This is a genomic window from Streptomyces sp. NBC_01017 (genome assembly GCF_045162795.1).
GTDB lineage: Bacteria > Actinomycetota > Actinomycetes > Streptomycetales > Streptomycetaceae > Streptomyces > Streptomyces machairae.
Genome location: NZ_CP108683.1, coordinates 11,105,445 through 11,219,968, shown reverse-complemented (window position 1 = coordinate 11,219,968; position 114,524 = coordinate 11,105,445). Strand labels below are relative to the sequence as shown.

At 66.6% G+C, this 114,524-nt stretch carries 100 protein-coding genes, 1 tRNA gene and 22 pseudogenes (1 of these 123 only partly in view); 62 read left to right on the top strand and 61 right to left on the bottom strand.

From position 1 onward, the window contains the following. Window positions 1-349, bottom strand: partial view of a TniB family NTP-binding protein gene (locus OG331_RS51540; RefSeq protein ID WP_406190582.1) — the beginning only. It extends 677 nt beyond the left edge of the window; 349 of the gene's 1,026 nt are visible here — the first part of the coding sequence; the start codon lies at window positions 347-349; its stop codon lies beyond the left edge, outside the window. Beyond that, window positions 343-1,008, bottom strand: a complete 666-nt coding sequence (locus OG331_RS51535) for a Mu transposase C-terminal domain-containing protein (RefSeq protein WP_406190585.1) — start codon at window positions 1,006-1,008, stop codon at window positions 343-345. Before OG331_RS51535 ends, OG331_RS51540 begins: the two co-directional genes overlap by 7 nt. A 206-nt stretch (window positions 1,009-1,214) precedes the next feature. Here OG331_RS51535 and OG331_RS51530 point away from each other — a divergent pair, with 206 nt between their 5' ends. Then, on the top strand, window positions 1,215-2,435 hold the full coding sequence (locus OG331_RS51530; RefSeq protein ID WP_406190588.1) for an ISAs1 family transposase: 1,221 nt from the start codon (window positions 1,215-1,217) through the stop codon (window positions 2,433-2,435). Window positions 2,436-2,495: 60 nt separating this feature from the next. Here the strand turns inward: OG331_RS51530 and OG331_RS51525 are convergent, their stop codons facing one another. From OG331_RS51525 to OG331_RS51515, 3 genes are all read right to left on the bottom strand, one after another. Next, entirely contained in the window at window positions 2,496-2,771 is a 276-nt protein-coding gene (locus tag OG331_RS51525) for an IS3 family transposase (RefSeq protein WP_406190590.1), read from the bottom strand. Between the two features lie 26 nt (window positions 2,772-2,797). After that, a complete protein-coding gene (locus OG331_RS51520; RefSeq protein ID WP_406190594.1) occupies window positions 2,798-3,088 on the bottom strand; it encodes a transposase in 291 nt (96 codons plus the stop codon). Window positions 3,089-3,243: 155 nt separating this feature from the next. After that, window positions 3,244-3,693: a hypothetical protein gene (locus OG331_RS51515; protein WP_406190597.1), complete on the bottom strand. Its 450-nt coding sequence runs from the start codon at window positions 3,691-3,693 to the stop codon at window positions 3,244-3,246. A gap of 176 nt (window positions 3,694-3,869) precedes the next feature. Between OG331_RS51515 and OG331_RS51510 the strand changes: the two genes are divergently transcribed. Further along, window positions 3,870-5,078 carry an ISAs1 family transposase gene (locus OG331_RS51510; protein WP_406190599.1) on the top strand — a complete coding sequence of 403 codons (1,209 nt, stop codon included), beginning with the start codon at window positions 3,870-3,872 and terminating at the stop codon, window positions 5,076-5,078. On the opposite strand, the gene OG331_RS51505 is transcribed toward OG331_RS51510, so the two are convergent. The 5 genes from OG331_RS51505 to OG331_RS51485 all read right to left on the bottom strand — a co-directional run bounded on the left by OG331_RS51505 (window position 5,047) and on the right by OG331_RS51485 (window position 8,081). Then, the gene (locus OG331_RS51505; protein WP_406190602.1) at window positions 5,047-5,808 is read right to left on the bottom strand and encodes a transposase; all 762 of its coding nucleotides are present in this window, start codon (window positions 5,806-5,808) and stop codon (window positions 5,047-5,049) included. The genes OG331_RS51510 and OG331_RS51505 overlap by 32 nt on opposite strands. Further along, window positions 5,765-6,421 carry an IS630 family transposase gene (locus OG331_RS51500; RefSeq protein ID WP_406210873.1) on the bottom strand — a complete coding sequence of 219 codons (657 nt, stop codon included), beginning with the start codon at window positions 6,419-6,421 and terminating at the stop codon, window positions 5,765-5,767. Before OG331_RS51500 ends, OG331_RS51505 begins: the two co-directional genes overlap by 44 nt. Before the next feature lie 14 nt (window positions 6,422-6,435). Beyond that, on the bottom strand, window positions 6,436-7,212 hold the full coding sequence (locus tag OG331_RS51495; RefSeq protein ID WP_406190605.1) for a helix-turn-helix domain-containing protein: 777 nt from the start codon (window positions 7,210-7,212) through the stop codon (window positions 6,436-6,438). A gap of 156 nt (window positions 7,213-7,368) precedes the next feature. After that, a complete protein-coding gene (locus OG331_RS51490; protein WP_406190608.1) occupies window positions 7,369-7,653 on the bottom strand; it encodes a hypothetical protein in 285 nt (94 codons plus the stop codon). Between the two features lie 50 nt (window positions 7,654-7,703). Then, window positions 7,704-8,081: a helix-turn-helix domain-containing protein gene (locus OG331_RS51485; RefSeq protein WP_406190611.1), complete on the bottom strand. Its 378-nt coding sequence runs from the start codon at window positions 8,079-8,081 to the stop codon at window positions 7,704-7,706. A 269-nt stretch (window positions 8,082-8,350) separates the two neighbouring features. On the opposite strand from OG331_RS51485, the gene OG331_RS51480 reads away from it, so the two are divergent. After that, the gene (locus OG331_RS51480; protein WP_406190614.1) at window positions 8,351-9,484 is read left to right on the top strand and encodes an IS630 family transposase; all 1,134 of its coding nucleotides are present in this window, start codon (window positions 8,351-8,353) and stop codon (window positions 9,482-9,484) included. A gap of 513 nt (window positions 9,485-9,997) precedes the next feature. On the opposite strand, the gene OG331_RS51475 is transcribed toward OG331_RS51480, so the two are convergent. The 4 genes from OG331_RS51475 to OG331_RS51460 form a co-directional block, all read right to left on the bottom strand. Further along, on the bottom strand, window positions 9,998-10,480 hold the full coding sequence (locus OG331_RS51475) for a GNAT family N-acetyltransferase (RefSeq protein WP_406190617.1): 483 nt from the start codon (window positions 10,478-10,480) through the stop codon (window positions 9,998-10,000). A gap of 239 nt (window positions 10,481-10,719) precedes the next feature. Further along, window positions 10,720-10,956 carry a three-helix bundle dimerization domain-containing protein gene (locus OG331_RS51470; RefSeq protein WP_406190620.1) on the bottom strand — a complete coding sequence of 79 codons (237 nt, stop codon included), beginning with the start codon at window positions 10,954-10,956 and terminating at the stop codon, window positions 10,720-10,722. Then, window positions 10,950-11,339 carry a luciferase family protein gene (locus tag OG331_RS51465; RefSeq protein ID WP_406190623.1) on the bottom strand — a complete coding sequence of 130 codons (390 nt, stop codon included), beginning with the start codon at window positions 11,337-11,339 and terminating at the stop codon, window positions 10,950-10,952. Before OG331_RS51465 ends, OG331_RS51470 begins: the two co-directional genes overlap by 7 nt. A gap of 285 nt (window positions 11,340-11,624) precedes the next feature. Further along, entirely contained in the window at window positions 11,625-11,912 is a 288-nt protein-coding gene (locus OG331_RS51460) for a DUF6444 domain-containing protein (RefSeq protein ID WP_406190625.1), read from the bottom strand. Window positions 11,913-12,530: 618 nt separating this feature from the next. Between OG331_RS51460 and OG331_RS51455 the strand changes: the two genes are divergently transcribed. The 4 genes and pseudogenes from OG331_RS51455 to OG331_RS51440 all read left to right on the top strand — a co-directional run. After that, complete coding sequence (locus OG331_RS51455; protein ID WP_406190628.1) at window positions 12,531-14,618, top strand: FG-GAP-like repeat-containing protein; 2,088 nt, start codon at window positions 12,531-12,533, stop codon at window positions 14,616-14,618. A 139-nt stretch (window positions 14,619-14,757) separates the two neighbouring features. Continuing rightward, window positions 14,758-15,504, top strand: a pseudogene (locus tag OG331_RS51450) (IS3 family transposase); the annotation flags it as partial. Between the two features lie 94 nt (window positions 15,505-15,598). Beyond that, window positions 15,599-15,865, top strand: coding sequence for an integrase core domain-containing protein (locus OG331_RS51445; protein ID WP_406209534.1), 267 nt, complete (start codon window positions 15,599-15,601; stop codon window positions 15,863-15,865). Between the two features lie 32 nt (window positions 15,866-15,897). After that, a pseudogene (locus tag OG331_RS51440) lies at window positions 15,898-16,224 on the top strand (transposase); the annotation flags it as partial. Between the two features lie 83 nt (window positions 16,225-16,307). Here OG331_RS51440 and OG331_RS51435 read toward each other — a convergent pair. Together OG331_RS51435 and OG331_RS51430 are read right to left on the bottom strand one after the other, a co-directional pair. Continuing rightward, window positions 16,308-17,510 (bottom strand): IS110 family transposase, encoded by a 1,203-nt coding sequence (locus OG331_RS51435; RefSeq protein WP_406190631.1) that lies wholly within the window; start codon window positions 17,508-17,510, stop codon window positions 16,308-16,310. A gap of 286 nt (window positions 17,511-17,796) precedes the next feature. Then, window positions 17,797-18,216, bottom strand: a complete 420-nt coding sequence (locus tag OG331_RS51430; protein WP_406190633.1) for an ACT domain-containing protein — start codon at window positions 18,214-18,216, stop codon at window positions 17,797-17,799. 259 nt (window positions 18,217-18,475) lie between these two features. Here OG331_RS51430 and idi point away from each other — a divergent pair, with 259 nt between their 5' ends. From idi to tnpA (OG331_RS51415), 3 genes and pseudogenes are all read left to right on the top strand, one after another. Next, window positions 18,476-19,021: an isopentenyl-diphosphate Delta-isomerase gene (gene idi, locus OG331_RS51425; protein WP_406190635.1), complete on the top strand. Its 546-nt coding sequence runs from the start codon at window positions 18,476-18,478 to the stop codon at window positions 19,019-19,021. Window positions 19,022-19,278: 257 nt separating this feature from the next. Beyond that, window positions 19,279-19,545, top strand: a pseudogene (locus tag OG331_RS51420) (transposase); the annotation flags it as partial. 99 nt (window positions 19,546-19,644) lie between these two features. Next, a pseudogene (gene tnpA / locus OG331_RS51415) lies at window positions 19,645-19,896 on the top strand (IS200/IS605 family transposase); the annotation flags it as partial. A gap of 837 nt (window positions 19,897-20,733) precedes the next feature. Here tnpA (OG331_RS51415) and OG331_RS51410 read toward each other — a convergent pair. Continuing rightward, entirely contained in the window at window positions 20,734-21,204 is a 471-nt protein-coding gene (locus tag OG331_RS51410; protein WP_406190638.1) for a single-stranded DNA-binding protein, read from the bottom strand. Window positions 21,205-21,283: 79 nt separating this feature from the next. On the opposite strand from OG331_RS51410, the gene OG331_RS51405 reads away from it, so the two are divergent. From OG331_RS51405 to OG331_RS51395, 3 genes are all read left to right on the top strand, one after another. Further along, on the top strand, window positions 21,284-21,496 hold the full coding sequence (locus tag OG331_RS51405; RefSeq protein ID WP_406190641.1) for a hypothetical protein: 213 nt from the start codon (window positions 21,284-21,286) through the stop codon (window positions 21,494-21,496). A gap of 64 nt (window positions 21,497-21,560) precedes the next feature. Further along, window positions 21,561-21,698, top strand: coding sequence for a hypothetical protein (locus OG331_RS51400; RefSeq protein ID WP_406190644.1), 138 nt, complete (start codon window positions 21,561-21,563; stop codon window positions 21,696-21,698). Window positions 21,699-23,024: 1,326 nt separating this feature from the next. Then, window positions 23,025-23,098: transfer RNA gene (locus OG331_RS51395), tRNA-Met, on the top strand. Window positions 23,099-23,454: 356 nt separating this feature from the next. Here the strand turns inward: OG331_RS51395 and OG331_RS51390 are convergent. The 6 genes from OG331_RS51390 to OG331_RS51365 form a co-directional block, all read right to left on the bottom strand. Then, on the bottom strand, window positions 23,455-25,917 hold the full coding sequence (locus tag OG331_RS51390; RefSeq protein WP_406209558.1) for a SpoIIE family protein phosphatase: 2,463 nt from the start codon (window positions 25,915-25,917) through the stop codon (window positions 23,455-23,457). Window positions 25,918-26,393: 476 nt separating this feature from the next. Next, complete coding sequence (locus tag OG331_RS51385) at window positions 26,394-26,639, bottom strand: IS3 family transposase (RefSeq protein WP_406190647.1); 246 nt, start codon at window positions 26,637-26,639, stop codon at window positions 26,394-26,396. A 41-nt stretch (window positions 26,640-26,680) separates the two neighbouring features. After that, entirely contained in the window at window positions 26,681-27,313 is a 633-nt protein-coding gene (locus tag OG331_RS51380; RefSeq protein WP_406190649.1) for a transposase, read from the bottom strand. Next, complete coding sequence (locus tag OG331_RS51375; protein ID WP_406190652.1) at window positions 27,310-27,747, bottom strand: transposase; 438 nt, start codon at window positions 27,745-27,747, stop codon at window positions 27,310-27,312. The genes OG331_RS51380 and OG331_RS51375 overlap by 4 nt, the downstream gene beginning before the upstream one ends. After that, entirely contained in the window at window positions 27,744-27,911 is a 168-nt protein-coding gene (locus tag OG331_RS51370; protein WP_406190655.1) for a hypothetical protein, read from the bottom strand. Before OG331_RS51370 ends, OG331_RS51375 begins: the two co-directional genes overlap by 4 nt. Window positions 27,912-29,144: 1,233 nt before the next feature. After that, entirely contained in the window at window positions 29,145-29,414 is a 270-nt protein-coding gene (locus tag OG331_RS51365; protein ID WP_406190658.1) for a type II toxin-antitoxin system Phd/YefM family antitoxin, read from the bottom strand. Between the two features lie 225 nt (window positions 29,415-29,639). Here OG331_RS51365 and OG331_RS51360 point away from each other — a divergent pair, with 225 nt between their 5' ends. Further along, window positions 29,640-30,860 carry an ISAs1 family transposase gene (locus tag OG331_RS51360; RefSeq protein ID WP_406190588.1) on the top strand — a complete coding sequence of 407 codons (1,221 nt, stop codon included), beginning with the start codon at window positions 29,640-29,642 and terminating at the stop codon, window positions 30,858-30,860. A gap of 807 nt (window positions 30,861-31,667) precedes the next feature. Then, window positions 31,668-33,182: an ISL3 family transposase gene (locus tag OG331_RS51355; RefSeq protein WP_406190666.1), complete on the top strand. Its 1,515-nt coding sequence runs from the start codon at window positions 31,668-31,670 to the stop codon at window positions 33,180-33,182. Between the two features lie 92 nt (window positions 33,183-33,274). Here OG331_RS51355 and OG331_RS51350 read toward each other — a convergent pair whose 3' ends face one another. The 3 genes from OG331_RS51350 to OG331_RS51340 all read right to left on the bottom strand — a co-directional run bounded on the left by OG331_RS51350 (window position 33,275) and on the right by OG331_RS51340 (window position 38,180). After that, window positions 33,275-34,780, bottom strand: a complete 1,506-nt coding sequence (locus OG331_RS51350) for an ISL3 family transposase (RefSeq protein WP_406209561.1) — start codon at window positions 34,778-34,780, stop codon at window positions 33,275-33,277. A gap of 356 nt (window positions 34,781-35,136) precedes the next feature. Then, window positions 35,137-36,483, bottom strand: coding sequence for an IS701 family transposase (locus tag OG331_RS51345; RefSeq protein ID WP_406190669.1), 1,347 nt, complete (start codon window positions 36,481-36,483; stop codon window positions 35,137-35,139). Window positions 36,484-36,677: 194 nt separating this feature from the next. Next, window positions 36,678-38,180 carry a helix-turn-helix transcriptional regulator gene (locus tag OG331_RS51340; protein WP_406190671.1) on the bottom strand — a complete coding sequence of 501 codons (1,503 nt, stop codon included), beginning with the start codon at window positions 38,178-38,180 and terminating at the stop codon, window positions 36,678-36,680. A gap of 377 nt (window positions 38,181-38,557) precedes the next feature. On the opposite strand from OG331_RS51340, the gene OG331_RS51335 reads away from it, so the two are divergent. From OG331_RS51335 to OG331_RS51325, 3 genes are all read left to right on the top strand, one after another. Beyond that, a complete protein-coding gene (locus OG331_RS51335) occupies window positions 38,558-39,100 on the top strand; it encodes a winged helix-turn-helix domain-containing protein (RefSeq protein WP_406190674.1) in 543 nt (180 codons plus the stop codon). Beyond that, window positions 39,025-39,627 carry a transposase gene (locus OG331_RS51330; RefSeq protein ID WP_406190677.1) on the top strand — a complete coding sequence of 201 codons (603 nt, stop codon included), beginning with the start codon at window positions 39,025-39,027 and terminating at the stop codon, window positions 39,625-39,627. Before OG331_RS51335 ends, OG331_RS51330 begins: the two co-directional genes overlap by 76 nt. A 215-nt stretch (window positions 39,628-39,842) precedes the next feature. Then, a complete protein-coding gene (locus OG331_RS51325) occupies window positions 39,843-40,553 on the top strand; it encodes an IS630 family transposase (RefSeq protein ID WP_406190679.1) in 711 nt (236 codons plus the stop codon). Between the two features lie 566 nt (window positions 40,554-41,119). Here the strand turns inward: OG331_RS51325 and OG331_RS51320 are convergent. Both OG331_RS51320 and OG331_RS51315 read right to left on the bottom strand, forming a co-directional pair. Next, window positions 41,120-42,187: an IS110 family transposase gene (locus OG331_RS51320; RefSeq protein ID WP_406190682.1), complete on the bottom strand. Its 1,068-nt coding sequence runs from the start codon at window positions 42,185-42,187 to the stop codon at window positions 41,120-41,122. A 198-nt stretch (window positions 42,188-42,385) separates the two neighbouring features. Further along, complete coding sequence (locus tag OG331_RS51315; protein ID WP_406190685.1) at window positions 42,386-42,577, bottom strand: hypothetical protein; 192 nt, start codon at window positions 42,575-42,577, stop codon at window positions 42,386-42,388. On the opposite strand from OG331_RS51315, the pseudogene OG331_RS51310 reads away from it, so the two are divergent. The 3 genes and pseudogenes from OG331_RS51310 to OG331_RS51300 form a co-directional block, all read left to right on the top strand. Further along, window positions 42,530-42,718 (top strand): annotated as a pseudogene (locus OG331_RS51310) (helix-turn-helix domain-containing protein); the annotation flags it as partial. The gene OG331_RS51315 and the pseudogene OG331_RS51310 sit on opposite strands and share 48 nt — an antisense overlap. Before the next feature lie 70 nt (window positions 42,719-42,788). Then, window positions 42,789-43,475, top strand: a complete 687-nt coding sequence (locus OG331_RS51305) for an IS630 family transposase (RefSeq protein WP_406210871.1) — start codon at window positions 42,789-42,791, stop codon at window positions 43,473-43,475. 69 nt (window positions 43,476-43,544) lie between these two features. Next, window positions 43,545-44,822: an IS701 family transposase gene (locus tag OG331_RS51300; RefSeq protein WP_406190687.1), complete on the top strand. Its 1,278-nt coding sequence runs from the start codon at window positions 43,545-43,547 to the stop codon at window positions 44,820-44,822. A gap of 110 nt (window positions 44,823-44,932) precedes the next feature. Here the strand turns inward: OG331_RS51300 and OG331_RS51295 are convergent, their stop codons facing one another. Next, on the bottom strand, window positions 44,933-46,066 hold the full coding sequence (locus OG331_RS51295; protein ID WP_406190614.1) for an IS630 family transposase: 1,134 nt from the start codon (window positions 46,064-46,066) through the stop codon (window positions 44,933-44,935). Between the two features lie 145 nt (window positions 46,067-46,211). Here OG331_RS51295 and OG331_RS51290 point away from each other — a divergent pair, with 145 nt between their 5' ends. The 3 genes and pseudogenes from OG331_RS51290 to OG331_RS51280 form a co-directional block, all read left to right on the top strand. Continuing rightward, window positions 46,212-47,489, top strand: a complete 1,278-nt coding sequence (locus tag OG331_RS51290) for an IS701 family transposase (RefSeq protein ID WP_406190343.1) — start codon at window positions 46,212-46,214, stop codon at window positions 47,487-47,489. A gap of 397 nt (window positions 47,490-47,886) precedes the next feature. After that, window positions 47,887-48,684: an IS607 family element RNA-guided endonuclease TnpB gene (tnpB, locus tag OG331_RS51285; RefSeq protein WP_406190690.1), complete on the top strand. Its 798-nt coding sequence runs from the start codon at window positions 47,887-47,889 to the stop codon at window positions 48,682-48,684. Beyond that, a pseudogene (locus OG331_RS51280) lies at window positions 48,668-49,274 on the top strand (IS200/IS605 family accessory protein TnpB-related protein); the annotation flags it as partial. The gene tnpB and the pseudogene OG331_RS51280, both read left to right, overlap by 17 nt. A 66-nt stretch (window positions 49,275-49,340) precedes the next feature. On the opposite strand, the pseudogene OG331_RS51275 reads toward OG331_RS51280, so the two are convergent. Then, a pseudogene (locus OG331_RS51275) lies at window positions 49,341-49,529 on the bottom strand (hypothetical protein); the annotation flags it as partial. A gap of 359 nt (window positions 49,530-49,888) precedes the next feature. On the opposite strand from OG331_RS51275, the gene OG331_RS51270 reads away from it, so the two are divergent. After that, complete coding sequence (locus OG331_RS51270; RefSeq protein ID WP_406190693.1) at window positions 49,889-52,459, top strand: CehA/McbA family metallohydrolase; 2,571 nt, start codon at window positions 49,889-49,891, stop codon at window positions 52,457-52,459. Window positions 52,460-52,568: 109 nt separating this feature from the next. Here the strand turns inward: OG331_RS51270 and OG331_RS51265 are convergent. Beyond that, window positions 52,569-52,822 (bottom strand): annotated as a pseudogene (locus OG331_RS51265) (IS5/IS1182 family transposase); the annotation flags it as partial. A 106-nt stretch (window positions 52,823-52,928) separates the two neighbouring features. Between OG331_RS51265 and OG331_RS51260 the strand changes: the two are divergent. Continuing rightward, window positions 52,929-53,081: pseudogene (locus OG331_RS51260) on the top strand (IS6 family transposase); the annotation flags it as partial. A 432-nt stretch (window positions 53,082-53,513) separates the two neighbouring features. Continuing rightward, a complete protein-coding gene (locus OG331_RS51255; protein ID WP_406190695.1) occupies window positions 53,514-53,951 on the top strand; it encodes an ATP-binding protein in 438 nt (145 codons plus the stop codon). Window positions 53,952-53,983: 32 nt separating this feature from the next. Here the strand turns inward: OG331_RS51255 and OG331_RS51250 are convergent, their stop codons facing one another. From OG331_RS51250 to OG331_RS51240, 3 genes are read right to left on the bottom strand one after another with little or no spacing between them, the layout of a single operon-like run. Then, entirely contained in the window at window positions 53,984-56,290 is a 2,307-nt protein-coding gene (locus OG331_RS51250; protein WP_406190697.1) for an ABC transporter permease, read from the bottom strand. Between the two features lie 3 nt (window positions 56,291-56,293). Further along, window positions 56,294-57,100: an ABC transporter ATP-binding protein gene (locus OG331_RS51245; RefSeq protein ID WP_406190700.1), complete on the bottom strand. Its 807-nt coding sequence runs from the start codon at window positions 57,098-57,100 to the stop codon at window positions 56,294-56,296. Further along, on the bottom strand, window positions 57,097-57,603 hold the full coding sequence (locus OG331_RS51240) for a helix-turn-helix transcriptional regulator (protein WP_406190703.1): 507 nt from the start codon (window positions 57,601-57,603) through the stop codon (window positions 57,097-57,099). Before OG331_RS51240 ends, OG331_RS51245 begins: the two co-directional genes overlap by 4 nt. Window positions 57,604-57,769: 166 nt before the next feature. On the opposite strand from OG331_RS51240, the gene OG331_RS51235 reads away from it, so the two are divergent. After that, entirely contained in the window at window positions 57,770-59,044 is a 1,275-nt protein-coding gene (locus OG331_RS51235; protein WP_406190706.1) for an ABC transporter substrate-binding protein, read from the top strand. A 201-nt stretch (window positions 59,045-59,245) separates the two neighbouring features. Here the strand turns inward: OG331_RS51235 and OG331_RS51230 are convergent. Continuing rightward, window positions 59,246-60,013, bottom strand: a pseudogene (locus OG331_RS51230) (transposase). A 60-nt stretch (window positions 60,014-60,073) separates the two neighbouring features. Then, window positions 60,074-61,695 (bottom strand): annotated as a pseudogene (locus tag OG331_RS51225) (ISAzo13 family transposase). Window positions 61,696-61,779: 84 nt separating this feature from the next. On the opposite strand from OG331_RS51225, the gene OG331_RS51220 reads away from it, so the two are divergent. Beyond that, window positions 61,780-62,175: a hypothetical protein gene (locus OG331_RS51220; RefSeq protein ID WP_406190709.1), complete on the top strand. Its 396-nt coding sequence runs from the start codon at window positions 61,780-61,782 to the stop codon at window positions 62,173-62,175. Here the strand turns inward: OG331_RS51220 and OG331_RS51215 are convergent. Then, window positions 62,166-62,738: a hypothetical protein gene (locus OG331_RS51215; RefSeq protein WP_406190711.1), complete on the bottom strand. Its 573-nt coding sequence runs from the start codon at window positions 62,736-62,738 to the stop codon at window positions 62,166-62,168. The genes OG331_RS51220 and OG331_RS51215 overlap by 10 nt on opposite strands. A 465-nt stretch (window positions 62,739-63,203) precedes the next feature. Here OG331_RS51215 and OG331_RS51210 point away from each other — a divergent pair. Continuing rightward, a pseudogene (locus OG331_RS51210) lies at window positions 63,204-64,181 on the top strand (transposase); the annotation flags it as partial. Window positions 64,182-64,259: 78 nt separating this feature from the next. On the opposite strand, the gene OG331_RS51205 reads toward OG331_RS51210, so the two are convergent. Together OG331_RS51205 and OG331_RS51200 are read right to left on the bottom strand one after the other, a co-directional pair. Further along, window positions 64,260-65,006, bottom strand: a complete 747-nt coding sequence (locus tag OG331_RS51205; RefSeq protein ID WP_406190713.1) for an FkbM family methyltransferase — start codon at window positions 65,004-65,006, stop codon at window positions 64,260-64,262. Between the two features lie 1,534 nt (window positions 65,007-66,540). Continuing rightward, window positions 66,541-67,116 carry a DUF5994 family protein gene (locus OG331_RS51200; RefSeq protein WP_406190715.1) on the bottom strand — a complete coding sequence of 192 codons (576 nt, stop codon included), beginning with the start codon at window positions 67,114-67,116 and terminating at the stop codon, window positions 66,541-66,543. Between the two features lie 285 nt (window positions 67,117-67,401). Here OG331_RS51200 and OG331_RS51195 point away from each other — a divergent pair, with 285 nt between their 5' ends. The 3 genes from OG331_RS51195 (at window position 67,402) to OG331_RS51185 (ending at window position 69,865) form a co-directional block, all read left to right on the top strand. Further along, on the top strand, window positions 67,402-67,878 hold the full coding sequence (locus OG331_RS51195) for a DUF5994 family protein (RefSeq protein ID WP_406190718.1): 477 nt from the start codon (window positions 67,402-67,404) through the stop codon (window positions 67,876-67,878). A gap of 200 nt (window positions 67,879-68,078) precedes the next feature. Further along, window positions 68,079-68,465: a hypothetical protein gene (locus OG331_RS51190; RefSeq protein ID WP_406190721.1), complete on the top strand. Its 387-nt coding sequence runs from the start codon at window positions 68,079-68,081 to the stop codon at window positions 68,463-68,465. A 179-nt stretch (window positions 68,466-68,644) separates the two neighbouring features. Next, window positions 68,645-69,865 carry an ISAs1 family transposase gene (locus OG331_RS51185; protein WP_406190588.1) on the top strand — a complete coding sequence of 407 codons (1,221 nt, stop codon included), beginning with the start codon at window positions 68,645-68,647 and terminating at the stop codon, window positions 69,863-69,865. 12 nt (window positions 69,866-69,877) lie between these two features. Here the strand turns inward: OG331_RS51185 and OG331_RS51180 are convergent. After that, window positions 69,878-71,102, bottom strand: a pseudogene (locus tag OG331_RS51180) (RNA-guided endonuclease InsQ/TnpB family protein). Between the two features lie 25 nt (window positions 71,103-71,127). On the opposite strand from OG331_RS51180, the gene tnpA (OG331_RS51175) reads away from it, so the two are divergent. After that, complete coding sequence (tnpA, locus tag OG331_RS51175; RefSeq protein WP_406190724.1) at window positions 71,128-71,532, top strand: IS200/IS605 family transposase; 405 nt, start codon at window positions 71,128-71,130, stop codon at window positions 71,530-71,532. A 7-nt stretch (window positions 71,533-71,539) separates the two neighbouring features. Here the strand turns inward: tnpA (OG331_RS51175) and OG331_RS51170 are convergent, their stop codons facing one another. Together OG331_RS51170 and OG331_RS51165 are read right to left on the bottom strand one after the other, a co-directional pair. Next, window positions 71,540-72,151, bottom strand: coding sequence for an IS630 family transposase (locus OG331_RS51170; RefSeq protein WP_406190727.1), 612 nt, complete (start codon window positions 72,149-72,151; stop codon window positions 71,540-71,542). Continuing rightward, window positions 72,055-72,591, bottom strand: coding sequence for a winged helix-turn-helix domain-containing protein (locus OG331_RS51165; RefSeq protein WP_406190729.1), 537 nt, complete (start codon window positions 72,589-72,591; stop codon window positions 72,055-72,057). The genes OG331_RS51170 and OG331_RS51165 overlap by 97 nt, the downstream gene beginning before the upstream one ends. A 314-nt stretch (window positions 72,592-72,905) precedes the next feature. On the opposite strand from OG331_RS51165, the gene OG331_RS51160 reads away from it, so the two are divergent. Both OG331_RS51160 and OG331_RS51155 read left to right on the top strand, forming a co-directional pair. Beyond that, on the top strand, window positions 72,906-73,061 hold the full coding sequence (locus OG331_RS51160; RefSeq protein ID WP_406190732.1) for a DUF6131 family protein: 156 nt from the start codon (window positions 72,906-72,908) through the stop codon (window positions 73,059-73,061). 408 nt (window positions 73,062-73,469) lie between these two features. Continuing rightward, window positions 73,470-73,886: a hypothetical protein gene (locus OG331_RS51155; RefSeq protein ID WP_406190734.1), complete on the top strand. Its 417-nt coding sequence runs from the start codon at window positions 73,470-73,472 to the stop codon at window positions 73,884-73,886. Window positions 73,887-74,713: 827 nt separating this feature from the next. On the opposite strand, the gene OG331_RS51150 is transcribed toward OG331_RS51155, so the two are convergent. Continuing rightward, the gene (locus tag OG331_RS51150) at window positions 74,714-75,052 is read right to left on the bottom strand and encodes a MerR family transcriptional regulator (RefSeq protein WP_406190736.1); all 339 of its coding nucleotides are present in this window, start codon (window positions 75,050-75,052) and stop codon (window positions 74,714-74,716) included. 876 nt (window positions 75,053-75,928) lie between these two features. Here OG331_RS51150 and OG331_RS51145 point away from each other — a divergent pair. After that, a complete protein-coding gene (locus OG331_RS51145; RefSeq protein ID WP_406190739.1) occupies window positions 75,929-76,318 on the top strand; it encodes an ATP-binding protein in 390 nt (129 codons plus the stop codon). Between the two features lie 739 nt (window positions 76,319-77,057). Beyond that, the gene (locus OG331_RS51140; protein ID WP_406190742.1) at window positions 77,058-78,233 is read left to right on the top strand and encodes a PP2C family protein-serine/threonine phosphatase; all 1,176 of its coding nucleotides are present in this window, start codon (window positions 77,058-77,060) and stop codon (window positions 78,231-78,233) included. Between the two features lie 401 nt (window positions 78,234-78,634). Here OG331_RS51140 and OG331_RS51135 read toward each other — a convergent pair whose 3' ends face one another. Beyond that, window positions 78,635-79,579, bottom strand: a complete 945-nt coding sequence (locus OG331_RS51135; protein WP_406190745.1) for an RNA-guided endonuclease TnpB family protein — start codon at window positions 79,577-79,579, stop codon at window positions 78,635-78,637. Between the two features lie 314 nt (window positions 79,580-79,893). Here OG331_RS51135 and OG331_RS51130 point away from each other — a divergent pair, with 314 nt between their 5' ends. From OG331_RS51130 to OG331_RS51105, 6 genes and pseudogenes are all read left to right on the top strand, one after another. Then, entirely contained in the window at window positions 79,894-80,694 is an 801-nt protein-coding gene (locus OG331_RS51130; protein WP_406209567.1) for a transposase family protein, read from the top strand. A 48-nt stretch (window positions 80,695-80,742) separates the two neighbouring features. Next, window positions 80,743-80,829, top strand: a pseudogene (locus OG331_RS51125) (IS5/IS1182 family transposase); the annotation flags it as partial. A 149-nt stretch (window positions 80,830-80,978) separates the two neighbouring features. Next, the gene (locus OG331_RS51120; protein WP_406190748.1) at window positions 80,979-82,193 is read left to right on the top strand and encodes a site-specific integrase; all 1,215 of its coding nucleotides are present in this window, start codon (window positions 80,979-80,981) and stop codon (window positions 82,191-82,193) included. Further along, window positions 82,190-83,119: a tyrosine-type recombinase/integrase gene (locus tag OG331_RS51115; protein ID WP_406190751.1), complete on the top strand. Its 930-nt coding sequence runs from the start codon at window positions 82,190-82,192 to the stop codon at window positions 83,117-83,119. Before OG331_RS51120 ends, OG331_RS51115 begins: the two co-directional genes overlap by 4 nt. Next, window positions 83,116-83,340 (top strand): annotated as a pseudogene (locus OG331_RS51110) (site-specific integrase); the annotation flags it as partial. The gene OG331_RS51115 and the pseudogene OG331_RS51110, both read left to right, overlap by 4 nt. Window positions 83,341-83,561: 221 nt before the next feature. Continuing rightward, window positions 83,562-84,104 (top strand): tyrosine-type recombinase/integrase, encoded by a 543-nt coding sequence (locus OG331_RS51105; protein ID WP_406190754.1) that lies wholly within the window; start codon window positions 83,562-83,564, stop codon window positions 84,102-84,104. Window positions 84,105-84,354: 250 nt separating this feature from the next. Here OG331_RS51105 and OG331_RS51100 read toward each other — a convergent pair whose 3' ends face one another. The 3 genes from OG331_RS51100 to OG331_RS51090 all read right to left on the bottom strand — a co-directional run bounded on the left by OG331_RS51100 (window position 84,355) and on the right by OG331_RS51090 (window position 85,816). Beyond that, window positions 84,355-84,765, bottom strand: coding sequence for a PIN domain-containing protein (locus OG331_RS51100; RefSeq protein ID WP_406190757.1), 411 nt, complete (start codon window positions 84,763-84,765; stop codon window positions 84,355-84,357). After that, window positions 84,762-84,983, bottom strand: coding sequence for a type II toxin-antitoxin system VapB family antitoxin (locus OG331_RS51095; protein ID WP_406190760.1), 222 nt, complete (start codon window positions 84,981-84,983; stop codon window positions 84,762-84,764). The genes OG331_RS51100 and OG331_RS51095 overlap by 4 nt, the downstream gene beginning before the upstream one ends. Window positions 84,984-85,069: 86 nt before the next feature. Then, a complete protein-coding gene (locus tag OG331_RS51090; RefSeq protein WP_406209570.1) occupies window positions 85,070-85,816 on the bottom strand; it encodes a transposase family protein in 747 nt (248 codons plus the stop codon). Window positions 85,817-86,046: 230 nt separating this feature from the next. Between OG331_RS51090 and OG331_RS51085 the strand changes: the two are divergent. Then, window positions 86,047-86,846: pseudogene (locus tag OG331_RS51085) on the top strand (transposase family protein). Window positions 86,847-87,054: 208 nt separating this feature from the next. Here OG331_RS51085 and OG331_RS51080 read toward each other — a convergent pair. Continuing rightward, window positions 87,055-87,621 carry a hypothetical protein gene (locus OG331_RS51080; protein WP_406190762.1) on the bottom strand — a complete coding sequence of 189 codons (567 nt, stop codon included), beginning with the start codon at window positions 87,619-87,621 and terminating at the stop codon, window positions 87,055-87,057. Between the two features lie 115 nt (window positions 87,622-87,736). Here OG331_RS51080 and OG331_RS51075 point away from each other — a divergent pair. After that, a pseudogene (locus OG331_RS51075) lies at window positions 87,737-88,020 on the top strand (DDE-type integrase/transposase/recombinase); the annotation flags it as partial. A gap of 290 nt (window positions 88,021-88,310) precedes the next feature. Here OG331_RS51075 and OG331_RS51070 read toward each other — a convergent pair. Then, window positions 88,311-89,090, bottom strand: a complete 780-nt coding sequence (locus OG331_RS51070; protein WP_406190765.1) for an IS630 family transposase — start codon at window positions 89,088-89,090, stop codon at window positions 88,311-88,313. Then, entirely contained in the window at window positions 89,044-90,297 is a 1,254-nt protein-coding gene (locus OG331_RS51065) for an IS110 family transposase (RefSeq protein ID WP_406209572.1), read from the bottom strand. Before OG331_RS51065 ends, OG331_RS51070 begins: the two co-directional genes overlap by 47 nt. 534 nt (window positions 90,298-90,831) lie before the next feature. On the opposite strand from OG331_RS51065, the gene OG331_RS51060 reads away from it, so the two are divergent. The 3 genes from OG331_RS51060 (at window position 90,832) to OG331_RS51050 (ending at window position 93,654) form a co-directional block, all read left to right on the top strand. Further along, entirely contained in the window at window positions 90,832-91,602 is a 771-nt protein-coding gene (locus OG331_RS51060; RefSeq protein ID WP_406190767.1) for a transposase, read from the top strand. After that, window positions 91,542-91,913: a transposase gene (locus tag OG331_RS51055; protein ID WP_406210868.1), complete on the top strand. Its 372-nt coding sequence runs from the start codon at window positions 91,542-91,544 to the stop codon at window positions 91,911-91,913. Before OG331_RS51060 ends, OG331_RS51055 begins: the two co-directional genes overlap by 61 nt. A gap of 541 nt (window positions 91,914-92,454) precedes the next feature. Next, on the top strand, window positions 92,455-93,654 hold the full coding sequence (locus OG331_RS51050; protein ID WP_406190769.1) for a S8 family peptidase: 1,200 nt from the start codon (window positions 92,455-92,457) through the stop codon (window positions 93,652-93,654). A gap of 743 nt (window positions 93,655-94,397) precedes the next feature. On the opposite strand, the pseudogene OG331_RS51045 reads toward OG331_RS51050, so the two are convergent. From OG331_RS51045 to OG331_RS51030, 4 genes and pseudogenes are all read right to left on the bottom strand, one after another. Continuing rightward, window positions 94,398-94,526 (bottom strand): annotated as a pseudogene (locus tag OG331_RS51045) (IS6 family transposase); the annotation flags it as partial. Between the two features lie 94 nt (window positions 94,527-94,620). Beyond that, window positions 94,621-95,016: a type II toxin-antitoxin system VapB family antitoxin gene (locus OG331_RS51040; RefSeq protein ID WP_406209578.1), complete on the bottom strand. Its 396-nt coding sequence runs from the start codon at window positions 95,014-95,016 to the stop codon at window positions 94,621-94,623. 334 nt (window positions 95,017-95,350) lie between these two features. Further along, complete coding sequence (locus tag OG331_RS51035) at window positions 95,351-95,857, bottom strand: transposase (RefSeq protein ID WP_406190772.1); 507 nt, start codon at window positions 95,855-95,857, stop codon at window positions 95,351-95,353. A 430-nt stretch (window positions 95,858-96,287) separates the two neighbouring features. Then, on the bottom strand, window positions 96,288-97,427 hold the full coding sequence (locus OG331_RS51030) for a glutathione-independent formaldehyde dehydrogenase (RefSeq protein WP_406190775.1): 1,140 nt from the start codon (window positions 97,425-97,427) through the stop codon (window positions 96,288-96,290). A 212-nt stretch (window positions 97,428-97,639) separates the two neighbouring features. Between OG331_RS51030 and OG331_RS51025 the strand changes: the two genes are divergently transcribed. The 3 genes from OG331_RS51025 (at window position 97,640) to OG331_RS51015 (ending at window position 102,014) form a co-directional block, all read left to right on the top strand. Continuing rightward, window positions 97,640-97,834 (top strand): hypothetical protein, encoded by a 195-nt coding sequence (locus OG331_RS51025; protein ID WP_274817529.1) that lies wholly within the window; start codon window positions 97,640-97,642, stop codon window positions 97,832-97,834. Window positions 97,835-98,393: 559 nt separating this feature from the next. Beyond that, window positions 98,394-99,341, top strand: coding sequence for an ISAs1 family transposase (locus tag OG331_RS51020; protein ID WP_406190779.1), 948 nt, complete (start codon window positions 98,394-98,396; stop codon window positions 99,339-99,341). Between the two features lie 36 nt (window positions 99,342-99,377). Then, on the top strand, window positions 99,378-102,014 hold the full coding sequence (locus OG331_RS51015; RefSeq protein WP_406190781.1) for a hypothetical protein: 2,637 nt from the start codon (window positions 99,378-99,380) through the stop codon (window positions 102,012-102,014). Window positions 102,015-102,116: 102 nt separating this feature from the next. Here OG331_RS51015 and OG331_RS51010 read toward each other — a convergent pair. Further along, window positions 102,117-102,698: pseudogene (locus OG331_RS51010) on the bottom strand (IS6 family transposase); the annotation flags it as partial. A gap of 225 nt (window positions 102,699-102,923) precedes the next feature. Between OG331_RS51010 and OG331_RS51005 the strand changes: the two are divergent. Next, window positions 102,924-103,151, top strand: coding sequence for a helicase associated domain-containing protein (locus OG331_RS51005; protein WP_406190784.1), 228 nt, complete (start codon window positions 102,924-102,926; stop codon window positions 103,149-103,151). Between the two features lie 64 nt (window positions 103,152-103,215). Here OG331_RS51005 and OG331_RS51000 read toward each other — a convergent pair whose 3' ends face one another. Together OG331_RS51000 and OG331_RS50995 are read right to left on the bottom strand one after the other, a co-directional pair. Next, window positions 103,216-103,833 carry a class F sortase gene (locus OG331_RS51000; RefSeq protein ID WP_406210864.1) on the bottom strand — a complete coding sequence of 206 codons (618 nt, stop codon included), beginning with the start codon at window positions 103,831-103,833 and terminating at the stop codon, window positions 103,216-103,218. Between the two features lie 201 nt (window positions 103,834-104,034). After that, on the bottom strand, window positions 104,035-104,544 hold the full coding sequence (locus OG331_RS50995) for a hypothetical protein (RefSeq protein WP_406190787.1): 510 nt from the start codon (window positions 104,542-104,544) through the stop codon (window positions 104,035-104,037). A gap of 452 nt (window positions 104,545-104,996) precedes the next feature. On the opposite strand from OG331_RS50995, the gene OG331_RS50990 reads away from it, so the two are divergent. Further along, complete coding sequence (locus tag OG331_RS50990) at window positions 104,997-105,413, top strand: helicase associated domain-containing protein (protein WP_406190790.1); 417 nt, start codon at window positions 104,997-104,999, stop codon at window positions 105,411-105,413. Window positions 105,414-105,507: 94 nt separating this feature from the next. Here OG331_RS50990 and OG331_RS50985 read toward each other — a convergent pair whose 3' ends face one another. Then, window positions 105,508-106,194 (bottom strand): transposase family protein, encoded by a 687-nt coding sequence (locus OG331_RS50985; protein WP_406190792.1) that lies wholly within the window; start codon window positions 106,192-106,194, stop codon window positions 105,508-105,510. A gap of 488 nt (window positions 106,195-106,682) precedes the next feature. Here OG331_RS50985 and OG331_RS50980 point away from each other — a divergent pair, with 488 nt between their 5' ends. Then, a complete protein-coding gene (locus OG331_RS50980; protein WP_406209584.1) occupies window positions 106,683-107,891 on the top strand; it encodes a PP2C family protein-serine/threonine phosphatase in 1,209 nt (402 codons plus the stop codon). 349 nt (window positions 107,892-108,240) lie between these two features. On the opposite strand, the pseudogene OG331_RS50975 reads toward OG331_RS50980, so the two are convergent. Beyond that, window positions 108,241-108,937 (bottom strand): annotated as a pseudogene (locus tag OG331_RS50975) (IS6 family transposase); the annotation flags it as partial. 72 nt (window positions 108,938-109,009) lie between these two features. Further along, window positions 109,010-109,108 (bottom strand): annotated as a pseudogene (locus OG331_RS50970) (IS6 family transposase); the annotation flags it as partial. Between the two features lie 52 nt (window positions 109,109-109,160). Here OG331_RS50970 and OG331_RS50965 point away from each other — a divergent pair. The 7 genes and pseudogenes from OG331_RS50965 to OG331_RS50935 all read left to right on the top strand — a co-directional run. Next, window positions 109,161-110,285 (top strand): Fic family protein, encoded by a 1,125-nt coding sequence (locus tag OG331_RS50965; protein ID WP_406190795.1) that lies wholly within the window; start codon window positions 109,161-109,163, stop codon window positions 110,283-110,285. A gap of 97 nt (window positions 110,286-110,382) precedes the next feature. Then, window positions 110,383-110,838: a transposase family protein gene (locus tag OG331_RS50960; RefSeq protein ID WP_406190798.1), complete on the top strand. Its 456-nt coding sequence runs from the start codon at window positions 110,383-110,385 to the stop codon at window positions 110,836-110,838. After that, on the top strand, window positions 110,835-111,041 hold the full coding sequence (locus OG331_RS50955; RefSeq protein ID WP_406190801.1) for a transposase family protein: 207 nt from the start codon (window positions 110,835-110,837) through the stop codon (window positions 111,039-111,041). The genes OG331_RS50960 and OG331_RS50955 overlap by 4 nt, the downstream gene beginning before the upstream one ends. A 741-nt stretch (window positions 111,042-111,782) precedes the next feature. Further along, window positions 111,783-111,974 (top strand): hypothetical protein, encoded by a 192-nt coding sequence (locus OG331_RS50950; RefSeq protein WP_406190340.1) that lies wholly within the window; start codon window positions 111,783-111,785, stop codon window positions 111,972-111,974. Beyond that, window positions 111,971-112,138 carry a hypothetical protein gene (locus tag OG331_RS50945; protein ID WP_406190804.1) on the top strand — a complete coding sequence of 56 codons (168 nt, stop codon included), beginning with the start codon at window positions 111,971-111,973 and terminating at the stop codon, window positions 112,136-112,138. The genes OG331_RS50950 and OG331_RS50945 overlap by 4 nt, the downstream gene beginning before the upstream one ends. Further along, a complete protein-coding gene (locus OG331_RS50940) occupies window positions 112,135-112,302 on the top strand; it encodes a hypothetical protein (protein ID WP_406190807.1) in 168 nt (55 codons plus the stop codon). Before OG331_RS50945 ends, OG331_RS50940 begins: the two co-directional genes overlap by 4 nt. Window positions 112,303-112,377: 75 nt before the next feature. After that, window positions 112,378-112,861, top strand: a pseudogene (locus tag OG331_RS50935) (transposase); the annotation flags it as partial. A 694-nt stretch (window positions 112,862-113,555) separates the two neighbouring features. On the opposite strand, the gene OG331_RS50930 reads toward OG331_RS50935, so the two are convergent. Next, a complete protein-coding gene (locus OG331_RS50930) occupies window positions 113,556-114,326 on the bottom strand; it encodes a class I SAM-dependent methyltransferase (RefSeq protein WP_406190810.1) in 771 nt (256 codons plus the stop codon). Window positions 114,327-114,524: the final 198 nt, after the last annotated feature.

Below are 114,524 nucleotides of genomic sequence, written 5' to 3'. Positions count from 1 at the left end.
GTTGGGTGAGCGCGGTGGTCTTGCCGGTTCTGGCGGGGCCGGACACCATCAGGCCGCATCGTCCGTAGTGGGCGTTCTTGTTCATCTGGATCAGGCTGCGGCCCGAGGTGATGACCTGGCGGATCGTGGGAGTCTGGACCACCAGCAACTGTGAATGGTGGTCGATGCGGTCATCGTCGTAGCAGACTCGTTTGTCGTCCGCGAGAGCCGACCAGACCGCCTCGGGCAGCAGCTCCGGCACTGCGGGTATCTCGGTGACGAACCCGCGCCACCCCGGCAGGGTGGTCAGCTGCAGATGTCCGTACCCATCTGCGGGATCCCCACCCCGCCCCGGCCCCTGACTCACCACCGCTTGTCCGCTTCGGTGAACGGGTCGAAGATCGGCATCGGTATCACCTTGGCGATGTTCTCCGCGGGAACGTCGTCGGCCTGGCCCGTTTCTCTGTCGGCAACCCGGTCGGCAGGGGGTGCCTCGGGCGCGATCGGGGTGGATGGCGGACTGGATTTGGTGCGGGCGGCGACACGCCGGTCCCGGCGGCTGAGTCCGGCTCTGCTGCCTGTGTCACCGCGGTCAGCGGGTCCCTGATGGGCGCGTCGCAGCAGGTCGGCGACGGCATCGGCGAGTTGCTCCTCGCTCGCTCCGGGCAGGGTGTGGCGGGTGTGGTCCCAGGCCAGTTCGCCGAACGGGGCGGCGACGCGGTGCAGTTGTTTCCAGAACAGGGTGATCCAGCCGCCCCTGCCATGGTCACGGACCCAGATGCGGGACACGTCGTAGGGGTCGTAGTGGATCTCCCACAGATCCTTGCGATCCTTGACGCCCGACCGCTGCTGCCGCAGCGGGTTGAGGGCCTGGTCGTCGTAGGTCCGGTGTTTGATCTTCACGCCGTAGGCGTTGATCGCCCGCCAGGTCGCGGGCAGCAGCTCGATGTAGTCATCAGCCGACAATGCGACCGGGACATAACCGGCCGTCTCGACGAGTGAGGGGCCTCGTGTTTTCCGGACAGGCATCTGACTATTGACTCACGCGACGATTCGCAACTTCTGGTACGCGGCGTGGACTTCGCCAGGGCGGCTTCAAGTTCCATGCTCGCGGCAGTTGTTGCGTGAGGGGTAGATAGCAGTGCAGGCACGGGCTTCGTGATCATTGTGGTGTCTTACGCCCGATGATCATGAGGTGGCCCGTGCCTGCCGCTGTATCTTCACCGATCCCTGCCGTGCTGGGGAATCTGGGGTCGCTGGACGTCGGCCAGGTCGCCGACCTGCGTCCCTACTTCGACTCCATCCCCGACCCACGCTCGCGGCGGGGCCGGTGGTACTCGCTGACGTCGATCCTGCTGGTGTGTGCCTGCGCGGTCGTCTCGGGAGCGAAGAGCATCGACGAGCTCGCCGAATGGGGTGCGAGGGCCTCGGGCAGGCTACTGGCGGCCCTGGGTATCCGCCGTCATCTGCTCGGGTGGCGGCGCACCCCCTCGCCCGTGACGATCGGGCGCGCGCTGGGCGCCGTGGACGGTGATGCCCTGGACCGGGCGGTGGGCGCCTACCTGACCGACCGGCACCACGCCGTCACCGGCACCGCGACCAGGGCCACGGGGCAGCCGGCGGCACCCGCGCCCGGGCGGCTGCGCGTCCTTGCCCTTGACGGCAAAGCGCTCAAGGGTTCGGCCCGTCTCACCTCGGCACGCCGGCACCTGCTGTCGGTGGTCACCCACGGCCCAGTCGTGACCCTCGGCCAGGTGGAGGTCGGCGCGAAGACGAACGAGACCACCCACTTCCGCCCGCTGCTGGAGCCGCTGGACCTGGCCGGCACTGTCGTCACCTTCGACGCGCTGCACTCGGTCAAGGCGAACGTCTCCTGGCTTGTCGAGACGAAGAAAGCGCACTACATCGCCGTGATCAAGACCAACCAGCCGACCGCCCACCGCCGGCTGGCGGCCCTGCCCTGGCGGGACATCGCCGTCCAGCACACCGCCTCCGGGACCGGGCACGGCCGGCGGGAGTCCCGCTCGATCAAAACCTGCGGAATCGCCGACGAACTCGGCGGAATCCCGTTTCCCCACGCCCGCCTGGCCATCCGCATCCACCGCCGCCGCAAGCTCACCGGCCGGCGCGAGAGTCGTGAGAGCGTCTACGCCGTGACCAGCCTGGACGCCCACCAGGCCTGCCCGGCCGACCTGGCCGCCGCGATTCGCGGGCACTGGGGAGTGGAGAACTCCTCGCACCACATCAGAGACGTCACCTTCGCCGAGGACGCCTCCACCGTCCACACCGGGACCGCGCCCCGGGCCATGGCGACCTTCCGCAACCTCGCCATCGGCGTGCTGAAGGTCCTCGGAGCCAACAACATCGCCAAGACCACCCGGGCCATCCGCGACGAACCCGAACGAGCACTCCCGATCCTGGGCATCATCAACAACCGCGACACCTACGGAACTTGATCAAGCCCTGGGACTTCGCGGGGAGGACGGTAACCCACCGCCGAGTGAAGGCGTTTGTGATTAGGGCTCAAGTCCCAGCTCCCGCATGAGCCGGCGGACCAGCTCCGGGCCCGCGGCGTGGCCCCAGCGATGGAGCTGGGCGTGGATGCGCCGATAGCCGTAGGTGCTGTCGGAATCGTCGAATGCTTTCTTGATCAGCAGTTTCAACTCCTCGCGTCGCTGCGCCGTCGCGGATTTCGGGCGGCCCCGCCAGTCGTAGTAGCCAGATGTGGATACGCCGAGTCGTTCGCACATGAACTCGACGGGATATGCGTACTCCGTTGTGTCGAGTCGCATCTCATCGATGAACTCGTACTTGCTCGCTACCGGGGATCCTTCGCGAAGTACGCTGCGGCTTTTTTCAGGAACGCATTCTCCATCTCGACTTCACGGATACGGCGTTCAAGTTCCTTCAGGCGAGCGCGTTCATCGTGGGACAGCTCGGTACCGGCAGGAGGTTCGTTCCGTTCCTTATGCTTCTTCACCCAGCCCCGGAGGGTTTCGGGGTTCATACCGAGTTCACGGCCGACCTCGGTTACGGTCTTGCTGGAAGCCAGCGCGATCCGGACGGCTTCCTCACGGAACTCAGGCGTGTACTTGCTCGGTGGTGCCACTTCGATTCCTCGTTTCCAGTTCAGACGATCCTATTGGACGCCTGTCCGGAAACTTCGGGGCATCCCAGGTGTGGGTGTTGAGGTTGTCCATCACCAGGACCACGGTTTCGGCGTCGGGGTAGTCCACGGTCAGTCACGGCAGCTGTAGTTCTTGATCACGGCTGGTCGTGGCAGCGGTGTCGTTGCTGGTGGCAGGCGGTTGCGACGGCTTGGTGACGGCGCCTCCAGGCGATCCAGCGCAGGACATGATCACGGTCGCGGGCGGCTGGGGGCAGCACGATGGCCCGCAGGAGACGGATGAGCTCGGGACAGGTCAGCGGGACGAGTCCGGGTTGCCGCTCGGAGCCCTCATGGATGGCTGCGGCCGTGAGAGCGAGGACGACGGCGGCGAACAGGGAGAACAGTGACCAGCGCATCCAGGAGTTCCAGCAGGTCACCTGACCCTGGTCGAGCCCGGTGAAGCCCTTTGTAAGCTGGAACGTTTCCTCGATCCGCCACCTGCGCGAGATCACTTCCATCAGTGTGGCGAGGGCGACGTCGCCGGGTGCCCAGCAGCGGAAGTAGGACACCTCGCCGGTGTAGCGGTGCCGCCGCGCGACCAGCACGCTCGTCCCCGCCCCGGCCAGGGCGGTTGCAAGTTCCGGGGTTGTGAGGCTGGTTGGGTTGTGACCGGTTGGGGTGCATAGCAGAGCAGGCACGGGCTTCGTGATCATTGTGGTGTCTAAGCCCGATGATCATGAGGTGGCCCGTGCCTGTCGCTGTATCTTCTCCCATTCCCGCCGTGCTGGTGAAGCTGGGTCCGCTGGATGCCGGCCGGGTCGCTGATCTGCGCCCCTACTTCGATTCGGTCCCCGACCCGCGCTCGCGGCGGGGCCGGTGGTACTCGCTGACAGCGATCCTGCTGGTGTGTGCCTGCGCGGTCGTCTCGGGAGCCAGGAGCATCGACGAACTCGCCGAGTGGGGCCAGCGTGCTTCGAACGCACTCCTGGCAGTCATCGGAATGCGCCGCCACCTGCTCAGATGGCGGACCACTCCGTCACCGGCCACGATCGGCCGTGTGCTGGGGGCTGTTGACGGTGACGCCCTGGACCGGGCAGTGGGCGCCTACCTCGCCGACCGGCATCGCGCTGCAACCGAGCCCGCCCAGACGCCGTCGCCGTCCGCGTCCGGGCGGCCGCGCGTGATCGCTGTCGACGGCAAAGCACTCAAGGGATCAGCCCGTCTCACCGCGACGCGCCGGCATCTGCTCTCCGCGGTCACGCACGGCACCGTCGTGACCCTCGCTCAGGTGGAGGTCGGTGCGAAGACGAACGAAACCACACACTTCCAACCGCTCCTGGCACGGCTGGACCTGGCCGGCGCCGTCGTCACCTTCGACGCCCTGCACTCGGTCAAGGCGAACATCTCCTGGCTGGTCGAGGCCAAGAAGGCCCACTACATCGCCGTGATCAAGACCAACCAGCCCACCGCCCACAGCCGGCTCGCTGCCCTGCCGTGGCGGGACATCGCCGTCCAGCACACCGCCTCCGGGACCGGACACGGACGCCGGGAGTCCCGCTCGATCAAAACCTGCGGAATCGCCGACGAACTCGGCGGAATCCCGTTTCCCCACGCCCGCCTGGCCATCCGCATCCACCGCCGCCGCAAGCTCACCGGCCGGCGCGAGACCCGTCAGAGTGTCTACGCCGTCACCAGCCTCGACGCCCACCAAGCCGGGCCCGCCGACCTGGCCACCGCGATCCGCGGGCACTGGGGAGTGGAGAACTCCTCGCACCACATCAGGGACGTCACCCTCGCCGAGGACGCCTCCACCGTCCACGCCGGCACCGCACCACGAGCCATGGCGACCCTCCGCAACCTCGCCATCGGCGTGCTGAAAACCCTCGGAGCCGACAACATCGCCAAGACCACCCGGGCCATCCGCGACGAACCCCAACGAGCACTCCCCATCCTGGGCATCACCAACGATCCGGACACCTACGGAACTTGATCAAGCCCTGCGCCCCGGCCGCGTTCTCGTTCTCGTTCTCGTTCTCGTTCTCGTTCTCGTTCTCGTTCTCGTTCTCGTTCTCGTTCTCGTTCTCGTTCTCGTCGGGAGTGTCGTCGGGGCGGACGTCGAGCCAGGCCCAGTCGTACTCGCGGGTGCCCTTGGTGCCGTGTCCGGTCTGCCGGCGCATCCACTGCTCGGGACGCACCTTGTTGATCAGTTTGCGGGCCTCCCACCGGCGGCCGCCCCCGTCGGTGACCTGGTACGTAGCGGCGATGCCGACCGTGTAGCCCAGACCCAGTGAGCGTATGCCCCGGCGCAGTTCACGCCCGCAGTACACCTCGTCGCCCGCGAACCAGCGTGCCTCGATCCCCGTGGCGAGTGCGCCGGTGACCATGGACAGCGCCTGCTGCGGCTTCGTCGCGAACCCGACCTCCTCCGGCACCCCGGCGACCTCGCGGCGTTCCTCGTCCGCGGCCCAGTCCGCCGGGAGATACAGGGCCCGGTCGATGATCACCTTCGTGGTCGCGGAGACCGCCGCCAGATGCACCGCCACCTGACACAGACCGACACCGCCGATCGCACCCGAGTACTGCCGTCCGGCTCCCACACACTCCGTCGAGGACTTCGCATCGCCCGTCTCGTCCACCACCAACACCACGTCCTGCCCGGCGAGTAGACTGTCGTGGCTAATTCTTGGGATAAAGGTGGCGCAGTTTGATGCGTGCGTCATGGGTGGTGAACTGCCAGTCCACTTGGCGTTGGTGGATGTTGGTGGCGTTCTGCCAGGCCGAGAGTTCGGTGTTGAGTGTGTCGAGGTCGCCGATCCGGCGGTCGAGGCATTGCCGGGTCAGCGCGGAGAGTTCGATCTCGGCGATGTTGAGCCAGGAGCCGTGCTTGGGCGTGTGGTGGATCTCGAGGCGTTGAGCCAGGGCGAAGGCCTCTTCTGGTTCGAAGGCCTCGTACAGGGAGGCGATGGTGTGGGTGTTGAGGTTGTCCATCACCAGGACCACGGTTTCGGCGTCGGGGTGGTCCACGGTCAGTAGCTGTTTGACCTGGCCGGCCCAGTCGATCCGGGTCCGTCGGGACAGTGCCTGCGTGCGACGCCATCCGCGTAAGGGTTCGGTCCATACGAAGACGGAGCAGGTGCCGCAGCGGATGTACTCGCTGTCCTGGCACGCGTCGCGGCCGGGTCGGGCGGGGATTGGGCCGCGGACGTGGTCGAGGAGCTGGTAGGGCTTCTCGTCCATGCACACCACCGGACGCGCCGGGTCGTAGGGTCGGGCATAGACGGCGAGGACGTCTTCCATCCGGGCTGCGAACTGCGCGTTCGCTCGTGGTGGGATGGTCCAGCACTTCTTCAGGTGAGGGCGCAGTTCCGTTTTTTTAAGACCCGGCCGATGGTGGAGTGGTCCAGATCGGGGATGTCCTCAACCAGTGCGACGTGCTTCTCCAGTAGTCGCAGCGACCACCGCGCATAGCCTGAGGGCGGCTGGGAGCATGCCATCGCGATCAGCCGGGCTTCGACCTCGCCGGTCACCGGCGAGGGCACCGGCGGCAGGTCGCGTTTCTTCCGTGCGATCGTGGCGTGAACATCGCCACCGGTCTCGGCGAAACGCTTGGCGACCAGCCGCAACGTCTCACCACAGACGCCGAGCCGGGTCGCGATCGCCTCTTTGGAGTCCACCTCACCCACCGAGGTGTCCAGCGCGAGCAGCACCCGCGCACGCATGATCATCGAAGCTCCGCGAACACCCGTCGTGGTCACCCGGACCAATTCCTCACGGTCCTGCGTGGTCAGCCTGACCGGCCGCTTCTTCTGCGAACCCATAACAACAGCCCTGTCTGACAAGCGAGAAGGATCTGACAGATACCAGCCTCCCAGACATGACACAACTAAGCAGCGACGACCTACTAGTTCACCGGCCACCAGGCGGACGATCTCCTTCCCCGCCCGATCGTGATCGAACCGGGCACGGGACAACAGGTGCTGCAGCCGGTGAGGGCCCGGATGTCCCAACGCCTGCCCGAGCGTCCAGCAGTTCCGCGTGTCCACCTCCAGCAACAGTCCGGCGACCAACTCGGCGGCTGTCGCCCGCGTTTCACGCCGTGTGAAACAGCCCGCGACGGTTGCCATGACCCTCCCGAATGTCTCGCCCCACGTCTGCTCCGCTATCGTGGCCTCCGCGGCCACCGTGTCTTGATACGTCGTCACAAACGTTCATGATCGCGGTGGCCGTCCTCATGCCCGCACGCACCCCCGACAAGACACTGACCAGCCCAGACGCTGGAACTACAGCTGCCGTGTCAGTAGCTGTTTGACCTGGCCGGCCCAGTCGATCCGGGTCCGTCGGGACAGTGCCTGCGTGCGACGCCATCCGCGTAAGGGTTCGGTCCATACGAAGACGGAGCAGGTGCCACAGTGGATGTACTCGCTGTCCTGGCACGCGTCGCGGCCGGGTCGGGCGGGGATTGGGCCGCGGACGTGGTCGAGGAGCTGGTAGGGCTTTTCGTCCATGCACACCACCGGACGTGCCGGGTCGTAGGGTCGGGCATAGACGGCGAGGACGTCTTCCATCCGGGCTGCGAACTGTGCGTTCGCTCGTGGTGGGATGGTCCAGCACTTCTTCAGGTGAGGGCGCAGTTCCGTTTTTTTAGGATCCGGCCGATGGTGGAGTGGTCCAGATCGGGGATGTCCTCAACCAGTGCGACGTGCTTCTCCAGTAGTCGCAGCGACCACCGCGCATGGCCCGGGGGCGGCTGGGAGCATGCCATCGCGATCAGCCGGGCTTCGACCTCGCCGGTCACCGGCGAGGGCACCGGCGGCAGGTCGCGTTTCTTCCGTGCGACCGTGGCGTGAACATCGCCACCGGTCTCGGCGAAACGCTTGGCGACCAGCCGCAACGTCTCACCACAGACGCCGAGCCGGGTCGCGATCGCCTCTTTGGAGTCCACCTCACCCACCGAGGTGTCCAGCGCGAGCAGCACCCGCGCACGCATGATCATCGAAGCTCCGCGAACACCCGTCGTGGTCACCCGGACCAATTCCTCACGGTCCTGCGTGGTCAGCCTGACCGGCCGCTTCTTCTGCGAACCCATAACAACAGCCCTGTCTGACAAGCGAGAAGGATCTGACAGATACCAGCCTCCCAGACATGACACAACTAAGCAGCGACGACCTACTAGTGCCGCATCAGAGAACCTTTGCCCTGTGGTGATGTGACGCGCCGTTCGGATGCTGGTCCGGACGGCGCGGTGTCGGCCAAGCTGTCTGGGTGGCAGAACGAGTACGCGTCCGTGAGATCGATGACGACGAGGGGCAGCGCCTGCTGCGGATCATCCGTAGAGGCACGGGGTCGGTGGTGACCTGGCGGCGGGCCCAGATGGTGCTGCTGTCCGCGCAGGGCATGCCCGTGGTGAAGATCGCCGAGGTGACATTCACCAGCGCGGACCGAGTCCGGGACGTGATCCACAACTTCAACACCGACGGCTTCGACTCGCTCTACCCGAAGTACAAGGGCGGTCGGCCCAAGACCTTCACTCTCCCCGAACGCCGGGAGATCAAGAAGACCGCCAAGTCCAAGCCCGCCGAGCACGGCCTGCCGTTTTCGACCTGGAGCCTGGCCAAGCTGGCCGACTTCCTGGTCGCCGAGGGGGTGGTCGACGACATCAGCCACGAGGGCCTTCGGGTTCTGCTCCGTGAGGAGGGCGTCTCGTTTCAACGCATAAAGACCTGGAAGACCTCCCGCGACCCCGACTACGCCGCCAAGAAAGCGCGCGTCGAGCACCTCTACGCCATCGCCGACGGCGAGGTCATACCCGACGATGGCGAACCAGAAGTCGTCTTCTGCCTTGACGAGTTCGGCCCGCTCAACCTCCAGCCTCACCCCGGCCGGCAGTGGACCGAGCGCGGCGGGAAGCACAAGGACCCCGACCGGGAACCCCGCCCCCGCCGACGGGCCACCTACACCCGCCCGCACGGCGTCCGCCACCTCCTCGCCGCCTATGACCTGGCCCGGGACAGGCTCTACGGCCACATCAAGCCGAAGAAGAACCGGACGAGGTTCCTGGAGTTCTGCCGCTACCTGCGCAGCCTCTACCCGGCCGAGACCCGGATCGCGATCGTGCTCGACAACTTCTCCCCGCACCTGACCACCAAGAAGGACACCCGCGTCGGCGACTGGGCCACGGCCAACAACGTCGAATTCGCCTACACCCCGACCAACAGCTCCTGGCTCAACCGCATCGAGGCCCAGTTCACCGCCCTGCGCTACTTCGCACTCGACGGCACCGACCATGCCAGCCACAAGGAGCAGGGCAGCATGATCCGCCGCTACATCATCTGGCGGAACAAGCACGCCGCCGACGAACGCCTGCGCAAGGTAGTCAACAGGGCGAACGTTGCCTGATACGGCACTAGCGATGCCGATGAGCGCAGTTAGCACGGTACAGATGGCGATCCACGGAATGCGCCGCCACCAGCGCTTTGCCTGCTCCTCGTCCTGACCATCACCTTGATCACTCATCCTCTTCTCCCCCTCGACACCGGCATGGGCGGACGCATGGCGCCAACCGCTCCTCGTACCCCCGGCTCCCACATTGAAGGGGATCGCCAGGGCGCACAGGTATCGAATCCGGAAGATGGAGCTCAGGCAGACTCCTCCAGGAGGGCCGCGGCTGGACTACCGGCAGCGCGGGTCACCTTGGTGCGGAGCTTGACCGCGGAGCGCCGTCGTGGAGACACGCAAAGGGGGCGAGGAATCTGCCCGGCGCTCCACATGAGCCCGCCGCCGGCGGCAGTCCCCGCGCAGGCCGACGCTGTCGACCGGGCCGGGCCCGTGCCAGGTGCGTCCGGCACGGGCCCCGTCGATCGGTGAGAAGGGAAAGGACGGCGAAAGGGGGTGGGTACTTCAGAGTGCTGGTCACTGACCGGGGGGCGCCGTACCCGGACCGGTGAGTAGTTGCGGGAGGTCGATGCCGAAGAGGCCTGTGCCCGAAACTGGCTGGAATCCGTGCGCAGTAAAGAACGCAAGCCGTCCGCCCGAGTCCTCGCGTCGATCGTGCCAGAGCACCATGAAGCGACGACCGGCGCTGTATTCGTCGTGCGCGAAATGGCGAAGGAGGTCGCCTGCGATGCCCCGCCTGCGCATGGCAGGGTGGGTGAGGACGTAGTTGACCTGCGCCCATGGGGTCGGGAAGCCGGGCACCTCGGCGTCCGCCTCATAGCGCGCCGTGCCCTCAAGCCATCCCACGACACGTCCCTTGACCAGAGCCACGTACTGCGTGAACACCTGAAGACTGTTCTGCTGAAGTTCCTTGGCAAGCTGGGTCCAGTTTTCGGCGAGCAACAGCTCGTGAAGCTCCGCGCGGTGTGCGTCCGCCATGCGGACCACGTTGATCGACATGGCGGCAGGCTAAGACGCTTTCACCCAGGACACGCGCTCATAGCAACACCCCCGTACGCACCGTGACGAGATTCGACTACTACAGACGCGAGGGCCCGTGCCCCCGCCGAGGCGAAGGCCCTCTCCGGATGTGTCCTCGGCGTCTGCCCCGGAACCCGGCTCGCCCGGTTCCTTCGCCCTGCGTCATAGCCGGAATCCGTGACGCCTGGCGCGTCTCTGCGGAACCAGGGTTCACGACGCTACCCGCCCAAGCCATTCAAAATGGCACGCGCCCTGCGCTCGACCAACACAGGAACGAACTCACGCACCGGCCGACCCGCGAAATAGGCATGCTCCTTCGCTACTGCCTTTTCCACCTCGGCCGGACTGTATGACGCACTGAAGGCGTCCTTCAAACGCTTCACTACATGACGGATTGCGTCGTCCTCACGCGCCTGGTCAGCCATACTGCCACCCACCTGGAAGAGGCTCAGCACCCACTGCGATGATCATGCGCGAGCAACACCTGCTCGTTGCAATCGGCTCGCTGCAACTCACCCGGCGCCGGCCAAGCCTGGCGAGCCTGCAGGGCGAGACTAACCAGCGTCATCAGCACATCGCGATCCCCGGCAGCATCCAGCCGCACCGTCACCCACGCCGATGCCGACACCACCCGGACGGCCGCAGATTCGCTGAGGTGTTCTTCGAACCGCCGGATCACCCCCACCGTCAAGTGCAGGTCAGCCTCCCGTCCGGAATGAAAATGGACGATCTCCCGGTGGGCTGAGCCAAGCCCCCGCCCGATGCCGCAACTCGGCTCCACCTCAGCAAGATCGGGCCAACTCACCAGTTGCGCAAACGCCTGCGCGGCCAACGTCATACGTTCATAATCACCAGCACACGCCACATCCACCAGAAGTTACGGCATCCGTAACCGCCACACCCCGCCGAACGTCCGGATGCAGACCTGCCAGTAGCCGAGAAGCAACCAACCTGGTCGGCGCCGAGAGGTCCTCACCCTTGTGCTCGGTGACCGTCACCGTGGTCAGGGGGATGTCGCGGACCTGCCGGCGCTCGAAACCGACGCTGTCACCAGGGCCAAGCCCGCTCCCGCAACCGGAACAGGCCGCCGGAAGATGTTCCTCGACGACATCAGGATCGGCGATCATGGACAGCCCGAGCCGCCCGTACCCGACTGACGACCCCGCGTGCGTCCGCTCTTCGGCGCCGCCTTCTTCTCCGGCCGGCCGAAGACGTCACTGGACGGCGGCATCGAGGAATTGGACGAGTTCCGACCCAGGCGCCGCTCCAGCTCCGCGACCCGAACGGTCAACCGCTCGTTCGCCGCGGCGAGCTCGGCAGCCTGCTCCTCCGCAGCCTCAACCTGCCGCTGGAGCAACCCGATTACAGCGAGGAGATCCTCACGCGACGCGGACTCGAAGGCGGACGACACGACGACCACGGATCCTGCCGCACCCAACCACCACCTGTCACATCGTCAGACAGCGGACTCGATCGCGACCTTCTGAATGCTTACGATGGTACACCGCCAGGTCGCCGCGCATCTGGGCCTGACTGAGGGCACGGGTCCGCGGCTGGATCCGCCGCTTCACGAGCCGGGCCGAGGACGTTCGCCGGTACTTCATCGTCGCCCTGGTCGCGCTCGCCGACGACCCCGTGATGCCCGATCCGTCCGGGACTCCGCTGGCGGACGCTCGATCGCGTCGTCGATCTCTCCCACGACGGCCCTACTCCCCTTCGTCCAGGACGGCGTCGCCGCCCTTGATGTGCCGGGCCGGGTTCAGGCCCTGCTCCATCAGGTCGACCGCCCACAACATCGACTGCACCCTCGAGGGCATCGAGTGGTCCTCGGCCTACGGCTTCCCGATCGGGATCCGCGGCACTCCCGCAAAGGCACTGTCAGCGGCCGATAGCGCGTGGTATGGGATAGCCGCTGTTGGGGCCTATTGAACAAAAGTAGCGTTTGCCATCATCAGGCTTACGGCCCCGTCTCGGATCCGCTCATCACTCATTGTGGTCAAACTCGGTTTTATCACAGGCTAGGAACGCCATGAACCATCGCCCGTACCCCGTGTACCGTCCCGCACTCAGACGCGCCCTCACCCTCTTCAGCGCCGCCACCCTCACCGGAGGCATGCTCTTTGCTTTCACCTCCAGTGCCTCAGCCACGACTCAGTTCACCAACATTCTCAGTGCCGAGGACGGCGCCGAGGTGCACTTCGCCGTACCCGCTGCCAACTATGCCGTCGGCGGCCAGATTCCGCGCTCTTTGGCGGTCGGGGACTTCAACGGCGACGGCAATCCCGACCTCGCCACCGCAAACCAACAGGGTAGAAATCTGTCGGTGCTGCTGGGCAACGGGGACGGCACGTTCCAGCCCGCCGTGGACTACGACGTCGACCACAGTGTCAGTTTGTCCGCGGTGACGGTCGGGGACCTCAACTCCGACAACAAGCCCGATCTCATCGCCGGGGGCGGGGCAAGGGTGTACGTGCTGATGGGCGTGGGAGACGGTACCTTCCAGGACAACAACCACCTCTCCTACAACGCCGTCAGCGATGTGGCGTCAATTACGGTCGGAGACTTCGACGCGGACCACAAGTCCGATCTCGCCGTCGCAAACCGTGGCACTGACACCGTGGCAGTGCTGCTGGGCAACGGGGACGGCACCCTCCAGGCCCCTGTGACGTACGACGTGGGTGATTTTCCATCCTCGGTAACGGCAGAGGACTTCAACGCCGACGGCACACCCGATCTCGCCGTCGCAAACCGTGGCACTGACACCCTGGCAGTGCTGCTGGGCAACGGGGACGGCACGTTCCAGCCCGCCGAGACCTATGACGTCGGCGATTCTCCTATCTCGGTGGCGGCCGGGGATCTGAACGCCGACGGCAAGCCCGACCTCACCACCGCAAACGCCAACAGCGACAACGTGTCGGTGCTGCTGGGCAACGGGGACGGCACGTTCCAGCCCGCCGAGACCTATGACGTCGGCGAATTTCCTATCTCGGTGGCGGCCGGGGATCTGAACGCCGACGGCAAGCCCGACCTCACCACCGCAAACGCCAACAGCGACAACGTGTCGGTGCTGCTGGGCAACGGGGACGGCACGTTCCAGCCAGCCCTGAAGTTCGGCGTCGGCGATTTTCCTGTCTCGGTGGCTGTCGCGGACCTGAACGCCGACGGCAAGCCCGACCTCACCACCGCAAACACCAACAGCAACAACGTGTCAGTGCTGCTTGCCCAGGCGGCCAGCACAACGACTCTGGCATCCTCATTGAACCCCTCGGCTGCCGGTCAGAACGTGACGTTCACGGCGACCGTCACCGACTCCACCCCGAACGGCACCGTGGACTTCATGGACGGCGCAACCGTCATCGGTGACGACATCACCATCAACCCTTCTGGCACCGCAACCCTCACCACCAGCACCCTGACAGTCGGCTCACACCAGATCACCGCCCGCTACAGCGGCGACGCCACACACAGCGCCTCGACCAGCCCCGAGCTCACCCAGATCGTCAACGCTCTCACCTGTGCCAACGCGACAGCCACCATCAACGGCACCAACGGCAGCGACACCATCAACGGCACCCCCAACGATGATGTGATCTTCGCGCTCGCCGGCAACGACATCATCAACGGCAACGGCGGCAACGACTTCATCTGCGGCGCAGCAGGCAACGACAAGATCACCACCGGTGCTGGCGACGACTACATCGACGCCGGTGACGGAACCAACACTGTGGATGCGGGGAACGGCACCAACACCGTCATCTCCGGGAACGCCACCGACAGCATCAAGACTGGCACTGGTGACGACACCATCCGCGCCGGCGACGGCACCAACTCGGTCCAGTCCGGCGCCGGCAACGACACCATCACCACCGGCAACGGCACCGACAGCATCGTGGCAGGAGCCGGCGACGACACCGTCAACGCCGGCAACGGCACCAACAGCGTCCAGGGCGACGACGGCAACGACCAACTCACCACCGGCACCGGAACCGACAGCATCCAAGGCGGCAACGGCAACGACACCATCCGCGCCGGCAGCGGCACCAACGCCATCAACGGCGGACCCGGCACCGACCAGTGCACCCCCCTCGGCACCCAATGCGAAACACTCGCCCCCTAACCCCCCAACCCCAACCCCTACCCCCCCCCAACAACGCAGACAAGGCAGACAAGGCAGACAACATAGGAGCAGCTGAACACGACAAGCACACACCGCGGGCGTCCAGTGGGTACCCCACCCCCACCGGACGCCCGCCCCCATGGGCTTGATCCGCTTTGGCGGACATCCGAGGTCAGGGGTTCAGCCCCGGAAGGTCCATCATGGAGAGCATGGGAAGAAAGAGCCTCGCCCTCGCCGCTCCTTCACGCCGGAGTTCAAGTCCGAGATCGTCGAGCTGCGCCGACACGGTGACCGCTCCGTCGGTCAGATCGCCAAGGACTTCGATCTGACCGAGACCGCAGTGCGTGACTGGGTGAAGCAGGCCAACTTGAATCCAAGACTTTCATCGCGAAGGGGACCCGGTGACAGTGCACCGGGTCTATCCAGCCAACGGCCCTGCTGCCGGCCCGAGCAGCCGACGAAACGCGAGGTCAGACGCGCGGCACTGGCCGAGCGGATCACCCACTTCTTCAACACGTCGGGGCGGACGTACGGTTCGCCGAGGATCACGCTGGACCTGTGGGCCGAGGGCTGGCAGGTCTTGCAGAACACCGTCGCCCAGATCATGGCGGAGCTCGGTCTCCAGGGTCGTAAGCCCCCGCGCCGGCGCAAGAACCTCACACGGCAGGGCAAGTGGAAAGCCGTCCGTGACCTGGTGCTTCGCCGCTACGACGCCATCGCACCAGACGTTTTGTGGTGGGGCGATATGACCGAGATTGAAACCGGCGAGGGCAAGCTCTACCTCGCGTCCGTCCACGACGCGTTCTCGCGCCGGGTGCTCGGCTACGCGATGGGCCCTCGGCATGATGCGTCGCTGGTCAGCGCGTCGTTGCAGATGGCCGCCGCGACCCGCGGCGGCGCCGTGGGCGGCGTGATCTTTCATTCGGACCGCGGGTCGGAATACGAGCGAGGCGTACAGCAGCCTCTGTTCCCAGCTGGGCGTGGTGCAGTCCATAGGGCGTGTGGGATCAGCCCTGGACAACGCGGCCGCGGAATCGTTCCACTCGTCGGTCGTCAAGGTCGAGTACATCCACCGGCACCGCTTCGCCACCCGCGCCGAGGCCCGGCTGAAGATCGCCACGTGGATCACAGACTTCTTCAACACGCGCCGCAGGCACAGCGCCGCCGGCGGACTGGCTCCGGTGGAGTTCGAACGAACCGTTATCGAGGCCAGGACGCGGGCCCAGCACAAGGACCGAGCAGCATAAGGAAGTCCTCCACGCTTTCTGGGGATTGACACCTACTGGACCGGCTCATCGCGGTCTGCCCCGAGATGACCCAACTCGCCGTCTGCATCAGGGACTTCGCCCAGCTGCTGAAGCCTCACCCCGACAACGCCGACGCGCTCGAGCTCTGGATCACTCAGGTCCGCACTGCCGATCTGCCGCACATGCATGCCTTCACCCGAGGGCTGGAGCGAGGCCTCGACGCCGTGATCGCCGCGTTCACACTCCGCTACAGCAACGGCCCCACCGAGGGCGTCAACACCAAGACCAAGCGGATCGCCCGCCAGATGGACGGACGAGCAGGCTTCACCCTCCTCCGCCACCGCATCCTCCTCGGATAGCAACACCCTCCGTCACCACCGAATGTGAGACAGGGCCTAATCAACGGCGGATCCGATGATCAAGGAGAATCTCAATGATCGTGTCAAGCCGCTTGCGTGACTGGCGGGGCGGGGGTGAACAGTCTCTTGTCACGCAGCATGGCCCAGAGCACGTCGACCCGACGTCGGGCGAGCGCGAGCAGGGCCTGGGTGTGCAGCAGCCCCTCGGCGCGCTTCTTGAGGTAGTAGTCCCTCGATGGGCCCGGTCGCATCATTGCGGTCTGCGCGGACATGTAGAACAGCCAGCGCAGGCGGCGGTTGTAGCGTTTGGGCCGGTGGTAGTTGCCGGTGCGGCGGCCGGAGTCCCGGGGCACTGGGGCGAGGCCGGCGTGGGAGGCCAGGCGGCCGGCGTCGCGGTAGCCGGACAGGTCGCCGACGATAGCGACGAACTCGGCGCCGAGGATGGGGCCCATGCCGGGCATGGACTCGATGATCTCGGCGCGGTCGTCGGTGCGGAAGGTCTCGCGGATCTCCCGGTCGTTGTCCTTGATCCGCTCGTCCAGGGCCAGGAGTTGGTGGGCGAGGTCGCAGACCAGCTTGGCGGCGCGTTTCTCGCCCGGCAGCGCGATCTGCTGGGACTGGGCGGCCTCCACGGCCTTGGCCGCGACCGTGTCGGCACCGCGAACCTTGCGGCGTTCCAGCCAGGTGGTCAGCCGTTTGACGCCGATTCGGCGCAGGGCGGCCGGGGTCTGGTACTCGGTCAGCATGACGACTGGGCCCTTGGCCGCGGAGTAGTCGAAGGCCCGTTCCAGGGCGGGGCAGATGCCGACCAGCAGGTCGCGGAGACGGTTGATCAGCCGGACGCGGTCGGCTATCAGGTCCGCTCGATGGTGGGTCAGCACCTGGAGGCTGGAGACCAGCTCCGGCGGTGTCTCAAGCGGGGCGAAGTCCCGGCGCATGCGGGCCTGGTCGGCGATGACGCGGGCATCCTTTGCGTCGGTCTTGCCTTCACCCTTGTAGGCGCCGGACATGCGGTTGACCGTGCGGCCGGGCACGTAGACCACTTGCTGGCCGTGAGCGACCAGCAGGGCCAGCAGCAGTGTGGATGCCCGGCCGGAGATGTCCACCGCCCACCGCACCTCGTCAGCCCGCTCGCGGGCCGTGTCGATGAGGGTAAGGATCTGCGCTTCGTCGTTGATGACCTTCGTCGAGAACAGCGTCTCTCCGTCGGCGTCGACGGCGACCGCCCAGTGGTGCCCCTTGCCAGCGTCGATGCCGACCCATATCCGTGCATGAGACGCACTCAAGCCCGTCGCTCCGTTCCTCCATGGCCGTCATTTCCATGGCCCGAAGAACACCCCGCCGACAGGTCCTTAACCAGCGATGACCGCAGTTCTCAATCAGTGGTCGGAGCGTCCCGGAGGACCGGGCGGCCATTCTCCTGGAGCCATCGAGGGCAACGCCCGATCAGCCACACCCGGTCCTCCCGGACCGCCAACATTCTTAAGGACGCCTGATGAGCGAGACCGTTGTGGAGAACGAGGCCGTCGAAGGGCACTGTCAACTTGATGCGGATGGCCTGTGGGATGATCGTTAGCCTCGATCTTTCGTGACGGTCCGTCGGTTTCTTTGGCTGGACGCAGTGATCGGGGTCGGACGCTCGATGAACAGCTTTGCCCGGTCCCTCCCCACCTTGGCGCACACGTCACGGCCTGCCGAGCGGTCTGCCCCAGCTGCCTCTGCGATGAGCCCCAGGGATTCGCTCTGCGCGTCTGCGGCTGACAGCAGATCGACCCGAAGCACATCAACCTGCTTCTCCAGCTGGGCGACGACTTGCAGCGACTGCACCTGTTCCCGCTCCACGACAAAACTCGCCCGGCGGATCCGCGCCGACCCCGTCGCCTCAGTATCGAGTTCGCAGACCAGGTACCCCCGCTGGGCGAGAAGCGAGGTAATCCGTGCCAAAGCCCGTGGCCGGTCACAGAACAGGACCGATAGTCGATGGCGTTCCACAACGGCCTCCGTCGGCGAGTCTCATCACGGTGTCGGGCGCTGCCACCGTGTGCCGATGAACAGCAGACCTGCCGGGCACACCGTACGAGCATGCCTCGTCGTGATCAGGGACCGGACGGGAGGCTGATCAGGCACTCCTGAAGAGCACAAATGCCGTCCAGTGGGCTCAAAATCGGCATGGCCCCGTGGCGTTCAATGTCACCCACGGACAGGGTCCGGCGTTTTCGAAACCCAAATATCGAAAGGCGCTGCGAACAGCATGAGCGCAATGATGTTGGAACTGGTCGATGCCCACGGCCAGACCATAGGAACAGCTGAGAAGCTGTCGGCCCACCAGGGCACGGGATGCCTGCACCGTGCGTTCTCGGCCTTCCTCTTCGACGCGGCCGGCCGGATGCTGCTGCAGCAGCGGGCACTCGACAAGTACCACTCACCCGGAGTCTGGTCCAATACCTGCTGCGGCCACCCCACCCCTGGCGAAGCCCCCTTCCTGGCCGCTGTCCGACGCATCACGGAAGAACTCGGCTGCGCACCGGTCCGGTTCCAGGAAGCCGGCACGGTCACCTACGACCTGCCCGACCCGCTGACCGGCTTGGTGGAGAAGGAATACAACCACCTCTTCACCGGCATCGTCGACACAGCCGCTCCGAAGCCCGACCCGCAGGAAGTCGCGGACATCCGCCTCGTCACCCCGGACCAGCTACGCGAACTCCGCGACACCCACCCCTTCTCCGCATGGTTCCCGGTCGTCCTCAACGCGGCGCGACCGGCCATCCTCGACCTTGTCCCCAACGGCGGCTGGTGACCCCCGTCCTGCCGGGGCCGGTGGGCCGAACGCGTCCACCGAGGTCCGCCGCATCGCCGCTCGACTTCCATTCGGGCACACCGGGTGCACAGGCACACGGAAGCCGGCAGCGGGCCGGAAGGGGAGCAATGCTCAAGACCTGTGGATCGGTCTCGGGAGGGGTGCTTCGCGAAAGGCGGAGGGTGTACCTTCCCGAGTGATCGACGCAAGGTCACCGAGTAGACCCGCGTTGCAGCGCGAGTTGGGAAGGCACGCCCGTGCTCAGCGTAGTCAACAACGATGGAACCACCGAGACCGGATCCCTGATGGACGACATCGTCCGCGAGGGTGCCCAGCGGATGCTCGCCGCGGCCCTGGAGGCCGAAGCCAACCAGTACATAGCCGAGTTGGCCGGTGAGCGGGACGAGATCGGCCGCCGTCTGGTGGTCCGCAACGGCCATCATCGAGAACGGACGGTGACCACCACTGCCGGGCCGGTCGCGGTGAAGGCGCCCCGCGTGAACGACAGGCGCGTCGACGTGGAGTTCCCTCGCGAACACTGCCCGGTCGAAGGCAGCCTTGGACGCCACCACGGCACGGCCATGGCTCTCCCCTCGGACTTCAGCGAAGGGAAAGGGGGCGGCCGCGTATGCACCCAGCTTGTGAGGGGCGACCATGTGCACCTGTTGGTGCACTACCCGCCGAAGATCGCCCTATCCAAGCTGGTCAACAGCTTGAAAGGCGTCAGCTCCCGATACCTGCGGGCCGAGTACACCGGCCGGATCAACCGAATCGGCATGGGCTCGGTGTTCTGGGCACCCTCGTACTTCGTCGGCTCCTGCGGCGGCGCACCGCTGAGCATCGTCCAGAACTACATCGAGAACCAGAAGCGTCCAACCGGGGTTCCGCAGAAGCGAGGCTGTCCTGGTCCACGAAAAGGGGGTCTGATCTGCGGGAATGCGCGGCGGCATGGCGACGGGGCGTGCCCCTAGGCGCTGACATAACTGCAGGTCAGCGGCCCCGGACCCGTCAAGTCCACTACTGGGACGTTGCGTTGCAAGGCGCCACGCTACCGGCCTGGGGCGCACCACGCGGCTTGCCTTTGCGAGCATCCACCGAGGCGAGATGCTTGCATATCAGGGCAATTCACCTCGTTGTCGCCAACAAAAGTGAGGCGCTGGACCGATGGCGGCAACGCGCTGACCTGCGCGTGTCCCTAGTCCTAGTGACACGCCCCCATCTAGATCAACATTGCATTCGTGCAGGTCAGCAGGGATTTTCGTGGACTAGGACGCCTCCACTTCTGCGGAACTCAGGTCCAACCTAACCGTCAAGACGGAGGCACAGAGCACTCCGGCGCTTCGCGCCTCCGCCCCGAGGATCGCATTCCCGCCCGGCCTAACGACCGGGACTCCCTGCGAAGATCAAGCGATGGGACGCGCTAATCCCTCACGTGCTCGCCGCTCAGAACGGGTGCGCGTGCGCCTCGACACTTTGGTTACGGCGCCGGACGCCCGAGGCGGGAGCGGATGACGCACCCGCGTTCCGGTGAGCCTTGGTGACGGACGCCGTTGCATGGGTGAGGGAGGCAGCGACGTCTTCGGGGGGCGGGGGGCGAACCGTAACGGCCGTTGGTATCCCTGTGATCACCTGCCGGTGGTGCCGTCGCTGAATGATGCTCTGGCCCTGTTGGATGATCCGCGTCACGCGTTCTGGGGTTGAGCAGCTCCTGGTCAGAACGGGTGCGGCTCGGCGGGCGCTTGGTTCGGCGGTGACTGTGTGGGAGCGGACGCCGGCTTGTCCGTCGGGGTGGGCCCGCTGTGGGCGGGCGCTCCTGCGCGGTAGGTCTTGGTGACGGTCGCGGTGGCATACGTCAGTGAGGCTGCGACCTCCTCGGCGTCGATCTCGACGACGGTGCGGCGCTGGCCTTCCTTGTCGTCGAATGTGCGCTGCTTGAGGCGGCCCTGGACGATGACGCGCATCCCCTTGGACAGCGACTGGGCGGCGTTTTCGCCGGCCTGTCGCCACAGTGAGCAGCGCAGGAACAGCGGTTCTCCGTCGACGAACTCGTTGCGGTCCCGGTCGAACGTCCTTGGCGTGGAGGCGACGGTGAACCCGGCTACCGGGATACCGGAGTTGGTGTAACGCAGTTCCACGTCGGCGGTCAGGTTGCCTACCACCGTCACCAGCGTCTCGCCGGCCATACCGCCACCCCTTTGTCCGCCTGCTGATCGGAATACGCCCACCGTACCGGCCCTGCGGCCCGGCTGGCACGATGACCGTATGACAAGCGAGGAGCACACGCTGGAGACGGCAGCCCAGACCCTGCGCGACGCGCAGGAAGCCGTCCACGCGGCCCGCCGGAACCTGACCGCGGCGATCGTCACCGCGTACCGAGCCGGGGAACCAGTCGCTCGCATCGCTGAACGCACCGGAAAGAGCGCCACCGAGATCCGGAATCTGCTGGCCGCCACCCAGACCTCGCGCCGCGCATAGCAGAGCGCGCAGCCACCAGATTATGCACCGCAAGGGTCGCAAGCTGGTCTCTCGTGCTGGTGTGATGCGTCGGCGTACGGTCGAAGTCATCGGCGTGCTGATCGGCAGGCTGCGCGCCATGCGGGCCCAGTTGGTGGCGTGCCCGGACGAGGCTGACGAGGTCCGTGCACTGCCTTGCAGGGGTGCGGTGCTGCACGCCTGAGGTGTGTTGGCGGAGTATCGGGGCGCATCCTGGTCTTATGCTCCGCAAGGGTGCCGAGCAGGTCTCTCGTGCTGGTGTGATGCGCCTGCGTACGGTCGAAGACATCGATGTGCTGTTCGGCGGGCTGCGCGTCATGCGCGTCAAGTTGGTCGCGTGTCCGGACGAGACGGGGCCGGGTGGAGGCGGCGGCGTAGACGGAACTGACCCGGCTGGCGGGCATGCTGATGCGGCCGGAGATGGCCCCGCAGCTGCTGGCCGACCGGTGCACTGACCGGCTGGAGGAGACCGGCGGCGAGGCCCTGGTTGACCGCCCGTTCCCGTGGCTGATGCGGCGTGGCCTGGTGCAGCGGCAGGGGTGCTCGGACCGCCGGTGCGATGACGGGACCCGGCTGGACACGGGCGGCGAGTGCGAGAACTGCGGCAACGTGGTGCACATCCGGCGTGCTCGGCGGGCGAAGATCGCGGCGGAGGTGGACCGGGAGCTGCCTGGCCTGACCGAGGGCGAGCGTCGCCGGGTCCTCGAGAAGCGGCTGCGTGAGCAAGCTGCCATCGAGGCGGAGGACTTCGTGCGGCGGGGGGAGCGGGCCCGCGCGGAGCTGCGGCCCGCACGGCTGCCCAGGAGCGGGCGGAGCGCGAGCGCCATGCCGCGGCTGCCGCAGACGCGGTGCGCCAGGCCCTGCCGTGCGAGGACTGCGGGCAGGAATGGTCGGCCGGCCTGTGCGAGGCGTGCGGTTTCCGGCGCCGGACCGAGGCGGCGATCGTGGAGGCTGGCCTGGTCGCCCCGACATGGTCGGCCGCCCCGACATGGTCGGCCGCCCTGGACGACGCGAACGAGTCGCTGCGGTCACTGCCCATGTCCGGGCATCGCTGGAATCCGACATCGAGCGTGCCGCCGGGAGTTCCTGGCTCTGCTGGAGCCGGGCGAGCTGGACGCGGACCCGATCCTGGCTGCGTCCGCGCTCGCCTTTGCCGAGCTCCAGGCGGTTCAGCGGGCGCTACCGGAGTACCGCAGCAGCGCCCTCGGATGGCTGGGCCGCACTCCGGAAGCTGAGGCAGAGGCGCGGCGGGCGTACGCGACCTAGCAGAACCGCCGCTGGTTTCGTGTCAACCCGAACAGCCCCGATGCAGTTGCTGCTGCGACGAAGGCTTCCGATTCGGCCCGGGAGCGCACCGCCCAGCACCTGCTCACGGCGCGGCTGAAGCGTCTGCACGAGCGGGCCCCTATCCGTACCGACACTGCTTTGGGTAGAGCCCAGAGCTGCATCACCTCCGGGCGAAAGTCGATTCGGTCCAGCCGGATCGATGCCGTACAGTTCACCGTGCCGACGCGGGGTGGAGCAGCTCGGTAGCTCGCTGGGCTCATAACCCAGAGGTCGCAGGTTCAAATCCTGTCCCCGCTACTCACATGTGAAGGCCCGGTATCCACCGGGCCTTCACTGCGTCTGCATCCGCTCGAACCCGACCCGGAAAACCACGCGGACGCCCTCGCCCTTATTGATCGCACCCGTCCCTCCGAAGGCGACGTGTACGTCGGCAAGGAACGTTAGGGGAAGTCGACCGGGCTCGGCCAGGTACAGCCGAGCATCTGGCCTCCCTTCCCGGCGCCACCGTCCTCGCTCGGCCTGCAAAGTCGGTGGCGGGTGGACGCGGTAAGGAGGTGCGGCCATAGCTGTAGACGCTGATCAGGGCCGCAGGCGAGTTCGGTGTTGGCTAAGCGTCTTGCCGGGCCAGCGCAGAGCGACACCGTGATCAGGTGTCACCTCGGCGCTGTGACGGGAACGTACTCGGTGAGCAGCAGGGCGATGTCGTCGGTTCGGTTCGAGGAGGCCCGGGCGTTGTGCAGAAGCCGGTCGGCGAGTTGGTTCAGTGAGTCCGCAGCGGCGTGAGCCAGTGATGTTCGCAGGCCGTCAATGCCCACGTTGATGTCGGCGCCGCGTTCCTCGACCAGTCCGTCGGTGTAGAGGGCGAGGACGGACCCTGGTGGCAGGTCGATCCGGGTTGCTGGATAGGCGCTTGCTCGATCCACACCGAGGAGGGGGCCGATGTCCAGTTCAAGGGCGTTGGTTGTCGTGTCGGGACGGCGGAGCAGGGGTGGGGGGTGGCCGGCGGTGACGGCGTAGGCGGGGTGGCCGTGGGGTTCGAGGTGGATGTAGCAGCAGCTGGCCAGCAGCCCGGGGTCGAGGTCGATGAGGGTTCGGTTGGCGCCCGCCATCACATCGCCAGGCGTATGGCCTACTGCTGCGAAGGCCCGTACGGCGCTGCGCAGCTGGGCCATGGTGGCTGCGGCGGCGATGCTGTGCCCCTCCACGTCTCCGATGACGAGAGAGACCCCACTGCCGGTGGGGATGACGTCGTACCAGTCGCCACCGATGTCCATTCCGCTGGTGCCGGGCAGATAGCGCGCGACGGTGCGGATACCCGGGACTACGGGCAGCCGGTGCGGCAGGAGCGCCTGCTGCAGGCCGTGCGCGAGGGCGGACTCCGCGTCGTAGAGCCGCGCTCGTTCCAGGGCCTGGGCGATCAGCCCGGCGAGTGCGGTGAGGACGCCGCGGTCCTTCTCCGTGAATCGGTGGATCTCGTCGAAGCCGAGGACGCAGGTGCCGACAGGGTGGCTGGAGGCGATTAGTGGCAGATACGCCCAGGAGTTCACTTCTCCCGTGGGGATGCCCGGGTAGCCCTGGGAGAGGTCCTGCTGCGACTCGATGAAGAGTGGAGCGCCGGAGGTCAGTGTCTCTGTACCGGGCAGGCGGGCATGCAGCGGTACGCCCTCCAGCCAGTCGAGGAAGTCTTCGTGGTGGCCGGTGTGATAGAGCAGACGCATCGTTCCGTCGCGGACCACGTAGATCGCCAGCTGTTGGCCTCCGAAGGCGGGTAGGAGCTGGTCGGAGATGACTTCGCAGACTTCGCGGGCGGTGACCGCCTCGGTCAGCGCGCTGCCCAGCTGTAGGACGTGGTACATGACGCCCAGTCGCGCCGGTGTGGCAGGGGTTGCTGTCTCGGCCGAGGAGACTGGTGGCGTTGAGGTCGAGGGTGGATGACCGGAGGGCACTACTCGGCCGGTTACTCCGTCCGCTTCCGGATGGAGGGAGAAGTCGAGCCACTGGTCGGGCGGTCGGCAGGCCAGGAAGGAGACCGGCGCCTGCGAGATCATCGCGGACCGGTGCCGGTACTCGGCGTCGGGATCGGACAGCCATGGCAGCACGTCCCAGAGGAACTGGCCCAGCAACGCGTTGCCGCGCACGCCCAGCAGCTGCAGGGCGCTGTGGTTGGCGTAGGTCACCCGCCCGTCGGGGGCGAGGGAGAACACCCCGTCCCGCAGCCGTTCGACGGCGGCGACGGCGGCGCTGCCGGCCTGTGCGTCGACGACCGTGCCGAGCAGGTGGGTGCGTGCCCGCGCGTCGTTGGCCTCCGGTTGGCGGCCCCACAAATCGACCGTGCGATACCCCTCGCCGCCGTTCCTGCGATCCCGTATGCGCAGGCGCCGCGATGTGATCCGGTCCCCGGCGGCTGCCGCGCGGGCGGCCGCTCGAAGGGCCGCTCGGTCGCCGGGGTGCAAGCAGGAAGCCAGCGTTTCGGCTCGTCCGTCAAAGGCACGGGGGGCGATACCGAAGATCGCGCAGAGCTCGTCGTCCACGGTGATGGTGCCGTTCGCGAGGTCCCAGTCGAACAGGCCGACCCGCACGGCCGGTTCCGACGGAGCTGGGGTCTCGACGGGAATCGTCTGCGGGTCGCACTCAACGGGATCGCCGGTGCGGGCGCGGAGATCGGCGAGGGAGGCACCGAGCCGTTTGGCGATGGCCCGCACGCGACGGCGCTGGGCCCTGGACAGTCCTTCGCCGCCTGGTGATGCCGCCCAGACGATCGCTAGCGCACCGAAGGTCTCCTCACCTGAGCCCACCGGCACGGAGCAGGAGCCGAAGGCATGCGGCAGAGCTACCGCCAGCTGAGGAAACCGGCGCATCGTCTCGTCGGCGTCGCTCAGGTGGACCGTGCGCCCAGAGCTGTAGGCTGCGGCGACTGGGATGGGACTGCTCACCGGAATGAGGTGCCAGCCACCGAGCAGCGAAGGCGGCACCCCGCACGTCGCGGCGAGCACGATCGACCGACGGTCGCGGGAGCGGAGAAAGACACTCCCCGCGTACGCGCCGGTACCTTCGACGGCTTCGACGACGGCTGCAGCGAGCAGATCCTCACGCTCCGCCATCCCGCCGACGAGCATTTCGCGCACAGTTCCAGTGTGCACAGGTCGGCCCCAAGCCCAACCCAGCGAGACGCATCGATCACACCTCGCAGGATCCGTCGCCGCTATGGTTACGCCTGGGATCCCCGGGACACCTCGGCCAGATCGCAAACCGTGGACGGTGGACGGTACGGAGCGCCTGTACGGGCCGGACACAAGACCGCAATCCCATACCTGACGGCTACTGAGCGTCACCCACGCTCATGATCACCCGGATCTGCTCCGACGGTGCTAATGATCCGCCGACAGTGCAAACAGAGCGCAGCGGTCGGCGTGCCAGTCCAGACGCCGCGATCAAACCGCCAACCGCAGGCGTCGCGGAACCCGCGGTGGCCGACCGATGGCCTTCGACAAGACCGTCTACCGGGCCCCGCAGCTCTTCGACTCTCCGCATGGTTCCCCGTGGCCCCACACTGATCGAGAACACCCAGCGTGACCGCTGTAGGACTTGTTGTCTATAACACCAAGTCGGCCAGCCTCAGCCCGAAGTCACCAGTGCCCTCGTGGCAAGTCATAGCCGTCGCTTGCCCCGCCGGCGTGAGCGCATCGATCGTCTGTGGGATCAACGCCCCGGTTGACACGATGAGTTGGGACGAAAGGTGGGGGTTATAGAAGCCGTCGATGTACTCGAAGAGCGCGAGATTCGCCTCGGCTCTGGTGTCGAAGGTCCGTCCGCGGATGCACTCGGTCTTGATCAGCATCCACAGCTTCTCCGCCAGGGCATTGACGCTCCTATAGTTCGTCAAGCCGCTTTGGCAGGATCGGGCCGGGCTTTGACCATCTGGTAAATCTCGCGGGCGAGAAACCGCTTGAGGCAGCGGATGATCTCTTTCTTTGTCTTGCCCTCGCTGGTGCGCCGGGCGACGTAGTCGATGGTGGGCTGATGGAAGCGCATTCGAACGATGACGACCCGGTAGAGCGCGGAGTTCAGCTGGCGGTGGCCGCCGCGGTTGAGCCGGTGCCGGTCGGTCTTGCCGGAGGACGCCGGGACGGGGCAGACGCCGGCGAGTTTGGCGAACGCCGCCTGTGAGCGTATGCGTTCGGGGTTGTCACCGACTACAACCAGGACCTCGGCCGCCGTATCCGCGCCGATCCCGAAGGAGTCCACGAGCTCGGGGGTCTGCCGGCGGGTGAGCTCACCCAGCAGGCGGTCGTGGTCCTTGATCTCCTCGTCGAGAGCGAGCCAGCGGCGGGCCAACGACCGCAGGGAGCGTTTGGCCGAGGCCAGGACGCCGGTGACCTGGCCAGGACGCAGTCCCGCGCACCGTTCGATGAGCATCATCTTCGACAGTCCCTGAAGTTGTTCACGCAGCTCGTCGGGGACAGTGACGATCAGGGCCTTGAGGGTGACCATGGCCTGGGTGCGGGACTTCACGGCCGTATCCCGGCGATCTTGGTGTCGCGGATCATCTCCACCGTGCCTTCGGCACTCTTCGGTGTCGCGGTCGCAGTGCCCGCGAGGACAGCACGGGCGGCGTTCTCGGCATCAATGGGGTCAGACTTGCCGCGCCGGCGCCGCACCCGGCGGTCGGGCCGGTTGACCTCGATGACCTTATGGCCGTGTCTGCGCAGATGAGAGGCGAGACCAGCGCCGTAGGAGCCGGTGCCCTCGACACCGAAGCCGAGGACTTGTCCGAACTGAGCGGTCCACTGGACGAGTTGCTCGTATCCACCCCGGTCGGCGGCGACGCTGAGGGTGCCCTGGGTACCGCCGACGACGTCGACGACAACCGCGGTGTGCACGTACTTGTGGGCGTCGACCCCGACGACGACTTTCCCGATCGGCTCGGCCTGCAGGATGCTGGTCATGGCTGTCGGTTCCCCTCCCAGGAGACGGCGGTCAGCGCGAGACCGTCGGCCGGGCGGGAGGACAGGACTGTGACGAGCGCCAGGTGGCAGCAGGCTCCTATGCGGTCACTGCCCGCGCGGCCGACGGCCCGCATCGAGCCCGCCGCGGAAGTGCGTGTCTTCAACGCCTCGCCCACCTACGAGTTCGTGGCATCACGACGGGCCGATAGCCGGGGCAAGGTGGCGATGCGGCGAGCTGTACACGCCACCCCGCTCCCGTGAAGCGCATGTTGCCCAACGGCGTGCGTCGTCTCGCCCGTCGAGCGCTGCGCTGATTTGTCACCTGCGGCGTAGGCAGCGGACACCGTGCCTGAGGTGGCGGCCCCGCCGGCCCCGGGCCTGCTCGCGCGCGACTTCTCCACCGGCAAGCTGGATAAGTGACGGAAAAGCCCGGTACGCAGCTCGTACTGACGGTCGGTCACATGCCGCGCCAGGTTAAACACAAGGAGGTCGGCCAGGAGCCCCGCTCCGCACCGAACTTGGCGACCTCACGCACCAGCCGGGCGAACCGCTGCCGTACCGCACTGCGAGATACCGGAGGCGCCATATGAAACCCGAGGAACGGGGTCTACCACTGACTCGATCTAACCGGCCCAAGCCTGCCCCAGTGCCACACTCCTGCACCACTTTGCGGCGACTTTCCGTGCGCGAGGGGGCGGCCAGACGATGGACTTCTCTGGCGGGTCTGCCGGATAGTGATATCGACCTGGTGATTAGGCTGACGGCGGTGAAATCTGCCGTTGCTTTGCCGAAGTGGCGGCGGAACGCTACGGCCGGGTTCCGGGCCACTGGCCGCTCTGGCACCCCGCCGCTGCGCCGCCGCCTCGTGTTCTGGCCACGTCGTTGGCGAGGCGACGGCGCCCGCGGGCCGCTGATGCCGCTTCCCGATGTCCATGCCGTGGTCCTGAAGCCGGGCAGGACCTCCGCGGGCCTTCCCCGTCGCGCACGAGCTCGCGTAGCGCGGCGTAGTGTCGCTGCCACTCGGCCGGCCACGACGGGTTCCAGTCCTCGTCCACGGCCTCCAGTGCCGTCTTCCACTCGGGATGGCCCTCCAGCGCACCAGGGCGGCGCCGGTTGGACAGCCACTGCCCCACCGGCCGATCCAGCGGGCCGTCAGCCGGTGTGTCCTACATGCTCAATGTGCAGCGTGCTGTTCTGGGTGTCGATGCGGTACAGGATCCTCCACGTGCCGCTGTGCAAACGCCGGTGACTGCTTCCCCACGCGCGAGAGCCTTCGGGGGTCGGATCATCCGCGAGCCGGTCCGTGGCGTGCAGCGGTGCATCCACGCCGGCGGGGTCGGCCTTCAGATGGCCGGCTGCTTCGTTGAGAGCCGCGGGCTCCCATGTAACGCTCCAGCTCACTCTCCGCTCCGGCGGCCTGCCGCGTCGAGGAGCGTGAGACGCGCCTCGACGTGCGGGACGGGAGCCGAAGTGATCCCCAGAGCCCTGTCGCGCTCCAGGCGCGCGACGGCAAGGGCGTCTTCGAGGTCTTCCAGCTCCGCTGGAGAGATCAGGACGGCAGCGGGTGTACCCCGGTCGGTGAGGGTGATGTGCTCGTGCTGGGCAGCACGGCGCGCGAGGTCACCCAGACAGGTGCGGGCTTCGGCGATCGGGTATGTACTCGACATAAATCTAAAGTACACCTACATTACACCTGCCGGGCCCGGAGGCCGGCGGCCCTCTTGCAGGACCGCGAAGAACATCAGGGCGGCTTCAAGTTCCATGCTCGCGGCAGTTGTTGCGTGAGGGGTAGATAGCAGTGCAGGCACGGGCTTCGTGATCATTGTGGTGTCTTACGCCCGATGATCATGAGGTGGCCCGTGCCTGCCGCTGTATCTTCACCGATCCCTGCCGTGCTGGGGAATCTGGGGTCGCTGGACGTCGGCCAGGTCGCCGACCTGCGTCCCTACTTCGACTCCATCCCCGACCCACGCTCGCGGCGGGGCCGGTGGTACTCGCTGACGTCGATCCTGCTGGTGTGTGCCTGCGCGGTCGTCTCGGGAGCGAAGAGCATCGACGAGCTCGCCGAATGGGGTGCGAGGGCCTCGGGCAGGCTACTGGCGGCCCTGGGTATCCGCCGTCATCTGCTCGGGTGGCGGCGCACCCCCTCGCCCGTGACGATCGGGCGCGCGCTGGGCGCCGTGGACGGTGATGCCCTGGACCGGGCGGTGGGCGCCTACCTGACCGACCGGCACCACGCCGTCACCGGCACCGCGACCAGGGCCACGGGGCAGCCGGCGGCACCCGCGCCCGGGCGGCTGCGCGTCCTTGCCCTTGACGGCAAAGCGCTCAAGGGTTCGGCCCGTCTCACCTCGGCACGCCGGCACCTGCTGTCGGTGGTCACCCACGGCCCAGTCGTGACCCTCGGCCAGGTGGAGGTCGGCGCGAAGACGAACGAGACCACCCACTTCCGCCCGCTGCTGGAGCCGCTGGACCTGGCCGGCACTGTCGTCACCTTCGACGCGCTGCACTCGGTCAAGGCGAACGTCTCCTGGCTTGTCGAGACGAAGAAAGCGCACTACATCGCCGTGATCAAGACCAACCAGCCGACCGCCCACCGCCGGCTGGCGGCCCTGCCCTGGCGGGACATCGCCGTCCAGCACACCGCCTCCGGGACCGGGCACGGCCGGCGGGAGTCCCGCTCGATCAAAACCTGCGGAATCGCCGACGAACTCGGCGGAATCCCGTTTCCCCACGCCCGCCTGGCCATCCGCATCCACCGCCGCCGCAAGCTCACCGGCCGGCGCGAGAGTCGTGAGAGCGTCTACGCCGTGACCAGCCTGGACGCCCACCAGGCCTGCCCGGCCGACCTGGCCGCCGCGATTCGCGGGCACTGGGGAGTGGAGAACTCCTCGCACCACATCAGAGACGTCACCTTCGCCGAGGACGCCTCCACCGTCCACACCGGGACCGCGCCCCGGGCCATGGCGACCTTCCGCAACCTCGCCATCGGCGTGCTGAAGGTCCTCGGAGCCAACAACATCGCCAAGACCACCCGGGCCATCCGCGACGAACCCGAACGAGCACTCCCGATCCTGGGCATCATCAACAACCGCGACACCTACGGAACTTGATCAAGCCCTGGAAGAACATAGCGGGGGGTCTGCGTGTCGTGAGGATCTCTTCGTGCTGGTTGGGTTGCTCCAGCGGCAGTATCGGGCCGGGCTGTGGCCCGCACCGACGGGTCGGGGTTCCGCGTTCCTCGCGCGTCCTGACGTGTGGTCAATTTTTGAAGTCTAGGGGCGGGTGTGCCGAAGTGAGTGTTGTCGCTTCGCGCCGACTTCGCCCGCAGACGTGGCGGCAGTGCGGTCTCGTCCGCACTCAGCGGACGGGGACGGGTATCGGGCCACGCTGCGGCCTCGGCGCTCCGCGCCTCCTTCCCGCATCTGATCCTTCGCCATCTTCGGGCCTCGGGGTCGAGATTGCTGAGCAGTGCGTACCAGCGCCTCGATGATCTGACCGTGAGTGGACAGGGCCCTCTCCCCAACTACCGGCTCGCGGGCTCCTGAGCTTTTCGCGCGGCCCGGCGGAACTGAAGTAGTGCAGGATCACGCAACGCGTCAGTGGACAGACAGGCCCGGGGCGGCTTCGGGCATGAGTGCCGGACAGGTCCGGAAACCGCTACTGGTGGTGCCGGACGGCGAGCGTCGCTGTCCGTTGATCAAGGCTGCCGGGGTGGCGGGGCACGTGCCCACTTCCCTGCAGGACGGTGCCGCCAGCCGTCGACCACCCAGCGTCACCGATACATCAACCTCGTGACCGGTTTCACGGAAATTTTGGCTCTGACAAGATTTTCGTAAGCGTTGATCGTTGGGCTGAGAGGGGTGACAGCCCGTCAGGGTGGGTGCAGGGTGGTGGTGTGTGATGTCGAGCTGGATGTCTTGCTGCCACAGCTGGCCGTGGTGCAGGTCGAAAGAGTTGAGGCCGGCCCGGTGTTGATCCGAGTGGTGGCACGTACGCGTGATGACGTGTCCGTCTCCTGTTCTGGGTGTGGTTGGTTCTCGGACTGGATACACAGCCGGTATGTGCGCTACGTAGCTGATGAGGCGGTCGGTGGCCGTCCGGTCCTGATCGAGTTGTCCGTACGCCGTCTGTACTGCGAGAACCCCGACTGTTCGAAGACGACCTTCGTGGAGCAGGCCGAGGGGCTGAGCGTGCGGTATCAGAGACGCACACCCGCTTTGCAGCGCCTGCTGGGGGTGGTCGCGGCGGCGCTCGCGGGGAAGGGCGCCGCCCGGATGGTCTCTCACCTGCATCAACTGGTCAGCTGCAGCACGCTGCTGACTATGCTGATGGCTCTGCCCCTGCCCGTACTGCCGGTGCCCCGGGTGCTCGGCGTCGATGATTTCGCGTTGCGGCGCGGCCACCGCTACGCCACGATCCTGATCGATGTCCTCACCCACACCCGCGTGGATGTGCTGGCGGACCGGACCGCCGGGACGCTGACGGCCTGGCTGCGCGAGCATCCCGGTGTGGAGATCGTCTGCCGGGACGGCTCAGCCTCCTATGCCGAGGCGATCCGGCATGGCGCGCCCGACGCGGTGCAGGTCAGCGACCGGTGGCACCTGTGGCACAACCTCGCTGCCGCGGTGGAGAAGACGGTGGCCGCGCACGCCGCGTGCTGGCGCGCGAAGCCGCCCGAGGCAACGCCCGGTTCACGTAACGCGCGTGTCCTGCAGACCCATGCCGCCGTGCACGCCTCGCTGGAGTCGGGCGTGGGTCTGTGTGAGACGGGCCGACGCCTGGGCCTCGCGCTGAACACCGTCAAACGGTACGCCCGCATCGGTGACCCCGCCCAGCTCGTCCGTCCGCCCCAGTACCGGCGTTGCCTGGTCGATCCTTTCCGTGATCACCTGCGCACGCGTCGCACGGCCGGACCGGTGGCCACGACCATCCTCCTCGCGGAAATCCGTGCCCTGGGATACACCGGCAGCCCGAACCTCCTGGCCCGCTACCTCGAACAGGGACGCGCCGAGGAGGCGCTCTCGGATCCCTCCGTCCGCCGCCTCACCTCATGGATCATGACCGATCCCGACCACCTGGCCGAGGAACCGGGCACCCACCGCGACAAGCTCACCGCCGGCTGCCCCGAGATGACGCTCCTGACCAGCCACGTCACCGCCTTCGCGAAGCTCCTGGCCCACCACGAGCACCCCGCCGCCGAACACGCGGCCCTGGCCGAGTGGATCAAGGCCGTGAAAGGCGACGACCTCCCCGCCCTGCACGCCTTCGTCCGCGGTTTGGAGAAAGATCGCGCCGCCGTTCAAGCCGGCCTCGACCTGCCCCACAGCAACGGAGCCACCGAAGGCATCAACAACAAAACCAAGCTCCTCAAGCGCCAGACCTATGGACGAGCCGGCTTCGCTCTCCTTCGCCAGCGCATCCTGCTCAACTGATCGACTACAACCAACGATCAACGCTTACGAAAATCTTATCAGAGCCGAAATTTTGGCTCTGGCCCGTAATCGGTGGTAACGCTTCGTGTTGATCACTGGAGCAGGATCCGCTGGCGTAGGAGCGGGAAGCCGGCGCGGCCGTGCATCTGCCTCATGATCTTCTTCGTGCGGGTGTTGACGCCCTCGGTGCGGCCGTTGTGGTACGGGAGGGTGAGTCCGGCGTCGACGGCGGCGCGGTCGAGCTCGAGGCCGTTCGCGAAGGAGTGCAGGTGAGGCAGTTCAGCGGCGCGAACCGCGGTGATCCAGTCGGTGAGCTTGGCGTCGTTGCCCTCGGCTGGGGTCAGGAGCCCGGCGAACTCGCCGACGAGGCGGGCGAGTTCGGTCATCTCCGGACAGGCTTCGGTGAGTTCCCGTAGTAGTGCGGTGTCCTTGTCGCGCAGGTTCTCGGGGCGGGTGAGCATGAGGCGGGCGAAGCGCTGCGGGGTGGTGACCGGCTTGTCGCCCTCGGCCCGGCCCTGGGTGATGTAGCGGTAGAGCAAGTTGAGGCTCCCGGTGTAGCCCAGCTCCTGGATCTCCCGGAACAGTTGCTGCACGGGGACGGCCGGGTCGGCGGCCCGGCGGGCGCGGAGGTGGTCGCGGTAGGGGTCGACGAGGGTGGGCCGGTACTGCGGTGCGCGACGCTCCAGCGTGGGCTCCTTCAGGCGGGCGTACCGCTTGACGGTGTTCAGGGCGAGATTGAGGCGGCGGGCGCATTCGAGCAGGCCGACGCCCTTGCCGAGCAGGTCGTGGACCTGTTGCCAGCGTTCCCGGGTGGTCTGCTCGCGCACACCGCCCGGCCGGGCCGGGTTCACGCTCGCCCAGCACGCGGTGTGCGAGCGGACCTCGGACAGGGCCTTGCCGCACAGGTTGGACCACACATGCCACCGGTCGCTGACCTGCACTGCTTCGGGGAGGGCCTGGCGGATCGCCTCGCCGTAGGACCCGGAGCCGTCACGGCAGACATACTCGGCGCCGGGGTGCTCACGCAGCCACTTCGTCACCGTCTCGGCCTTGCGATCAGGCAGGACATCGATCCGCTCGCCGGTCTCTGCGTCGATGACGATCGTGGCGTAGCGGTGCCGGCGCTTGAGGGCGAAGTCGTCGATGCCGACCACCCGCGGCACGCGCAGCGGCGGTATGGGCAGGCGCATGAGCGTCCGCAGAGCCGTCGAACGGGAGACGCCGAAGGCCAGGACGCGTAAGAGGCGGGCGCCCGCCCGTCCCGCTAACTCCTTGACCACAGACCCGAGTTGACGGGCGAGGCGGTTGGTACGACGCTGGTAGCGCTCCACCAAGCCCGGTACCTGCTCGCGGAACGTCTGCCGCGGGCAGCCGGGCTCTGGGCAGACCAGACGCCGCAGCCGCACCGAGACGACGACCCGCCGCCCGTCCACCGGGACATCCGTGAGCGTCCGGCCATGGAAGCCGTGCACTCTCAACGTCGGAACCCCGCACACGGGGCACGGCACCCGATCATCCCGGGTCCGCGCCGTCACCCGGATCACGTCACCCTCGTCCGACACATCTTCCACAACCAGCGCCGCCAGGCCCGAAAACACCACAGCCACAAGCTCGTTGACATCTCGCACACCACACCAACGGCGCCCGTCACCCTTGGTTACCACCGATTACGGGCCAGAGCCGAAATTTTGACAGAGCCCTTCGATTCCCCGCTGGCGGCCCGGGGCGTGACCGGCTGAGACCGGGGGCGGGGCGGCCTGTGGTTCAGGTCGTGGTGGGCAGGCCGGTGCCGGCCGGTGATGTGGTTCCAGATGGTGAAGCGGATCGGGCCCTCCCCGGACACGGACAACCCGAGATCATCCCATGCCCCACCCGACAACGTGACAGAGCCACCCGCAACCGGCCGCATCGTCAGACGACGAAGGCGATCACACACGGCAGCTGTAGTTCTTGATCACGGCTGGTCGTGGCAGCGGTGTCGTTGCTGGTGGCAGGCGGTTGCGACGGCTTGGTGACGGCGCCTCCAGGCGATCCAGCGCAGGACATGATCACGGTCGCGGGCGGCTGGGGGCAGCACGATGGCCCGCAGGAGACGGATGAGCTCGGGACAGGTCGGCGGGACGAGTCCGGGTTGCCGCTCGGAGCCCTCATGGATGGCTGCGGCCGTGAGAGCGAGGACGACGGCGGCGAACAGGGAGAACAGTGACCAGCGCATCCAGGAGTTCCAGCAGGTCACCTGACCCTGGTCGAGCCCGGTGAAGCCCTTTGTGAGCTGGAACGTTTCCTCGATCCGCCACCTGCGCGAGATCACTTCCATCAGTGTGGCGAGGGCGACGTCGCCGGGTGCCCAGCAGCGGAAGTAGGACACCTCGCCGGTGTAGCGGTGCCGCCGCGCGACCAGCACGCTCGTCCCCGCCCCGGCCGCGTTCTCGTTCTCGTTCTCGTTCTCGTTCTCGTTCTCGTTCTCGTTCTCGTTCTCGTTCTCGTTCTCGTTCTCGTTCTCGTTCTCGTCGGGAGTGTCGTCGGGGCGGACGTCGAGCCAGGCCCAGTCGTACTCGCGGGTGCCCTTGGTGCCGTGTCCGGTCTGCCGGCGCATCCACTGCTCGGGACGCACCTTGTTGATCAGTTTGCGGGCCTCCCACCGGCGGCCGCCCCCGTCGGTGACCTGGTACGTAGCGGCGATGCCGACCGTGTAGCCCAGACCCAGTGAGCGTATGCCCCGGCGCAGTTCACGCCCGCAGTACACCTCGTCGCCCGCGAACCAGCGTGCCTCGATCCCCGTGGCGAGTGCGCCGGTGACCATGGACAGCGCCTGCTGCGGCTTCGTCGCGAACCCGACCTCCTCCGGCACCCCGGCGACCTCGCGGCGTTCCTCGTCCGCGGCCCAGTCCGCCGGGAGATACAGGGCCCGGTCGATGATCACCTTCGTGGTCGCGGAGACCGCCGCCAGATGCACCGCCACCTGACACAGACCGACACCGCCGATCGCACCCGAGTACTGCCGTCCGGCTCCCACACACTCCGTCGAGGACTTCGCATCGCCCGTCTCGTCCACCACCAACACCACGTCCTGCCCGGCGAGTTCACCGGCCACCAGGCGGACGATCTCCTTCCCCGCCCGATCGTGATCGAACCGGGCACGGGACAACAGGTGCTGCAGCCGGTGAGGGCCCGGATGTCCCAACGCCTGCCCGAGCGTCCAGCAGTTCCGCGTGTCCACCTCCAGCAACAGTCCGGCGACCAACTCGGCGGCTGTCGCCCGCGTTTCACGCCGTGTGAAACAGCCCGCGACGGTTGCCATGACCCTCCCGAATGTCTCGCCCCACGTCTGCTCCGCTATCGTGGCCTCCGCGGCCACCGTGTCTTGATACGTCGTCACAAACGTTCATGATCGCGGTGGCCGTCCTCATGCCCGCACGCACCCCCGACAAGACACTGACCAGCCCAGACGCTGGAACTACAGCTGCCGTGTCACAGCCTACTGAATGGATACCTTCAGTCGGTCCAAAAAAACATCCGCCCCGGCGTTGCCACTTCCCTCTCATAGAGCTGGCGTAGCTCCCTGCGGACGCTTTCCCTGTCTTTCAGTCCTGCCGTCAGGAAGTTGATCCACATGTTAACTTTGTTCTGGCCCTTTATTCCCGGTGTCATCACCGCCCCACTCTCCCATTTCGAAATTGTCGCGTTCCCTACGCCGACTGCAACTGCGACCTCTACTCGCGAGAATCCCCTATTCTCGCGGAGTCGCAGCATCAGTTCCCAGAATGCCAGCTTTGCGGGATCCCTACCGTCTTGGTATATTGCATTATAGAGCGTTTGAAGCTTTTCTTGGATTTTTGTGTTGTCTGTCACCGCCTGGATCCAGCGGCGTGCCGTGCCCGGATCGATGTAGATGCCGGACTCGCCTTTCGCTATAAAATGGATTCCGAGACTCGCCTTTTTTGCAAGCTCCTTCTGCGTCAGGCCTGCCTCCTCGCGCACTTTCCAAATTCTCCGGCTGAAATCGTTTTCGCCAACGGCGGGGCGTTGGCGTTTACCTTGGTTGCTTTTGTGTTCAGTGAGGTTGGGGTCGGGTGGGGGTTGTTTCCGCTTGAGGGGCTTGGGTTGTCCGCTTGAGGGTGGTGGAGCCGGGTGGGGTGTGGGCTGGTTTCGGGGGTGGGTCTGCGGGTGTTGTGCCGGCGGGTGGGTTTGTGGGGTTGTCTGGGGGTAGTGCTGGGTCTGTTGGTCGGGGGTCCAGGTGTATGCGGGTGGCTGGGCCTGGGGCTGGTTTTGGGTTTGCTGCTGGTTGGCGAGGGCCCACTGGGTTGATTGCCAGGCGTAGGCGATTTGTGCATCGAGGGCGGACAGGTCGGCCTTCCGGCTCTGGTATTGCCGCAGGTATGCGATTCGTCCGTCGGGGGACTGCCAGGCTGTGGTCCACCAGGCTGTGGGGTCGTCGTGGATGTCTTCGCTTGCCAGGAACGCTGCCAGGCCGTCGGCGATGGTGTCCCATGTGGGTTGCTGGTCCATCTGGGCAAGCCAGTCGAGCCAGTGGATGAGGACGTTTTCGTCCATCTGTGACCAGGCGTGTGTGGCGGGGTGGGGGTGGACGGGCGGGGGCGCGGGTTGTGGGGGCGGATCGGGTGTCCAGACGTAGCCCGCTCCCTGGATCTGCTGTTGCGGTTGCGGGGCGGATACCGGTCCGGGAAACGCGCCCTGGCCGGAGGGCGGATTCGCTGTCATGGGGTAGCCGGCCTGGATGCACACCTCCCGCAGCCATCTACTCCAGGCGGCGTTGTCCCAGCCGTTCACCTCGGTCCTGATCACATCTGCACTGGCCTGCTCGACGGCGTCATGGGTGGAGTTCCTAAATATCGACTCCAGCCACTGCCTGACCGCATCCTCGGTCATACCGTAGAACCCGGCGACATCCTTCACGGTGGCCTGAACGAGCCCCGTCCCGCAGTTGCTGATCAGACTGTCGAGAGCGTCGGCATCCTCGTTGAACCAGGTCTCCATCGCTTGCACCTCTCACGCTTGCATCCTCAGCCTGGCCGGACGAGGCGTGCCCGCAACCTAATGCGGTGCAGTCCCGCCCCCGCGTTCCGGGCGGACAGCATGTCGGGCACAGGTCGCGTCCCTCCCGGCGGCGGGTGCGGAGGCATGCATCGCCACCGGCCGGGACAGGCCTTGGTCACGAGGGGCCTGCACGACGGTGGAACCAGCCTCCCGTCTCCGATGTCCGGCCGCAGTCCGTGACCGGGTGGTCGACCGTGCACCCGCCGGTATCTGCGGAACCTGCTCGGCGAAATGACTTGTCGAGGGGGCTACTCAGCTTGAACTCGTAGACGCCGAGAGGGCGTGACGGTCCTTGATCCCTGCGGTATGGCAGGTGCATGCGGTATGCGCAGAGGGGCGGGTATACGCCTGCCGAGCAGGAACGACGTGAACAACTGCGGCTGAAGGCCGCTGAGTTATTTGAGCAGGGCGAGAGTTCTGGTGCGGTCGCGGCGGAGTTACGGGTAGCGCCGCGCACTGTGCGGCTGTGGCGTCAGCGGTGGCGCGAGGGCGGGGTGCAGGCCCTGCGTTCCAGGGGACCGGTGTCGCCGGAGCGTCTGTCGGCGCGGCAGTTCGCGCGTCTGGAAGCAGAACTGCGGCGCGGCCCGCCGGCGCACGGATTCGCCGACGACCAGCGGTGGACGCTGAAGCGGATCAAGGCGCTGATCGGGCGGCTGTTCCATGTGGGCTACACGGTGCAGGGCGTGTGGAAGCTGATGCGGCGCCACGGCTGGTCGTGCCAGGTCCCGGTGCGCCGGGCCGTCGAGCGGGACGAGGAGGCCATCGAGGTGTGGAAGCAGGAGGTGTGGCCGCAGGTAAAACCAGTGCGGCGGACCTGGGCGCCTACATCTGCTTCGAGGACGAGGCGGGGCAGGGCCTGAGGCCGCCGAAGGGCCGCACATGGGCCCCGCGCGGGGCACGGCCCGTGGTGAGGGTGCGTGGCAGAGGTTCCGGCCGGGTCAACGTGGCCGGCGCGGTCTGCTTCCGCCCCGGCGAGCGCCCGCACTTCTTCTACCGGCTGCACGTCTATCACGGGCGCAAGGGCGAGCCCAAGAGCTTCGCCTGGCACGAGTACCGCGAACTGATCCTCGCCGTTCACCAGCAGCTGCACGCGCCGCTCGTGTGGTGCTGGGACAACCTGAACGTGCACCTGTGTGCACAGATGAAGGAGTTCGCCGACGAACACCAGGAGTGGCTGCGTGTGGTCCAGATGCCCGCGTATGCACCCGAGCTGAACCCCACCGAGGGCGTCTGGTCACTCCTGAAACGCTCCATCGCCAACTTCGTCACCGCCGACCTGGGCGGCCTCGTCCGCATCGTCAAGCGCAAGCTCAAGAAGATCCAGTACCGGCCCGACCTGATCAACGGCTGCCTCACCGAGACCGGCCTGGTGATCGAACCACCGTGATCCACCAGCCGGCGTCTACGAGTTCAAGCTGAGTACTAGTAGGTCGTCGCTGCTTAGTTGTGTCATGTCTGGGAGGCTGGTATCTGTCAGATCCTTCTCGCTTGTCAGACAGGGCTGTTGTTATGGGTTCGCAGAAGAAGCGGCCGGTCAGGCTGACCACGCAGGACCGTGAGGAATTGGTCCGGGTGACCACGACGGGTGTTCGCGGAGCTTCGATGATCATGCGTGCGCGGGTGCTGCTCGCGCTGGACACCTCGGTGGGTGAGGTGGACTCCAAAGAGGCGATCGCGACCCGGCTCGGCGTCTGTGGTGAGACGTTGCGGCTGGTCGCCAAGCGTTTCGCCGAGACCGGTGGCGATGTTCACGCCACGGTCGCACGGAAGAAACGCGACCTGCCGCCGGTGCCCTCGCCGGTGACCGGCGAGGTCGAAGCCCGGCTGATCGCGATGGCATGCTCCCAGCCGCCCCCGGGCCATGCGCGGTGGTCGCTGCGACTACTGGAGAAGCACGTCGCACTGGTTGAGGACATCCCCGATCTGGACCACTCCACCATCGGCCGGATCCTAAAAACGGAACTGCGCCCTCACCTGAAGAAGTGCTGGACCATCCCACCACGAGCGAACGCACAGTTCGCAGCCCGGATGGAAGACGTCCTCGCCGTCTATGCCCGACCCTACGACCCGGCACGTCCGGTGGTGTGCATGGACGAAAAGCCCTACCAGCTCCTCGACCACGTCCGCGGCCCAATCCCCGCCCGACCCGGCCGCGACGCGTGCCAGGACAGCGAGTACATCCACTGTGGCACCTGCTCCGTCTTCGTATGGACCGAACCCTTACGCGGATGGCGTCGCACGCAGGCACTGTCCCGACGGACCCGGATCGACTGGGCCGGCCAGGTCAAACAGCTACTGACACGGCAGCTGTAGTTCCAGCGTCTGGGCTGGTCAGTGTCTTGTCGGGGGTGCGTGCGGGCATGAGGACGGCCACCGCGATCATGAACGTTTGTGACGACGTATCAAGACACGGTGGCCGCGGAGGCCACGATAGCGGAGCAGACGTGGGGCGAGACATTCGGGAGGGTCATGGCAACCGTCGCGGGCTGTTTCACACGGCGTGAAACGCGGGCGACAGCCGCCGAGTTGGTCGCCGGACTGTTGCTGGAGGTGGACACGCGGAACTGCTGGACGCTCGGGCAGGCGTTGGGACATCCGGGCCCTCACCGGCTGCAGCACCTGTTGTCCCGTGCCCGGTTCGATCACGATCGGGCGGGGAAGGAGATCGTCCGCCTGGTGGCCGGTGAACTAGTAGGTCGTCGCTGCTTAGTTGTGTCATGTCTGGGAGGCTGGTATCTGTCAGATCCTTCTCGCTTGTCAGACAGGGCTGTTGTTATGGGTTCGCAGAAGAAGCGGCCGGTCAGGCTGACCACGCAGGACCGTGAGGAATTGGTCCGGGTGACCACGACGGGTGTTCGCGGAGAAGCTCCTATTTCCTGTCAAGCGGCCTGTGCAAGGTCGGCCGTCGTGATGTTCGTGCAGGTCAAGGCTCTGAAGACCTCACGGGCTATGTAGCGCTTGAGGCAGCGGATGATGTCCTTCTTCTGCAGTCCCTGCGCAGTGCGTCGGGCCACGTACTCGCGGGTGCGGCGGTCGTGCTGCATGCGGACGACCGCGATGCGGTAGAGGGCTGCGTTGGCGGACCGGTTGCCTCCCCGGTTCAGCCGGTGGCGGTCGCGGCGGCCGGAGGAGGCCGGCAGAGGTGCGGCGCCGCACAGATGGGCGAAGGCTGCCTCGGAGCGCAGGCGCTCGGGGTTGTCGCCGACTGCCGCCAGGAGGCGGGCGGCGGTCTCGGGCCCGACGCCGTTCACGGCCAAGAGCATGGGCGCGGCCTGAGCCGCCAATGTGGTCAACTCGGCGTCATACTCGCTGATTTCACGCCCGAGGTCCTGGTATCTGCGGGCAAGGCGGCGCAGGGTGAACTTGGCCGCGGCGGTGGGGTCGGCCAGGTCCGGTGTCGGTCGGAGCCTGGCGCATGCGCTGATCAGGTCTGCTGCTGCCAGAGGGCGCAGTTGGCTGCGCAGGGTGTCGGGCGCGGTGACCAGGAGGCTGCGGATCTGGTTGATGGCCTGGGTGCGGGCCTTCATGGCCGAGGTGCGGGCGTTGTGCAGGACCCGCAGCCCCTCGGCGGCACCGGTGTGGGTCTTGGGGATGACGCCCGCACGTCCGGAGGCGACTGCCTCGGCGGCGGCATAGGCGTCGATGGGATCGGACTTGCCCAGCTGGCGGCGCATGCGCCGGTCAGGCCGGTTGATGTCGAACACTTGCAGGCCGGAAGCGGCCAGGACGCGTGCGAGCTGGGTGCCGTAGGATCCGGTGCCCTCGACGCCGACGGCGCGCACGCTCCCGAAAGAGCGCAGCCAGGCCAGCAGGGCGCGGTAACCCTCGCTCGTGGTCGGGAACTGAGCGTCGCCCAGATGCCGGCCGATGGGGTCGACGGCGGCGGCATGGTGGGTGTCGGCGTGGGTGTCCACGCCTCCGAAGACGTCCGGGCGCTGATCGGCCATGATGGAGGTGCTGTCCTTCCGGGTTGGCAAGAGGGGCAGCACACGCCGGTCGGGCGGCGGACAAAGCAGTGACGGGGGCTTCTAGCCCAAGCTCCTATCAGGTCACGAGCGCCCGATCGGCTGTGTGCGTGGTGGCCCCCCGCAGCGAGTCGACAGTTCTCCGACATGACAGCCCGTGGGCGTCAGCTTCGATGTGGGTCAGACCCGGCGGAGGACCACGGCACCATCATCACTGCTTCGATGATCATGCGTGCGCGGGTGCTGCTCGCGCTGGACACCTCGGTGGGTGAGGTGGACTCCAAAGAGGCGATCGCGACCCGGCTCGGCGTCTGTGGTGAGACGTTGCGGCTGGTCGCCAAGCGTTTCGCCGAGACCGGTGGCGATGTTCACGCCACGATCGCACGGAAGAAACGCGACCTGCCGCCGGTGCCCTCGCCGGTGACCGGCGAGGTCGAAGCCCGGCTGATCGCGATGGCATGCTCCCAGCCGCCCTCAGGCTATGCGCGGTGGTCGCTGCGACTACTGGAGAAGCACGTCGCACTGGTTGAGGACATCCCCGATCTGGACCACTCCACCATCGGCCGGGTCTTAAAAAACGGAACTGCGCCCTCACCTGAAGAAGTGCTGGACCATCCCACCACGAGCGAACGCGCAGTTCGCAGCCCGGATGGAAGACGTCCTCGCCGTCTATGCCCGACCCTACGACCCGGCGCGTCCGGTGGTGTGCATGGACGAGAAGCCCTACCAGCTCCTCGACCACGTCCGCGGCCCAATCCCCGCCCGACCCGGCCGCGACGCGTGCCAGGACAGCGAGTACATCCGCTGCGGCACCTGCTCCGTCTTCGTATGGACCGAACCCTTACGCGGATGGCGTCGCACGCAGGCACTGTCCCGACGGACCCGGATCGACTGGGCCGGCCAGGTCAAACAGCTACTGACCGTGGACCACCCCGACGCCGAAACCGTGGTCCTGGTGATGGACAACCTCAACACCCACACCATCGCCTCCCTGTACGAGGCCTTCGAACCAGAAGAGGCCTTCGCCCTGGCTCAACGCCTCGAGATCCACCACACGCCCAAGCACGGCTCCTGGCTCAACATCGCCGAGATCGAACTCTCCGCGCTGACCCGGCAATGCCTCGACCGCCGGATCGGCGACCTCGACACACTCAACACCGAACTCTCGGCCTGGCAGAACGCCACCAACACCCACCAACGCCAAGTGGACTGGCAGTTCACCACCCATGACGCACGCATCAAACTGCGCCACCTTTATCCCAAGAATTAGCCACGACAGTCTACTAGTAGGACTCCGTTATGTCTGCCTGTCGGTCCTGTTTGGGGGAACGCTGAAGGTGTGGATACACATGAAGTGAACCGGGCTCGGGCGAAGTTGGCGTTATTCGTGGCTGATGTGTTCGCCTCGGTGCCGCGCAAGGACCAGCGGGCCAAGAGCGACTGCTATCTGCGGGGACTGATGGTGGACGGTCGCCGCAAGTCCATCCAGGCCATGGCGCAGCGGCTGCCGGACGGCAACGAGCAGAATCTGCAGCAGTTCGTGAACCAGTCGACGTGGGATCCGCTGCCGGTGCGGCGGCGGATTGCGCAGCGGATGGTGCCGCTGGTCGGTCCGGACGCGTGGGCGGTCGATGACGTGTCGTTTCCCAAGGACGGGAAGATGTCGGTGGCGGTCGCCCACCAGTACTGCGGGGCGCTGGGCAAGCAGGCCAACTGCCAGGTCGCAGTGCGTGTGCACGCGGTCTCCGACACGGCGTCCTGTCCGCTGCAATGGCGCCTGTTCGTGCCTGAGGAGTGGGCGCACGATCCGGTTCGCCGGCGCAAGACCGGGATGCCCGACGAGATCGGGCACCGGGAGAAGTGGCGTCTGGCCCTGGACACCATCGATGAGCTGGCCGGATGGGGTCTGGTGCCTCCGGTTTTGGTGGCCGACGCCGGCTACGGACAGAACGCCGACTTCCGCGACGGCCTGGAACATCGCAGCATCGACCACGTGGTGGCGATCCGCTCGGATGTGACCGTCCACCCGCATGATGCGATGCCCATGGCCCCCACCTGGTCCGGCAACGGCCGCAAGCCCCAGCCCCGCTACCGCGACAGGCCGACTCCGGTGGCCGCGCTGGTGGCCGGCCACGGACGGCAGGCCTTCACCGAGGTGACCTGGCGGGAAGGATCCCGCGGACCGCTGCGCTCACACTTCCTGTCCCTGCAGGTGCGGCCCGCCGGGATCAAATCCAAACGCCTCGCCCAGGCCGCCGCCCTCGCCTCACACGGCCACTGGGACGGCGTCCTGCCTGAGGTCACACTGCTGGCCGAATGGCCCGACGGCGCCGAAGCACCCACCGGCTACTGGCTGTCCAACCTGCCCGCAGACACCCCAATCGCCGAACTGGTCCGCCTGGCGAAGATCCGCTGGCGCATCGAGCACGACTACCGGGAACTCAAGCACGGCCTCGGCCTGGACCACTTCGAGGGACGTTCCTGGAACGGCTGGCATCACCACGTCACCCTGGTCACCGCCGCCCACGCGTTCCTCACCGAACAGCGACTGGCCCCAAAAGCCGATACAGCCAACTCACCCTCTACCAGACCCTCGACGCCATCCAGGACCTGCTGAACTGCTGGACCGGCACCTGCACCACCTGCCACCGCCCCCTGCCCAGAACATCCACCACCAGCCAAAACCCCAGAGCCAGAGCAACCTAACGGAGTCCTACTAGTGCCGTATCAGGCAACGTTCGCCCTGTTGACTACCTTGCGCAGGCGTTCGTCGGCGGCGTGCTTGTTCCGCCAGATGATGTAGCGGCGGATCATGCTGCCCTGCTCCTTGTGGCTGGCATGGTCGGTGCCGTCGAGTGCGAAGTAGCGCAGGGCGGTGAACTGGGCCTCGATGCGGTTGAGCCAGGAGCTGTTGGTCGGGGTGTAGGCGAATTCGACGTTGTTGGCCGTGGCCCAGTCGCCGACGCGGGTGTCCTTCTTGGTGGTCAGGTGCGGGGAGAAGTTGTCGAGCACGATCGCGATCCGGGTCTCGGCCGGGTAGAGGCTGCGCAGGTAGCGGCAGAACTCCAGGAACCTCGTCCGGTTCTTCTTCGGCTTGATGTGGCCGTAGAGCCTGTCCCGGGCCAGGTCATAGGCGGCGAGGAGGTGGCGGACGCCGTGCGGGCGGGTGTAGGTGGCCCGTCGGCGGGGGCGGGGTTCCCGGTCGGGGTCCTTGTGCTTCCCGCCGCGCTCGGTCCACTGCCGGCCGGGGTGAGGCTGGAGGTTGAGCGGGCCGAACTCGTCAAGGCAGAAGACGACTTCTGGTTCGCCATCGTCGGGTATGACCTCGCCGTCGGCGATGGCGTAGAGGTGCTCGACGCGCGCTTTCTTGGCGGCGTAGTCGGGGTCGCGGGAGGTCTTCCAGGTCTTTATGCGTTGAAACGAGACGCCCTCCTCACGGAGCAGAACCCGAAGGCCCTCGTGGCTGATGTCGTCGACCACCCCCTCGGCGACCAGGAAGTCGGCCAGCTTGGCCAGGCTCCAGGTCGAAAACGGCAGGCCGTGCTCGGCAGGCTTGGACTTGGCGGTCTTCTTGATCTCCCGGCGTTCGGGGAGAGTGAAGGTCTTGGGCCGACCGCCCTTGTACTTCGGGTAGAGCGAGTCGAAGCCGTCGGTGTTGAAGTTGTGGATCACGTCCCGGACTCGGTCCGCGCTGGTGAATGTCACCTCGGCGATCTTCACCACGGGCATGCCCTGCGCGGACAGCAGCACCATCTGGGCCCGCCGCCAGGTCACCACCGACCCCGTGCCTCTACGGATGATCCGCAGCAGGCGCTGCCCCTCGTCGTCATCGATCTCACGGACGCGTACTCGTTCTGCCACCCAGACAGCTTGGCCGACACCGCGCCGTCCGGACCAGCATCCGAACGGCGCGTCACATCACCACAGGGCAAAGGTTCTCTGATGCGGCACTAGTAGGACTCCGTTATGTCTGCCTGTCGGTCCTGTTTGGGGGAACGCTGAAGGTGTGGATACACATGAAGTGAACCGGGCTCGGGCGAAGTTGGCGTTATTCGTGGCTGATGTGTTCGCCTCGGTGCCGCGCAAGGACCAGCGGGCCAAGAGCGACTGCTATCTGCGGGGACTGATGGTGGACGGTCGCCGCAAGTCCATCCAGGCCATGGCGCAGCGGCTGCCGGACGGCAACGAGCAGAATCTGCAGCAGTTCGTGAACCAGTCGACGTGGGATCCGCTGCCGGTGCGGCGGCGGATTGCGCAGCGGATGGTGCCGCTGGTCGGTCCGGACGCGTGGGCGGTCGATGACGTGTCGTTTCCCAAGGACGGGAAGATGTCGGTGGCGGTCGCCCACCAGTACTGCGGGGCGCTGGGCAAGCAGGCCAACTGCCAGGTCGCAGTGAGTGTGCACGCGGTCTCCGACACGGCGTCCTGTCCGCTGCAATGGCGCCTGTTCGTGCCTGAGGAGTGGGCGCACGATCCGGTTCGCCGGCGCAAGACCGGGATGCCCGACGAGATCGGGCACCGGGAGAAGTGGCGTCTGGCCCTGGACACCATCGATGAGCTGGCCGGATGGGGTCTGGTGCCTCCGGTTTTGGTGGCCGACGCCGGCTACGGACAGAACGCCGACTTCCGCGACGGCCTGGAACATCGCAGCATCGACTACGTGGTGGCGATCCGCTCGGATGTGACCGTCCACCCGCATGATGCGATGCCCATGGCCCCCACCTGGTCCGGCAACGGCCGCAAGCCGCAGCCCCGCTACCGCGACAGGCCGACTCCGGTGGCCGCGCTGGTGGCCGGCCACGGACGGCAGGCCTTCACCGAGGTGACCTGGCGGGAAGGATCCCGCGGACCGCTGCGCTCACACTTCCTGTCCCTGCAGGTGCGGCCCGCCGGGATCAAATCCAAACGCCTCGCCCAGGCCGCCGCCCTCGCCTCACACGGCCACTGGGACGGCGTCCTGCCTGAGGTCACACTGCTGGCCGAATGGCCCGACGGCGCCGAAGCACCCACCGGCTACTGGCTGTCCAACCTGCCCGCAGACACCCCAATCGCCGAACTGGTCCGCCTGGCGAAGATCCGCTGGCGCATCGAGCACGACTACCGGGAACTCAAGCACGGCCTCGGCCTGGACCACTTCGAGGGACGTTCCTGGAACGGCTGGCATCACCACGTCACCCTGGTCACCGCCGCCCACGCGTTCCTCACCGAACAGCGACTGGCCCCAAAAGCCGATACAGCCAACTCACCCTCTACCAGACCCTCGACGCCATCCAGGACCTGCTGAACTGCTGGACCGGCACCTGCACCACCTGCCACCGCCCCCTGCCCAGAACATCCACCACCAGCCAAAACCCCAGAGCCAGAGCAACCTAACGGAGTCCTACTAGCTGCTGTGGAGTCCATCAGTGAATCTCGGCCTTCGTCAGGTTCTCTTGATCGTTGGGGTTGCTGGTGTCGGGTTGTCAGCGGGGGCAGGTACGGTTCTTGGGGTGATCACGACGCATGCCTACCGGTTTGCGCTGGACCCGACGCCGCGTCAGGCCGGTGCGATGTCCGGCATGCCGGCGCGGCTCGTGTCGCCTACAACTGGGGTCTGGCCGTGGTGAAGGCGGTCCCGGCGTGAGGCGGAACGCTCCTACGGCATTGCCGAGGCGGAGTTGACGCCTACGGTGTCGTGGTCGATGTACGCGCTGCGCAAGGCGTGGAACCAGGCAAAGGACGCCGTTGCCCCCTGGTGGGTGGTGTGCTCGAAGGAGGCGTACGCCACCGGTCTTGACCGGCTCGCGTCTGCGTTGAAGAACTGGGCCGATTCCAAGCGGGGCAGGCGCAGGGGCCCGCGGATGGGTTTCCCGCGCTTCAAGTCGAAGCGGAAGGCCACGCCTTCGGTCAGGTTCACCACGGGTGTGATCCGGCTGGACGGGCGTATGCATGTGGTGCTGCCCGTGCTGGGGCGGATCAGGACACACGAGTCCACATGCAAGCTCGGCCGCCTCATCGAGGCGGGGAGCGCGCGGATCAAGTCCGCGACCGTCGGGCAGGAGGCCGAACGCTGGTTCGTCTCCTTCATCGTGGAAGTCCAGCGCGCGGAGCGTACGCCCACCCGGCCGGATGCGGTGATCGGCGTCGATCTCGGGGTGAAGACCCTCGCGGTGTTCTCCGACGGGCGCCCGGCCACCGAGAACCCGAAGCACCTGGCCGAAGCACAGCGGAAGCTGGGCCGCCTGTCCCGTACGGTCTCCCGCCGCCGAGGGCCCGACCGGCGCACCGGACAGCAGCCCTCGAACCGGTGGAAGCGCGCCGACGCCCAGCGCAACCGCGTGCACCACCGCGTCACCGCGCTGCGCCGGGACGGCATACACAAGCTCACCACCTCCCTGGCCGGGGAGTACGGCACCGTGGTGGTGGAAGACCTCAACGTCGCCGGCATGGTGAAGAACCGGAAGCCGGCCCGCTCGATCGCGGAGCGCAGACCACCGTGACGCCCAGATCCGGCACGCCATCAGCCAGTTGCTGCACTGGGCCGACCGGTGCGGCGTCAAAGCCATCGGCCTGGAGAACCTGGACTTCGCCGCCGAGAAGACCCGCGAGAAGCACGGCAGACGTAAGCGCTTCCGGCAGCTCATCTCGGGCATCCCGACCGGCAAGCTCAAGGCCCGGCTCGTGTCCATGGCGTCCGAACACGGCCTGTCGATCGTTGCCGTGGACCCGGCGTACACGTCGATGTGGGGCGATCAGCACTGGAAGAAGCCCCTCACCTCGAAGAAGCGAAAGATGTCCCGCCACGATGCCGCCGGCATCGCGACCGGGCGACGCGCCCTCGGGCACCATCCGGCGACGGACGGCACCGCCCACGCAGCACCACAGCGATACTGCGGGGCATCGGACCGCCCAGGCCGGACCAGACGCACGAGGGCGTGAGGGAACCCGCCCACCCGTCACGGAGTATGCACACGATGCACGCAGCCGGACGGAGACACAGCGAACGCGGGAGACCAGCGCATCAAACACCGTTCGCGATGCGCGCAGTTCCGGGAGCCGGCAGCAAATGTCACTCCAGGACACTGGTTAGGAACGGTTGGTCCCAGGACAAGATCCGCGCTGAGGCGCTTGACCAGGCCGCAGTGGTGTGGCCGTTGGCGCAGGCCTGTCCGAATTTCAGGCACCACCGGCGCACCGTCTCGTAGGACACGACGACGTCGCGCTCGATCATCAGCTCCTCGACCTCGCGAAACGACAGCGGGAACCGGAAGTACAGCCACACGGATCTGTTCCCGGACAGCACCTGTCCGATCACAGACTTCTCTGACACGCGCCGCAGGTACATCACGGCCGGCGGACTGGCGCCGGTGGAGTCCGAACGAGCCGTCACCGCAGTCCGGTCACGCTCGCACCAGCAGGCTCAACCGCATAAGGAAGTCCTCCACGCCTCCAAGAGATTGACAACCAGGGCGTCACCTGAGAGCGAGCGGCCCGCGGGCGCCGAGCCTGAACGACTGCCTCTTCACCCGCCTGCAGCCCTGCCTTTTTGGCCCTTGTTAGTGCGCTCGATGACTGCAACGATGCAATCCTTCTGGCATGTATAGGACAAGACCTGCAGTGTGGTCAGTTTACCTGCGCGGACAGTAGCCGTCGGACATGGCGGCCTCAATCTGTGTGCCTCACGCCTTGGTTGAAGGAGACGCGATGCGGGATCGGCGCTGCGACAAGATTCACGAGCTGCCCTCAAGGGCCGCCGCCGAGGCCGAGGACGTCAGTCGTCGTAGCCTGCTGCGGTGGAGTGCGTTCCTGGCTGCCGGGGGTGTGGCCACCCTGGTCCCGGCCAGCATCGCCAGTGCCGCCACCAGTGGCACGCCCGGTCAGAAGGAGACGACGACTTACAAGGGAACTGCGCCCTTCGGGTTCGACCAGTGGATCTCCATAGAGCTCGACATTCCGGCCGGTGTGCAGCGCATTTCGGTCAGCTATTCCTTCGAGCCGCAGACGAGTCCCAGCCTTCCCGGTACCTGGAACAACGTGATGGACATCGGCATCCTTGGGCCGACCGAGTTTCGCGGCTACTCGGGCAGCGCCCGGAAGGAGTTCACGCTGTCGGCCGCGGACGCCACCCCTGGCTACGTGCCGGGGCCCATCCAGCAGGGCAAGTGGTCGATCATCCTGGGGCCGATGGTGGCCGAACTGAAGGGCATGGGTTGGCAGGTGGACGTGACTCTCGATTACGGTGATCCGCTGCCCACCACCACTCCCTACGACGTACTTCCCGCGAGCATCCCGAACACCGGTTGGGGGTGGTATCGGGGTGACCTGCACATGCACACCGTGCACTCCGACTCCCAGCGCACGGTGGACGAGCGGGTCGCTGACGCCCACGCCGCCGATCTGGACTTCATCGCCATCTCCGACCACAACACCAATGCCGCTGGGGTGTCCTGGAGGGGCAACATCCCCAAACGAATGCTGGTGATCAACGCCGAGGAGGTGACGACCCGGCACGGGCACTGGCTGGCGGTGGGCATCCCCCAGGGCGACTGGATCGACTGGCGATACAAACCGTCGGATGGCAAGTTCGACGCCAACGTCCAGCAGGTGCGCGGCCTGGGCGGCTTGGTCATCGCCGCCCACCCTATGACGCCGGCGTTCGGTTCGGCCTGGGAGTTCGGCCTGGGCCTGGACAAGATCGACGCTATGGAGGTGTGGAACGGGGCCCCTGGGTCCGGCACGCGACCCTGGACGGGCGACGACGAGCTGAACCTCATCGCCTGGCATTTGCTGCTGTGCGCGGGCAAGCGGGTTCCCGGCCTGGGCAACAGCGATGCCCACTCCCTGGGCGACGGCCTCGTGGGGACGCCCCAGAACGTGGTGTGCGCCAAGACCCTCTCCAAGGCCGCGCTGCTGGACGCGATACGCCGGGGCAGGCTGTATGTGGCGGAGTCGTCCCAGGTGACGGTGGATTTCACCGCCAGCGCCCGCGGGACGAGCGCCGGCCCCGGCGAGACACTGCCCCTGGGCTTCTTCGACGCCGTGGACGTCGTCGCCAAGATCTCCGGTGCCCCGAACACCGTGGCCACCCTCGTCACCGAGTGGGGCGTCATGGCCTCCATCCAGATCGACGCCGGCGGAAGTGGCGTGCTGCGCTGGCGCGGCTGGGGCAAAGCCTCCATGTTCGCCCGCGTCGACGTCCGCCGCATGGAGCCCTCCTGGAGCGTGCTGAGCCAGATGGTCGCCTTCACCAACCCCATCTGGTTCTACGGAACTCCCACCGTCAGCGACCCGAACGTTCCCGCCATCCGCCTGCGCGGGCACGCCACCCCCGAGATACCCTTCGGCACCAGCGGTACCAGCGAGCGAGCACTGCCGGGCATCACCCATTACACGGAGCGCTTCGCCGCAGCGAGCGTATCCCTTGCCACTCCCCCGCCCCCGGGCCGCAAGACGGCCCTGACCATCGGCGACGACCAGCACTTGTACCTCACCGTTATGAGATGGAACGGCATGTGGGCCGAGTGGCTCCAGGTACCCAACCCCGGCGGCGCGGCCGACCTCAAGTTCCAGACGGCCGACCTCGCCGGGATGCCCGACGGCACCACCCAGTACCTCGCCACCGGCATGGACGGCATCCTCTACCACCAGACGGGTGATGCCAGCATGCCAGGCCGCCTTGGACAGTTCAGTGGTTTCCAGCCCGTGCCCGGGACGGACGGGTCGCCCACGTGGCGGGCGGCCAAGGTCGCCGCCGAGGGAATGCCTGACGGCACCACGCAGGTGCTGACCTACCGGCTCGACGGCAGTCTCTACCACAACATCCGCCGCACCGACGGTTCCTGGGTCGGCTGGACCCGCCTCGCGGGCTATAGCGTCACCCCGGCCTTCGCCGGTACGGCCCTGTCCATGGTTGGCATGTCCGACGGCTCGTCTCAGATCCTCGCCATCGGGCTCGACGGCCTCGTCTACCACCAGATCCGCTACCCGGATGGCCGGTTCACCGGATTCCGTCAGGTTCAAGGCATCAAAGGCCCGACCATGGCCGCTAGTTCGGTCGACATCGCCCTCGACACCTACTACCGCCAGAACTCAGTCCGAGTCGCCGCCGTCGGTCAGGACGGCAACGTCTGGTACGTCACCCGCATGGCCGACGGCTCGTGGAACGACTGGCAGCAGGCCACCACCTCCACCAGTAAGGGCTTCCCCTACGCCCGCGTCGTCATCACGCCGGGTGATGCATGGGGAAACAAGTACGTGGCCCTCTCCACCCTCTGACTGCGAACCCGGTACCGCCGGGCGGCGGGCGTTGCCGCCGCCCGGCGCCCTCTACAGGTTCGCCGAGCAAGCTGGCGCCGACGAGATCGCCTCCTGGGGCTATGAACTCCTAACAAGGGCGTCGGACATGTCGGTGGGTGATCAGGCAGGTTGCGAGGCCTAGGAAGGCCTCATGGATGTCGTCGCGTCTCTCCCATCGGATCCGCAGGCGGCGAAGCCGTGCAGCCAGGCGCCCAGGCCGGAGCCGTGCTCCGCGCCTCGTTCGGCGATGACCGGGCGGATGCCGCGCTTCCAGAGCAGTCGCTGGTACTTGTCGTGGTCGTAGCCGCGGTCGGCAAGCAGCGCATCGGGAACTGCACCAGGAGCCCTGTCTTCATGCACGGCCACGACGAAATCACCCGCCGACCGGCCACTTTCGATCACTCCGCACTCAAGATCGATAGGACAACGGCTTCTGACAGCACCCGGGCAGCGCGAACGCGCGATGAAAGGCTTCCGGTCCGTCGGATCAGCACAACGGTTCCGCCCCCACCGGCACCTGACGACCGCCGGCCGCCACCGCCACCACATGATGATCCGCTTCGCCCTCTGGAACCACATCACCGGCCGGCACCGGCCTGCCCGCCAACGACCTGGACCACAGGCCACCCCGCCCCCGGTCACGCCCTCAACCGATCACGCCCCCGACAACGTGACAGCACCTTACATACATGTTGACCTATTCCTGCGGCGGCCTCTCTGCGTCATTGCCGGGTTTCCTGCGAGTTTTACTGCGTGGGTGCATTGACGGCGAAGGAGCTCCATACCTAACATGTATGTATGGAGCTCCCGTACGGACCATCGACTCCCGAGAGTCGGGGGGAGCCATTCCAGTGGCGCGTGCCCGGTGTCGCCGAGCAGTGCGCGCCATCAGAGGCGCAGGGCTCCCGACCGGTGGCTGAAGAGGTCAGCGAGGCATGTCATGGATTCCATACGAGCCGGTGTCGTCACATCACGCAGGTTCCATCCCCTTCCGCGCCGGACGGTGCCAGCAGCACATGTTGCGGTTGCTGACGTGCCTGAGCCGGACACCCGCCGGCAGCAGGCGATGATGGCGCTCCCGGCGGAAGCATGCCGCGTCCGCACCGTCCGGCACTTCGTCGCCGCTTTGTTGAGGAGCTGGGGAGTCATCGAGTCGGACCGGGACACCGCATGTCTGATCGTCAGCGAGCTGGCCGGTAACGCGGCTCAGCACGGTGGCGCCGAGATGACGGTGTGCGTGAGCCTGTCGGCTGAGTCTCTGTGCATCGACGTGGTCGACACCGGTTCTGCCTCGCGTGTGCCGCACCCGCACTGTGGTGACCTTGACGAAGAGCACGGCCGCGGCCTCGGCATCGTCGATTGCCTGGCAGATTGGATTGACGTAGTTGCAGAACCGGACAGGTGGCGAAGTCGTGCCGGCCTCAGGGTCAGCAGGGCAGTCCCGGCTCAGCGCATCCTTCCGGCTGCCTAGAAGCCAAAAGCGGCAGGTTCCGTGCTCTGGGGTCACAGAGTGTCGCTGAGGGTGTCAGCCAGTCGGTGCCGGACAGCGCGCACCGCAGGCGGAATCGATACAGCGACCGATCCAGCCACTGCGGCCGCCACCAAGAGCAGCAGAGCGAAGAGCGGCGGTGGCTGGGCGATGCCCGAACCGATGCCGCTGGAAGCGCCTTGCAGATTGATCAGCCACTGGGACGCCAGAACACCCAGGCCTGTGCCGACTACGGCGGCAGCCAAAGCGATGAAGCCGGTACCAGCCACGATGACCGCCACGATCTGCCGCGGTGTCAGCCCGATGGCCTTGAGCGCCAGAAGGTCACGGCGGCGGTCCCGCACTCCGGCAGCGATGGTGGTCGACAGTTCCGCAAGGCCGATCAACGCCAGCACAGTGACCAGGCCAGCGATCACCGGTTGCACCGAGCTGAGCTCGCCGACAGGGTTCGCGCTCTCACGAATATCCAGCCGCCCGCCCGCCCCCTCGTTGAGCCGGTCCCTGACAGCCGACGGAGCGACGCCCGGCTCGAGCACGAGAGCGTAGAAGTCCGGTCGGAGCGCGGGATCGCTTTCCTGCAGCGTGCGCAGGGAAGCAGAGATGACCCGTCCACTGTCTTCCGGCTCGATGCTGCGTCCGACGATGTGCAGGACCTGGGGACTGCCTCCCACCGTCATGCGAACCCAGTCCCCGACCTTCACATCGAGGAGGTCGAGCAGCCCCTGCCCTGCGATGGCTTCGTCGGGGCCGTCGGGCGCCCGGCCCTCGTTCACGGCGAACGGATACGGAGCGTCTGCAGTACCCAGACCTCGCAGGGTGATGGTGCCGGTCTGCCCCGGCACCAGCGCCGCTACATCGACACCGGGATAGACACCCGCCACCGCTGGATCCACGCTGAGCAAACGCCGTACCGACGCGTCATCGAGACCGTCGCCGCGGGCAGTGAGCGCTGCAACGATCCCGACGTCCTGAGGATCGTTCTCAAACCGGTCGAGCGTCGTCCAGGTGCCGAGCGCAATCGTGATCAGCAGGAGGGGAACAGCCAAGCGCCCCACCGCCGCACAGGCACGCAGGGGAAACTGGAAAGCGCTGCGCCAGCCGAGAACCAGGGCGGGAGGCAAACGAAGACCCAGAGCGCGCCGTGCAGTTCCGGACATCCGCCGGCTGGAGGGGACAGCGGCCCGGGCTACCGGAACGGGCGGTACACGGCCTGCCCGCCATGCCACTGACGCGACCGTTGCAGTGATCAAGACAATAGCTCCGGCCACCACGCCGACCGGCACCCAGATATGACCGGGGAGTGCCTGCCACAGCTGAACCGCCTCCCCAGCCCGGCCGGGCAGACGGGCTCCGAGTAGCTCAGTTGCGAGCGCACCTGCGACGATGCCCAGCACCGCAAGTGCCAGGTACTCGGCCAGAAACATCTGAATCAGCTGCGCCGGGGTGAAACCGATCGCCTTCAGCACGGAGATATCCCGCAGCGAGCTGCGGATTCTGGTGCCGGCCGCACCCGCCCCAGCAAGTGCAGCGGCCAGCAGTGCGCCCACGCCGAAGACGCCCAACAGCAGCCCGAGGAGCCGGTCGCCTCCCCGTGCCTCGGCCCGGGCATCCTGCCAGGTAGAAATATCGGCGATCCGGTCGGCGCCGAGCTCCGTGACCGCACGCTGGATGACGTAGCCGGAGTCCTGGGGGTCGGCGAGCCTTAGTCCGATGATCTGCTCGTGCTGTTTCTGAGGTTCCATGAGGCGGAACGTGGCGGTGGACACCCACATCACGCCCGGGACCTCCCCCGGCTCGTAAGGTGACTCCGCGATATCGGCGACACCGGTGATGCGCAGCGAGTGGGCGGCTTCGCCCTTGACGCGCACGCTCACCCGGTCGCCAGGCTCGGCCCAAAGGGCACGGGCCAATGAACTTTCCAGTACCGCTTCGTCCTCAGCGCCGGGGGCCAGCCAGCGGCCAGCGGTGACCAGCGGCCGGGCCACCCGTGGCGGCTTGTCGGTAACGGCACGCATCTGCACCGCCGCTGTGCTGCCAGCCAGGCCTGCGGTCGCGGGCGCGGTGAGAAACGGACCCGAAACGGCCTGCACCCCGTCGAGCCGGCCCAGGACACTGGGGTCGGCGCCTGCCTTGGTCTTCATCCACACGTGTGCGCCGGAGGACTGGGTGAAGACCCGCTGCCAGGGATTGGCCGCGTAGCTGAGAAGGGCGCCGGCGAGCAGCAAGGAAACGACGATTCCGGCGGTCGCCAGCAGCAGGAACAATGCCTCTCCGCGGTGCTCGCGCAGATCGGCCCGCACCCAACGCACCATGGCACGCATGGTTCACTCCCCGAGTTCCAGCGTGCCGGAAACCCCACCTGGGCGAGGTCCCTCACGGCTCAGCGCAACGTCGTCGCTGATCCGGCCGTCGAAGAGGCTGATGACCCGGTCGGCAGCACTGGCCATCCGGGCGTCATGGGAGACGAGCACGATGGTCTGGCCCCGCTCGTGGAAGCGGGAAAGCAGCCGTAGCACCTCTCGGGTGCCCTTGCTGTCCAGGCTGCCGGCCGGCTCATCGGCGAGCAGCAGAGCGGGATGGTTGACCAGGGCCCGGGCAAGGGCGACGCGCTGCTGCTCACCGCCGGACAGCTCACCTGGCGTGCTGTTCTCCTTGCCCTCCAGACCCAGATCGGCCAATAGCTCCGCGCGAGCCTTTCGAGCCTGCCAGGGACTGTGCCCGGCCAACAGCGCCGGCAGCTCGACATTGTCGGCCACGGTCAGCTGTGAGACGAGATTGAAGAACTGGAAGACGACCCCAATGCTGCGCCGGCGCAGCAGGGCCCAACGGGCCTCGCTGTAGGTGTCGGTACGCCGGCCCTCGATCCAGATCCGGCCCTGGTCCGGACGGTCAAGACCACCGAGGAGGTGGAGCAGCGTGGATTTTCCGGCCCCGGAGGGGCCAGTGATGGCCAGGAACTCACCGCGCGCGACACTCAGGTCCACCCCACGCACAGCCCTGACGGCGGCCCCCTGCGCCTGGTGGGTCTTGACCAGGCCCTCGGCGCGCAGGAGTTGCTCGGCCTCGGTGGCTTGCTTCCCGCCTGTGGCAGAGTCATCCTCACCGGTCCCGGAAGGCGCCTGGCGCTTCATTCCAGCTCCTCCTGACAACGCTCCAACCAGTCGAGGTCCGCCTGCAGATGCAGCACAGCGCCCTCGATCAGCAGCTGCGCCACACGGTTTTCCTGGTCCTCGGCCGCAGCCAGCTTCGACAGATCACGCATAGCGTTCAGATAGTGGCGGCGCTGTTTGTTGATCAGGGCGATCTGATCGGCCGCCCCCGATGCCGGCGCCAGAGCGATCTTCATGAAGAACTCCCCCCGCACCCGGGGTTCGTCGGTGGGCTCCTCAAACCACGCGGCCACCGCCTCACGCCCCGCTGGTGTCAGCTGATAGGTCCGCTTGTTCGGACGGGCTTCCTGAGCGACATCCTCGCCCTCGATCAGACCCGATTTCTCCAGCCTGCCCAAGGTCACATAGATCTGCCCGATGTTCGGCTGGGGGTATGCGGCACCGAGCAGGTCCTCCAGCGCCCGCTTGAGCTGGTAGCCGTGAGCCGGTCCCTTGGCCAGGAGCGCCAGCAGAGCCAGACGCACTCTCGCCCGCCTCCCTTCCCCGACGTAAGGTCGTACCTGGGTAGCCCGCCCTACCGGCGGGCTGAAGGTCTCCGGACGCCTGCACGACGTCCAGTATCCCGCATATACTTAACCGTTAGATAGCTCGATCACCGTGCAATTGGTGATCGTTGCATCAGGAGGAGCCATGCGGTGGACGCGTGCCGCGGGCAGGGGGCTACTAGCGGTCGCCCTCATCAGCACGAGCTACGCCGGCTGCACAGCCACACGAGCACAACCTCAGCCCGACACCAGCAGAGGGCCGGTGACCCTGGTAACCGGCGGGGATCTCACGAAGTACCTGAACGGGGTCCTGGAAGGCTGGAACCGGGCGCACCCCAAGGAGAAGGCCACCCTCATCGAACTGCCCGAAGCCGCTGACGAGGTCCGGGCGCAGATGTCCACCAGCCTGCGGTCCGGCAGCGCACGCTACGACATCCTCAACATTGACGTGGCCTGGACCTCAGAGTTCGCCGCCGCAGGCTGGATCTCCTCGCTCAACGCCGACCGCTTCCCGATAAAGACCTTCCTTCCGCCCGTCGTGGATACCGCGACCTACCGCGGGCGCCTGTACGCGCTGCCGTATGTGACCAACGCCGGCCTGCTCTACTACCGCAAGGACATCCTGGACAGGGAAGGCGAGAAACCGCCCCGTACCTGGGCCGAGCTGGAACGCCTGGCCAAAACCGTGGCGCCGAAGTATGGGCTGGACGGATATGCCGGACAATTTCTGCCCTACGAGGGACTGACCGTGAATGCCGCCGAGGCAGTGCAATCCCAAGGCGGCGCGATTTTGGCCGACGAAGGCAAGCGAGTGACAGTAGACTCGCCCGCCGCCCGCCAGGCAATAGAATACCTCGCCCACGGAGTACGAGACGGCTGGATCTCCAAAAAAGCTCTCACCTATAAGGAAGAGGAATCCCGAAAAGCCTTCCAAGCAGGCCGACTGCTCTTCCTGCGCAACTGGCCCTATGTACACGCACTGGCCAGCGGAGCGGACTCCGAAGTTGCGGGCAAGTTCGGAGTGGTGCCACTGCCCGGCACACAGGACCACGCAGCTGGAATCCTCGGCGGCTCGAACCTCGCGATCAACGCAAACTCCCGTCACCGCGCCTCGGCGACTGACCTCCTGGCGTACCTAACCAGCGACCGTGTCCAACGACAGGTGCTGACCGACGGCGGCCTGCCTCCCGTGCGGGCCGACCTCTACAGCGACCCCGCCCTCATACGGCGCTACCCCTATCTACCCACCCTGCGCGAGGCCGTGCTATCCGCAAAGCCGCGACCCAAGTCCCCCCGCTACGACCAGGTGAATCTGGTGGTCCAGGCCGTGGTCCAGGACGCGATGGCCCAGCGAGAGACACCAAAAGACGCAATCGTCCGGCTACAGAGGGAACTTGAAGCCATCACCCGGCAGCGATAACTCCGCCGAAACCGACACTCGCGAATCCGCCACCGGCACCGGATCGTTTCGGCCTGCATAGGCCCGCCGAAGTGTCCGACCGACAACAGCCTGCAGTCGTCGACCATCTGTCGATGTGCCGTAGTCCATCACGCCGAAGGCTTGTCCCGTAACGATCTTGGAGTTGAGAGAGGCATGGCCGCCGTGGTGTCGGCTGTTCGCCTATCCGGCGAGGGCGAGGTTGTGCAGGCGGGCGATGCCGAGCATGGCGTGATGGACGCCGTCGCCTTTGAGGCGGCAGTCGCGCAGGATCTTCCATCCCTTCATGCGGGCGAAGGTGTGCTCGACCCGGGCGCGAACCTGCTTGTGGGAACGGTTGTGCTCCTCCTTCCAGGCCGGGAGTTCTTCGCCCTTGCGTCGGCGGTGCGGGATGACCAGTCCGGTTCGTTGATAGCCGCCGTCTGCAATGGTCATCGTCTTGCCAACGGCGGCCTTGGCGCCGGACTCCTCCCAGCCGCGGGAGTCATGCCGGTTGCCCGGCACAGGCCGGCCGACCACCACGGCCAGGCGGGTATCGGCGTCGATGACCACCTGATGTGCCGTGGAATAGCGGTAGTTCTTCGACTGCTCGGCGATCGTGTGGTCTCGGGTGGGCACCAGTGTCCCGTGGACGATGAGGACGGTGTCCTTACGGAACCGCTTGCGCGGCTGCAGCGCGAGCATCGGACCCAGGTGGTCGATGATCCGGTCGGCGGCCGACTTCGAGATCCCGAAGAGGGGTGCCGGCCGGCGCATCGTCAAGTTCGTGCGCCAGTACGCCGCGACCAGCAGAATTCAGTCCTCCAGCGGGAGGCTCCACGGCCGTCCGCGGTGGACGTCGGCCACATGCTCGCGCCGTACAGCGGTCACCAACTTGCCGAAGCAGCGCGGGCTCAGCCCCGTGAACGGGGCTATCCAGGACGGCTCCGACGCCGTGATCACACCAGCCACACCAAGATCATCTCATCCCTGACCAGGAGTTACGGGACAACGCTTAGGGCTTGCAGATCATTAACACGTTGTCTTGATCATGCTGCTGGAGTCGCTGCTCAGGGCTCGAACTCGAGCCTGGAGGGCTGTGAGCGCTGAGGGCAGAGTGGCCGCCGGCGGGATGACGATGCTGTGCGCCTTCAGCAGCGTCCTGATCTTCAGCAGGGTGCGGTGCATGGCGGTCCGACTGCTGTCGAACAGCACGGCGAGGGGTTCCGCGGCCAGGGCGACCCGCAGGTGAAGGACGGCTGCCAGGACCTGGTCGGGGAAGGCGAGCCGGGGCGGGCGGCCGCGCTTGACGTCGCCATGGAGGGCCAAAGTGTTGGTGAGGTCGCTCAGTTGCTGCCGGGACATGCCGGTCAGGGCGGGGTCAGACAGGAGAGCGTGATCCCACTCCGGGGCCGGCTTCTGCGGAGCCCGGGGTGCTGGGATGGCTGGGCAGGGCTGGGGGTGCAGGGCATAGTTCCAGTCGCCATGGAAGGCGTGTCGGGTCAGTGGCAGGGACGCCATCTGCGCGTCGCCGATCTGGACTCCAGTGGGGTAGACGTTGGTGTCCAGCTCGGCCATGACACGCAGTCCGGTGAGGGTGGTGGTCGCGGCGATGGACTGGACAATGACTTCATGGCTGGTCAGCGGGCGGCCGCGCCAGTTCATGGTGATGTGCGAGAAGAGCCGGTGCTCGATCTTGTTCCACTTCGATGTGCCCGGCGGCAGGTGGCACACGGTGATCGTCAGTCCTGTCTCGGCCGCGAGCCGGGCGAGTTCGAGCTTCCAGGCCCGGGTGCGGTAGCCGTTCGAGCCGCCCGCGTCGGCGGTGATGAGCAGTCGCGTCGCCTGTGGGTAGGCGGTCTGACCCTGGCCGCACCACCAGCGGCGGATCGATTCCACCGCGAATGCGGCGGTGTCGTGATCGGTGCCCACGTTGACCCAGCCGGTGTTCGCCACGAGGTCGTAGATCCCGTACGGGACGGCCTTGCCCAGCTGGGGGTCGGCGAAGTCATGGACGTTCACCGGCGCCGGATCAGCCGCAGGCCGCCACTGGCGGCCGTTGTTCTTGAACTCGCCGACGAGCTCCTTCTTCTTGGTGTCCACGCTGATCACCGGCTGGCCAGCGTCCCGGTGATCACGGGCCTGCTCGTTGAGATAGCGGAACTGGGCGTCTCGGTCGGGATGTTGGCTTCCCTCGATGGTCTTGGCGTTGGCTTGCAGACTGAAGCCTTCCTCCCGCAGCAGGTCCGCGACGGTGTCCGCACTGACTTTATGTCCGGTCCGGGCGAGCTCCCGCGCCAGCGTGCGGGTCGACTTCACCGTCCACCGCAGCGGCGACATCGGATCGCCTCGCTCGTCCGGTTCGACAAGTGCCAGGAGAGCCGGCCGCAGCCCCGGATCGAGATCTGCGACCCTCTTGCGGCCTCCGCCCGGCCGCCGCACCCGCCCCAGAGGCCCCTCGCCGGCCTCCAACTCGGACACACCCTTGCGGACCGTGGTCTCACTCACCGACGCCGCCCGCACGACGGCCCGAACACCACCGTGTCCCAGAACACGGGCCTCTGAGGCCATCAGCAGCCGTCGTTGCCGCTCATCCAGGTGAGGAAACAACACCCCCTGGCGCGGGGGAGATTGCCACGCTGATCGTCCGGTATTCCTCGGACCGGATGAGGACGCGTACGGGACCTCGCGAAAATCCTCGGCCGCTGCGCGCACACGACACGGAGACCATCGAGGCTTTGGCCGATCCCCGCGTACGCAACAGCCGTCGGGCAGTCGACGGCCTGGGCCGGAACGGCGAGGACGACGTCGACGAGGGCCAGGACGAGGACGAGCTACAGGTGTCCGCCAAGGCCTGCGGGGTGCTGCGGTTCAGTGAGGAGCGCGACCCGGCCGCGCTCACTCAGTTCGTACGGCTGCGGGTGCCGCCGCGATGGGCGAACTCCAACGCGCGCCGGGGCGTCATGCCGTGTATGAGGCCGATCAACGAGGGGCATGTGGCAGAACCGGGGCTGGCCACCAGCCCGTCCCCCGGCCCGGTGCCCGTCGCGACCGCTTCCTGCGGGATGACCACCCGCTACACCCGGCTCTCCTGGGCTGTGTCTGTTCTTGGCCGGACGGGGCCTCAGCTGTAGAGGAGGGAGGCGGACGAGGTGGTCGCGCCTTGGCGGCCGGGCGTGGTGTACGCGAAGTTGAGCACGGTCCGCCGCGGACCGGGTCGCCCGAGCGGGGTCACGCGGTGGGCGGTGAGGTCGCTGCGCAAGAGGTAGCCGTCCCCGGGCAGGTGGTGCGCGTGCCGGGTGCCGGGTGCGTCGAGGGCGCCGAGGTCCCGGCGGCCGGGGTGGAATTCCAGCAGTCCGCCGTCGGCGGGATGCGAGGGGGCTTCCAGGAAGAGGACCAGGGCAAGCGGGTAGTCGTCGGTGTGCGCGCCGTGGGTGTCGCCGGGGCGGTGCAGGACGTTCAGGACGTGCCGTTCGACGGGGTCGTGGACGGCGACGACCGTCTCACCCAGTAATAGGGAAAGCAGCCGCATCAGATCCCGGTCCTGATACAGGGCTGTGATGAGCGGTGAGGCGTGGGCGATCTTGTGTCCGCCGAGCGTGGTCATGTGCCGGGGGCTGTCCGCCATGCACGGCATGCGGAAGTCCCGCCTTGCCGCGTCGGCCTCCAGCCTTCGTGCCTCTCCTTTGAGCGTCACGAGTCCTGCGGGGCTGATAAGTCCGGGCAGGGGGGCATAACTGTCGGCAGAGAACTGCCGGCGCAGAGACTCCGAGCGCGAGGGCGCAGGCAACGAGAACACGGCCGATGCATCCCTCATGCCCGCACAGGCCAAACCCGCCGCCCGGTGTCTGCCCGCAGCGGAAGACAGGATCAGGCCAGCCCGCTCCGGGCTCTCAGGGCAAGCTCTTTGCCGGCCACCGCCGACCCCGGGGGTACCGGCCGCGCCGCGAGGCGGAGTTGGCTGGCGTCCGCCAGCTCGCGGCGGTGAATCGCCGCCGTAGCGCCGGCTGGGGTGCGCGTCCTGACGCACCGTGACGGTGGCGCGCCGGAGTCTCTCAGCGACCCGAAAGCGGGACAACACGCTCAATGCCTCGCTTGCGGGCGCGTCGACGGGGAGACTCATACGCAGCGGCCGTTCTTTCGTGCTGGGTTCTACGACTGCTTGTACACCCGTGCGGACTCACTCTTCGAGCTGGCCGATGCGGTGTTGTGCGCGGACGGGCCGGTCACCTCGCTGCCCGAGCTGACGCTCACGGCGGAGATGCAGCGTGGTCACGGGGCGATGTACGACGCGCTGAACACCGGATGGCTCGAGCCGGCCCCCTTTCGTAACCTACTCGCCTCGATGCCACTGCCCCGCGCGGCCGATGGGCGGATCGTGCTCGCTGTTGATGTCTCCCCGTGGCTGCGTCCCGACGCTGTCACCAGTCCGGATCGGTTGTTCTGCCACGTCTACGGACGGTCGGGCCGCAGCAGTGACCAGCTCGTGCCCGGCTGGCCCTATTCCTTCGTCGCCGCCCTGGAGACGGGCCGGACTTCCTGGACGGCCCTGCTGGACGCCGTCCGGCTCGGCCCCGCCGATGACGCCGCCGAAATCACCGCAACCCAGCTGCGCGAGGTCGTCACCCGGATCATCGACGCCGGACACTGGAAGACCGGGGATCCCGACATCCTGATCGTGACCGACGCCGGCTACGACGCACCCCGACTCGCCTACCTCTTGGCCGACCTGCCTGTCGAGCTGGTCGGCCGCCTGCGCTCCGACAGGGTCCTGGCCCGCGACGCCGGTCCGGCCCGCTCCACCCCGAAGGGCGGCCGCCCCCGCCTGCACGGCGCCCCCTTCACCCTGGCCAAGCCCGACACCTGGCACACCCCCGAGAGCACCACCGTCACCGACACCACCCGCTACGGCAAAGCGACCGCCGCGCAGGCATGGGACCGCCTCCACCCCCGCCTCACCCGCCGTAATGCCTGGATCGCTCAGCTCGACGAACTCCCCATCCTGCACGGCACCTTGATCCGTCTCACCATTGAGTACCTGCCCGGCGACCGGGACCCGAAGCCGGTCTGGCTGTGGTCCTCAGCCACTGGCCTGAGCGGCGATGACATCGATGCCCGCTGGCGATCCGGGCGGCGTCGGGGCCGGTGGTGCCAGGGCGTATGACGTCGTCGGTCTCGGCACGCTTGACCCAGCCGCGCAGGGCCTCGAGATGACAAATCAGCGCAGCGCACGACGGGCGAGACGACGCACGCCGTTGGGCAACATGCGCTTCACGGGAGCGGGGGTGGCGTGTACAGCTCGCCGCATCGCCACCTTGCCCCGGCTATCGGCCCGTCGTGATGCCACGAACTCGTAGGTGGGCGAGGCGTTGAAGACACGCCCGGTGGCCCGGTAGCCGTACGGCTCCAGCACAGCAAGGATGCGCGCCACATCCTCTTCGGTATGCGCTTCGGCGAACACCCGCGGCCGGTAACGCCGCAGCATACGCCGGGCACCGGCGAGCGCCTGCGCCTCCATGCCCTCAACATCGAGCTTGATGACAGCGACCGGCTCTCGCACCAGCGTATCCAGCCGGCGAGTACGGAGTACATGGTTGCGCCGATCCAGGGATACTTCGACCCTTCCCTTGCGGTCGGACAGCGCCCATTCGGAGGCGATCACCCGGCCCTGCACCTGGTTCAGCTCCACGTTGCGTCGCAGGCGCCTCATCTGCACAGAGCGCGGCTCGAAGGCGTAAACCCGGCCGGACGGGCAGTACAGCGCGAAGAAGACCGTGTGGGTGCCGATACACGCACCGACGTCGACGTACGTGCCAGGAATCTCCAATGAGGCGATGTAATCGAGAAAGGCATGCTCATAAAACCTTCCCTGGATCATCGGCCCGTACATGGTGCCTGGATGCTCCGGATCCACGCCCTCGTCATCGAAACGGCAGATTTTGTCCGCGTATTTGATCTCGATCATGAGCATCCCCCAAGTCAGTTTGCCGGGCACCTTCGCCAAAGCAGAGGCTGCATTGCCCCACCACAGCCTGCCCGCGGTCGGCGTCCGTCCGGCCACAGGCGTGTACGGCCGAGCGGAAGTCCAGCGTCCCTCAGGAGCCGCCGAACGGCCTCCCTGCACGCTGGACATAGGGCCGACGGAGTGAGCCTTCCAGCTTGGTGGTCGAACAAGCCAGTTGGCCTGACAGACAGGTGAAGCCCCACCTCGTAGACGGGTTCCGCTGGCTGTGCAGGTCTCAACCGAAGGCGTTTGTTACTCACTTCGGGAGGCACTTACCGGCCTGCGGCCCGGGAAGTGTCGTCGAGAAATGAAGTCGCACGCCCGTGGGGAGTCGGTATTCGCGGATGACTCTCTAGACATCCTGCCGACTACGGGTCTCGGGACCGTCGCGATTCGGTTCGCCAGTTCCTGCTCGAACTCGCCCGGCAGCAAGACCATTTTCTTGATGGCCACCTCGCATGCCAGATCCGCAGAAGGCCCGTCAGTATGCCGAACAAAGCCCACTTGGGCCATATGATGCCTCAAGTGTAAACCGCAGGCTATAGGTACGCAGATAGACCAATATTGGATGAATATCTCGACGTTAGGTTGGACGAGAGGGTGATTTCGATTGCGTCGGATTGGAAAGCAGACGGCTGGAAAGTGCTACAAGTGACGCTCTCTACATGGCGTTCATGTCCCTCGATTCCACGGGCAAGGGCCAGGCCCACTGACCCATGCGCTGGAAGACCGCGCTGAGTGCCTTCGACATCGCCTTCGATGGACGCCTTACCCACAACCGAATCTGACCCCAACAACCAACCCAGTTACAACCAAGAGATCGCCGCTTACTCCGGGTGCTCCTTCAGGAACTCCTCTCGCTCATTTTCCAGACAGGAACCACATATGAAGGTGGCGACCGTGGCCGCCTCATTTATGAAAGAGCGGCCGTAATCATAGACAGGCTCCAGAACGTAGCTCCACTCGTTTTGCGTGAAATCCCAAACCCGGGCACCGTGCTGTTTCGACCGCAGGTCGGCATCTAGGCGCCTTACGAACTTCTTCTTTCGACAGCGTGGGATGGCGTATGTGCGGCACGTGCACCTGTGGGAATGCGTAGCACTGTAATTGAGGGGGATTATGGAAGGGGTCATCAGGTTTTTCCGTTCCGGCGATACTCTCTGGTAAGGATGCCGGTCGATCTCCACCTGCGCCTTCACGTTTTCGCTTCGCGCCTTGTGCATGTTTCTGGCCACCGGCGACTTTGCATCCGAAGGGCGGGTGGATCCGGACGAGCGCCGGTGCGGTCTGGCAACGACCGAGAAATCTCGCGGTCTTCTTACTTCTCGTGCCCTGCCCCTATTCTACTCCGCCCGCTCGCTTCGCCGTTCTATACCAAAGCCCCTGGGCGGTGCCTTGGCAAGAGTCAGCTTCGGCAGTCAATACCGCTCCGTACGACGGCTACTGGCCGAGCAGTGGTGCGAGCGCGCGATGATGACGAGGGTCTCCATGGAGCTCACCTCCAGCCGTTTTCGGGCAGCGGGAGGGCGCTTCGTCCGATCGGGCTTCCGAAGGGGGACATACAGGCTCCGCCTTCGCCCTCCCAGATGGCTTCCCGGCGCAGGGCGTCACGGATGCCGCGCCCGATGACGGCTTCGTTGGTCATCAGGACGCCTGCGGTGAGGACGCTGCCCGGGATCGCTGCGGCGACCATCAGGCGGGCCGCAGCTGCGGGTGCGGTCTCGGGCGGGATGACGAGGAGGTCCCAGCGCCCGACGGTGTAGGAGAGCAGGATGAGCTTGTCGGGGTCCTGCTCGGTGAACCAGCCCACGTGCAACTTGCGCCCGTCCACGGGCACCATGTGCGGGACCACGGGCCAGCGTGCGGGGTTCACAGTAACGCGGGTGATGCGCCCCCAGGGTTCCTCCAGGGCGGCGACGAGCGGTGGGAGCTCGCCTTCGAGGTCGCGGGAGTAGGGCCACCAGGCCCCGTCCAGCCGGCCGGCGAGGGTGGTCTTCGGAGTGAGGGACAAGCGTGCCGGGAACTCTGCGGCGAGGTCGCGGGGCGCGGTCCACTCGAGGGTCGTGGTCATGATGCGGACCTGCCCCCGGGCTGTCCGTCGACAGCCCGGTTTTTCGTGGTCGCCGGAAATGACACCCGCGTGGAAGCCGGTGTGCGAAGTACTCCCGGTACTTCCACTGTACGCCCGTTCAGCGGACCATGACCCGCGTGACCAGGTAATTTCCGGCGGACGGTGGAGCGGGCGGCGGGAGTATCGTGAAACGACAGCGGGCTCGTGCGCGTCGCCGACCGGGCACCGGCGCCGGCGTCGAACTGCGAGGACACACTGCCGCACCCCGTAGACGGGCGGACCTCCATGGCTGACTCCGACCTCCCCCACACGCCCCCGCTGCTCCTGCCCGATGCGATCCACCAGGCGGTCAAACCGGGCGCAGCCCTGCTGCGGCTGGAGACCACGCAATCCCGGGAAGGGCTCCTGGACGGCGCGTGGTGGCCGCGCACGCGCGACATCGAGACCGAACTGCCCTCCCTGATCAGCGTGTTGACCGGGCACCTCGGACCGATCACCCGGGTGGGCGTGGACGCGTCAGCCTGGAACGGCCTCCCCACCCGCCTGGTCATCGACGACCAAATCGTGCACCTCGACTCCGACTCGGTCGGCGACGACACCGTCCTCATCACCCGCGGCCACAACGACCACTTCGCCCTGCTGGTGGTCCCCCCGGACACCACAGCCGACGCCGCCCGCGAAGCGATGGCCCGCGCCGTCCGCGCCGACAACAACACCCAGGCCGCTCAGATCCTCATCGCCAACACACCCGAACCCGCGTAGTCCCAGGTCGTTGACCTGGGACTACGCTGAAGAGCGGATGGCCAGACCGGGTCCGATCAGGGGTGGCCGAGACGCCTCTGGCGCCTTCGAGCCTGGCCTTGCGGTCCCGCCGTGCGTTGAGCTGCTCGCGCGTGCGTCAACCGGGTGCTCGGTTGAGGTATGCAGGTGCGGCCGATGGCGAGCGGCGTTAGATAGGAAGGGTGACGTGTTCTCCTGAGGGCTGGTCGGAAATTTCGCCGGTGCTGTGTGCACACTGCGGACTGCCTGTCACGGCGGGCCAGCAGGTATTCGGTCTGGTTCCCGACACGTCCGTGCTGCACCCGACTGAGCCAGATCTGGACGGCGTGCGGCAGCTGATCGCCTGCTGCAAGGAACACCTTAACCTGGTGCGCTGTGTCTATATGAGCCGACCGTTCGTGAAAGAAGAACTATGGGCGGCCAAGATCGCGCGGGTATTGCGCGCTCACCCAGCGGGCGTGAGCGAGGAGCAACTCACTGAAGAGAGCGGGCTGAGCATCATTCAGATCGAACACACTCTGGCCTGGCAGACCACCCAGTTCCTTAGAGATCAAGCAGAGGAGATCTGAGTCGGTTGAAATCCTCGCCCACCTAATGGCAGGGCGGCTTCAAGTTCCATGCTCGCGGCAGTTGTTGCGTGAGGGGTAGATAGCAGTGCAGGCACGGGCTTCGTGATCATTGTGGTGTCTTACGCCCGATGATCATGAGGTGGCCCGTGCCTGCCGCTGTATCTTCACCGATCCCTGCCGTGCTGGGGAATCTGGGGTCGCTGGACGTCGGCCAGGTCGCCGACCTGCGTCCCTACTTCGACTCCATCCCCGACCCACGCTCGCGGCGGGGCCGGTGGTACTCGCTGACGTCGATCCTGCTGGTGTGTGCCTGCGCGGTCGTCTCGGGAGCGAAGAGCATCGACGAGCTCGCCGAATGGGGTGCGAGGGCCTCGGGCAGGCTACTGGCGGCCCTGGGTATCCGCCGTCATCTGCTCGGGTGGCGGCGCACCCCCTCGCCCGTGACGATCGGGCGCGCGCTGGGCGCCGTGGACGGTGATGCCCTGGACCGGGCGGTGGGCGCCTACCTGACCGACCGGCACCACGCCGTCACCGGCACCGCGACCAGGGCCACGGGGCAGCCGGCGGCACCCGCGCCCGGGCGGCTGCGCGTCCTTGCCCTTGACGGCAAAGCGCTCAAGGGTTCGGCCCGTCTCACCTCGGCACGCCGGCACCTGCTGTCGGTGGTCACCCACGGCCCAGTCGTGACCCTCGGCCAGGTGGAGGTCGGCGCGAAGACGAACGAGACCACCCACTTCCGCCCGCTGCTGGAGCCGCTGGACCTGGCCGGCACTGTCGTCACCTTCGACGCGCTGCACTCGGTCAAGGCGAACGTTTCCTGGCTTGTCGAGACGAAGAAAGCGCACTACATCGCCGTGATCAAGACCAACCAGCCGACCGCCCACCGCCGGCTGGCGGCCCTGCCCTGGCGGGACATCGCCGTCCAGCACACCGCCTCCGGGACCGGGCACGGCCGGCGGGAGTCCCGCTCGATCAAAACCTGCGGAATCGCCGACGAACTCGGCGGAATCCCGTTTCCCCACGCCCGCCTGGCCATCCGCATCCACCGCCGCCGCAAGCTCACCGGCCGGCGCGAGAGTCGTGAGAGCGTCTACGCCGTGACCAGCCTGGACGCCCACCAGGCCTGCCCGGCCGACCTGGCCGCCGCGATTCGCGGGCACTGGGGAGTGGAGAACTCCTCGCACCACATCAGAGACGTCACCTTCGCCGAGGACGCCTCCACCGTCCACACCGGGACCGCGCCCCGGGCCATGGCGACCTTCCGCAACCTCGCCATCGGCGTGCTGAAGGTCCTCGGAGCCAACAACATCGCCAAGACCACCCGGGCCATCCGCGACGAACCCGAACGAGCACTCCCGATCCTGGGCATCATCAACAACCGCGACACCTACGGAACTTGATCAAGCCCTGACCTAATGGAGGGCGATTCCCGTCTGGCTGCCGGATGTCCGGCTTGCGTTCGGGTGGGTTCCTGCTTCATCGCGCTGTGCGGGCACGGATGCCCGTCTTACCTGCGCTCCACAGGCTGAAACGGCTGGTCCAGCCGCCTTGGCGACGTTGACCGCCGCGTTGATGTCCCGATCGAGGACGGCCCCGCACGCCCCGCACGTCCATTCCCGGATGTGCAGCGGCTTGGGGCCGTCCTTGACGCCGCACTGCGAGCACACCTGAGAGGTCGGCTCGAAGCGGCCGATCTTCACGAGGGTGCGCCCGTACCGGGCGACCTTGTACTCCATCGCCAGGAACGCCGACCATCCGGCGTCGTGCACGGACTTGGCCATGCGCGTACGGGCGAGTCCCTTGACCGCCAGGTCTTCCACCGCGACCGCTTGGTTTTCGCGAATCAGCTTGGTGGAGAGCTGGTGGTGGAACTCGCGCCGTGCGTCGGCCACCTGCGCATGGGCACGGGCGACCTTGATACGGGCCTTGGTCCGGTTGTTGCCGGCCTTGGCCTTGCGGGACAGGCGGCGCTGTTCCGCCTTGAGCTTCTTCTCGGCCCGGCGCAGGAAGCGGGGGCTGTCGATCTTCGTGCCGTCGGAGAGGATCGCGAAGTGGGACAGGCCCAGGTCGATGCCGACCTTGGGCGTGACCTCGGGCAGAACCTCGTTCGCGTCGGTTTCCACGATGAAGCTCGCGAAGTACCGCCCGGCCGCGTCCTTGATCACGGTCACCGTGGACGGGACCGAGGGAAGGGAGCGGGACCACTTCACGCTCACATCGCCGACCTTCGGCAGGCGCAGCTTCCCGCCGGGAGTGATCTTCCATCCGGCGTTGGCGGTGAACCGTACGGCCTGCCGGTTGTCCTTACGGCTCTTGAAGCGGGGCGGCCCCTATCTTGGGGCGCTTGCCCTTGAGGGAGTCGAAGAAGTTCCGCTACGCGGTGTCCAGGTCCCGAAGGGACTGCTGGAGGATCACCGAGGACACTCCACCGAGCCATGCCCGCTCCGGCGTCTTCTTCGACGCGGTGAGCCGCTTGGACAGCTCGCCGGATGTGATGAACGGCAGCCCGGCGGCGCGGGCGTCCTCGCGGACGCGGAGCGCGTCGTTGAAGACGACCCGCGAGCACCCGAACGCCCTGGCCGGCGCCGAGCGCTGAGGACCGTTCGGGTATAGGCGGAACCCATACCGAAGCTGCATAGCGATCATCATACATACTTGGTTCATGTCACCACGCTGGAAACCAAACCCCGATGTACGCACCGGCCGCCACGTCGTCTACAACCTGCACGTTCATTTGGTCTTCGTCACGAAGTACCGGCGCAAGGCCATGACGGACGCCATGCTGACGCGCTGCGAAGAGATCATGAGGGAGGTGTGCGCCGACTTCGAGGCCGAGCTGAAACAGTTCAACGGCGAGGACGATCACGTACATCTCCTCGTGCACTACCCGCCAAAGGTCCAGCTCTCCAAGCTGGTCAACTCCCTCAAGGGCGTATCCGCACGGCTGCTGCGCAAGGAGCACGACGCTCACGTGCGCCGATACCTGTGGGGCGGTCACTTCTGGTCCGGCTCGTACTTCGCCGGAAGCTGCGGCGGGGCGCCCCTGACCGTCGTGAAGCAGTACTGATCCTTGACTACGGGCTTGATGCTGGCGGGGTGAGTTCGAGGCCGGTTCCGGCCAGGAATGCCAGGAGGAGTTCGGGATGGCGCTGGATGTAGCGCAGGGCGTTCTTCGCGGCCCGGTGAAGCTCGTGAATCGAACGGAACGCCCGGTTCGCGAGCTTCTCCTTCGCGTGCGCCCACAGCAGCTCCACGGGGTTCAACTCCGGGGCGTAGGACGGCATCTGGATGATCGTGAGCCAGTCCTGCTTGTGCGCGTACTGCTTCACGTGCTTGCTGATGTGGCTGGAGTAGTTGTCCCAGATGACGGTGACCGGGCCGTCCAGGCGGCGGTGCAGCAGGGCCAGGAACCGGGGAAAGTCCTTCTTCCGGTAGCCGCCCGACGGCTTGATCGCGTAGATCATCCGGGGATCTTCGCCGTCCTTGAAGCAGATCCACGCGACCATGCTGATCTTGTCGTTGTGTTTCCCGGACAGCCTCAGCACCGGCGTCTGCCCGGCCTTGCCCCAGCTGCGGCGGACCGGCCCGTTCAGCCAGGCCCCGGCCTCGTCCTCGAAGCAAACCCACCCGCCGACGGCTTTGACCTGCGCGGATGGGAAGCCGCCGGCCACGTTTCCGTGCGCCATGCGGCAATCGCCTCCTCGTCCCGCTCGACGGCCCGCACCTTGGGCACCTGCCACGACCAGCCCAGGCGGTCCAGCAACCGCCACACCCCCGAGACCTCGTACGTGACGCCGAAGCGCTCCTCGATCAGCCGGCCGATCCGCGCCAGCGTCCACCGCTGGTCCTCCCAGCCGTGCGTCGTGGGCCCTGCCCGAAGAAAATCCTCCAGCTCCCGCTCCTGCGCCGCGCTCAGATACGAGCTGCCGCCCGGCCCCTTGGACAGCAGGGCCTCACGGCCGCCTTCGGCCCATGCCCGACGCCACAGGCTGACTGCCTGCGGCGTCACCCCGAGCACCTCCGCGACCTTGACCTGCCGCATCTCTTGTTCGAATAAGTCCGCCGCCTGCATGCGCCGCCGCTCCAGCTCAACTGGGCTCAGCAGCCTGCGAGTTCGAGTCCCCATGCATCCGGTATGCCGAACTGACCAGATCATCAAGCACGGCATCAAAGATCAGTACATCGAGAACCAGAAGCGCCCCACGGGCTGAGGGCAACACTTCGGACCCGTGCCCACAGCACGGGTCAGAGCAGTCCTGAGATGGCCTTCACCCCCGGCGTAAACGCCGGAGCACTGGCCAAGATTAAAGGTAGACCTGCGGCACAGGAGATATCAAAGCAGACTGCGCATCCCCGCTTCCCACGCCGATGGGACTCCCTTTACATACGCGACGTTGCAGTCCACAGTAAAAGCGGCACCATTGAGCACCGGAGGCTGTCATGCTCCTCATCGGCGTCATTCTGCTGACTGTCGGCCTCATCACCGGCATAGCGATCCTGTGGACAATCGGAATCATCCTCACGGTCATCGGCGCGGTCCTGTGGATCATGGGCTCCATGGGACACGCTGTCGCCGGCCGTCGCCACTATTGGTGACCTTCTCTCTGACCCACGCCTCGGCGTCGTGCCGCCCGCCGAACCGGATGGGGCAGCCAGGACACGAAGGCGCCAACCATTACAGACGGCTGCAGCCTGCGTACTGACGCCGTCAGCGGTGCTGCCCTCACGGTCTTCAGACCGTGCTGGCCCACCCGGCCGGCACCAGCGGCCCGCACCACCGGCAGCACCGGATCGGAATCCCACACCACAACTTCCACCACGTCGCCGTCGATCGCGCACCAAGAGCTCTCAGCACCTCAAGAACTGAGCACGTTCATCCATCCGTACGTGACTGGGCACGTTCGCTCACGTGTACGCCAACAACCGGGCGCGTACGTAAAGAAGTTACTTCTGGAGCCGGAGCGTCTGGCGGCCTTTGATAGGGGTGAGCGATAGACAGGTGCGGTGACGGAGAGCGAGCCGGAGGACGGCAGCGACGAAGCTCAGCCTGAGCTGTGTGACCTGTGTGGGGACGTGACCTGGGACAGTGCGAGGTGGTCCGCGGTAGTCCCGGACTCATCGTCGATCACGGTCGACCCCAAGTTTGACGGCAAGCGGCTGATCGTCGGTTGTTCGCGTCAACACCTCGCTGAACTGGCTGAGCAGTACAAACACCGGCCGTTCGTGGACGCCGAACTCTGGCAAGGAAAGATCGCCCGGGCGATGCAACAGCATCCGCACGGCGTCAGCCCCGAGGACCTGGCCGAGGAGACCGGCCTGAGCCTGCAGCAGATCGAGGCCGGCGTGACGTGGCGGAGCATCGACTTCCAGCACTGGCACCAGCAGTTCGGGAAGAAGGACGGCCCGGATACAGAGAATTAGCTCAGGCGGCCGGTGAGCTCGGGTAGGGGTGACAGGCAGGCGGGGTCCGCCCCCCGTCGGCATCGCCCGGAGTGCCGGCGGACGACCCCGGCCACGTTCGAGTACGTCATCGACTTCACGTACGCCGACGACGACCAGGACCACGAGCACCTCACGCGAACCGAGGATTCGAGAACAAGCGCCCGTTGAATGCGGGTCCCCCGACGGGGTCCCTGAAGGCGCTGGCTGGCCTCGGACTCGGCTGGGCGGCGTAGGGAAGCGGCTTCGCACGCTGAAGCGTCCACGAAGGCCGGAGCCCCAGGAGGGCATACCTCCCGGGGCTCCGTGGCGTTGCACGGCGGGGCGCTACTGCACCAGCGCTCCGAGGGCCTGCTCGGCCATCGGGACGCCCATCGTGGCGCCGGCCTCCAGGAGCTTGTCCTTGAGCTGGGTGGTGAACTGCCGCAAGCGGCCCGGCTCGGGGTTCTCCGAGGTCGCTTCATCGTGGAGGTACCGCTTCTTCGAGCACGGGCCTGATCCGGACGGCTGGCAGCGGGTGGACGCAGAACATAGTTGGCAGATGTGGGTGCGTGAAATGGAGCGGCCGGAGATATAGAGCCGGTTTGGCAGGGCTCACGACGGTCCCAAGGACGGCTCAATTCAAGAGCAGCCCGGCCAACTTCGCTGACAACAGTCAGTGCTCGATAAAGCCACGGTCCGGAGTAGGCGGCGTGACGTCACGTTACTGCGTCCGGGTGGCGATCGTAGAGAACGATGGTGCTCAGAACGGGTGCGTCCCGGGCAGCATGCGCGGGACGCACCCGCGAAGTGCTGGGAGATTGCAGGTCTCAGCTTTCCCGGGCCACGGCCGTCGAGCCGGCGGCGCGGCGGTATTCGGCGTTGAGACACTGGGCTTCTTCGAGCTGGTCCTCGAGGATCACGATGCGGCAGGCGGCCTCGATCGGGGTGCCGTGGTCGACGAGTTCGCGGGCGCGGGCGGCGATGCGCAGTTGGTAGCGGGAGTAGCGGCGGTGGCCGCCTGCGGAGCGCAGCGGGGTGATGAGTCGGGCGTCGCCAAGGGCGCGGAGGAAGTTCGGCGTGGTGCCGAGTAGTTCGGCGGCCCGGCCCATGGTGTAGGCGGGGTAGTCGTCGTCGTCGAGACGGCCGTACGAGTCGTCTGCTGTCATTGCACCTCTCTGTGGAACGCGTGGAGGGGCCCTGGTGCCATTTGGCACCAGGGCCCCGAAGGAACTGCTACACCATCTGCCGGCCCTGGTACTGCGCCGGCCTTCTGTTTCCGCTAGCCCGACCGAGATGCTGTCGGGGGCGCGGGGATCGCGGTTGCCTGACCGGAGACCACCTCACTATCGATGTCCTGCGGTACCCGGGCTCAGCGATTACGCCCGGGCGATCCTGATGGCGCGGGGCTCCTCCGTTCTTCCCTCGGTGATGTACTGCTTTGCACTACTGGTGATGCGAACTGCTGGTGACCTGACTAAGCGTCACTCTTCGGCAGCCAGCCCCGTCGCCTGTCCTGCATCTGCTCTGGCTTAGCACCCCACTGCCGAACTTCCCGGTGCGCGCGTCCGCAGCAAACGCCTTCACCGAGGTGCTGCTCACTGACTTCACTGCTGGGTACTGCGAACTGCACTTACTGAACTGCTACTGCGGTACTGCTCACGGCGGCCCCTGATCACTGCGGGCCACCCGATCCGGTCCTCAGTCCCGTCGCCGTCCTGCCAAAAGCCTGGCTTCGAAACTCCACCACCGCACCGTCCTGCGTACTGCAACTACGTGTACTGCGGGTACTGCTGCCTGGCAGTTCATCTCTGCCAGGCCCTGCTGTCTCTCTGGGCTACGAGAGAAACCATAACTACAACACCGCCCAATGTCTACTCCGGCCAACACAGGTTTCCGCGTGTTCGACGGCGAGGTAATCGACCTCGAACAGCGACCAGAGCGGGCGTAGGAACCGCTACCTCCCGGTTAGCGGGCCACAGGCAGGGCACAAGCACACGCAGACGAGTCCGGGCATCGGACGATTCAGAGACCGGGGTGACCTGATGGACACGATGAGCATCGACGTCGCACCCGCCCGCTCCACGACATCCGCCGCCCACGCACGCGAGAGCGTCCGGGACTTCCTCGAGGGTCTTGTGCATCCGATCGCGGCCGAGGCCGCCGACACCGTGATCCTGGTCGTCTCGGAACTCGTCACCAACGCCCTGCGCCACGCAGGCGGCACCTGCACCCTGAACCTGACCGCGTACCCGGACAGCATTGAGGTGGCCGTGCACGACCACAGTCCGCAAGCCCCCCACATGCGCACCCCCGACCTGAACGGCGGCACCGGCGGCTTCGGCTGGCCCATGGTCAACCGCCTCGCCCGCGCCACCGCGGTAACCAGCCGGCCATCCGGCGGCAAGACCGTCAGCGCCCTCCTCACCCGGTAAGACCAATGGGCCGGCACCGACCCGGGGCGTTGCGGCCCGGACGCAGTACAAGCCCCGCTCGGGCTCGGTGACGGTCCCCAGAGCCGGCGCAGAGCGGCTGGAGGACGGGGCGAAGGTCTAAGGTCGGGGTGTTCCAGTCGAACAACAAGAGCAGACGGGACAAGCCTTCCAGGGCCGGTTGGCCCTCGATGGCTTCCTCGTTCCCGCTGCAGGGCGGGCCCGGGCGGAACGAACCCCGGGTGCGGTGGGTGATCACCTTCCGCGGGCACACCCGGTGACCGTGCCCTGCCATGCCCACCCGGCCGGCCGACCGGCCGACCGGCCGTGGTGAGTTACCTGGACGGCGTGCGCGTCGTTGAGCTGGTCGTCGCGCCATGAACATCCGTCCCCCCGCGGATGCGCGATTCCTCGTGAGGGCCCGGCTTAGCCAAACGCCCGGCCCCGGGCCCTCACCCCTCTCTTCCGGTGTCACCAGGCTTGAGCAACCCGAGCGCTGGCTACTCGCGCGGGCAGGGGTTCGGAAAGAAGCCCCGGTGTGTGTCCTGTGGCCTGCAGAGTTTCTCGATTCCGCGAGCGCATGACCGTGACCGTCCTTGCTTACCGTGGGTGTTCACAAATTGACGCTCTTAGCGGCGGTTCCCATGCTGGTAGGAGGGGGCTGGTGGAAGGGACCGCAGTCGTGCGTGGTGGGCAAAGTGGTCTTCCCCGGGTGTTGACGGCAGCGGAGACAGCAGCACCGGTGGAGGCCGTCGACGTGGTCGCAGAGGACCTGCGGCAGCGTTTCGAGGCCACGAAGGTCTCATTCCTCATCGTGGATCTGACGGGGAAGGCGGTAGCGCGGCTGTCCACCGCCCCTGCAGAGGGTGGCCGGGAGGCGGAGCGGATCCCGATGTTCGGCAGCGTCTATGAGGAAGTGATCCGTACCCAGCGGCTGTATCAGGAGGCGACCGGCCACGGACATCGGGTGATCATGCCGGTCACCAACCGGGGGGATGCGATCGGCCTGCTGGAACTACTCCTGCCCGCCGACCCCGGCGAGAACGTCCTTGATGCGGTCGGGGAAGCCGCCCACCTCCTGGCGTACATCGTGATCGCCAACGGGCGCTTCACCGACCTCTACACCTGGGGCAAACGCTCCAAGCCGCCCACACTGGCGGCAGAGATCCAGTACCAGCTGCTTCCCCCGTCGCTGTCGTGCGAGGCTGCACAGTTCACCCTGAGCGGGAACCTGGAGCCCTCCGAAGACCTCAGCGGCGACACCTTCGACTACACCCTGGACCGTGACACCCTGCATGTGTCGGTGACCGACCCCGTGGGCCACGACATCGACGCCGCCCTGGCCGCCACGGTCCTGGTCAGCGCCCTGCGCGGCGCCCGCCGCGCAGGAGCCGGCCTGGCCGAGCAGGCCCACCGGGCCGACCAGGCACTCATCGACCACGGCCACGGTCACGCCACCGGGCAGCTGCTGCGCATCAACCTCCACACCGGACACGCCCAGCTCGTCAACGCCGGCCACCCCTGGCCACTACGCATGCGCGAGGGAACTGTGGAGGTGATCCCCTGCAAGGTGGACCATCCGTTCGGACTGTCCGAGCTCACACCCCACCCCTACCGCGTTCAGGACCTCGATCTGCGCCCCGGTGACCGTCTGCTCATGTTCACCGACGGCATGCTCGAGCGCCACGGAGAGAAGGTCGACCTGCCCGCCCTGCTGGAGCGGACCCGGGGCCTGCACCCGCGGGAGACCGCAATGGCCCTGACATCCGCAGTCCGGGACGCTGCCGGCGGCCGGCTCGAAGACGATGTCACCGCCATGTGCCTGGACTGGCACGGCCCCCAGGAGACCCAGCGGCGCGTCAGCTCCGGCGCGGACACTCGGCAAGCCTCAACCGCCCGCACGAAGCAGCAGGGATGACCAGAGCGCTCCTGATCCAAGAAGGTCTGTGACGCATCCGTATTCGCCGTCCGCGCTTGTTCGTTGAGCAGGCCTGCGGTAGGTGGCGGGCTGCGGTTTCAGCGCTCCCACCACAGATGGCCGCAATGGCGCGCAAGTGGCAGACGCCCTGGAAGTGCCGCAGCCAGCAACCGCGTGACGCGAACACCGCACCGTCGTTGAATCGCACGACTCCATACAACGGGCCCCGGGGATCTCTTCTCCCCCAGGGCCCGGGGCATGTCCGGACTGGCCTTTCCGCCCCGGCCACCATCGTGGTGGCCCACCCGGCGGCCTCGGCGTCGCTAGCTAGTTACGCCACCGTTCGCTGGATTCTCAGTGAATCGCAGTGATTCGCCCATTACTGGACGAAGGTCCCCGTCTTACCCGGGCAGGGGTCGCCGGTGCGGGGCAGACGCTTCATGGCCACCTGCCCGGCCAGGCGGGGTCTTACGGTCGGCTCCACGTCCGTTTACTGTCTCCGGGCCACTCCCGGCGACGTGCCGCTTCACGAGTGCGGCGAGGTTGAGTGCGGCATTCTCATCCCGGTCCAGGACCAATCCGCAGTCTTCGCAGATGTAGGTGCGTACCCGCAGCGGCAGCTTGGGTTTCACGTTGCCGCAGGCACTGCACGTTTTCGAGCTGGGGAACCAGCGGTCGGCGACTTCGAGCCGTCCGCTGTTCCAGGCGGTCTTGTAGGCGAGTTGCCGGCGGATCTCACCGAACCCGGTATCCGCGATCGAGCGGGCCGGCTTCCGGTTCTTCACCATGCCGGCGACGTTGAGGTCTTCCACCACCACGGTGCCGTACTCCCCAGCCAGGGAGGTGGTGAGCTTGTGTATGCCGTCCCGGCGCAGCGCGGTGACGCGGTGGTGCACGCGGTTGCGCTGGGCGTCGGCGCGCTTCCACCGGTTCGAGGGCTGCTGTCCGGTGCGCCGGTCGGGCCCTCGGCGGCGGGAGACCGTACGGGACAGGCGGCCCAGCTTCCGCTGTGCTTCGGCCAGGTGCTTCGGGTTCTCGGTGGCCGGGCGCCCGTCGGAGAACACCGCGAGGGTCTTCACCCCGAGATCGACGCCGATCACCGCATCCGGCCGGGTGGGCGGACGCTCCACGCGCTGGACTTCCACGATGAAGGAGACGAACCAGCGTTCGGCCTCCTGCCCGACGGTCGCGGACTTGATCCGCGCGGCCCAGTTCTTCAACGCAGACGCGAGCCGGTCAAGACCGGTGGCGTACGCCTCCTTCGAGCACACCGCCCACCAGGGGGCAACGGCGTCCTTTGCCTGGTTCCACGCCTTGCGCAGCCAGTACATCGACCACGACACCATAGGCGTCAACTCCGCCTCGGCAATGCCGTAGGAGCGTTCCGCCTCACGCCGGGACCGCCTTCACCACGGCCAGACCCCAGCTGTAGGCGACACGAGCCGCGCCGGCATGCCGGACATCGCACCGGCCTGACGCGGCGTCGGGTCCAGCGCAAACCGGTAGGCATGCGTCGTGATCACCCCAAGAACCGTACCTGCCCCCGCTGACAACCCGACACCAGCAACCCCAACGATCAAGAGAACCTGACGAAGGCCGAGATTCGCTGATGGACTCCACAGCAGCTAGTAGCCCTCACGTGTCGACCAGTTACACCGCGGTGCTCGACGTGGAGCGGTCCACCGCCGAGCACCTGGCTCGGCTGCTTCGCGACCACCGCATCGCGGCCAGAACCCGCAGGGGCAGGCGTGCGCCGGGCTGCTTCCGGCAGGCAGTGCTCGTCCTGCGCTGGTTCATCGACAACGCCCGCGTTTCCCAACTCGCCCGCGACAACGGCCTGTCGACCTCCACCGCCTACCGTTACCTCCATGAAGGACTGACCGTTCCGGCGGCCGGGGCACCGGACCTGGCGACTGCGCTGGAACGCGCGAAGGCCGCCGGGCTGACACATCTGAACCTCGACGGCACCGTCGTCCGCACGGATCGCGTCGCCGCTCCCGGCCCCAACGGCGCGGACCTCTGGTGGTCCGGAAAACATCAGCACCATGGCGGGAACGTGCAGGTCATCTCAACCCCGGACGGCCGGCCGATCCGGGTCTCACCGGCCCGCCCGGGCCGCGAACACGACACCACCTGCGCCCGCCACCACGGTCTGCTTGACGCCCTCAACCGGATCGCCGCCGAGCTGGACATGCCGACCCTGGCCGACCTCGGCCACGAGAACGCCGGCGACGGCTTCCGACACCCGTACAAGAAGCCCGCCGGAAGCGAGCTGACCGAGGCCCAGCAGACGTACAACAAGGTCATCCGCGGCATCCACGGCGTCTGCGAGCGCGCCAGCTCCCTGCTCAAGACGACCTTCAAAGCCCTGCGCCGGATCAGCCTCGACCCCAGCCGCATCACGAAGATCGCCGCCGCAGCCCTCGTCCTGCTCCAGCTCGAGTACGACCGCACCATCTGATCAATCACGCAACGTCATGATCCGTTACTGGCAAAGACTCAGTGTGCTTGGGCGATAGAGCGGACCTACGGCTGGCTCATGCTCCACCGCAGACTGGCCCGCGACTACGAATTACTCCGAGCTCGGAGTAATTCGTACTATTCCGCGCTTCGCGTTATCCCGACCTGACACGAACCGCGCAGGCTGAGGCGGTGAACGGGTACGGGGCGGTCGGAATAATGCAGGGGTCGCGTTCTGCGGCTTGGACTGCCTGACTGGTTGGGAGCCCAGTCTGGAGGGCGGTCATGTATGAGCGTGATCCGTCGCGAGTAGTGGTGACGGGGCCGCTGGCTCCGTACGCGGTCGGCTTGTGTGCCGCGGTGCTGCACCAGGGCTACACCCCCAAGTCTTCCTGTGAGCTGATGCAACTCACGGCCCACTTGAGCCGGTGGATGGGTGCCCGGGGCGTGGAGCCGGAAGCCTTGGCAGGGCCGGTGATCGCGGAGTTCCTCGCCGTTCGTCGGCGGGACTACCGGAAGCGAACGAGCTCGCGTGCTCTCGTTCCTCTCCTCGCCCATCTGCGCTCGGTCGGGGCAGTGCCGGAGGCCCTGGTGCCCGTCGACGACAGCGAGGTGGGGGTGTTGCTGAGCGAGTACCGGCAGTACCTGCGGGACGAGCGTGGGGTGGTTGAGGTTTCGGTCCGCCGCTATCTGCCGCCGGTACGGGCGTTCTTGTCCACGGTGCCGTTGCCGCTGGCGCAGGGCCTGGCCGGTCTGACCGCCGAGCACGTCACCCGGTTCGTCCTGGAGGGGGCTGCGTGCCGCAGCACCGCCGATGCCAAGAAGATGGTGACCGGTCTGCGGTCACTGCTGCGGTTCTTGTTCGTCACGGGCCGCATCAGCAGGCCGCTGGCGGGGGCGGTGCCCACGGTGGCGAACCGGAGACTCGCCACGTTGCCGGGCCGCCTGACAGCCGACGAGGTGAACACGCTTTTGTCCGGATGCGACCGGAGCACCCCTGCCGGGCGGCGCGACTTCGCGGTCCTGACCGTCCTGTCGCGGCTCGGGCTGCGTGCCTGCGAGGCCGCCGCGATCGAGATCAACGATGTCGACTGGCGGTCCGGTGAACTGACCATCCGCGGCAAGGGCGGGCTCACCGACCGCCTCCCGCTGCCGGCCGACGTCGGCGAGGCCCTGGCTGACTACCTGATGCACGGCCGTCCCTCCGACTCTTCCACCAGCCGCCTGTTTCTCTCCGGGCGTGCCCCTCGCCAGTCCGTCACCGCCAGCGGCATCCGTGCCCTCGTCGCCCGTGGCTGCAAGCGGACCGGCCTGCCGCGGCTGGGCGCCCATCGGCTGCGGCACACGGTGGCCAGTGACTTGCTGGCCGCCGGAGCACCCCTGCCCGAAGTCGGCCAAGTCCTGCGGCACCGGTCCCAGTTGTCCACGGCGATCTACGCCAAGGTCGACCGAGTACGGCTGCGGGAATTGGCCCGGCCCTGGCCCGGGGAGGCGTCATGACCAGTCTGCGCGAGCACGCGGGGGACTACCTGACCATGCGGCGGAACCTGGGGTTCACGCTGGAGGGCCACGGCAGGATGCTGATGGACTTCATCAGCTACCTCGAAGGCGTCGGCGCCATCACCATCACCACCGACCTGGCGGTGGCCTGGGCTACGCGGACCGCGCCCGGCGTGAACCCGGCTTCCTGGAACAAGCGACTCACCGTGGCACGGATCTTCGCCCGGCATCTGCAGGCCCTCGACCCGGCCACCGAGATTCCGCACCCGGATCTGATGCCCCTGCGCTATCGCCGCATCGCCCCGCACCTGTTCGCCCCGGACGAGATCGTCGCACTGATGGCGGCCGCCACCGGGCTCCGCCATCCGCTGCGGGCGCTCAACTACGCCACCCTGATCGGTCTGCTGGCCGCCACTGGCATGCGCGTCGGTGAAGCCTGCGGACTCGACCGCTCCGACGTCGACTGGGACGCCGGGGTGCTCACTATCCGGGCGGGGAAACTCGGCAAGGCCCGCGAGGTCCCCGTGCACCCCAGCACGATGCAGGCGCTGCACGTCCACGACCAGCGGCGCGACCTGCTCCAGCCCGTGGTGTCGACCCCGGCGTTCTTCGTCAACACCCGCGGGGATCGCCTGGACGCCCATCACGTCCCCGAGACCTTCGCCCGGCTCCGCGACGCTGCCGGCATCCGTCCAGCGGCGGGCGGCCGGAAGCCCCGCATCCACGACCTGCGGCACACCTTCTGCATCGCCACAATGCTCAACTGGTACCGCACCGGCACGGACGTCCAGGCACAACTTCCACTGCTGTCCACCTACTTGGGCCATGTCGATCCGGTCTCGACCTACTGGTATCTCCAGGCGGCCCCCGAACTGCTCGCCCTGGCCGCAGGCCGGCTCGACGCCTTCCTCGGAGATCTCCCATGAGCTCACCGGCACCCCTCGTCCAGGGCTTCTTCACCGACCGGCTCGCCCACCAGCGCCAGGCAAGCGGCCACACCGTCGTCGCCTACCGCGACACCATCCGTCTGCTGTTTCGCTATGCGAGCCAGCAGACCGGCAAACAGCCCACCGACCTCGACCTCGCCGACCTCGACGCCGCCCTGATCGGCGCGTTCCTCACACACCTGGAGAACACGCGGGGCAACGGCACCACCACCCGCAACGCGCGACCGGCCGCGATCCACTCGCTGTTCCGATACGCGGCCTTCCGGTCCCCTGAGTACTCCGCCCTGATCCAGCAGGTGCTGGCCATCCCCTCCAAACGCACCGAGCGACGCGACGTCTGCTACCTCACCCGGGACGAGATCGAGGCCCTGCCGGCCGCACCCGACCTCAGCACCTGGTGGGGGCGCCGCGACCACACCCTTTGCACCTGGCCGTCCAGACCGGTCTGCGCGTTTGCGAACTCACCGGCGTCCAACTCCAGGACATCTACCTGGGACGCGGCCCGCGCGTCCTTTGCCACGGCAAGGGCCGCAAGGACCGCGCCACCCCGCTCACTCGCCACACGGTCACCGTCCTGCGCGGCTGGCTCGCCGAACGCGGCGGAGACCCCACCGACCCGCTGTTCTGCACCCACCGCGGTGGCCGGCTCAGCCCGGATGCCGTCGCCCGCCTCGTCGCCAAGCACACCGCCGCCGCGTCCGTGGCCTGCGCGTCTCTCCGCACCAAGAACGTCACGCCCCACACCCTTCGGCACACCGCGGCGATGTCCCTGCTGCACGCAGGGGCCGACACCTCCGTGATCGCCCTCTGGCTCGGCCACGAGTCGCAGGAAACCTCGATGATCTACCTCCACGCCGACATGACGCTCAAGGAACGAGCCCTCGCCCGCACCACACCACCCGACAGCAAGCCGGGCCGCTACACCGCCCCCGACCCCGTCCTCGCCTTCCTCGACAGCCTCTGACCGCGCCCGTTATGCCGAGCACCAGCACCTCGCAACTCCGCTGACCTGCACGGTCGGTGTCAGCTCGGGATAACTCGAAGCGCGGAATAGTACGAGACCCTGTCCGTCCGCTCCGAAGCCATGATCCACATCGCCATGACCGACCTCATGGCCCGCCGTCCCACCAGCGGGAACGTCATCTCCCGGCGCGACCCGACACCGCAGACCAAACAGCAGATTCCGGGATGAAACAACGGGAGAAAACGACCTTTCAGACGACGTTGTGGATGTTGTGCTCCGCCAGGTCGGACGCGTGCCGGGCGACTGTGCCGTAGTCGGCGTCGTCGTGGAGGACAGCCAGGCCGTGGTGGGCGGCGGTAGCGGCGATGACGAGATCCACTGCCGAGGCGCTGCGATGCTCCCCGGCCCGGGCCATTCGGTATTGGACCGCACTGATCCAACGCCCCGCGTTCTTCGGAACCGCGACATCGAGGTAGAGGTCGGAGAACATCTCCGCGATCTCGTCGTACTCGCGACCGTCTCGGGCGCTGTACAGAAACTCGGCGCGTTGCACGTAGCAGGATGCGATGGCCCCGGCATCGATCGCGTCGTACCAGGCCGACTGCAGTCTCGGATCGCGGAGCAGTCTGACGAGGCCGGAGGTGTCAAGCAGGTAGATCACCGGCTCTGCTTCTCCGCTCGGTGCAGATGCTCGGCGTCCTCGACGGCTCCCCACTCACGCGCACGCTCGAAGTGACGGCGGATGCGCGCCGCACGCTCCTGTCGCTCGGCGTAGAAGACAAGAGCGAGGTTGACGGCCTCTTTCTTGGTCCGGACGTTAGCCAGAGCCATGGCCCGCTCCAAGGCATCGTCATCGATGTCGATCTGGGTCACAGACATACAGCACCCCTAGAATGTTGATGATGTATATAGAAGAATACATCACCAACATTTCCCGATCCATGCGTCGGCTCACTGAGCCGTTTTCATCCTGAATAGCTGCAGGTCATCAGCGTGTGGACGGCTTGGACGATGGTGCCGATGCGGCGGGTGGAGCATCTGGCCCGCCGGAGCAGTCGCCAGGACTTCAGCTGTGCGAAGGCGCGTTCGCCCGGCGCCCTCAGCCGGGCGTGATCGCGGTTGAACTCCTGGTAGCGCGCGGGTTGTTCGCGGTGGTTCTTGTATGGGGTGCGGACGGTGGCGCCGGCGCCCTGGTGGGCGCGGTCCGCCAGGATCAGGATCTGTCTCGTGAGGCAGGCTTGGATGATGCCGTGAGCACGGGCGGCGGTCAGGTCGTGGGTGCGTCCTGGCGTGGCCCGGGAGAACCAGAGCGGTGTGCCGTCGGGACGTGCGATCACCTGGACGTTCATGCCGTGCTGCTTGTGCTTTTGGGAGTAGTACGGCTCGTCCGCGTGGACGCGGTCGGTGGCGATCAAGGTGCCGTCGACGATGACGAAGTCGCCCTCGCCCAGCCCGGCCAGGGCTTCCTGCAGGCCCGGCGCCCAGGCCGCAAGGACGTCCAGGGTCTCGTCGACGTAGCGCCACGCAGTGGCTGCCGAGACACCGAAGCCTGCCGCCGGCGCGGTTATCGTCTCGTTCTTACGCAGGTGCACCAGGGCGAGCAAGGCCCGCTTGAAGCAGCCCAGCTTCGGCCACCTCGTACGGCGTTCACACCTTCGTGCGTAGATGAGCCAGGAAACGTGCTCAACCAACTCATGCGGTACGTCGACCATGGCACGATACGGGACCAAGCGAGGCTCCTCGGGCGATGCGTGGTGCGTAGAGAACACCACCGCAACGACCAGGGGCCTCGTCTCGTTACCCACCCCCACTGACCTGCCAGTTCACCCCCCCAGAGACAGGATGAAAACGGCTCAGTGAACCCCTTTCATCCTGGTCCTTGAAGGGTGAAACCGCGGGTCAGAGATGCTGATCGGAACATGACGAAGCCTCCGTCGTTGATGTGGTGTTCTCACGCATCACGCCGCCGACGGAGGCTTCGTTGGTTCCGTATTCTGCCACGCTCGATGTCCCGCACGAACTCGTCGAGCATGTCGCCTGGCTGCTTTATGAACACCGCCAGGAGATCAACTCGCCCTGGCGCAAACTGGGTTGCTTCAAGCAGGCCCTTCTTGCACTCGCCCACCTACGCAAGAACGAGACGTATGCGCAGGTCGGAGCCAGGTTTGGAGTCTCGGAGACAACGGCCTGGCGGTACGTGGACGAAACCTTGGACGTCCTGGCAGCCTGGGCGCCGGGTCTGCGCGAAGCCCTGGTCGGGCTCGGCGAGGGCGATTTCGTCCTCGCCGATGGCACCCTGATCCCGACCGACCGCGTCAAAGCGGACGAGCCGTACGACTCACAAAAGCACCGCAAGCACGGCATGAACGTACAGGTCATCGCACGTGGTGATGGCGCACCGCTGTGGTTCTCCCGCGCGCTGCCAGGACGCACGATCTGACCGCGGCCCGTGCCCACGGCATCGTCCAGGCCTGCCTCACCCGACAAATCCTTGTGCTCGCGGACGGCGCCTACCAAGGCGCCGGCGCCACCGTCCGCACCCCGTACTACCACCACCGCGAACAACCACCGCACTACCAACAGTTCAACCGTGATCACGCCCGTCTCCGAGCACCCGGCGAACGGGCCTTCGCCCAACTCAAGCATTGGCGGATCCTCCGCCAGGCGCGCTGTTCCACCCGCCGCGTCAGCCGCACCGTCCAAGCCATCCACACGCTGCTGACCTGCGACTATTCAGGATGAAAGAGGTTCACTGAGCTTGTTCAGCGGTGAGTTTCGAGGGTGAGGATGGCTTTGACGATTGAGGTCATCCGGCTGGGGTTTCTCCAACTCGACCTCATACACACCCCCAGCCTGCAACCAGATTGACGATCCGTCACGAGCGCACGCAGCCCCGATCAATGCCTACGAAAATCTTGGCAGAGCTGTTGGCTGGACAGACCCAGAGCCACTAGTCACTCACTGTGATGGCGTTCCGAAAGGTTCCGCCTCCAGTGCAGGAAACTCTAGCGGTGGTGGAACTGCAGGTGATGATGTCAACCCCGAACGTTTCGCCCACCTGCATATTTACAGTGAGTACGCCCAGATTTTCCCCAGATGGCGCGTCGTTGACGGAGTACTGAGCTTGGCAGTTGGTGTCACTCGCGAAGTTGAAGGTGACAACGAATGCGTGCTCCTGGGTGAGTGGCGAGCCGTTAGGTGGAGCGACGGTGCAACCAGACGCGCTCTGCAAAGTCAAAACCGTCTGGGCGGAGAGGCTGCCGTTTACGAAGAACGGATGCATAACAAGAGGCGCGGGCGCAGAACCTGCCCCACGTCCGTTGCCGGTGATGGCGTTGTCGCCGTAACTGATGTTGCCGCAGGCGCCGGTGTTGTGGTCGCCGGTGTTCTTGATGGTGCAGTTCGTGTTGGTGTCACCGTTGCCGTGGTCGTCGTTGGCGTGTGCGGTGCCGTTGAGGGTGGTGAGGGCCAGGAATGCGGTGGCGGCGGCGGCGAGTGCGGTGCGCGCGTATCGCATGTGGTGTTTCCCATTCGTCCATTGGTGGGTGGTGTGGCGTTTTTGTATAGGCTGGAGGCTGTGGGGTGTGAGGTGTGGGAGGCGCGAGAGCCGATAGCCCGGATGGAGGCGCGGCGTGGACGAGGTCTTCATCAAGATCAACGGCGTGCAGAAGTGCCTGTGGCGGGCTGTTGACACCGACGGAAACGTCCTCGACATCCTCGTCCAGAACCAGCCGCTGCCAGCAGGTTCTTCCGCCGGCTCCTCACCACCACCGGGCAGGTGCCCCGGGTGATCGTCACCGACAAGCTCCGCTCCTACGGGGCTGCGCACCGGGAGGTGATGCCCTCGGTCGGGCACCGCTCGCGCAAGGGCTTGAACAGCCGGGCCGAGAACTCCCACCAGCCCACAGCCGTGCGATCTCCTTGTCCCGTGGGTCGGCCTTCGGCCTCCCTGCCGGCGCGGCGAGCGCCGTCTTCGCCCCGCGGTCGCGCTGCTGGCGCCAGGTTGTGATCAGTGACGAGTACAGGCCCTCCCGGCGGAGCAGGGCTCCCTTGCCCTGCCGGTCGAGCGGCTCGTACTCGACCAGGATTCTTGCTTTGCACTCCGCCGAGTACCGACGCGGGCCTGTGGAACGGGGTTCTACCTGCGGATCAGAGGTCCCGTGGTCGTTGATGCTGGCCACATGGGGCACTAGTAGACTGTCGTGGCTAATTCTTGGGATAAAGGTGGCGCAGTTTGATGCGTGCGTCATGGGTGGTGAACTGCCAGTCCACTTGGCGTTGGTCGGTGTTGGTGGCGTTCTGCCAGGCCGAGAGTTCGGTGTTGAGTGTGTCGAGGTCGCCGATCCGGCGGTCGAGGCATTGCCGGGTCAGCGCGGAGAGTTCGATCTCGGCGAAGTTGAGCCAGGAGCCGTGTTTGGGTGTGTGGTGGATCTCGAGGCGCTGGGCCGGGGCGAAGGCCTCTTGTGGTTCGAATGCCTCGTACAGGGAGGCGATGGTGTGGGTGTTGAGGTTGTCCATCACCAGCACCACGGTCGCGGCGTCGGGGTGGTCCACCGTCAGTAGCTGCTTGACCTGGCGGGCCCAGTCGATCCGGGTCCGCCGGGTCAGTGCCTGAACTCGACGCCATCCGCGCAGGGGTTCGGTCCATACGAAGACGGAGCAGGTGCCGCAGCGGATGTACTCGCTGTCCTGGCACGCGTCGCGGCCGGGCCGGGCCGGGAGGGGGTCGCGGACATGGGTGAGGAGCTGGTAGGGCTTCTCGTCCATGCACACCACCGGACGCGCCGGGATGGTGGGGTGCCGCTTCGGGCGGTGGCCTGACCCGCAACGTGACTGGCCTTGTGCCTTGGTGTTGATCTGTCGGCCGCGTGCTCGGAGTGGTACCTGCTGCCGCCGGGCAGGGGACGTGTCCCGATAGACATCTCGGGATCTGAAGAAGTCAAGCGGCAGCTGCCGTTGACGAGGGCACTGGAAAGTTGAAGGCACGTTCCTCGTCGAAGAGCACTCGCTTTTGGAGGCAGTGGAACAGCTGTCCGAGCAGGCGATTGAACAGGTGTCGCTGAGCTTGTGCATGCCAGTCGCCGACGTCGCGTCGGTGACGGTAGTGGGCCTGAGCTCCAGGAGATGAGCGCAGGGAGGAGAAAGCCCTCAGATAGCCGGCGTGGTGGAGTCGGTTGTTCTTGACCATGCGGCGTCCCACGTGGTGTTTCTTGCCGGAGGCGCGGGTGATCGGTGCGGATCCGGCGTATGCCTTCAGTCCGCGGGCGTCGCAGAAGCGGTTGCGGTCGTCGCCGGTCTCGGCGAGAACACGTGCGGCGAGCTGGACACCGAGCCCTGGGAAGCTCAGGAGTATTTCGGCATCGGGATGCTTGTGAAAGTTGGCATCAACTGCTTCGGCAAGGTCGTCACTGGCCTGGCAGGCTGCCTCGAACTGCTTCAGCAGAGCGAGAAGTTGCCTGCCGAAGGCGTTCTCGACAGCCGCGGGCTGGTGGGCGTACTCGGCCCGCAAGACACCACGCAGACGGGCAGCTTCTTCCTCAAGGCCGCGGACGCGGCCGGCGCGTTTGAGGGCGGAGCGCAGCTGGCTCAGAGACAGCCGCGAGCCTTCCGCCGGTGTTGGCGCCTTGGCAAGGATGATGCGGGCTTCCTCGCGGGCCAGTCCGCCCTGCTTGGCCAGGAAGGCTTCCAGAGCAGCGGGGTAGTACTCGCGCAGCAGGGAGCGGATCTGGTTGCCGATCTGCTGGCGGTTCCAGACCGCGTCCTGCTGAGCCCGAGCCAGCACCGCGATTGCCTGGACCTGGTCGGAGTCCGCTGGCAGCGGCCGGTGAACAGCCATGTCGGTGCGCAGGATGTTCGCCAGCACGAGAGCATCGCCCGGGTCTGACTTCTTGCGGGACACACCGTGGCGGTCGCGGTAGCGGGAGGCGGCGAGAGGGTTGATCGCGAAGACCTTGCGGCTGCCGGTCCGCAGGACTGCTACGAGCAGGCCACGACTGGTCTCGATGGCCACCGGTATCGGCGACTCAGGGCTGTCACCGTGTTCGGCCAAAAGCTCCAGCAGCATCCGGTAGCCGGCCGCGTCATCGCTGATCCGCCGCTTGGCCAGTAGTTCGCCGGCCTCGTCGACCAGCACGACGTCGTGATGCCTCTCTGCCCAGTCGATCCCGCAGAACACAGTCACACGTTCTCCCATCCTCGACTTGTTTTCCCAGTTCACGAGCTCATGCGGGTCACGCGGCGTCCTAATCCCAGGACTCGATCGGTCCGCCATCTCGGTAGCCGTTCGCTACACCAGCGCACCCCAGGGGCCTCTGTCTGCGCCAGAGCTCGCGGCTCGAGGAGGTGGACAAGAGGTCGCCCTGCGGCGGGCTCGCGCCACGACGACAACGGACGGCATGCGCTGGTGGGTTTCACGGGACGTGAAGACGCCGGAACCGCGCCGCTCTCTCGTGAGGCCTCCCGGCCGGGAGATTCTCAGGCGTCTGCCCGGCGTCCGCATGCCCCGTGAAACCCACCACCGTGACGGCGCCGCTCTATCGGGAGGCCTCGTCAGCCAGGGGCCTTACAGGCGTCCGTCACGCCAGACATCCCAGAGGCCCAACTGCGGTCCTTTGGAACGACCTTCACCACGGATTAGGGGCCTTCGCGACAGGCACCGTCACAGTCTTGACCTCCCCGCCCCGGCGGCCGGCCACCGATTCCCGAGGCGATCAGGAGACAGGCGACCTTGCCCAGCATCACGCACCCCAGTGCACCATGTCACACCCCGGCCGACGCCGCGGAGGACGTCCTGCCCAGCGTCGACACCCACAAGGACGTCCACGCGGCAGCCGTGGTCACCGTGCTCGGCGCGACCCTGGACGGCCGCAGCTTCCCGGCGACCACCGACGGCTACCGCCAGCTCGTCGCCTGGGCCCGCCCGTTGGGCATACTGCGCCGGGCAGGCGTTGAGTGCACCGGCTCCTACGGAGCCGCACCGACCCGTCACCTGAGTGCCGAAGGCATCGAGGTGACCGAGGTCAACCAGCCCGACAAGGCCGCCCGGCGCCGCCACGGCAAGACCGACGCCGTCGATGCAGAGGCCGCCGCCCGTGCCATGCTGTCCGCACGCGCCACCGCGACCGCGAAGACGAGCGACGGACCGGCAGAGATACTGCGACTGTTCAAACTGGCCAAGGCATCAGCGGTCAAGTCCAAGACCCAGGCCATCAACCAGCTCAAGAGCGTCCTGGTCTCGGCCGACCCCGCCCTGCGCGAGGCGCCGGCCGGCCTGACCAACCCTCACCTGGTCAAGCGATGCGCCGAACTGGACGACCTGACCACCACAGGGCCGGCCGCGGCAGCCCGCCACACCCTCAAGCTCCTCGCCCGCCGCATCCAGCACCTGGCCGAAGAGATCGACGACCTCAACAAGCGCATAGCCGAGACGGTGAAAGCCTGTGCTCCCGGTCTGCTCGACGCGTACGGCGCGGCCCCGACAGCGCCGCCGCCCCGCTGATCGCGGCCGGGGACAACCCCGATCGCCTCACCAGCGAAGCCTCGTCCGCCCTGTGCGGCACCAATCCGGTCGAGCAGTCCTCCGGCAAGACCCAAAGACGCCGACTCAACCGCACAGGCGACCGCCAGGCCAACGCAGCCCTCTACCGCATCACACTCAGCCGTCTCCGCTGGGACAGCCGCACCCAGGACTACCCACAGCGACCTCTCACCAAGGGCAAAACACGCCGAGAGATCATCCGCTGCATCAAACGCTACGTCGCACGAGAGATCTACCGACCCAATCGTCCCAGGCAACACCTCAGCCAATAGCACCGACACCGCCGGAGCCGTCGCTTGACACCCATAGGGGCATCAACGCCCTCCCACGCATGTGACGGCAGATCCGGGCCCGCACCCTCCCATCGGGTGACACATCCCCTGTGAGGGTATAAATCAGGGAGAGTTGAGCAAAGCGGAAACCCAACACCCAGACCAATCCAGCCGATTCGCATACCGGCGAGCAGCTTCACTTCGCGGTGTGTCCCCGCCGGGCGCCTGAGTCCCGCAGGACGCTGACGCCTGCGGGCGCCGAGCGCGCCTATGTACCCGGACCGTCGGGTCCGACACCGCAACTCGGCAAAGGTTCACGTGTTCTCCGCCAGAGACTCTCATCTGTGAAGGAGCGGCGGCGGCGCGGCGGCGGGCCGGGTTCTGTCCGGTTCCCGCGTTGACCCCCCGTCGGCCAGGGCCCGGGCACATGAATTCCAGGGCCGGTGCGCATCAATGAGTTACGGCCTCCGCCGTAGATCACCGCAGATTTTACGGCTGATGGCTCAACCCCCCACAAAACTTGGCGAGGAGACCCCTCTTCATGGCAACTCACAAGCGCCCGAACCGGATCAGACTGACCGCCACCCTCACCGCCGCCGCCGCGGTCGCAGGCGGCACCCTGCTGTACCCGTCCTTTGCCGGCGCCGCGGCGCCGGCACAGGGCACGGTCTACGGAGCGAACGCCGACGGCGCCATCGCCGGCAGCTACATCGTCATGCTCGACGAGAAGGCCGACCAGCAGGAGCTGGCCACCCAGTACGGCGGCACGCTCAAGCGCACCTACCGCTCCGCCATCAACGGCTTCTCGGCCGGCGGCCTGTCGCAGACCGAGGCCAGGCGCCTGGCCGCCGACCCGGCCGTCGCCAAGGTCGTGCAGAACAAGAGGTTCACCATCAACGCGGAGCAGCAGAACCCGCCGTCCTGGGGCCTGGACCGCGTCGACCAGGCCGACACCGCCGGAGACAGCAAATACACCTACCCCGACTCCGCCGGCGAGGGCGTCACCGCCTACGTGATCGACACCGGCGTCCGCATCACGCACAAGGACTTCGAAGGCCGCGCCGCACACGGCTTCGACGCGATCGACAACGACGACAGCGCCGACGACGGCCACGGCCACGGCACCCACGTCGCCGGCACCATAGCCGGCGCCGCCCACGGCATCGCCAAGAAGGCGAAGATCGTCGCCGTCCGCGTCCTCAACGACAACGGCTCCGGCACCACCGAACAAGTCGTCGCCGGCATCGACTGGGTCACCCAGCACCACCAGGGCCCCTCCGTCGCCAACATGAGCCTCGGGGGCCCCGCCGACGAAGCCCTCGACGAAGCCGTCCGCAAGGCGATCACCGCCGGCATCACCTTCGCCGTCGCCGCCGGCAACGCCTCCACCGACGCCGGCCAGGGCTCCCCCGCCCGCGTCCAGGAGGCCCTCACCATCGCCTCCTCCACCAAGGACGACACCCAGTCCGACTTCTCCAACTTCGGCGAGATCGTGGACCTCTACGCGCCCGGCTCGGACATCACCTCCGCCTGGAACGACAGCGACGAAGGCACCAAGGTCCTGTCCGGCACCTCCATGGCCGCCCCCCACGTCACCGGCGCCGCCGCGGTCTACCTCGCCGGCCACCAAGACGCCACCCCGGCAGACGTCGCCACCGCCCTGACCAACGGCGCCACCCCCGACAAGATCACCAACCCCGGAGCAGGCACACCCAACAAACTCCTGAAGATCACCGAATAACACCCCGCCCACACCACGCCGGACGGGCGCCCCACCGCCCGGCCGGCCTGGTGCAACAGTGAGCCAGGGCCAGCTTGCCGCCGGCGGCGGCTGACGCAGGTGCCGGCCGGCCCGGGGATGCCGAGGAGGCCGCACGGTCCGGTAACGAGCCCGCAGCACAGGTCGCGCACGGCAGTGGCCATGTGCCACCACTGCGCCGCCGGAGCAGTGGTGGCTGAGGACGGCGTTGCACAGCGCCGTCCTGTCCCCGGGGCCGCGTCCGGCGCGGTTGGCGATGCCGCCGGCACGGCACTGCCCACAGGCCACCCCGGTGATCACCTGGACGCCTCTCGCGGGCACGCATGCCCCCTGCCACAGCGGTGCGGCGACGGATCATGCGGGCGGCCTGCCGGGGATACGGGAAGGCGGAACGGGCGACGGCCAGGACCGCCCCACGCGGGCCTCGCGCCCGCCCTGACCGAGCGGGCGAACGCAGTGCACCGCCTGGGCCGTATGCCGGGCAATGCGCGGCAACCGGCGGACAACACAGGCTGGTTGGCATGGTCAACTTTGACTGCCTGCCAGATGATCAAGAAGGAGATTTGCGACCTGCGCCTTTGAATACACGAACGAAGGGCCGGAGTGGCGCGCGCTACAGGCAGGCCTCGACCGGAACATTCCTTCTTGATCATCTGGGGCTCTGTCAAAGTTGACAGTGCCCCCTTTCGTGAGCCAGCGGAAGCCGTACCCGACCTGCCCGACGCCCCGCGTTCGAGCATCAGTTCTTCGACCTCGCGGTAGCTGAGCGGGAAGCGGAAGCACAGCCACAGGCAGTGAGCGATGGCCTCCGCCGGATACCGGTGGTTCTTGTACGACGGCGGCGCGGACGACACGACGACTCCCCTCCCTGGAGACGAACAACATCGTCAGCAGGAGACGGTCTCGCACTATTGGTAGCCGGTGGGGCTCTGCCGCAGGTCGCCGTCGTCAGGCGCGTGCGTCCTGCTGCTGCAATTCCTTTAGGACCGCCGCCACAGTAGTGACGTCGTTATCCACATGGAGCACCGCGTGACCGTGGTGTACTGCCGTGGCACACACCAGGAGATCGATGACCCCCGCGGTGCGGTGCTGGCCCCGCTGCGTGAGCTTGTACTGCGCGGTGTCCACCCAGCGCCATGCGTAGTCCCGGAGGGCCGCGTTGACCGTGTCCTCCTTCGTAGTGGAGCCCATGAGGCGCATCGCCTCGGCCAGTGCCTCATCGTCCAGGTCGATCTGTGTCACAGAGATCTCCACCACCACCCTCAAGTACGCGATGTATGCAGCCATCACACATCGCCAACATCGCCCACGTCCGACGGTGTCCACAGAGACCCGCCTTGTCAGTGGCCACGACGGTGAGGGTGAAGCTGCCCGCTGGCAATGCCCTGGGAACGTGGAGTCTTCGTCTATGCGGCTTGAGCCCGTGGACGGGCCTTACTGATCGTTTCAGAATGAGGTGCGGAGTCGTCTCAACCTCGATCCACCGCGTGAATTCTGATCACTGCCTTCGGGCGGGTTCGGGGTGATCGTTCGGGGTGCGGGCGGCACGGTGTGCCGGGTGGCCGTCTGATGCGGGGTCTCCGAGAGTCTTCCTGGTCGTGGGCGGGCAGTCGCAATACGTGGTTCAGGTGAGCATGCGTTGGCCGGTCGCGATCCACAGGTCGGTGAAGTCGTCTTCCTAGCGCCAGTGTTCGGGCAGGTGGAGGGTGAGGCGGCGGGCGCCGGTGGCGATCCGGGCGGGGATGTTGATCAGGTGGCGGCGGATGGTGCCAGTCCTCGCCCGGGCGTGGAAGACGGAGGCGAGGTGGCCGGCGGCCCGGGTGAGGTCGTAGGCGGTGGCCGCGAGGGTGAGCCAGGCGGCGTTCGCGGTGAACTTCCCCGAGGGGAGATGGGCGAGGGCGGAGTCTTCCAGGTCGGCGAAGACCTGCTCGACCTGGGCGTGTTCGCGGTGCAGGGTTCGGCCTGGGCCAGGAGGAACGGGCTGTCGGTGAAGATCACGTGGTGGCGCCAGACGCCGAACAGCTCGGCCTGCCCCTCGGGCACGCTCTTGGGGTTCAGGCGCTTGACCCGGCGCACGATCAGCCGGGCGGTGGCGTGGAACGCTTTCCTCTTGCTGGTGAACGCGGTGAATGGGACCTCGGTGATCTCGGCGTTGGAGATCCAGCGTTCCTCCTCGGCGTCCCATACGGCGGCCGTGTACTTGATCGGCGTCCAGGCGTCCTCGGCGATGCCCGCGACGGCCTCACGGATCTTCTTCGTGACCGCGACCGCGAGGGAGAATCGTGCGCCGGCCTTGCGGCAGACGTCGACGACCTTGTGGGAGAAGATCCGTCGCGTAAGAGACCGTCAGACGCCTGTCCGGGAAACTCGTGGCGCCCCGGCCCCTCACGCCCTCAACCGATCACGCCCCCGACAACGTGACAGCACCCGGCGGGTGCCTCGCGGCCGGCCCGCCGTGGTGGTCAGCGATCGGCCTTGCGCTCGCCGACGTCGGCCGTCTCCGCCAAGGCCGGCAGCCGGCAACCGGCCGGCCGCAGCCGGCGAGGGCATCCACCGGCTGGTCCGGTCCAGGCCACGGCTCAGCCGGCTGCCGAGCAGGGCGGTGTCAGACGTCCTCAATCGTGCGGGTGCAGGACGACCTTGGTGTAGCCCTCCGTCCGCTTGTCGAACTTTTCGTACGCCGACGGCGCCTGGTCGAGCGGCAGCTCATGCGAAACGACGAAGCTGGGTTGCGCACGGTCCTCGATGATCATGTCACGCAGATGACGGTTGTAGCGCTTGACGTTGCACTGCCCGGTGCCCACACGCAGCCCCTTTTCGAACAGACGCCCGATGGCGACCACCAGCATGCCCTGCTTCGCCTGCTCGTCCGGTCCGCCGGGGTCGCGCGGGACGTACAGGCCCGGCACACCGAGAGCGCCCGTCGGCCGGACCGTCTCAACGAGGGAGTTCAGTACGGTCGCCGGTTCCTCGCGGTCCTCGCCACGCGCCTGGGCCTGGTAGCCGACGGCGTCGATGCCCTTGTCCGTGCCTTCACCCGCGGTCTGCTCCTTGATCTGCTCCACCGGGTTGCCCTGGGTGAAGTCGATCGGTACAGCGCCGATCTCCTCGGCCTTCTGCAGCCGCTCGGCCACCCGGTCGACCACGAACACCTTGCTCGCGCCGCGCAGCATCGCCGAGTAGGCGGCCATCAGACCGACCGGACCGCCGCCGTACACGGCGACGCTGTCACCGGGGCGCACATCGGCCAGCTCGTTGCCGTGGTAGCCGGTCGGGAAGATGTCCGCCAGCAGGACGAAGTCGGTTTCCTTCTCGGTGCCCTCGGGGAGCTTCAGGCAGTTGAAGTCGGCGTACGGCACCCGTACGTACTCGGCCTGGCCCCCCACGAAGGGGCCCATCGCCACGTAGCCGTACGCACCGCCAGCGAAACCGGGGTTCACGGTCAGGCAGAAGCCGGTGAAGCCCGCTGTGCAGTTCTTGCAGAAGCCGCAGGCCACGTTGAAGGGCATGACAACGCGGTCTCCGCGGCTGAGCGACGTCACACCGTCACCGGCCTCCTCGATGACGCCGAGGTTCTCGTGGCCGAACACGATCCCCGGCTCGGCGGCCGTGCGGCCCTCGTACATGTGCAGGTCCGACCCGCAGATAGCGGTGGACGTGACGCGGACGATCACGTCGTTCGGGTGCTGGATTCGAGGATCCTCCACTTGCTCGATCGCGACTTCGAACGGTCCCTTGTAGACGACGGCTCTCATGTCGAAACCTTCCACTGGATGTGGCTGTTCGCTCACAGATGGGAACGGAGGCGCCGAGGGACCCGCTGCATCCGTCGGGAGGAGGTCCCCAGCCCTGCAGCTCACCGGTCTTCTGTGTCCTGGCTCACACTCCAGACTGGTGCATGATGAGATTCTTTGCATCTAGAGGCTGCAAAGCTCTTTTCCACACCATTCCGGAAGGATTCAGAACCTTGTCGCGACGTCTCGGCACGCTCCTCGTCCCGGTATCCGGCCTGTCCGGCACGACCTATCCGGAAGGGACCCGGGTGGCCATACGGGGCAGTGGAGGCTCCGTCGACGGCTTCGTCGACGGAGACTGGCTGCCGCTCGCATGGTGGGAGTTCGCGGACACCCAGCCCGAGGGCACCCCCGACACCCTGGCGTAGCTCCCAGCACGGGTAGGGAAGTGATGTCCGGGCCGGCGCGAGAGCTCGCCGGTTTGAGCGACGCTGAAGAGGTGCACGAAGGCGACGTGTTGGTTGTCGACGGGACGGGATGAAACGACCCCGGCGGCCGTCAGGCCGCCGGGGTCGTTGTTGATTGCCGCTCAGGATGAGCATGACGGGGGTAGGACGGTGCCTTTCCGGTTGAGCATGATGGGCTGATCGTTGCGGGTGGGTTGATCTCCGGGGTGCCGAGGGGAACGGTGACCATGTCTTGATCGGGAAACGGCCCTCCCGTTGCCGTTGGTCGCGAAGCCGGGAGTGCCGTTCGGGTGCGCCCGGAGGCGCTTTGATCACGGTAGAGGCGGACGCCTGGGCTCCCTGCTCACGCTGTGCCTGGTCGCCGTCCTCGGCGGAGCCACGTCCCTGGCCGCCATCGCCCGCTTCGCCGCCGATACCGACTACGGCCTGCGCGAACAACTCGGGCTGACCTCCAGCACGCCGAACGCCTCCACACCGGGACGCCTCCCCGGCCCTGAACGGCGACGCCCAGGACGACGCCGTGGGCGCCCGGCTCGCCCGGTACGCCACCGACCCGGTCGACGAAGACGGCGACACCCTGGCCGGCCTGGCCGTCGCCGGCACGGCCGTGCGCGGATCCCGCACCGACGGCACGGCCGTCCACCTGCTCACCGCCGCGTTCCACGCCCGCCAGACCGTGATCGCCCAGCACCAGATCACCGCGAAGAGCAACGACATACCCGCCCTCGCCCCACTGCTGGACCGGATCGACCTGCGCGGCGTCGTCGTCACCGCCGATGCGATGCACACTCAGCGCGCCCACGCCGAGCACGCCATGGCCGCCGGCGGCCACTACGTCCTGGTGGTCAACGGAAACCAGAAGAAGCTCCGCAAGCAGCTGCAGCGCCTGCCCTGGAAGCAGATTCCCCTGCAGGCCCGCACCACCGGTGCCGGGCACGGCCGCCGCGAGGTCCGCCGTCTGAAGGTCTGCACCGTCCGTCCCGGCCTGCTCTTCCCGCACGCCGTCCAGGCCATGGAGGTCAAGCGCCGCCGCACCCACCGCAAGACCGGCAAGGCCGAAACGAAGACCGTCCACGCCATCACCAGCCTCCCGCCCGAACAGGCCAGCCCGGCACAACTCGCCGAACTCGTCCAGAATCACTGGTCAGTTGAGGCCCTGCACCACGTCAGAGACGTGACGTTCGGCCAGGACGCCTCGCGCATACGCACCGGCTCCGCACCCCGCGCCATGGCCACCCTGCACAACCTGGCCATCGGACTCATACGCCAAGCAGGCTGGACCAACATCGCCGCCGCAGCCGATCACTACCGGTCACGCCCCAGCACGCAACAGCCATGCCCCGACTCACAGCCTGAGAACGCATCGCCCTTGGAACACCCCTGGCATCTGGGGGCAGGCGGGAGGGTCTTGCTGGCTTCCTGTTGGCTTCTTTCTCGGTATGCGGTCGGCTGGTCTTATGGAGGGTGACGTCGTCCGATCGTGACGGCATGAGAGAGGGACGGCATGGAAATCGCATCGCAGGAACCGATACAGAAACCGATAAAGGAATCCAGCCCCCCGACTATCATGATCGGAAATCGAGAATGGAAGAGAAATAAGTCGAAAAACAAGGAATGGAGTTTCTATATTTCGGAGGGCCTGGACTATCATATCTCTGTGGAAATCCTGACGGGCCAGGCGCATGCGTCCCCCGAAGGCGGCGAAGAGGAATTCATGAGACATCGAATTCACGTCTTCCCGGCGGGCAAGGTAGTCAATGTCCCCTTCCAGCTGAAGGAAGCCGCGGACGATTGGCTGAACCTCCGAGAAGCAGACATGCGCGGCACATGCGTAGCCTTCTCCCAGAACTGGGAAAGCGCCATGCAAGGGATGCGCGAAGCTTACGCGGCGGCCAAGAATGCATACAACGCATCCACGTTCAATGTCAAAGACCTCACGGAATCCGAACAGCGAGAATACTTCGCCAAAATAAGGAGGATCAAGAGCACCCTTGCAAAATTGGAGAAGACTGCTCCAGTTGTCGCACCGGTTGAAGGTGTCCCCGGCCTGTGGAAGGTGCATGTCTACGATGCGGATTACATTGTCCCTGCTTCGAAGTTCCTCCCCGCAAAATTCAAAATGAACAAGGACCTGGTGTGGGCCGAGGAAACCTTGCTGATCGCCGAGGGAGATTTCTTTCTGGCGAAGCATCCTGGTGGAGTTCTTTACATCTGCAAGCGTGCAAGCCTGAAGTCATGGATGAAAGCAGAAAAGAGGGATGTGCAGATCATCGCGCTACCTAAATGGGAGTACGCCGACGGCCTGTTGCGATCTCCGCAGGGAGAGCTGTATCGGATACCGCGGGAGAAAATTCCGGATCTGGTGGTCCAGTCCGGCAAGATGAGGAAGTTCACCAACTGTGTGCGGGTGATGATCGATGGCCGAATCATTGCAGTGAACCCGAAAAGCAAGATCGGGCAGATCATAGATGTCGGGAAAGAGAATTCGAGAGCAGTTCAAGAACTGCGGATAGCCAGACGTGAAGGTGCCTTCATCGTTGTCGGGGACACGGAGAATGAACGGATGTGCATCCTCCGGACTGGCAAATGGCCCAAAATGCCGGAGGAGCTGAATTTCTCCGACGGGGACTGGTATAAAATCATGGAACCGGACGGTCTCCACGTGTTCGACGTGAGCAATGACGACTTCTTCATGCTCACAACCCGCACCAACAGGCGCAAGCTGTGGCTGGACTCTCTGCCCTCCCCGACGTTCAAATCACTGCCGCACGGTACATACACCTTCACATTCGCCGGGGTCCAGTACCTGGTGGCCCGCGGAAGGTACAGCGACTTCGTCAAAGCCGCCATGGCCACCAAGGTTCGAACGGGAACCCCTGAGTGCTTCCTTCTCAAAGCACCCGGACACGACAGGAAGGCCGTCGATCCGACACAGATACCGGCCGATCTCCTCAGAACGAAGGACGAGTGGGACAGACTCATCAGGAAGATCCCCACCGCCACCCTGGACGGAAAAGTCCTCAAATTGGTGGTGAGAGACACCGTCCTCATATGGACCACGGAAATACTGCCCTCCGTGGACAGCCCACTCAATGCCATCAACATCGTCAAGGTGACCGTGGATGGCGAGACCATGATCATCAAGCCCGATGCGGCAGACAACGACGTCACAGCGGAGACCGTCGATATTAGGCCGAACAGGCAGCTATGGATATTCGGCATGCCGACAGGGGAGTACATTGCAGCCACCGGAATTGGGAAGGTGACGCTCAAAGGAAGAGAATACAGATACAGAATGTCTGAGGCGACCTGGGACCAAATTGACTACAGCGGACCGTCCATCCCGACCGGATCCTACAATTGCTTCATGCTACAAGAGAAGGGTGCTGAGGACCGTATGCTGGGTCCCATCTCGGCAAAGGACCCCAGGCTTGTCGACATGGCAACGTGGCAGAAGTGGGCAACTAGCCTCCCTAAAGCCAAAACTACCCTGACAGGGCACCCCGTCTACGAGATCGGTGAAGGCCCCGATAAGCGCTACTTCACTTTCGATCCTCGCGTTTACAGAGAACCGGCCGTCAACACGGCGAATTGTATCCTCTTGGTGGTGGGCAAAACGCCCTTCCCCGTGGACCAAGACAGCCCCTCTCTCACTTGGCTGGACTTCACGAAGAAAGGTGATCGCGACATAGCAGGCGAGGAGGTAGTCACCGCCCTGGAAAGAAGAAGAGAGCTGCCAGAGCTGGCCGAGGAGTCAGTGTCCGATGAATCCGCGGATGAAGACCAATCCGACCACCTCTTCGAGGTCGCCGGATACGTACTGGGCAACGCCGGTAACAGGCCGTACGGAGACGAGCCTCCGTGGAGGGACGCCTTCCCTCAACCTGTTGGCCGCTTCCTCGTCCTGACCGTTTCCGTGACAGGCTCCGACGAACCGGCCCTGTACCTGTTCCCCGCCGATGGAACCGACCTGGAGGACCGCGTAAGCACCGGTGATCCGAGCTACTACATGATCCACCAGGAAGACGGAACCTGGGACCTGGCCGTGACGACAGCACAAGGCACGCCGGTATGGCTCGGCGGAGTCAAGATCGACGCCACCGGCCTCCTCGACCTGACCAGTGCGACCGAGAGGCTATAGCCGTACAAGGTGCTGTCACGTTGTCGGGGGCGTGATCGGTTGAGGGCGTGACGGGGGGCGGGGCGGCCTGTGGTTCAGGTCGTGGCGAGCAGGCTCGTGCCGGCCGGTGATGTGGTTCCAGATGGTGAAGCGGATGGTCATTTCGAGGCGGTGGCGGCCGGCTGTCATGAGGTGGCGGTGGGGTCGGAAGTGGGGGTGGGATCCTGGTGAACGCGGTCCGGAACCGTTGTGCTGATCCGACGGACCGGAAGCCTTTCATCACGCGTTCACGCTGCCGGGTGGGCTGGTGGGAGTTCTCCGCCCGATTGTTCAAGCCCTTGTGCAAGCGGTGCTCCACCGAGGGCATCACCTCGCGGTGGGCGGCATCGTAGGAGCGGAGCCTGTCGGTGACGAGCACCCTCGGCACCTGCCCGGTCGTCTTCAGGAGCAGGCGGAAGAAACGCCCGGCCGCAGCCGTGTCACGCCGGCTCTGAACAAGGATGTCGAGCACGCTGCCGTTCTGGTCGACGGCACGCCACAGGTACTTCTGCACACCGTTGACCTTGATGAACACCTCGTCCAAGTGCCACGTGTCACCGGGCTGCGGGCGCCACCGGCGCAGCGAGTCGGCGTAGACCTGGCCGAACTTCAGACACCAGCGGCGCACGGTCTCGTAGGAGACGACGACACCCCGCGCTCGACCATGAGCTCCTCCACCTCGCGGAAGCTGAGCGGGAACCAGAAGCACAACTCTGTCACGTTGCCGGATGGGGCATGGGATGATCTTCGGGGTGTCCGTGTCCGGGAAGGGAAGCCGTCGTGTCACCTGTGGTGCCGTCGTACAGCAACCACCGGTACCCGGTCGAGGTGGCACTGTGTGGGTCTGCTGCGCTTCAGCGAACCGCGCGACCCGCCCTGTTGGCACAGTTCGTGAGCCTGCGAGTGATCGACCCGGAGAACACCTACTGGCGGCGCGGGATCGAGGCGGCCACCCAGTGGTTGCGCGAGAGCGGCGGCGACCAGCTCCGGGTGCCGTACGACTACGTGATGCCCGAGAACGAGGCGGCGGGGGCCGGCTTCCCGCTCGGGGTCTGGCTGGCTGACCAGCGGCGCTACTACAACGCCGGGACGCAACAGGTCCTGGCGGACCGCAGGTAGTGACCTTGACTTGTTGCTCGCAGAGGCGTCCGCTGTGGCGAACCGCACTGCGGGAGGGCTCCTCTCACCTAACCGTTGCGGGCGGCGGCTTGAGTCGTGCGAAGACCACAGTGTTCTCGTTGTACCGCTTCTTGGCGTGGTCGTAACTGCCGCCGCAGGTGATCAGACGCAATTGGGCGTCGGGCGTGTCGGCGTAGACGCGATCGTCCGGGAAATTGTCCCGAGGGAAGTTGTCGATGGCTTCGACGACGAACGTCACCGTAGTGCCCGCCGCGCGGCGGATGCTGATCTCTCGGCCCGGGGACAGGGTACTGAGGCGGGCGAAAACCGCGGGCGCGGTCTTGGTGTCGAGATGGCCGGCGACAATCGCGGTGCCGCGCTCACCCGGGGACGGACCAGCAGCGAACCAGCCGACCAGGTTCGTGTCGTCAGGTGGTGGAGCCTTCAGGTGCCCGGACCGGCCGATAGCCAGTTCGGTGAATGGTGCGTCCACACCGATGCTTGGGATGAGCAGGCGCGTGGGCGCCGAGCGAGACAGCGACGGGCTGCGAGTCGGACCCCCGCCCTCGGCAATGAGTGTGGTCCGCGCGCGGTGACTCGCCACGGGGGCTGGGGCCAGCAGAGAGGGCCCGCTTCCTGAGCCGACCCAACCGAGCACGCACACGGCCAGTACTAGAGGCATGAGACCGGCCAGCAGAAGACCCCGCGGCATAGCGGCCCGCCAAGGTCCCCACGAGTCGACGAGTGAACGGATCCTCATGCCGCAACGCACCCCGATCAGCCAGAATGTGAGTACACCGAATTCGGCGCGGACCAGCGTGCGGCTGCTGCTGTTCAAGGTGAAGCAGTCTGGCCACACGCTGTGCCGCGTCAGGTCATAGGGTCAAGCGGCACCGCGGGCGGAGCGCCGGCGCAGCAAGTACGCTCCCGCCCCCAGGCCTGCCAGAAGTGCCGTCCCGCCAGCCGCCGTCGAGCCAGATGAGGCCAGACCGCCGCCGCCGGTGTGCATGCTGCCCTTGGGCTTGTCCTTGTGCTCGTCCTTGTACTCGTGGTCGCTGCTGTAGGAGTGGTCGTCCTTCTTGTACTCGTCGTCCTTCTTGTACTCGTCGTCCTTCTTTTGCTCGTCGTCCTTCGTGTACTCGTCTTCCTTCGTGTCCCAGTCGTCGCCGTTGACGGTGGCGAGCAGGCCGCCGCCGGTGTGCATGCTGCCCTTGGGCTTGTCCTTGTACTCGTCGTCGCTGCTGTAGGAGTGGTCGTCCTTGTACTCGTGGTCGCTGCTGTAGGAGTGGTCGTCCTCCCGGTCGGCAGCAGTCAAGGCATAGGCGCCAGGGGCTGCGATCGCGAGGGCGGCCGTGGCGGTGGCCGTTGCCAGGAGAGTGCGAGCAGAGCGCATAGAAGATTCCTTCCGTCGCAGCCTGCGTCAGCTGACACGCCGTCTGCTCGTATGACCGCGGCGGCAACGTGCCTACCGTCAGCCAAGGACGCGCGCACCACCACTCGGGCTGGTATCCGGGTGAAGGCCTGTCGGTACGAACGGATGAGGCATGCACCTGTCGCATGGTGAGGAGGTCTCCTCGTGCGGGGCGGGGGCGGCGAGCGGCATGCCCGATCCCCAATTGAGCGCAGAGTCGTTGCGGAAGCCAGCCGAACTTGCAGGCTGTGATGGGAGCCTGGCGGCCCTTCTCGTTCATCCATCGCTCCGGAGCACGCTATGAGTACGGACGAGGAGCGGGTAGCGGCGATAGTGCTGACTTCGAGGTCGGCTGCACACTGGGCCACGGCCCGCAAACCCACAGCGACCACTGACTGAACGTCGTCCGGTCACCGAACCGCGCACCGACCAACATGCCTGGTGCGTGTTCCCGCGCGGTCTCCGGGAGATCTGCGAAATCGCTTGTTTCGCCCTGCTCGGCCAACTGTGGACCGATCTCCCTAAGCACCGCCTCGATATCACCGCTCCTGGAGGCCAGCGGCATCACACCACCGCCGCCCGAGCAGGAGAAGCCCGCCAAGCCGCCCAAGACCAGCTCGGGGGCGTTCGAGCGGGGCGTTGCGGCCCTCGCGCAATACAAGGAGCGGAAGAGGCACGTGACGGTGCCCAGAGGCCACGTAAGAACGGCTGGAAGCGGCACCGAAGTCCGACTCGGAGTCTGGGTCATGAACCAGAAGAGCCGCAGGGAGAAGCTCAACACCGACAAGCTCACCGCGCTCGCCGCCCTTGGACTCAACTGGGCCTCGGCCGGGGTGTTTTCGGCAGGGTGAATGAGAGCCACTCGGACAGTGAGATCGGGAGCCACTGTTTGGGCATCGAAGTTGAGAGCCGCCTGTTCCGACCGGGAGGTCTATTCACGGGGTCTCACCAGCCCTTCTTGTAGAAGGTGAGGGCGGTGACGGTTTTGGCAACGAGGGGGAACTTGGCCAGGGGGCCGCGGTAGCGGGTCGCGAGAATCTTCCAGTCTTTCAGGTGTGCGATCGCTCGCTCGATGGCGGCGCGGAGTCTGCTGATGCTCCCGTTGTAGACGTTGTCGCCAGTGGGACGTTCCTGACCAGGTGGTCTGCGTCTCGCGGTGAGCATGCCGGAGCCCACGTAGCCAAGATCGCCCATGCTCTGCCGTTCCGCGAAGGTTTCCGGGAAGTGGGACCGGCGCCAGGCGTACATGTCGTGCCGGGAGCCCGGGACGGGCTCGGACACCGCGAGCAGGTCCCCGGACAGCGTGGCCGCAACCTGCAGGTTGAAGCCGGTGTCGCGGTGCTTGCCGGAGAACAGGGTGGTGCCTTCGCTCGCCCAGTCCCACGTGGTGACCAGGGTGCCGTCGATGAGCACGATCCGGCCGGCGGAGGCCTCCACGGGATCGGGGACATGCCCGGCGAGGGCCTTCTCCACCACCGGAAGCAGCCCCGTCCACCGCCGGGAAACAGTGGCCTGGCTGACACCGAACAGCTCCGCCGCCGCCTCCTGGACGGGGTTCTGCCGCAGTAGGAACAGCACCAGGACCACCGACCGGTACAGGCCCAGTGACCACATCCGGGCCGGAGACACCACAGGATCAGGATCCGTCATGAGTATCCGATGGACCCGCACCACCAGCCCGTCCAGTTGATCCTTGTCCAACCCTGCCGTAACGTTCCAGCTCAACGGCCCTGCCCCGGTTCACTTCTGACGTTGTCGCAGACATCAGACTACCGAGCAGGGCCGTACTGATGATCAAGGAACCCAGGCGCCCCACCACCCCGTGAATAGGCCTCCGGGTGTGACATGCCGCTTTTGGCGTAATGGGCTCGTAAGGCTGGTCGGCCGCGTCACTCTGTGCGGGTTGATCACCGGTTGGTCAGGACCCGTGTGTACAGATCGCGTAAGTGGGTCTACGAGCGGATCTGCAAGGTGAGCCGGGTCGGCACCAAACCCCCGGGCCCAAGGCCATGCCGCCTGGCGAGCGGCCCCTTGGAGGGACCGCCGCATAGGCGAAACCGGCTCTGCTGTGGTGAAAGGGAGCGGCTGTGGCGGACGGTGGGCGGCGGCATGAGAAGGCCATGGTGGACCGGTCGGAAGGGTTCGGTGAGCGGCTGCTGGGGGTGCTGCTGGACCGGGCGCACGAGATGCCGCCGCAGCTGATCGCCCCGCTGATCGCGGAAGAGGTGGCCAGAGTCGGTGGCCACGACGTCTCGATCCTCCTGCAGGACTACGGACAGCGGGTGCTGGTGCCGCTGCCGGGGAGGCGGCTGACCGTCGGCGAGCCCGAGCCGATCGGTGACTCCCACGCCGGCACGGCTTTCCTGCAAGCGACCCCTGTGGAGGTACCGCAGGCCGACGGCGTCCGGATGTACCTGCCGTTGCTGGACGGCAGCGACCAGGTGGGAGTGATGGCCCTCACCCTGGATACCGCCGATGACGACGACCGGCGGCTGCTACGCAGACTCGCGGGCCTGGTCGCCGACATGCTGGTCACCAAGCACAGCTACACCGACCAGTTCTTCCTCGCCCGGCGCCGCGAACCGATGAGCGTGGCCGCGGAAATCCAGTGGTCCCTGCTGCCGCCAGTGGCCATGTCCACTCCGCAGGTCGCGGTGGCCGGAATCCTCGAACCCGCTTACAACGTCGCCGGAGACAGCTTCGACTACGCCCTCAACGACGACATCCTGCACGTGGCTACCATCGACGCGATGGGCCATGGCCTGGACGCCGCCAATATGGCGACCGTCGCCATCGGCGCTTACCGTCACGCCAGACGCGCCGACATCGGCCTGTCCGAGATGTACGCCTTCATGGACCGGGCCATCTCCGACCAGTTCGGGCCCGACCACTTCGTCACCGCGCAGATGATGCGCCTGAATGTCGCAACCGGCCACCTTCAACGGGTCAATGCGGGCCACCCGGCACCGCTGCTGATCCGCGATCACCAAGTCGTCCGGCAGCTGGAGAGTGCGACCACCTTGCCGGTCGGCTTAGGCGGTGAACAGCCCCGGATCAGCGAGCAGACCCTGCAGCGTGGCGACCGGGTGCTGTGCTTCACCGATGGCCTGATCGAGGAGCACGAAGCCGGCGGGGAGCAGTTCGGCGTGGAACAACTCATCGACTGGGTCAACAGCATCGAGCGAGCCGAGAAGGGAGTGCGGGCGGTGGCGCGCTCTCTCTCCCACGCCTTGCTGGAGGAACGGGGCGGCACGACCAGCGACGACGCAACCCTCTTCCTCATCGAGTGGCGCGGGGGCGCTGCCGACCACCTCGCCACCCTGGACTGAGCCGAAGCCCAAGACACTTCGCCCCCGCCGCAGCCGAGCGCCGCACCACAATTGACGAAGTCCACGGCACGCAGCTCCCGCTGCCCGGCCATGGCGGTCCACTCACCACGGACCGCCATGGGCACTCCCTGACCGAGCCACACGCGAAGCCGGGCCCCTCACGACCCATGCCAGTCCGGGACACGGCCCGAGGGGACCCAGGATCACTGCCCCGTTGGGCTCCACTCCCGCCGATGCACTCCCAGGGCGTTGTCACATTGTCGGCGGCGCGATCGGTTGACGATGCGCCAGGATGTGTTGGGCCGGGAGGGCTCCGTTGTTCAGGCTGTGGCGGGCAGGCTCGTGCCCCGCCGGTGATGTGGTTCCAGATGGTGAAGCAGATGGTCATTTCGAGGCGGTGGCGGCCCGGCTGTCGTCAGGTGGCGGTGGGGTCGGAAGTGGGGTGAGATCCCGGTGGACGCGGTCCGGATACCGTTGTGCTGATCCGACGGACCGGAAGCCTTTCATCACGCGTTCACGCTGCCGGGTGGGCTGGTGGGAGTTCTCCGCCCGATTGTTCAAGCCCTTGTGCAAGCGGTGCTCCACCGAGGGCATCACCTCACGGTGAGCGGCATCGTAGGAGCGGAGCCTGCCGCTAACGAGCACCCTCGGCACCTGCCCGGTCGTCTTCAGGAGCCGGCGGAAGAAACGCCCGGCCGCAGCCTTGTCACGCCGGCTCTGAACAAGGATGCCGAGCACGCTGCCGTTCTGGTCGACGGCCCGCCACAGGTACTTCTGCACACCGTTGACCTTGATGAACACCTCGTCCAAGTGCCACGTGTCACCGGGCTGCGGACGCCATCGGCGCAGCGAGTCGGCGTAGACCTGGCCGAACTTCAGACACCAGCGGCGCACGGTCTCGTAGGAGACGACGACACCCCGCGCTCGACCATGAGCTCCTCCACCTCGCGGAAGCTGAGCGGGAACCGGAAGTACAACCACACACAGTGCGAGATCACCTCCACCGGGTACCGGTGGTTGCTGTACGACGGCGGCACATCCGGCACGGCCGGCTCCCCTCCCCCAAGGCATCAACCCGAAGGTCATCCCAACCCCGTCACCGACAACGTGACAGTGCCCCGCCGGCGCAGGCTGCTGGCGTGGGCCTGCCCGAACTTCAGACACCACCGCCGGACCATCTCGCAGGAGACGATCACGCCGCGCTCCAGCATCAGCTCAGTAAAGATTTCTTACCGCTGTACCACCGAAAGGATGAAACTCCGATGCTACGTGTGTCGTAGCATCGAGCGTGCTGTTCACCACACCTCCCCTCACCTCGGACGACCGCCGTGTCATCGACGAGATCGAGGCACTCCGTACCGAGTTCCGTCACCGGCTCGCCCAGCCCCGCCGCTGGGAGGGGCAGCTCCGTCGCTCACCGCGGCCGCGGTCCGGGGGTCAACCCATATCGAGGGCTACACGATCAGTTCCGAGGACGCCGAAACTCTGATCGCCGGCGGGGACATCTCCCCCGAGACCAACGAGGCCACCCGTAACGCCGTCATCGGCTACCGCGACGCCCTCACCTACGTCCAGCACGCCGCGGAATTCCAGATCTTCGCCTGGGACCACACCCTGCTCTCGGCCCTGCACTTCATGATCGCCAGGGGCGTCGACCGCGACGTGCGCCCCGGCGAGTACCGCACCAGCGGCGTCTGGGTCTCCGGCGGTCCGGGCCGTCCACCGGTCTACACCGCCCCGGACCCCGAGCAGGTCCCCGAATTGATGGGCGAGCTCGTCCACTGGCTCGCCGAAGGGGACCTGGACGCCCCGGCCCTCGTACGGGCCTCCATGGCGCACTTCAACCTTGTCTCCATCCACCCCTGGCGCGACGGTAACGGCCGGATGTCCCGCGCCGTCCACACCCTGGTCCTGGCGCGCGAGGGCATCCTCGCCCCCGAGTTCTCTAGCATCGAGGAGTGGCTCGGCACGGACGAGTACAACACCCGCGAGTACCACGCAGCCCTGCGCGATGTCCGTACCTCGTGGCAGCCGGAGCGTGATGCCGCCTCCTGGATCAGGTTCTGCCTCACCGCCCACCACCTCCAGGCCCAAGAAGTGCAGCGCCGTTTCGAAGCGGCGGCCCGGCTCTGGTTCCTCCTGGAGCGCCTCGCCGAGCAGCACCGACTCGACGAACGCACCGTCTCCGCCCTGTACGCCGCCACCCAGGGGCACCTGCGGCGCACCACCTACCAAACTGGAATCCCTCACCCGCGACCAGGCTCTGGCCGACCTCCGTACCCTGCGCCGCCTGGACCTCATCGAGTCTGTCGGCCACGCCCGCACCCAGCGGTACACCGGCGGCTCTGTTCTCCGGGAGATCCGCGGCAAGGTGCATGCGGAGGTCCACACTGATCTGTACCGCGAGCCTTACCGTCAGCCGTGAGGTGCCGGTCTATCAGGATTTACAGAGCTTGGTCATGGTGATCGCGTCCTGTGAAGCTGGCCGACAGTGCCGACTACGTCCGTACGACCGGGCCCGGTGCACCTGGTCTACCTGCGCAAGCACGACACCCTCGAACAGATCGCCGCAAGCTTCGGCATCAGCACGGCCACTGCCTGGCGCTACGTGAACCACACGATCGAGCAACTCGCTATCCACGCACCCTCGTTGACCGAGGCGCTCACCAGCCATCATGCGGACGGGTACCTGCTGCTGGACGGCACCGTGGCGGAGTCCGACCGGGTGGCAGCTGCCGGCCACTACTGCGGCAAAGTCCACCGCGAGGGCATGAATCTGCAGGTCATCACCGCGGAAGACGGAAAACTGCTGTGGATCTCGCCCGCTCTGCCCGCCGGCACCCACGCCGTAACGGCCGCCCGCAAGCACGCTATCGTCAACACCTGCGCGCAACAGGACCTCGAGGTCCTCGCGGACAAGGGATACGTCGTGCCGACGGCACTGTGATCACCCCGGTCAACCGCCGCCCGAAGGCGGAACTGCCCGACAAGCACCAAGCCTCGAACAAGGTCCACGCAGCACTGCGCGCTCCCGTCGAGCGGCCCATCTCCCGGATCAAGCAATGGCGGATCTGCCGGCACGCCCGCATCAGCCCGAACAGACTCGCGTCAGCAGCTACCGCGATTCTCACCCTCATGATCTACACGTGAAAAGGCTCCTGGCGTGTGCGGCGGCACCAATTGGCAGTGCCATTCTGCCCACTGACGCACCCGAATGGGCACAGCGATGAGGAGGCAGCTGACTAGCATGAGATGAACATGCATTCCGCCTCGAGAGCAGGCACAGCATGGAAATCTTGGACGAAACGAGATGGCGCTTCTTGAATAACTGGGAGCAGTAGCGGGGAGCCGCGACAGAGGGCGTCGATACGCTTGCGGCATCCTTGAATGGCCCTGGCACGCCAAAGCCTGCCGATGTGCTCGATTGGCTTCGTCAGATCGCAGGGTCGCCGATCGTTGATGGCGTCCCGCCAGGACGAGGTGTAGGGGATCAAGGCACTGGAATCCGCAGGCCAGGGACGGTGACTCGGCCCGACCGGGCACCCAAATCGCCCTACCAGGAGGCTTCGTGGAATGCCACCTCCACACAGATCTCCCTGGACCTCGAACCCGGAGCGCCCAGCGCTTGATCCCTTACACCACGTTGCGGGACACGACCCGATCGTTCCCTTTGACCTGCGAAATCCCACCGGGATGGAGTAAGTATTGGAGGGGTGCGGAGTGGGCTAGGTGGCTGACCAGCTTGTCAGCATGCGTACGTCCAGGCGAGGCATCGGCAAGTACGGCGACCTGGACGGGACATACGAGTTCGAGGGACCAAGAAAATCTCGGAGCGGGTCTCGGTAAGTGCAGCAGCCGCACCGCCGAGATGGCCGCCAAGAACCCCGAGCGATGGGCAAGGATAAAATGAGAAAGAAACTAGCGGGCGAAATGGCCCTGTTGCACGCCAACGGGATGAAGTGGGAGGCCATGCTTGACGTCTACGCCAACCGCCTGGCCGATGAAATCGCCGAGGCCTTCAATAAGGACCCCGACAATTTCGGGGTGGCCGCCTGTGACGCACTACTGAGGAGAGACGAATGACCGAGTTCAAAGCAGAGGACCGCGTGCGGTACCAGGGCGACAAGGGGACGGTAGTGAAGTTCATCCCCGCCCAGGGCAACTTCATGGCTGTCTGCGTCGTCGACTTCGACAAAGGGGTGCGGGGCACAGTGCGCGCCACGGACGTGAGGGTGGAGGAATCATGACCGACTGCGACTGCCAGTACAGAGACAGGCGCAACGCGGAGAGCGAGTGTATCGCCCGCGCCGTCGAGGAGCTGTATCGACAGGATGCGGCGGGCCATGCCGTCCGCCGTCGAGAAGAAGGCTTCGTACCTCAACGGATGGAAGGCTGCCATGGCTGCGGCTGAGCGCCGTTGAAGACACCGTTCATATCAGGCTTCTGCTACCAAGGGCCGTGGCCCAATCACCCCGCCTGCAAAAGGGACGGCCGGCCAAAGGGCATGCGACAGATCGTTCGGAAGGAACGACCGCACCCCGGGCCCAGCTGAGGATCACGGACGCCGATGGCATGCGGATCGCGTGCTTCGCCACCAACACGACCGGCCGGCCCATCGCCGCACTCGAACTCCGCCACCGCCTGCGGGCACGGGCCGAGGACCGCATCCGGGCTGCCCGCGCCACCGGCCTGCGGAACCTGCCCCTGCACGACACCGCGTAGAACAGGGTCTGGCTGGAGATCGTCCAGATCGCACTCGAGCTGCTGGCCTGGATGCCGATGCTTGCGCTGAACGTGAAGGCCCCGGCTCTGGGAGCCCCGTCGCCTGCGGCTCCGCCTGTTCAGCCCGGCCCGGCCAGCTCGTCACCACCGGCCGCCGCCAGATCCTCCGCCTCGCCCGCCACTGGCCCTGGACCAATGTCGTCACCAGCGCCCTCGAACGGCTCCACAAACTGCCCAACCCAGTCTGACCAGTAGTTTTCCCGTCCCTGCGAGCAGCACCATCGTCTCCGGAACAGTGGAACCCGGCGCCCACCCGACACGTCAGTCGGGCTACTGGCCTGCCCACCAGCAGCCATGGAACGCGTGACGGTCTGCCGACTCCGTCGGCAGACCGTCACGAAAGATCGAGGCGAGGGTGAGGGCGTGGCCTGCCTCTCACTGCCTTTCACCGCCCCCAGCTCAGGCCGGACAGGCCCCCACACTCCCAGCGCGGCGGCCGACCGGCCGACGCGCAACAACCACCCACATCGCCCCCGATCCCCGAAGCACGCCGCGCCGTCCCAGCCCCGCCCCCACCCTTTCTCTCATTCGGGCAGGGAGAGCGGCGGCAGAGGGGATGTCAACAGGCGTACCAGGGCTGATTGTTGGGTTGATCTGGGGTGATGTGGAAGCCGGCTTCGAGGCCACGCAACATCTAACGCAACCCCTACCGCAACCCCCTGGCGCAACATCTAGCGCAACTTCCAGCGCAACAGGGGTTCCCACAGAACCGGCGCACTGCGGGTGTCGCCCGTGCAGTTGGCCAGGTCCGGCCGTTCTTCGAGCTGGGTTGGACTGTTGGCGTGCGCGGCCACACTGTCCGAGCTGGTGGCGGATCAGCTCGCGGTCACGGTGGCGCGGACGTTGGTTCCGTGGCGCTCCGGCCCGGTGCTGGGGCACGGCTCACCGCCCCCGGGAGAGGAAGAGGTCACTGAACAGGGCCATGGAGATGCCGCCCCCGTGGGCGTTCAGGACCTGGGCAGTCTCAGCGAGGGCCTGCTCACGCCGGCCGGAGGGCAGGACGCGATAGCGCGAGAGCGAGGCCAGATATCCCAGGTAGTGGTCAGTGTCGTAGTACTGGTCCTGCCGGTACCGGACGGCACGAAAGTCCGTGAAACGGCCGTCGCGGCGGCACTCGTCCTCCGGCCAGCCGGACGGCAGCCCACCCCACCTCCCGGGCACCTCGCCGAAGGAGGACGCCAGCTCACTGTGCGGTGCACCGGCAATCCCGTGGCGACCGTCGACATCGGCCAGCGCAGCGTGCAGATCCGTGTCGTGGACCCCCTGCGGGTTCCAGAACAACGCCACCGCGCCGCCCGGCGCAAGGGCATCGTGCACCAAGCCCCAACGCCGCTCCGGATCTGTCCAGTGCCAGGACGTAGCAGCGAAGACCAGCCCGAAACCACGCTGTTCCGGCTGCCAGTCCTCGAAAGCGCCGACATGCAGCCGCACCCCGGGACAATTCACGGTGTTGCGGCGCAGTACCTCTGCCATACGTGGGTCAGGCTCGATGCACACCAGCGGCGTGCCCGCCGCTGCGAACAGCACCGTCGCCTTGCCGGTCCCCGCGCCGACCTCCACCGCCGCACGGTCACCCAAAGCCGCGTACGACAGCACCTCCGCAACCAGAGCATCCGAATATCCAGGGCGAGCAGCATCGTAGAGCTCAGCCACCTCGCCAAATACCTGACTACGTGCCATGTCGACCCCACACTGCACAGTCATCCACGCCCCTTCGACGCCCCGATGGCAAACGGCAACCCTATCGAGGACAACGAAAGCCGCTACCACCTGCAACTGCTAGCCGGCGACCTGCAGCCGAGGACGAGCAGTCCAGGGCGAGTAGCCTCTGAGCTGCCTGGTGGATCACCG

Coding starts and splice junctions, on each gene's coding strand:
- OG331_RS51535 (WP_406190585.1), bottom strand. CDS start 1,008: ATGCCTGTCCGGAAAACACGAGGCCCCTCACTCGTCGAGACGGCCGGT.
- OG331_RS51525 (WP_406190590.1), bottom strand. CDS start 2,771: ATGCGACTCGACACAACGGAGTACGCATATCCCGTCGAGTTCATGTGC.
- OG331_RS51505 (WP_406190602.1), bottom strand. CDS start 5,808: ATGACGCACGCATCAAACTGCGCCACCTTTATCCCAAGAATTAGCCAC.
- OG331_RS51495 (WP_406190605.1), bottom strand. CDS start 7,212: ATGGCAACCGTCGCGGGCTGTTTCACACGGCGTGAAACGCGGGCGACA.
- OG331_RS51490 (WP_406190608.1), bottom strand. CDS start 7,653: ATGGAAGACGTCCTCGCCGTCTATGCCCGACCCTACGACCCGGCACGT.
- OG331_RS51485 (WP_406190611.1), bottom strand. CDS start 8,081: ATGATCATGCGTGCGCGGGTGCTGCTCGCGCTGGACACCTCGGTGGGT.
- OG331_RS51475 (WP_406190617.1), bottom strand. CDS start 10,480: ATGTCGATCAACGTGGTCCGCATGGCGGACGCACACCGCGCGGAGCTT.
- OG331_RS51465 (WP_406190623.1), bottom strand. CDS start 11,339: ATGACGTTGGCCGCGCAGGCGTTTGCGCAACTGGTGAGTTGGCCCGAT.
- OG331_RS51455 (WP_406190628.1), top strand. CDS start 12,531: ATGAACCATCGCCCGTACCCCGTGTACCGTCCCGCACTCAGACGCGCC.
- idi (WP_406190635.1), top strand. CDS start 18,476: ATGAGCGCAATGATGTTGGAACTGGTCGATGCCCACGGCCAGACCATA.
- OG331_RS51410 (WP_406190638.1), bottom strand. CDS start 21,204: ATGGCCGGCGAGACGCTGGTGACGGTGGTAGGCAACCTGACCGCCGAC.
- OG331_RS51405 (WP_406190641.1), top strand. CDS start 21,284: ATGACAAGCGAGGAGCACACGCTGGAGACGGCAGCCCAGACCCTGCGC.
- OG331_RS51400 (WP_406190644.1), top strand. CDS start 21,561: ATGCGTCGGCGTACGGTCGAAGTCATCGGCGTGCTGATCGGCAGGCTG.
- OG331_RS51390 (WP_406209558.1), bottom strand. CDS start 25,917: ATGCTCGTCGGCGGGATGGCGGAGCGTGAGGATCTGCTCGCTGCAGCC.
- OG331_RS51385 (WP_406190647.1), bottom strand. CDS start 26,639: ATGCTGATCAAGACCGAGTGCATCCGCGGACGGACCTTCGACACCAGA.
- OG331_RS51375 (WP_406190652.1), bottom strand. CDS start 27,747: ATGACCAGCATCCTGCAGGCCGAGCCGATCGGGAAAGTCGTCGTCGGG.
- OG331_RS51365 (WP_406190658.1), bottom strand. CDS start 29,414: ATGTCGAGTACATACCCGATCGCCGAAGCCCGCACCTGTCTGGGTGAC.
- OG331_RS51345 (WP_406190669.1), bottom strand. CDS start 36,483: ATGGCAACCGTCGCGGGCTGTTTCACACGGCGTGAAACGCGGGCGACA.
- OG331_RS51340 (WP_406190671.1), bottom strand. CDS start 38,180: ATGGAGACCTGGTTCAACGAGGATGCCGACGCTCTCGACAGTCTGATC.
- OG331_RS51335 (WP_406190674.1), top strand. CDS start 38,558: ATGCGGTATGCGCAGAGGGGCGGGTATACGCCTGCCGAGCAGGAACGA.
- OG331_RS51325 (WP_406190679.1), top strand. CDS start 39,843: ATGATCATGCGTGCGCGGGTGCTGCTCGCGCTGGACACCTCGGTGGGT.
- OG331_RS51320 (WP_406190682.1), bottom strand. CDS start 42,187: ATGGCCGATCAGCGCCCGGACGTCTTCGGAGGCGTGGACACCCACGCC.
- tnpB (WP_406190690.1), top strand. CDS start 47,887: ATGTACGCGCTGCGCAAGGCGTGGAACCAGGCAAAGGACGCCGTTGCC.
- OG331_RS51270 (WP_406190693.1), top strand. CDS start 49,889: ATGCGGGATCGGCGCTGCGACAAGATTCACGAGCTGCCCTCAAGGGCC.
- OG331_RS51250 (WP_406190697.1), bottom strand. CDS start 56,290: ATGCGTGCCATGGTGCGTTGGGTGCGGGCCGATCTGCGCGAGCACCGC.
- OG331_RS51245 (WP_406190700.1), bottom strand. CDS start 57,100: ATGAAGCGCCAGGCGCCTTCCGGGACCGGTGAGGATGACTCTGCCACA.
- OG331_RS51235 (WP_406190706.1), top strand. CDS start 57,770: ATGCGGTGGACGCGTGCCGCGGGCAGGGGGCTACTAGCGGTCGCCCTC.
- OG331_RS51205 (WP_406190713.1), bottom strand. CDS start 65,006: ATGATCGAGATCAAATACGCGGACAAAATCTGCCGTTTCGATGACGAG.
- OG331_RS51200 (WP_406190715.1), bottom strand. CDS start 67,116: ATGACCACGACCCTCGAGTGGACCGCGCCCCGCGACCTCGCCGCAGAG.
- OG331_RS51195 (WP_406190718.1), top strand. CDS start 67,402: ATGGCTGACTCCGACCTCCCCCACACGCCCCCGCTGCTCCTGCCCGAT.
- tnpA (WP_406190724.1), top strand. CDS start 71,128: ATGTCACCACGCTGGAAACCAAACCCCGATGTACGCACCGGCCGCCAC.
- OG331_RS51170 (WP_406190727.1), bottom strand. CDS start 72,151: ATGGCGCACGGAAACGTGGCCGGCGGCTTCCCATCCGCGCAGGTCAAA.
- OG331_RS51165 (WP_406190729.1), bottom strand. CDS start 72,591: ATGGGGACTCGAACTCGCAGGCTGCTGAGCCCAGTTGAGCTGGAGCGG.
- OG331_RS51160 (WP_406190732.1), top strand. CDS start 72,906: ATGCTCCTCATCGGCGTCATTCTGCTGACTGTCGGCCTCATCACCGGC.
- OG331_RS51150 (WP_406190736.1), bottom strand. CDS start 75,052: ATGACAGCAGACGACTCGTACGGCCGTCTCGACGACGACGACTACCCC.
- OG331_RS51145 (WP_406190739.1), top strand. CDS start 75,929: ATGGACACGATGAGCATCGACGTCGCACCCGCCCGCTCCACGACATCC.
- OG331_RS51135 (WP_406190745.1), bottom strand. CDS start 79,579: ATGGTGTCGTGGTCGATGTACTGGCTGCGCAAGGCGTGGAACCAGGCA.
- OG331_RS51120 (WP_406190748.1), top strand. CDS start 80,979: ATGTATGAGCGTGATCCGTCGCGAGTAGTGGTGACGGGGCCGCTGGCT.
- OG331_RS51115 (WP_406190751.1), top strand. CDS start 82,190: ATGACCAGTCTGCGCGAGCACGCGGGGGACTACCTGACCATGCGGCGG.
- OG331_RS51095 (WP_406190760.1), bottom strand. CDS start 84,983: ATGTCTGTGACCCAGATCGACATCGATGACGATGCCTTGGAGCGGGCC.
- OG331_RS51090 (WP_406209570.1), bottom strand. CDS start 85,816: ATGGTCGACGTACCGCATGAGTTGGTTGAGCACGTTTCCTGGCTCATC.
- OG331_RS51080 (WP_406190762.1), bottom strand. CDS start 87,621: ATGCGATACGCGCGCACCGCACTCGCCGCCGCCGCCACCGCATTCCTG.
- OG331_RS51065 (WP_406209572.1), bottom strand. CDS start 90,297: ATGGGAGAACGTGTGACTGTGTTCTGCGGGATCGACTGGGCAGAGAGG.
- OG331_RS51050 (WP_406190769.1), top strand. CDS start 92,455: ATGGCAACTCACAAGCGCCCGAACCGGATCAGACTGACCGCCACCCTC.
- OG331_RS51035 (WP_406190772.1), bottom strand. CDS start 95,857: ATGGGACGCCGAGGAGGAACGCTGGATCTCCAACGCCGAGATCACCGA.
- OG331_RS51030 (WP_406190775.1), bottom strand. CDS start 97,427: ATGAGAGCCGTCGTCTACAAGGGACCGTTCGAAGTCGCGATCGAGCAA.
- OG331_RS51015 (WP_406190781.1), top strand. CDS start 99,378: ATGGAAATCGCATCGCAGGAACCGATACAGAAACCGATAAAGGAATCC.
- OG331_RS51000 (WP_406210864.1), bottom strand. CDS start 103,833: ATGCCTCTAGTACTGGCCGTGTGCGTGCTCGGTTGGGTCGGCTCAGGA.
- OG331_RS50995 (WP_406190787.1), bottom strand. CDS start 104,544: ATGCGCTCTGCTCGCACTCTCCTGGCAACGGCCACCGCCACGGCCGCC.
- OG331_RS50990 (WP_406190790.1), top strand. CDS start 104,997: ATGCCTGGTGCGTGTTCCCGCGCGGTCTCCGGGAGATCTGCGAAATCG.
- OG331_RS50980 (WP_406209584.1), top strand. CDS start 106,683: ATGGTGGACCGGTCGGAAGGGTTCGGTGAGCGGCTGCTGGGGGTGCTG.
- OG331_RS50950 (WP_406190340.1), top strand. CDS start 111,783: ATGGGCAAGGATAAAATGAGAAAGAAACTAGCGGGCGAAATGGCCCTG.
- OG331_RS50945 (WP_406190804.1), top strand. CDS start 111,971: ATGACCGAGTTCAAAGCAGAGGACCGCGTGCGGTACCAGGGCGACAAG.
- OG331_RS50940 (WP_406190807.1), top strand. CDS start 112,135: ATGACCGACTGCGACTGCCAGTACAGAGACAGGCGCAACGCGGAGAGC.